Origin of the sequence: Listeria tempestatis (assembly GCF_963575625.1) — a bacterium.
GTDB classification, from domain to species: domain Bacteria; phylum Bacillota; class Bacilli; order Lactobacillales; family Listeriaceae; genus Listeria; species Listeria tempestatis.
The window spans coordinates 1-115,343 of sequence record NZ_CAUYTK010000002.1; the positions used below are offsets into that span (position 1 = coordinate 1).

Genomic DNA, 115,343 nt, shown 5'->3' on the forward strand with positions numbered 1-115,343 from the left:
CGTAGAAAAAGGCAGTATCAGAACATGTATGATGTTACCGGTCAAATGCGCTTTGCAAGGAGTCAAGCCATTCGTGTGTTGGATACATTGAACAGTAGTCAGGCATTACGTACAGAACGCCTTTTAGAAGATGCGCTACAAAAAATTAGACTAGAAATAGATAAAACAGAACAGGAGATTGCAAGAAATCAGGCTTTAATCGGTGATTGTGATCAATTAATAAATCAATTATATCAGAGACGTACTCAGGTTTTAATGAAGTAGGGGGCCAGTGATGACCTATAAAATAGGATATGATATTGTTGTTAATGAAGAAGATTGTGAAGATATGGGGAATGATTATTCACTGATGGCGGAAACGTTTGAACAGAAGTTGTCAGATTATTTGTCATCATTAGATCGTATTTTAACTGGAGCAGTGAAAAGTGGGCAAGTCGCAGATAATTTAATGTTATTTCAACAAGAAGTAAAAGGGCTTAAGAAGGAAGTTGAAGAAATTAGTAAGACAGCAAAAGAAAAAGCGACCGGCTTTGCAAACGCGGTGGATGAGGCAGATAAAGAATTGTTTTAAGGAGGGTATTCATGATGAGTGAGATCCATATCGACCCCGCTGTCCTAGAACAAGAAATTAGTGTACTGGAAGGGTTGCTTAATACAAAAATAGTAAGAACAGAGGAGAGTAAGGATAATAAAGGGAAGGCTTCTGAAAAAATGAAAGAAGTACAAATGTACTATGATACATTGAATGAGACGCTTGATATGCTTATTCAAAACACAGCATCTTTCTTAGAAAATGCTAAAGATGCCTACATAGATACAGATGAAGCAAGTGCAGCGATACTTAATCAACTAATAGAGGGGAGTGAGTAAATGTGGCTGGAAAATTACATGACTTCTCGCAAGCTTCTATTGATCAGTTAGCGACTATTGTTAATGAGGTTGAAGATGATGGGCAATGGGGATGGGTAGATGGAATGGGAGATTGGACAATATCTATCCCAGAGTTAAAAGAAGGGGAGGAGAGTTTTAAGAACCATTACCAAGCTGTGATTGATAAGCACAATATTGGAACGGATGAGTTTGATGCGATTTTAAAAGATGTTGAGAATGTTGATAAAGAATATAAAAAAAATTTTGAAAGCACGCTTAACGAGTTAGAGGGATTTCAATATAAACTAGAAAAAATAGCGCAACTCATTACACCTTCCGTTATTTCGACTTCAAAAGACATACTAGGAAGTATTGTATCATATACTAATTATAGAGGAATGGCAATAGCTCAGTATGGAGAATATCTAAAAGAACATCCCAACGATTTGGATAAAATTATGGAAATTGTTGAATATGAGGCGCTTCATCCGGAATCAGTAAAGACAACTAATGAGTTTCTTTCACCACTAGAAATACAAGATGTTATAGGTATTAAGTATCTAATCTATACATCTGAAGAGCCATATAAATCACTGTGCTTGGAATATATGGATGAGTTTGAAATTACAGATGTTGAAAAAAATGGTGTTTTTACAGGAGAATCTGGAATACTATTTTGGCATCAAGATGCTTCATTAGTTTTTAATATTAATGAAGATCGTACCGACTCACGAGGACAATACTACACCTTTTTTCATGAAATGGGTCATGCGATTGGTTATTTCTATGGAAAAGAGAATGGTACAGGGGATTATTATTCAACTACTTTCAAAACAAATGGAAAAACGTTGAGTGAATATAATATACTGGATGTAGAAAATAATATTAAAAGTAATCTCGAAATTATGTTGAGCTCAGAGGAATACAAAGATTTAAGTGATAGCGAGAAACAAAAAGTGATTAATAATATTTCACAAAATATACTGCAGCAAGATAAAAATTATGATAACTTAACATCAATTGAGCAAAATTTACAGGACAATTTAAAACTACATTATGCAGAAGAGTTTGCTGGTGCTGACCCTGAAAGTCCGTCAGATATATATGGAGGGGTTACTAATTATACAATAAAAGGAGACTATGGGCATCAAAACGATCCTTATTATTGGTTTGATAAAAATGGAAATGTTGTTCGAACAACAAATAAGGAATCTTTTGCAGAATTTTTTGGTAGAAAATTAACAACAGGTGATACGAGTGTCAATGGATTAGAGAGCATAGACATTTATCTACCTGAATCAAGCGAGCATATGGAAGCAATGCTGAAGTCGATGAGGTGAACTATTTGAGCAAAAAAATAATTTTAGTAGGAATATTATGCTTTGTTTGTTTTATAAGTGCTTGCTCTAACAAACCAGAAACTATTCGTAACAGTGAGGAGGGAGGGAAAGTGGTGGAAACCCCAATAAAAGACTTTTCAAGAATTGATAAATTAGAACAATCAACTGAGCAACAGGATATAGATAAGATAGTTAAAATTTTATTTTACGAGTCAAACAACATGCAATATAAGAATACAATAGCTATTGATATTGGAAATCAAGCCATGTATTTAAACCCACAAGTTCCAACACTTGGACTAGTTAATGCTGACTATAAAATGACAGAGGACGATGTGAAGGAGGTACAGAATATCATAATAAAATATGATATTCAGAGCTGGAAAGAAGACTATTCGGATAACAAAAATTCTAATAATGAAGACGGATATGGTTGGGTACTATACTTGGAATATGCAGATAGGACGGTTGAAAGGCATTTCGGAACTGGCATGTATCGAAAAGATGTAATTCCTGAAAATTTTGATGCATTTATAAAAGAAATAACAAATTTTGTAGATAATAAGAAAGCTGACTTAAACGAATAAGGTCCTAGAACAAGTGAACAAAAAACACAGTAAAAATGAAGAGCTAGTTTGGCATGGTTATACTCAACAAGAAAATTTAAAGCGCAAGAAATGAGTACAGACCGAAGAAAAACACACTTTTTGAAAGCAGAAAAAGTGTGTTTTTTTTCGGTCTATTGCTTTTATGGATGTTTTATCGTATACACGCTATCGCGTGCGACTAGCTTCACGGGAATAATTTCCTTGTAGAAAAAATATTCTGGGATGTTAATCATTTGGAGCAGGTGATAGACGGCTTTTTCGGCGAGCATGTCGGTCGGTTGGTGGATGGTTGTGAGGTGGGGTCTCACGATGCTCGCAAAACTAATATCATCGTAACCGATGATGGATAGATCATTAGGAATGCTGATATTGTGTTTTAAAGCGGCGTCGTAAAGGCCGACAGCGATTAAATCGTTGCTACAGAATACGGCAGTGATGTCTTGTTTGAAAACTGTTTCTGCAATATTTTGCCCACCAGTGCGGGTGAGGTCTGTGTGTAAATAATTTGCCTCAAAACCGTATTTTTCCATGGTTTCCTTGTAACCTTGGTAGCGTTGCCCGATATTCACATAGTCGTTTTGGCTTCCAATGAAAAGGGTTTTAGTATGACCGTTTTTGATGAAATGTGTTGCCGCTAGTTCGCCGCCGACAAAGTCATCAGCATGGATGGAAAAGCTTCCTGCTGGAAAGCGGTTGTCTAAAACTAAGTAAGGAATTTGCCGTTCTTTAAGCGATGTGAAAATTGTTGTTTCAAGGCTTGTCAAACCGCAAATAATGATTCCGTCCACTGCGCGTGAAATAAGTTCTTCCACGTAGCGCGTCTCGCGGTGGGGCTCTTCAAATGAATTACATAAAAAAGTGATATACCCGGCTTTGTTTAACGAACTTTCAAGAGATTTCGCAAGTTCTGCAAAATACGGATTCGTAATGTCTGGAACGAGTAAGCCGATTGTGTTGCTTGCTTTTGATACTAAACTTCTTGCTGTGAAATTAGGACGATAGCCAAGTTCTTCAATAGCCAGAAGTACTTTTCGTTTCGTTTTCATTGTAATATGTTCCGCTTTATTATTTACAACCATTGAAACAGTCGCAATCGAAACGCCCGCTTTTTTCGCAACATCTTTTATCGTGACTCCCAAAATAGTTCCCTCCGAAAATTTACTTAACACTATAATTTTAGCAAAAAAGCCGGAGGGACGCGAATATCTTTACTAAAAGCTAAAAATGAACCAAACGGGGCGCGATTTTGAATGTCTTGTTGCATGAAAAACGTAAAGTCTTTTTTTAAAAGCAAGTGTTTCATCGCCGCATTGTGGGCCTCTGTTACGATACAAACCGTCCTAAAACCATTTTGTTTTGCAAAAAGAAAACTAAAATCCAAAATTTTTGCCGCGAACCCGCGATTTTGTTTTGCTGGATTTGTCATAACCCTTTTAATAAAAAGTGGTTTTGGATATTCTGCCCAGTCGAAAGCGGCAAAAGTCCCATCACATTCGGCAGACAATGTCACGACGGCGGAAAGCTCATCACCTTCAAAAAGACCAAATAAAGAATGTGTCGCTAAATCATTATACACATGCGAGTCGTTTGGATAGTCGTTTGTCCACTGATGATTTTCTAGCGAGTCTTTCACTTGGCGAAGTAAGTGGATGGCCTCTGGATAGTCTGTTTTTTCAAGACATTTAATCATAGCAACAATTCTTCAGAAGACGGGATGGACGTATAGGCGCCGTATCGTTCGACAACTTTTGCCGCCACAATAGATGCAATTTTTGCCGCTTCAAGTACACTTCTTTTTTGGGCGATAAAATGGGCAAGCGTGCCGATAAAGCTATCCCCAGCAGCAGTCGAGTCAACCGCTGTCGTCTTAACTGCCGGAACTTCCACTACTTCATCTTTTGAAACAATGACAGAACCCCGTTCCCCGCAAGTCACAATCACGTTTTGACAGCCCTTTTGAAGCAATTCGCGCATCTCTTTTTGATGGCCATTTTGAAACGGTGCTCCGGTAATGATTTCAAATTCCGTTTCATTTGGAATTAAATAATCTGTGAGCTGTAGTAGCTCATCGCTACACGTCTTGCCTGGCGCTGGATTTAAAATAGTCGTTTTCCCGTGTTGCTTGGCTAAACGAAATGCTACCAAGATGGCCTCTTCTGGGACTTCAAATTGCGATACGATAACATCACTTGCGGCAATCGTTTGTTCAGTGGCTTGAATATGCTTAGCTGATAGCGCTAAATTCGCGCCGCCATAAGTCAAAATCATATTTTTTCCTGCCAGATCAATTAGAATCCACGCCATTCCAGTGGGGGAGTCTATCGTATGCACATTGTGCGCGTCAATTTTTTCCGTCTCTAACACTTGTTTTAAATGTGCGCCGCTAGCGTCAAGACCGACGGCACCAATAAACGCGACATCACTTCCTAGGCGCCGTGCGGTGACAGCTTGGTTGAATCCTTTTCCTCCAGCAGAAAAACTTAAATTTTTTCCTTCTAATGTTTCACCGATTTTTGGCAGCTCGGGTAAGGACATGGTTGTGTCAGTGTTTAAGCTACCTACAATACAAATTCTAGTCATAGTTTTCCCTCAACTTTTTACAAAATAATGAGTGATAATATCATTACCATGATGATACCGGTAATAACAGGCACACTGGTTCGTTTAATAATTTCCATTGGACTAACTTTAATGATACTTGCCACAACCATAATCACCGCTGCAACAGGGGAGATGGAGCGAACAAGATTGGCGATAAGTTGCATTGGTAGCGCGAGTAAGATACCATCAATATTCGCACTTTGGGCGATGTTTGGCAGCAATTCAACTGTCGCATAAAACATAGCAAGCCCGCCGCCACTTACAAGTCCAAGTAGGAACGTGGCGCCGCTGAAAATGAAGGTGAGCATCGTCCCAGCACTTTCAACGTGCTGTACGGAAGTCGTTAACATATCAATAATTCCAATCGCCGACATTCCTTCTGCAAACATAACCCCACCAACGACTAACACCACGACTTGGGTAAAGCCTTGCCCCATTCCCCGAAAGAATTCAAAGGAGTCATCAAGCGGTTTTTTGAATGCCTTATTTCGAATCATTTCCACTGCGATGGTAATGAAGAAGGAGATGAGCGTCAAAATAACAACATCAGCTTTAATATCGCGGAAGAAAATACCAATGACAACAATGAAAATAAGTGGTAGCATTGGAAAAATAGCATAATATTTAGGTGGCAAAATCTTTTCTTCTTGTTGCACTTTGTCTTCGTCAATGTCAATAAAAGCCTTGGCACCTTGACGTTTATCCATATATTTTTGCCAGAAATAATGTGCGAATGCCATGACGATGAGTGTTGGGACCGAGATGATCGCATGATTTAAGAAGACGTAGTCAAATAAGTCATAACCGAGCGTTTTAGCTGCGATAACATTATCTGCCCCGAGTGGTGTTGGCATGATGGTTGCAACTGTGGCGATAACACCACCAGCTGTTAGGGCGCTTAAACCAATTTTCTTTAAAACAGGATATAAAATGGCCATTAAAATGACGGCGAGACTGGAAGCGCTTGGTACGAATAGGCTAAGGATGTTTCCGATAATGAAAACAATAGGGACTAAAACATATTTCGCTTTAATTTTACCGAGAGGTTTTGTAAGCAAGGTGACGGCAACATCATTTGCGCCTAAGTAGTTCATATAGGTGGCAAAGCCGAAAAGGGTCATAATGGTGATGCCGACCATGCCGAGTTGATTAATAAAAACGAGTTCTAGTTTTTTAAAGATGTCTAGTACGGCAAATCCTGTGGCGTCTGCACTTTCAAGAAGTGGTTTTCCAAGTAGTAGCGCCATAGTAAGTAAAATGAGCCCCGCAATGAGTAAGACGATAGCAGGCTGGTATTTTTTAATGATGAGATAGAAAACAAAAACGATAATAAGTAATGCGAGAATAATTTCAATCATGTTAGTAAATCCTCCCTATTTTACGCAATGAAGCGTTTCTAAAAACCATTCTCTAAAACGTGTGACGTTGACTTCGAGTGCGACGGAGGCATTTGTTGTTTGATGATATTTCATTTTTAAATCCGCCACTGTCATGCCATTTGCTGGTCCAGGACTTGTTTCAATGGCAACATGTGTCTTTTGAAAGGTGAAAATTTCGGGTTCTACAAGTGCGGCAAAGGCACAAACGTCATGCATTTTTAACCCCGTTTTCATACTTCCCCCGCGGTAATGACTAAATAATTCGCCAAACATTTCGCCCGCCCGGTTCATAGTTTTAATTTGTTCAATCTGCTCTTTCAATAGGACGGCAGTACTCGTCACATCAAGACCAATCATTTTGAGCGGAAGTCCTGATTTAAACACAATATCTGCTGCTTCTGGGTCAGTGAAAATATTAAATTCTGCAGCTGTTGTCGTATTACCTCGAGCAAGACTTCCCCCCATTAAAATAATTTCTGCAATGTTTTCCTTCGTTTCAGGGTACATCTTGAAAAGGAGAGCCATGTTTGTGAGTGCCGCAATCGGCATGAGAGTCACTTTTTCTTTACTGGCTAAAATGGTCTGCCGAAGTGCTTCAACAGCGTGAAGGGGTAGCGGTGCCTTTTTTATCTCCCCAAAATCAAATCCGTCCATGCCAGATTCACCGTGAATATCCGCGCAGTCCTCAAACGCTTTTACAAGCGGTTCTGTCGAGCCCATTGCAACGGGCACATCTTGATTAAAAAATTGCACGAGCTTTAACGCATTCGCTGTCGTTTTGTCAGCGGTTACATTTCCTGCAACAGTAGTAATTAATTTCAAATCAACTTTAGGATGGAAAAACGCAAATGAAATCGCAATCGCATCGTCAATTCCAGGGTCAGTATCGATAATTAAGGGTAGTTTACTCATTGTACATCCTCCTAGTTAAACGTTTAATTAAAACAGTAAAAAGAAAGCGCATTCTTTACAAACAAATACTAACATTAAACATTTAACTTGTAAATAGCTTTTTAAAAAAGAATTTGAAATTTGTTTTTTGGATGGTTGAAATAAACATTATATTTTATAAAAGGAGTGATGAAATTTCAAATTAAACGGAATGTTAAATTTTAAAAATTCGTATTGACAAAATGTAATCTATTAGTTACATTTTTGTTAAGTGAATGAAATAGGAGGCGTTTACAAAAATATGGTTTGAAAAACTTTTAAAGAGGGGTTTTAAGATGAAAAAAGTATGGAAAAAGGGACTGCTCTGTTTATTATCGGCAATCCTAGTTTTGTCGCTTATTCCACCGTACACGGGGCATGCAGAAGAAGAGGGAGATGCTAGCCAAAATACAAATACATCAGAGAAGGCAAGAACGGAAGTAAAAGATGAACGAACAGAAACAGAGATTGTTTATGACAATCATGACGGAAGTTTTACGAAACAAATTTTTTCAGAGCCTGTTCATGTTGAAGTGAATGGAGAGATGGAGCGTGTCAATCCTGAACTTGAAAAAGACCAAGTGACAGAGACGATTGCACCGAAACAAACACAACTTAATATTGAATTTTTAGAAAATATGGAAAATGGCATTTATCAAAAGCTAACGGAACCAAACGCAGAGGCTACATTTGCGCTTAAGGGAGCGAAACAAGGAGAAGATGAAATCCTTGTCACTGATCAAACAGCCACATTTATAGAAAATGAAGTGACATATAAAGAGGTGCTTCCAAATACTGATTTAAGGCATTTTACCTTTAATCAGTCGGTAAAAGAAGACCTCGTTTTATCCGAAAAAAATGATATCGATACATATGTGTATCAAATTGAAACCAAATTAAATGTGAATCAAGCTGAAAATGGCGACATTGTTTTCAAAAATAATACGGGTGATATTCTCTATACACTACCTAAACCAATTATGGCAGATTCGAATATTGGTGAGGAATCGGGTGAGGCCACAACTTCTGATGCGGCACATTTTGAGATTAAGCCACTTACGAAAACAGTGTATGAACTACAGCTGAAAGTCGATACAGAGTGGATTAATGATCCAGAGCGGGTATACCCTGTCTATATCGACCCGTCTGTTCGAGTGGATGATATTTACAATGCGAATATCAATTCTGCAAGAACGACAGAAAATAACATTGGGAGTAAATTGTGGGATTCTGGTCAGAATGCCTATACACTAAAACTTGGAAAGTGGGATAATTCAACTGGAAATAATGCTGCTTTCTTAAAAATGGATACGTCCACATTAAATAAAGCATCCATTTCAAAAGCCACATTAAAACTTTATAACATTTGGCATATGTCACCGACTTTAAAAAATGATATTTGGTACTATGAAGCAAATGCCAACTGGTCCCCTTGGCAAGTTACATGGGCCAACCAACCGAGTGGAACACGGCTTGGAAGTGTAAATGTAGGTCGCGGACAATGGGCAAGCTTAGATGTGACGAGTACGGTTCAAGCATGGGCAAGTGGAACACGCCCTAACTATGGTTTTCGTCTAGGGACAAATATTGACCAAAATTACTGGAAGAAAATTGTTGCGAGTGAAAATAATACAAATTATCCTTACTTGGAAGTGACGTATACGTATGCTCAGCCTGAAAAACCAACTATCAAGACGTATTCGAACGGGGTTGGTACGGGCACGGGCTACATGGATTTATCTTGGAAGGCCGTTCCAGGCGCAACTAGTTATAATATTGTTATTTCTAACGGTTATAACTATGAATATTTTAATACAGGAAGTTCAGCCACAACTTGGACTACAAAAGGGAAGAAAATTTTCCCAACCGCTTCTGAAATTGCAGACGGCGAATTTTATTTTCACCATGACGGGAAAGGGACCGAATTTGCAATTGATCCACGTGAACTTTATGAAAATGGCTATCAGGCAGGAAGTGGCTTTGGACTGCGCAATTTAACGCGCTATCTATTCCGCGTGCAGGCGGTTTATCCAGGAGGCGAAAGTCCGAATTCGGATTTAGTTTTTGCTTACATGCCAATTGAAAAACCAAAAGCACCAGTTGCGAAAGCCTATTCGAACTTGGCGCATAAGGAAACTGGTTATGTGGAGCTGAACTGGGAGCCAAGTCCGATGGCAGATGGTTATAAAGTTCTTGCCTACAACGGAAAAACATATGAAGCGTATGATGTGGGCACGGCAACAAAATGGACAACGCAAAATAAAGGGATTTGGCCGACAAATGCAGAAATTGCAGAAGGCAAATTTGCGCTCCATAAAGATGGGAGTGGCGCCGAACTTGCAAGAGACCCGTCACCCGTTTACCGAAATACAGGTGGTATTTACGGGAAAAGGAAAAATTATTGGTTCCGTGTAATTGCATATCAGAAGGCTGGGAACAATGCGGAGAGTGCGCAGTCTGATCCTGCAACACCCGTCATTCCAGAGGCGGTTAATAAACAGCTTGGGATGGTAGATTACTGGACGAGTATTCCTGTTCGCGGCGGGGAAGTGAATGCAACAAATGGGAACTTTTTATTCCATGAAACGGATTTTGAACTTGCTGGACGCGGTCCAAGTATTAACATTGACCGAACATTTAACAGTCAAGATGAGGCAACTGGTATTTTCGGAAAAGGCTGGTCAAGTACACTTGAAGAGAAATTAATTGAAGAACCAAATGGCGATATCATCTGGGTTGAATCGGATAAAAAAATCCACCGTTTTACTAAAAAAGGCGACAGCTACGCGGCACCGCCAGGTATTTATTCGGAGCTTACAAAAACGACGGACGGCTATTTGAAAGTGGAAGAAGATAAATCTGAAACACGCTTTTTACAAGATGGTCGCCTAGCTTCTGAAAAAGATACAAAGGGAAATCAGCTCACCTATACGTATACAAATGGGAAATTGACGAGCTTGCGCGATGCTTCTTCGCGGACGGTTACGCTTACGTATGATGGTGATTTAGTGACGAAACTTGTTGGTCCCGAGGGAAGAACGATTACGTATACGTATAACGCGAATCAAGAATTAACGGCCTCTTCGACTGCTCGAGGGAAATTATATCGTTACGGGTATACGGATGGTTTATTAACGTCTATTTATGACCCGAAACATACGGATGCTAAGCCATATGCAACGACTTTTGCATATGATGATGAAAAGCTAATCGAAATTACTGACCCAGTTGGAAAAACAACAACGCTTTCTTATGATAAGGAAAACCAACAGACGACTTTAACGAATGAGAAAAAGAAGAAGACCATTTATGAGTACAACGATGCTGGAAATCCTAAAAAAGAAATTGTGGATGCGGATGGTTTAAAGCTCACAACAACCTATACGTATGAATCCAATAATTTGATTAAGGAAGTGAATCCAAAAGGGCAAGAAGAAACTTATTCGTATGATGCGGATGGAAATATTACGCAAATGACGGATGCTTATGGTACAGAGTCTTACACCTACAATGATAACAATGATGTGACAAGCGCGACTGATACGGAAGGACGTAAGACGACGGTTGCTTACGACGGAGCGGATGCGGTGTCTGAAACTTTGGCGACAGAAGCACAAGTCTCTTCTGTTACTCAATACGATAGTTACGGAAATCCGATTCGCGGTAGCGGAGAACTCTCGTCTGGCGGAAATTTAGTCCAAAATAGTGGGTTTGAGAAAGCAACGAGCCTTTCAAACTGGACGCTCATTCAGTCAAATGCAAAGGGTGGCATTACGTTTGATAACACGCAAATGGCACCGGGTGCGCTTGGTGGCAGTGGTTCTGTGAAAGTGACGAGTGAGGCGCTTTCAACGGAAAAAGGTTACTCGGCGGCGACTCAGCGTGTGGATGTTGCGCCAGAAACGACCTACACATTTAGTGCGTGGACGAAAACATCTGGATTGACAAACGCGGACGGCATTTTGATCGCTAGACTACAAGATGCAAATGCGAAAGACGTTACGGATGGGAATGTCTGGCAGTCCAATCGCCCTACTTCGATTAAAAATAATAGTGGCTGGGTAAAACGCCAATTGACGTTTAAAACATCCAAAAACACGCGGCAAGTATTGCTTTACTTGGACAACGAACAAGCTGCTCCGTACAAAGGAAAAGGTACGATTTGGTATGATAATGCTCAACTCGAAAAAGGTAGCGTAGCATCTAGCTATAACCCAGTGACAAACAACAGCTTTGAAGATCATAATGGGACGCTTCCTGCAGAATGGATGCGTACAGGAAACACCGCTCTATCTCAAGCTAGGGTAGTAGACGGGGAAAGTTTTAGCGGCGATAGCTCTGTCTATTTTGAACGAAAAGCAACAAGTGAAGCGCACACACATATGCTTCAAGACGTTACGATCAATCAAAAAGAAGCAAAGGCACTCACATTAACCGCATTATCTAAATCAGAAAATGCAAAAGTAAATGGCACAACGAATGTGATGTCAAATGATTACTCCATTTGTGGAACCGTTTATTATCAAGACGGAACAGCTTCCTATGTTCAAGGGCAGTTCCCACTCGGCACAAATGACTGGAACCGAAGTGCCGCCGTCATTAAACCAGCAAAACCAATTAAATCGATTAAAATTTATACATTATTCCGTAATGGCTTAACAGGAAAAGCTTGGTTTGACGATGTTCGCGTGATAGAAGGCGAAGTACTTACACGCGAAGAATATGATGCATCTGGCAACTATGTGACGGCAAGCTACGACGAAGAAGGCCGTAAAATCAGCTTCACCTATGACGCCTACGGCAACAAAACATCTGAAACCGATGAAAAAGGGAACAAAAAAACACTCACCTATGATGCCGATAATGCCCTTGTCGACACAACGCTCGCAAATGGCACAGCCGTTTCTTACAAATATGACGACAACGGCAACACCACAGAGAAGAACGTCACCGCTTCTGGGAAAACGCAAAAAAACAGTTATGCCTACGACGTAGACAACAAGATTACAGCGTTCACCGATGCACTTGGGCGGACAATTCAGTACGAATACGATGCAAGCGGCAATGAGACAAAGGCGATTATGCCAAACGGGCGCATAACCGAAAGTACGTACGATTCAGCAGACCGCGTGAGCGGCATCAAGTGGAACGACGAACCAGCGTTCAAATTCCAATACGATCCAAACGGCAACCAAACGAAAGTCACGGACGAAATTAATGGTATCGTGACGGACAAAACTTACGACGATGCAGACCGCATTACAAAAGTAGCCGAACGTGGCGGTCAGATTAGCTACACCTACAAAGACAAGCCAACACAAGATAACAAAGGCAAAACCGACAAAGTGGGCGATGTTTCTATTCATCACGGCGACTATACCGCAAAAACAAGCTACACGTACAACGATCTAGACCAAAACACACGTGTGAATGATGGCAGCAAAAACGCCTATTTTGAGTTCGATGAATTCGGCAACATTGGCTTATACACAGCCGGTAACGGCACAGCCGCAAATTATGTGTATGATAGCACCCAAAAAGTAACCAATGTGGCGATTGGCGATGCAGAGGGAGACCTCATTTTAGATGAGAGCTATACGTACGATGCAGCAAGCAACCGCACGAGTATCGACAACAAAAAAAGCGGTAAAACCACCTATGACTATGATGCCGTGAATCAATTAACCAAAGAAAGCCTACCAGACGGCACCATCAAATCCTACACCTATGATGGTTTTGGTAATCGCACACAAGTCCAAATAACTGGGACAGAATCGAAGACCATTGCCGCCACGTTCAATGATGGCAATCAGCTAGTGCAATTTGGTGGCGATACACTCACCTATGATACCAATGGTAACCGAACAAGCGACGGGAAATTTACTTATACGTGGGATACAGGCGACCGTTTAATCAGCATCACAAAAAAAGGTGAAAATAGTCCATTTGTCCGTTATACTTATGATGATGACAACCGCCGCTTATCCAAAACATTAGACGGTGTGACAACCAATTACCACTACGACGGCGATAGCATTGATGTGCTCTATGAAACGGATAGCGCTGGAAAAGTGCTCCGCCAGTATGTTTACTCCGACAGCGGTATTCGCCTAGCCATGAAAATGAATGGCAAAACTCTTTACTATCACTACAACGCGCATGGTGATGTGGTGGCGCTGACCGATGAGAATGGCAAAGTGGTCGCGGAATACGCCTATGATGCCTGGGGAGTTGTCCTTAAAAACACAGCCACAACAACCGAGGCACGCGCTAACCCGTATCTGTATGCCGGTTATACGTATGATAAGGAAATCGAACAGTATTACTTGATGGCTCGCTACTATGAACCAGCACAAGGCGTGTTCACCGCTTACGACCCAGACCCAGGTGATGAAGACGACCCGCAAACGATGAATGGGTATAACTATGCGAATAATAATCCTGTGATGTATGTGGATCCAGATGGGAATTTTGCATTTGTAATTCCAGTTGTTTATTGGGGTTATGGTGCGGCGATTGCGGCGGCTCCTGCGGTTGGCTATGGCATCGGCAAAGGGAGCAAATGGGCTTGGAAAAAGACAGAAAAATTCCGAAAACAGTATAAGACATTGTGGAAGTATAGAAAACCGATTGCTAAATCAGGATATAAAACCCTTCGAAAAACATGGGAGAGGTCAGTAAGTAGATTTAAAGAACATGGTAAAAATAAGAGGAAGAGCAATTGGAATAAACATACTAAGCCACGTCCAGGTAGAGGAAATGAGAAGAAAAAGCAAAAACCAAATTGGAAGAGGAGGAAATAATTGGTTATGAAAAAAGTATTAGAGAGTCTCTGCGAGGGAAATAAGCTGGTAAGCATTTATTGTGATGAATCAGAATTTGAGAATTTTATGGTGGGAAAAATTTTAGCAGTTTACTCACAACATGTCTTAATAGAAAATTATTCTCCAGAAGGAAAGTATGATGGGATATCATGCTTTCCGATTAAAGATATTATAAAGTTTGATAGATCTAGTTTGTATTTGGAGCAGATAAAGAAATTGAAGGAGGAAAATTATAAAAAAGAAAATTCGAATTTTGTAGGTAAAGATATTATTACAGAAATTTTAGTGTATCTTCAAATGAAAAAAAACCCTGCGGAATTTTACCTTTCATGGGGAGAAAGGATAGAAGGGTATGTCCAATCAATTTTAAATGAAGAATATCTAATTTGCGATGTGGCTGATTCCTATGGGAATATTGAAAGTGAAACATTATTTTCAATCCAAGATATTCGGATTCTTTCATATGGTACAGTTCAATTAAGTTCATATTTGAAGAATTGAATGTCGGAAAGGAGGAATAATTTTGAAACTAAAAAGTATTATTATCTCAGATTATTATGGAGGTAATCGAGATATTAGGAAAAACTTTTAGAACATGCATGGCGGTATCATTGCCAAGATATGACCAATGAAGACGGCAAAGTTAGTTGTCGCAGAAAAAAATGTCTATGATGTATGAGAAGTTGTCCTTAAAACACAGCCACGACAACCGAGGCATGTGTTAACCCATACCCAAACACGCAGAATGGTTACACTAAAGTGAGATGCATTGCCAACCAAGATAGACCTACTACAGATAAGCAAGTCTATCTTTTTCAGAGAAGTTGTAGTCCATTATGCGTACTTTTACTCAAAGTTTTAGATGCATGTGTCATCTCATGCATCTAAAACTTCAGATTAACAATAAAAAAGGAGAAGCTATGAAAAAATATCCGCACATTCATTTGTCATTGCCACGTTTTTTTGCCGGTGATGAGTATTACCGGGTTTATTTTTACGAAGATACACTTGTTTTTGTAAAACTAGGCGGGCAGTTTCATCATGAAAATTTGCTTGACCAGGCGGGGCTTTTTGGCGCCATTTTATTTTATATTCCGTACAAAATAGCAAGAGGACGTCAGGATAAGCGAGAGGCTCATGTGGATGCTGTTTTAGTAAAAAAAGGAATGAAAGCTTTACTTGAAGATCGGAAAAGTTTTCAGTTAAAGCAATTTGAAATCAAAAAAATGATTTTTCGAACAAATTGGAAAACGCAAATTTTTTCTAATTATGATAAACATCTGCATATTTTAAAAAAAGATGGAAAAAGCTTGAAAACAGCCATTTCGTACGGGCAATCGAAAAATTATGTTTTGAATGAACTTAAAAAAATGGGTTATTTAGTGGAGGAAGAAAATGAGTAAAGAAGAATTTTTGGAATACAAGCCAATTCAAAATGAAGGCTTTGTAGGCGAGATCATTTTTGAAGGTTGGGAAGACGGAGAAGATGTTTTTAGCGATATGAAAAAAATTGTGGCTAATGATGCGATGACGATTATTTTACAGAGTAAAAAAAGAGTGAAGCAATTTCTAAACGAGGAAAACATTCCTTTTAAAATCCATATGACAGAAATTTATTTACACTCACCAAGTCCTTTTCATGTGGTGAAAGTTTTGGAGGAGTTTTGTGTATATGGCACCAGTAAGTATATGACCCTATTTTTAGGGCGCCCATGTGAATTTCGTTTAGAACAATTTGGAAAAAAAGGCAAGTGGGACATTGGCCGCCATTTAAGCGGCGATTCGGTTGCGATTACTTTACTTGGAAATGACCCTGTTCTCTACGTATCTGCTCAAAATGAAGAGGATTATGAAAACTTTATTGAATTGATTGATAAGCGTCTTGATGACGAAATTGTTCCATTTATGCCATATGAGGAAAGTAGTTCCATTGATATTGCTGTTCCGCCAGACTTTTTAAAAGAATTTGATTTGCCGGATGGAAATTTCAAACGTATTTTTGCGCGACTTTTAAATGATCCAAATGAAGGGGGAGATGACACGCTACAAAAGTTGTATGCAGATGATGCCCTTCAAATGATTGCGATTTCGAGTTTTTATGATGATGTTTTGGATGAGTTACAGATTGATTACCATTTGGAAAACAAAATGTTGCTATCAGAGCCAGTAATACCTGATGTTCGCGAAGAAGCACTTGAAAAATTACATTCAGAAAGCTTTATGGACCGGGTTTATCTTTTCTATGCTAGCCAGCCAAATTATCAAGTGAAAAAAGGTCAGCCGAGTTCCCTTTTCAAAAAAATATTTTCAAGCAAAGCTACTCTCGATTTTAATTTAGAAAAGAATGGAAAGGCAGTTGTTCTAGTTTTGGACGGTGAGCTTGCGATTATTTACGAAAATGAATAAGGAGTGGGGGAAATGTTGAAAGAGCAGTTATATTTTGTCAAAAAAGCCAATTTATATGAGATATATGCTGATCAGGAGGCATTAGAACATTATTTTCCAGAGAGTTAACTTCACAAAAGGGGTTTCAGTATGTATTAAAACATTTATTGGCAATTGTAGTAGCATTTACCTTCTTAAGAAAAGGCAATGGTGATTATGTTGATATTGGGAAGTTCAACCAAAACTTAAAAGAGAAAGTAGGTTATAAAGCAAAAAAATGGTTGGACAATTGAAAAAAATCGTGATGGACATAAGGGGAGTAGTTGGAAAGTAAAAGATAAGAGTGGTAAACGGAAAGCATCCATAAAAAGTGATGGTAAGATAGTGGGGAAATAGAGGAGGAGAGCAGTTTGAATGACAAAAAAGACTATATTCATATACTTCAAGAAGAGGGGATACGCTTTGAGATAGGGAACCCTAATATGTTATCAACTTCTCCTCATTATATGGATCAGGTTGATGAACGGTCTATGAAGCTATTTCATGAGTTATTTAAAGAAGATGAAGATGTCGAAATTATGATTCATGACTATCATAAAAGAAAAACTCGTTCCACTGGAGTAATCAAAAAATTTATTAAGAATAAAAAAATAAAGTATACATCTAAAGTGCGGAAAGTTAAAGGGATAGAAAACTATTTTGAAGTTAATATTAGATGTAGGATAAATGAAATTAGGATTAATCAATTGCTACATCATATTGCTTCGAGAGATATAATAGGCTACCCCAATTCTGATTTAGATTACTTTATTATCGGAGTGACAAATAAGCAAATCTATCATTTATACGATGATAGGGGGCTGGATGTCTTTCTACCAAGTGAATCGAGACGAGCTGATATAAGAAATAAGTACAAAACGTGGTTGTTAATAGAGTAAATTATCTATTTTTACGTTTTAGGTTTATATGAGTAATATAGGTATTCTACGCTACGAGGAAAGAAATTTTTTAGAAATAGTAAGGCGAATTTAAAGGCTGCGGAACAAGATTTAATAGTTATAGAAAATAGCGGGAGGGAGAAGTCATGACAAAATGGAGAAAATTAGAAACTATAGTAGCTGAAAATTCTTTGTTTGTAGAGGAAAACTTAAATACAATTACGAAGTTTACTTATTTTGTAGAAAATGAGGAAGTAGTTTTAATAGCTTGTTTCAATGAAAAAAGTGATAGTATTGCAGTAAAGTTTTTAGGTGTAAAGGATTTAAAAGTAAACGCTGATTCAAGTGATCAATATTTTTATGATATAGGAATTGATACAATTTCTGATTCACAACTAGAAAATATTAATTATTATGTTGAGGACTATGAATCTCAATCCATTAGATTTTATTGCAGGAGAATTGAGGTTATAGAACAATGCCCAGCTTAGAAGCTAATCGGAGTATGCATAACTTAGACTAAGTATCAGTAAATTTGCTAAAGGTGAAAAGAAAAAATGTCAGAGATTCTGGATTAGGTACTTGTCGGATGCTGAAATCTAGGCTAGATATAATTCAACAACTGGTGCTACGAAGAGAGAGCATGAGAAAGAATTGAAAGGTAGGGAGATAAAAAATGCACGAAAACGAAAGGGATAAATGGGTCATAAAATTACTATCTGACAATGATGCTGATGTAGAAATAGTAGAAGATTTTATTTTAAAGCTTAATTCTAATGAACAGTTAAAAAGGTTGCTACAGTTTACTGATTCTCGGAATAGTGAAGTTAAACTATATGCATATGAGGAATTAATTCGCTTTTCAGATGAAAGAGTTTTAGAAGCAGCAGGTCGAGGGTTAAATGAAAGTGATGAGCTAGTTAGAATTACTGCTATAGAAATTATTCAAGAACAAAAAGATTTAAGGCAATTAACAAAGATAATGGAATTGCTAAAAAGTGATGAGAATGAGTTAGTCAGATGTTTTGCTGGTGAAGCTATTGGCGTTTTAAGTGAAAATTTAATCGAGTTTTTAGAAGAAAGAATCCCTTTTGAAGCTGATAGCGTTGCGCTTGTAGGAATATATAGTTCACTTTATAAATTAGGAAGGAAAGAATATCTAAAGCCGTTACTAGCTTTGCTAAAGGATGACTATCACATCATAGTCATTCGTACCATTATTGCCTTAGAAGAAATTCTAAGTTTCGAAAACCGAGATTTAATTTTTGAGGAAATAACTAGATTGAAAAGTCAAGATTTACCAGTTTCGATTATTGATGCATTAGAGCGTTGCTTTCCAGAAAATCATGCTTAGCTTTTTGAAATAAAAATATTCTTTTTTAGGTATAACAATCATAGATATTTAGTTTACCTTAATGGGCATTGGGGAGGACTAGCAATAAATATCGGTTTTGCAACTTATGATGGCTATAAAGCTTAAAAAAAGACGAAGAGTTGGAAAAAGCTAGAATTGCAGCAGGTAAAGGTGCGCTTGGCGATGGTAAGTTTAAGCTGGCCAGAAAAGCAATTGGTGGTTCATTTAGAATTGCTATAAAGTTAGGTAAGCAGACCAAACTAAGGGAAATGGTGAACGACACTAAACTGCCAAGACATATATGTAGCGAAATTAAAAGAGACATTAATGCAATCAAAAGAAAAAGTAGAAATAAAAGAGGGGTAGCTAGAAAATCCATAAGAGTTCCAAACGGCTACCAGTTAGCTCATAGGAGAGGATATGAAGACAGAAAAGGATACGGATATAAGTATATAGTTCTACAAAATACTAAAAATCATAAAATACAGCATAGATATGATAAAAACGGTAGGAGGAGATAATTATAGAAAATCAGAAATTCAATAAAGTAGTAGTTAGCTTTTTATGTCCAGAAATAGATTGTTATTGTCCGCAAGGGGAGTTATTATTTATAGGTAATAAAAGAGATAGTGCAAAAAAATATTTCAGACCTAGGCTAGGAACGTCATATTTTGTAGGCATGAATGATACGAGACTTCCAAGTGCTATCGGTGTGGTTAAACAAATAAATGGTGGGATTAAGGCAAGTGAATTAATGCAGTTGGATAAGCAAACATCTAGAAATAATACAAGCCAACCATTAGAAAAATATATCCATTTTTTGGAAAGAATAAGTCATTTTGAAGAAAATCAGCTAGTTGCGTTATACTGGCAAGATAAATTTGGTTCAAAAGAGAAAAGATTGGTTATTAGAAAAGCGATTGTTAGGGGCTATGATAATATAAATGTTAAACAATTGAGAACTTTTGATTATGATAAATCGGTGACAGACTACTTGGTTTTAGAGTGACTAATGTAGCCAATTCGGTAGACTTAATTTAAAAGTAAGATTAGGTTGGTGTCAATTGGCAAAGAAAACGAACAGTATTACTTAATATCTCGTTACTGTGAGACCGAACAAGACGTGTTTACCGCCTACGCCCCAGTCTCAGGCGAAGACGACGCCCAAACGATGAATGGGATGATTATGGTCAAAATAATCCTGTTATGCACGTTGACTTTGATGGATATTGGGTTTGGCTAGAAATAAATGCCGGTTTTGCCGCTTACGATGGCTATAAAGCTTAAAAAAAGACGAAGAGTTGGAAAAAAAAGCATTAATTGCGGGTGGTGGTGGCAAATTTAAAATAGCTGGAAAAGTGGTTAGTAAAGGGGGATACTTAGCGAAGCGCGTATTCCAATCAGCTAAATCAATATATTATAGAAAAAAACTAAAAGACAAGGGCCTTTTGTGCCTGCAGAATATTGGCGTAGGAACGCTCCGATGATGGGGAAACCAGATTCTAAAATTACACATAATAAACTTTCAGGGGGGAGAAAAGTCCACAGTAATTTATGAAAAAGTTAGTCAACAAAGATTTCGAATTGACTATGGTTCACACGGCTATAAAAATCATACAAAACCACCTCTTCACTATTAAGGGAATAAAAATGCTTTGGTAAGAATGTTAGTTGTTTATTCAAAACCGAAACGGAACAGTAATTCAATCTAATGTAACAAAAATCACATTCTGTCAAAAGTGTAATTTACAAATAAGTGTTCAAAAAATCGAAAAGAACGGGCTTAAATGCTTGTTTAGGCATAAAAGTAAGGTGTTTGGGATGTTTTTCATTTTATCTGATTTTCTGTGTTACAATAAAATTACAGATGATATTTGTATGTAATAGATGATGAGAGGGATTTTTGTATACAATTATTTGTGAAACTACTTAAGGAAACGGGGAACTAACTATGAAAAAGTTTTACAAAAGTTTTGTTGTAGTGCTTACTGTATTTATTTTATCAATTGGAATGTTACCACCGACAGTAAAAGCACAAGAATTTGGTGGGGATGCTGAAATAACAAATCACGTTGTAACAAAAGATAAAGAGTCCTTTACGATAACAGTAGATGATGAAGCTGTAGACTACAAATCCGTTAAAACAGAAGATTCTTTCAAAATTGAAACAGTTGAAGAAAATAATGAGGTTCATACCTTTACGTATAGTAAAGGTGACGACTTTATGATAATCGATGGGGAAAAAGTAGCTGTTGAAATAGATACTAGGGTTGAAAATAATATGGTTGGTTCGACGCCTAAGTTGCTTAAAGCTTCAGCTTGGGATGCTAAATATATATCAACTGGAAGTGTAAAAATCAGCAAAACTGTAAAGTCCATTGGAACTCTTGTTGGAGTCATTGGTGGAGTAATTTCAATTGCGGCATTAACAGGGGTGACTATCGCAACATCTGCTATTGCTAGTACTGTGGGTAATTGGGCAAGCGTTGTCGGTTTAGGAACTATATCAGCAGGCTATCTTTTTAATGGTAAAATTCAATTTAAACAATATCGGACAAAGGGGTTAGTTCCTACGGGGTATGGAAAAAGTCAATATGCATTCAGATTTCAAGATGTACGTGTGATAGGTACAATTAAAGGTAAAAAAATAGACAAACAACTAAAAAGTATCGGACGTTGGTATTTTAGTTCTAAACCATATTAAGAGGAGAAATTTGTATGACAAAGAAGGTAATTTTGACAAGTGTATTCTTTATTTGGACAATTATATGTGTCGTTATGAGCATTTCAATGATTAAAAATGACTCAGGAATCGATTTTCCAATATGGCTACATATAGTATTATTAATAGCCTTTTTAAGTACAGGTCTAGTAGATATAAAAAGAAAAAAGTATGTATGGAGTTTTATTCTTTTTGAAGGCGTTTTACTAGTTTGTATCAGTTTGTTTATTATAAATTTCTAAAGTCATATAGGATAGTTTATGTGTATTTGGTTATAAAAGCTTAAAAAATGTAAAGCACACCTATGGCTAAACTGTTTTAAGGGAAAAAATTCGTAATTATAAGATGCATATCTATTCTCACCTAGATATGCATTTTTGTAAGCAGTTTTGAATACTGCTGAGTTGTCTTGTGGATGGTATAGAAAATACTAAACTTATAGAAAACAATTAGGCAGCATGTATATGTTTGATTTAAATGATTTTTACAAGAACAAAAAGGCAATCTTTTTGGAGCTTGTTCAATTAGCTTTAGATATTCTTCCCGAAAAAGATATATAGGAATTATTAAGTCAAGTGATTAATTGACCAACGCGTTAATCAGAGAATCTAAGCAACTTTTTCTTTTACAAAAGTTGTTTTCAAAAGCAAGCGATCAAAAACAGAAAGTATAAAAATAACCTTTTATTTGAAATCGAGTCAAGCTGATATAAAGTTGATTATAGTGACCTTAATGCACTTCAAGATTGGAAACAAGAGCTAACTAATAAACTATAATTTATAAGGATTATAATAACTGGGCATAAAAGGCGTGTGTATATTTACTAGTGTACTAACAAGCTTTGAAATCAGTTATGTATACTGGTGTGACGCCCATAAAAGTCTACATGATATAGCGATTATTGGAGTTATGAAAGTGGAGCAATTGCAAAAATTATGGAACTTGATGGCACGGGATTTCAAAATATGCATACTACCCTTACGTTTTGTGCATAGCAAATAAAACTTGTCGCCAAAAGAACAGCAGCTTTAAGATTCACTTTAATCGCAAGAATAGTAGAACAACTTGTAAACAAATGATGAGCTGTTCCTCATAACAAAAAAGCGCCTCAAATTTCTGAGGCGCTTCTTTATTTTCAAAAACAGAAGCATAATCTTCCTTGCCAAAACATGTTATAATAAAAAAGATTACGTGGACTTGAGGTGAGTAGAAGTGAATGGAAAAAATATTTTACTAGCAGTGTCTGGCGGTATCGCGGTTTATAAAGCCGTTGCCCTTACGAGTAAATTAACGCAGGCGGGCGCAAACGTGAAAGTGATGATGACGGAGCATGCGACGGAATTTGTTCCCCCGCTTTCTTTTCAAGTTTTATCCAGAAATGATGTTTATACAAACACTTTTGATGAAAAAAATTCGAAAGTGGTGGCGCATATTGATCTTGCTGACTGGGCTGACCTTGTGATTGTGGCCCCGGCAACCGCGAATTTAATTGCGAAAATGGCGAATGGGCAAGCTGATGATATGGTGACGACAACGCTTCTAGCAACCGAAGCACCCGTTTGGGTAGCGCCAGCAATGAATGTGCACATGATTGAACATCCTGCTGTTGTGCGAAACATCAACCAACTATATGCAGACGGGGTGCGCTTTATCGAGCCAGAAGAAGGCTATCTCGCATGCGGCTACGTGGGCCGCGGACGACTTGAGGAGCCCGAAAAAATCGTTCAGCGCATTCGTGAGTTTTTTTTAGAAGATGAGACCCTTCTTTTTGGGAAAAACGTGCTTGTAACAGCCGGTGCGACACGCGAAAAACTAGATCCCGTCCGCTATTTTACAAACCATTCAACAGGGAAGATGGGCTTTGCTGTCGCAGAGGCGGCAAAACGCGCCGGAGCTAATGTGACGCTTGTAACAAGTGCACGTGAGCGTTTAGTCCCACCTGGTGTGAACGTTATATATGTGGAATCAGCAGAAGAAATGTATGCGGCCGTGAAAGAAAATCAGGCGAAACAAGACGCATTTGTCATGACGGCCGCTGTGGCAGACTATACGCCGCAACATGTTAGCGAACAAAAAATTAAAAAGCAGCCTGGGGATTTTGTCGTGGAAATGAAACGTACGAAGGATATTTTGGCAGACGTTGGCGAAACAAAAACGGTGAATCAAGTTGTAGTTGGTTTTGCTGCGGAAACTGAAAATGTACGCGAAAATGCCCTTAAAAAATTGATGTCTAAAAAGGCAGATTTTATTGTGGCGAATGATATTACAGACGCGGGTGCGGGTTTTGGCACCGATACGAATATTGTGACGATTTACGGGGCAAATGGCGGCGAAGAAAGTTACCCGATTTTAGACAAAAGTGAAGTTGCAAAAGAAATTGTGAAGCGGGTAGCTAGCCGATTGGAGCAAAAATAATGAGTCAAATTGCGAAAGTGATTGTCGATGTTCCAGCGATGCAGGTGGACAGGCCGTTTGATTACGTCATACCAGATAATTTGGTTGGACTTGCTACTGTTGGGACGCGCGTTTCGGTGCCATTTGGAAATCGGAAAGTTCAAGGTTTTATTGTGGGGACAGAGGACGCTATGGATGTTGCGAAGTTAAAAGCAATTGATTCCGTCATGGATGTTCTTCCTGTTTTAAACGAAGAATTGCTCGAACTTGGCGACTGGCTCGCAAAAGAAACACTTGCTTTCCGCGTTTCAGTGTATCAGGCGATGCTACCGGCTGCTCTTAGGGCTAAATACGAGAAGTACGTGGTGCGACTTGATACAGAAGACGACGAATTAGAACGACTTTTTGAAGGACATGAGACGTTGCCGTTTAAAGAATTAGCGGGGCGTGGCATTTTAAAAAGCGTACAAAAATATTTGCGCAGCGGACAAATTGAGCTCGCCCACGCTGTGAAAAATAAAGTGACAAATAAAAAAATGCGTGTTGTAAAATGTAAGCTTTCCCCCAATGAATTGCATGATGCTCGTGCGGATTTACCTAAAAATGCGAAAGCTATGGCGAAAATTCTTGCCTATTTTGAAATGGCTGAGACTGAATTTGTGCCAGTCAAACAGCTTAGAGAAGAGCTTGGCGTAAGTAAACAGGCCATTGATAAGTTAGTTAAAAATGGTATGCTGGAACTGGCTGATCAATTTGTTAGTCGGGATCCGTATGCAGGTCGCGAGTTTGAGCGGACAACGCCACTTTTACTTTCTAGCGAACAAAAGACGGCTTGCGACGCGATAATAGATGCGGCAAGTGAAAAACGCCCAGAAACTTTTTTGCTTCACGGCGTAACTGGAAGCGGAAAAACGGAAATTTATTTGCAATCTATTGCGGAAGTTTTACAAAAAGGAAAAGAAGCGATTGTACTTGTTCCAGAGATTTCTCTTACACCGCAGATGGTGGAACGCTTTAAAAGTCGATTTGGGGATGCAGTTGCGGTGCTTCATAGCGCACTCTCACACGGTGAAAAATATGATGAGTGGCGAAAAATTGAGAGACGAGAAGCAAAAGTTGTTGTGGGCGCGCGTTCTGCGGTTTTTGCGCCATTTGAAGATTTAGGACTTATTATTATTGATGAGGAGCACGAGGCGACATATAAACAAGAAGATAATCCGCGTTATCACGCGCGCGATGTGGCGATTTGGCGAGCAAAGCGGCACGGCTGTCCTGTTGTTCTTGGCAGTGCAACGCCCTCGCTTGAATCGTACGCGCGTGCAACGAAAAATGTATACACGCTACTTGAGCTCCCAACGCGTATTAACAAACAAGAAATGCCAGAAGTTCACGTTGTCGATATGCGCGAAGAATTGCGCAATGAAAATCGCACGGAGTTTTCACGCACACTACTTGAAAAAATGAAAGAGCGCATGGAACGAAAAGAGCAAACCGTTCTTCTTTTGAATAAAAGGGGATACGCGTCATTCGTCATGTGTCGCGACTGCGGTTACGTTGTAGAGTGCCCCAATTGCGACATCTCGCTCACCTATCATCAGGCGGTGCATAAAATGAAATGCCACTACTGCGGACATGAGGAACGTGTGCCAGATAAATGCCCATCGTGTTCGAGTGAGCACATTCGGTATTTCGGGACGGGGACTCAAAAAGTGGAGGAAAGTCTTGCAAAATTGATCCCTGAGGCGCGCGTCATTCGGATGGATGTGGATACGACACGCAAAAAGGGCGCGCATGAGAAACTTCTTACGCGGTTTCAAAACGGTGAGGCAGACATTTTACTTGGCACGCAAATGATTGCTAAAGGACTCGATTTTCCAAATATTACGCTTGTTGGCGTTTTGAATGCGGACACGATGCTTTTTTTACCTGATTTTAGATCGGCTGAACGGACGTTTCAGTTGCTCACGCAGGTGAGTGGGCGCGCTGGGCGGCATGTTTTACCCGGAGAAGTGGTTGTTCAAAGCTACAGCCCCGAGCATTATAGTATTGAGTTTGCGAGAAAACATGATTATGATGGCTTTTATAAGCATGAAATGGCGATGCGACACCGCGGAGCTTACCCGCCTTTTTACTTTTTGACACTGATTAATGTGAGTCATGAAGATGAACGAAAAGTGATCCAAACCATTCAAGATATGGCCAGCTATTTGCGCACGAAATTAGGTGCGGACTCGATTATCTTAGGTCCTGTTCCAAGTACAATTAGTCGGATTAAAAATAAGTTTCGCTACCAATGTATGATTAAATATAAAAAAGAACCAGCTTTAAAAGAGGAACTGAAAAAGTTGCTCGAACATTATCAAAAAGAACAAGCAAAAGGACTAACGATTTCGATTGATGTGGAGCCGTATGTTCTAATGTAAGGAGTGAAAAAATGGAAAAAATTATTTTTATGGGCACGCCAGATTTTGCTGTCCCAATTTTAAACAGCCTCGCTAAAACATATGAGGTGATAGCAGTTGTCACCCAACCTGATCGCCCACTTGGCAGAAAGCGAATTTTGACGGCAACACCTGTTAAAGCGGCTGCTGAACAATTGGATATCCCTGTTTATCAGCCTGAAAAATTGCGAGACTCTAGCGAACTAGATGAGCTACTTTCACTTGAAGCCGACTTACTTGTGACGGCTGCTTACGGCCAAATTTTACCAAACCAATTGCTTACGCACCCCAAAAAAGGGGCAATTAATGTCCATGCCTCACTTCTCCCAGAATACCGCGGCGGCGCACCCATTCATTATGCGGTAATGGACGGAAGGAGCGAAACAGGTGTGACCATTATGTATATGGTTGAAAAATTAGATGCTGGTGATATGATTGCAAAACGCAGTATTCCCATTACGGACCTCGACGATACGGGGACGATGTTTGAGAAGCTTTCTAAACTTGGCGCCGAGCTTTTAATGGAAATTTTGCCAGACTTTTTAGCTGGGAAAATAGACGCGGTACCGCAAAATCCGGAAAACGTGACGTTTGCACGCAATGTGACGCGCGAACAGGAAAAAATTGATTTTTCAAAAGAAGCAAAAGTGGTGTGGAATCATATTCGCGGGCTTTCGCCTTTTCCTGTGGCGTATACAACTTTTGACGGGAAACCGTTTAAAATTTGGCAGGCGCATCTTGCGGATTCGGAGTCGGATTTAGCGGCTGGAAGTTTTGTGATGCTCGGGAAATCAACATTTGGCATTGTTTGTGGTGACGGGAAAATTGTTGTGCCAGAGGTTGTTCAGCCTTCTGGTAAACCTAAAATGGATGCGAATGCCTTTATTCAAGGAACACTACGAAATATTTCTAATGAGGTTAGGTTTGGTGATTAGATGAAAAAAGAAGTTCGTGAAATTGCTCTTGAACTAATTGAAAAAGTAGAAAAACAAGGTTCTTATAGCCACCTTTTAATCAATGACGCTTTAAAAAAACAAGATTTAAATTTAGCGGATAGGGGGCTACTTACTGAGCTTGTTTATGGTACGATACAGCGAAAAATCACGCTTGATTTTTTTCTGAAACCTTTTTTGAAAAAAGAACCAGAAGACTGGGTGCAAAATTTGCTTAGACTTTCTGTTTATCAAATAGAGTTTTTAGATAAAATACCTGAACATGCCATTTTACATGAGGCTGGCGAGATTGCGCGGAAGCGCGGTCATGAAGGTGTAACCAAATTTGTGAACGGCGTCTTACGAAATATTATCAGGCGCGGCGTACCTAAAATAGATGAAATTTCAGATGATGTGCGGCGACTTAGTATTAAAGCCAGTTTACCTGAATGGCTTGCCGCTCGCTTTATTGCCCAATATGGTTATGAGCGCGCACTTGAAATTGGGTTAGCATTTCTCGTTCCGCCGACTCAAACCGTACGTGTCAACATGACAGAAACAAACCCTAAATCACTCGTGAAGGAGTTTTCGGATCAAGGAATCTCGTCTAAAGTATCGGACATCATCCCTGAGGCCCTGGAGATTGAAAAAGGAAGCATCGCAAATACGAACGCGTTTAAAACCGGAAAATGTACCATTCAAGACGAAAGTTCGATGATTGTGGCCTATGCGCTTATGCTATCGGACGATTTGGACGTTTTAGATGCATGTGCAGCTCCTGGGGGGAAAACCACGCATATTGCGGAGAAAATGCACGGAACTGGCAGTGTGATGGCGCTTGACATCCACGCCCATAAAACGAAACTCGTTGAAAGTGCTGCAAATCGGTTGAATTTATTAAACGTGCGAACGCTTGCACTGGATGCCCGAAAAGCTACGAGCGAGTTCGAAACAAAAAGCTTTGACCGTGTTTTAGTGGACGCACCGTGTTCCGGGTTTGGCGTGTTAAAACGAAAACCGGATATTAAATACAGCAAGAAGCCTGAGGATATTGAGCGGCTTAGCGAAATTCAGCTCGCCATTTTAGATGAAGTTAGCCAACTTGTTAAAGAAAATGGTATATTAGTTTATAGTACTTGTACGATTGATAGGGAAGAAAATACCGAAGTTGTGCAGAAGTTTCTGGAGAAGCATCCAGAATTTGTTGCTCAGTCGGTTGCTGTCCCGAAATCATTAGAACATTTAAAGACGGGCAATGACTTACAAATTTTACCTACTGATTTTGGAAGTGACGGATTTTATGTTGCGAGTTTCAAACGGTGCCCTTAAGATTGGAGAGAAAAAACTATGCAAGTTGAATTTAGAACTGACAGAGGAAGAATCAGGCATCATAATGAAGATAACGGTGGTGTTTTTGAAAATAAAACTGGGAATCCAATTGTCATAGTTGCAGATGGAATGGGCGGTCACCGTGCTGGTGATGTTGCCTCTGAAATGGCCGTAAAGCTCCTTAGTGAAGCTTGGCAAGAAACGGAAGAATTTCTACATGCGAATGATGTAGAAGACTGGTTTCGTGTTGCGATTCAAAAAATCAATCGCATCATTACCGCAGAAGCAGAAAAAGAACCCGAACTTAAAGGAATGGGCACAACGCTAGTCGCTGCGATTTTCACGAGAAGTCAAGCGATTATTGCAAATGTTGGGGATAGCCGCGGTTATTTGCTTCAAGATGATAAGTTTGTGCAAATTACAGAAGACCATTCGCTTGTGAATGAACTTCTTCGTAAAGGTGAAATTTCAAAAGAAGATGCAGAAAATCATCCACGAAAAAATATTTTACTACGCGCATTAGGCGTGGAAGGATTCGTTGATACAGATACATTTATCACGCCATTTCAAACAGCGGATATTTTGCTTCTCTGTTCAGATGGACTAAGCAATATGATTTCAGAGGCAGATATGCGCCAAGTTTTAATGAGCAAAAGAACGCTTGCTGAAAAAGCCGATGCGCTGATTACAAAAGCAAACGCGAACGGCGGGGAAGATAATATTACTGTATTGTTACTAGAACGAGATAACGCAAGGAGAGGGGGCGACTCATCATGATGATTGGCAAACGACTAAGCGGACGATATAAAATTTTAAGCCCAATTGGCGGCGGCGGTATGGCCAATGTCTTTTTAGCACATGATATGATTTTAGACCGCGATGTGGCTGTTAAAATCTTACGCATTGATTTAGCTGATGAAAGCAATTTGATTCGTCGCTTCCAGCGTGAGGCGCAGTCAGCGACAAGTTTAGTACATCCCAATATTGTCGGCATCTATGATGTCGGTGAAGAAAATGATTTACATTATATCGTCATGGAATATGTTGAAGGAATGGATTTAAAGCAATACATTCAAGAAAAACACCCTATCCCATTTGATGAAGCCGTTGAAATTATGAAGCAAATTGTTTCAGCTATTTCAGCAGCGCATAAATATCATATCATTCACCGCGATATAAAACCGCAAAATATTTTAATCGATCATGATGGAGTTGTAAAAATTACGGATTTTGGCATTGCAATGGCGCTTTCAGAAACGTCCATTACACAAACGAATTCGCTTGTCGGATCAGTACACTACTTATCTCCTGAACAAGCGCGTGGTGGTATGGCGACCCAAAAATCTGATATTTATTCGCTTGGGATTGTGTTGTATGAACTTTTAAGTGGGCAAGTTCCTTACGACGGGGAATCAGCTGTTTCTATAGCAATCAAACATTTACAAGGAAGCATTCCGTCTGTTCGAGAAAAAAATCCTGCTATTCCGCAAAGCTTGGAAAATATCATTATTAAAGCAACCGCAAAAGATCCTGTTGCGCGCTACCAATCAGCCGAAGAAATGGAAGAAGATTTAGAAACCTGTTTAAACGAAGACCGCCTGAACGAGCCTAAATTTATTCCTAACTTGGACGATGGAGATACAAAAACGATTCCAATTGTTGCGACAAAAAACGCGATGCGCAACTTAGATGACACTGTCACGCAAACGCCGATTGCCGAAGAAGACATAAAAGAAGACGAAGACGGGAAAAAGACGAAGAAGAAAATGAGCAAGAAGAAGAAAATTTTCTGGATTGTTTTTGGTGTCATTTTACTATTTGCTGGCATTATTTTAACGCTTTGGTTGCTTGGTAAAAACCCAACTGAATTTGAAGTGCCAGATGTTAGTGGCAAAACGGAATCACAAGCCATCTCTCTTTTACAAAAAGAAGGATTTACGATTGGACGAACCATTGAAAAAAACAGCGATTCCGTTAAAGATGGTGATGTAATTGAAACGGATCCTGAAGCCGGGGAAATGAAAGAAAAAGGTTCTAAAATAACGCTTTATGTTAGTATTGGCTCTAAAGAAGTCACAATGGAAGATTATTCTGGTAGAAGCTACGATGAAACAGAGAAAATTTTAAAAGAACAAGGGTTTAAATCCGTTACGAAAAAAGAAGAATATAGTGACTCAGTAGAGGCTGGCATGATAATCTCACAAGACCCTTCTGCTGGAACAGACGTCGTTGCAAAAGATACTGATGTTGAATTAACGGTAAGTCAGGGAAAAGCCCCTATCACACTTAAAGATTTACGTGGTTACAATCAAACCGCACTCGATGACTATGCGTCTTCAGTAGGCATAACCATTCAAACAACAGAACAAAATAGCGATACGGTAGAAAAAGGACAAGTTATTTCACAATCACCTTCAGCGGGTACGACTATAAATTCCGGATCGACTGTCAATGTTGTGATTTCCAAAGGACCAAAAGAAAAAGCAGTGAAAAACGTTACAAAAACCATTCAAATTCCGTACGGTGACGCTTCCAGTGACGATAGCAACTCGCCAAAACCAAAACATATTAAAATTTACATTGATGACAAAAATCACTCAATGTCAACACCATATCGCGAACTAGATATCACAGAAAATACGAGTGTCACGATTACGTTTGAAATTGAAGAAGGTTCAAAAGGAAGCTATAAAGTTTTACGTGATGATGAAACGATTGATGAAGGTACGGTAGATTATCCGAATTAAAGGAGGTCGTAAAACTGGAAGGACAAATTATTAAAGCGCTCAGTGGATTTTACTATGTGTTTCATGAAGGAGTCGTCTATCAAACGAGAGCGAGAGGAAACTTTCGTAAAAGAAAACTAACGCCTCTTGTCGGAGATGATGTCACTTTTCAAGCAGATAATCAGACGGACGGTTATATTTTAGATATTTTACCTCGTGAAAATGAACTAATTCGTCCGCCTGTTGCGAATATTGACATTGCTATCCTCATTTTTTCCGCAGTGGAACCGGATTTTTCCACAAATTTAACCGACCGCTTTCTAGTTGCGATTGAAAAAGAAGATATTCGGCCGGTGATTGGCATCAGTAAGATGGATTTAGCCAATGAAGTAGAAAGAAAAGCCATCGAAAACTACCGAGATATTTATGAAAATGCTGGTTATGAGGTATTTTTGACCGGAAGTGATGTTGATAAAGCAGCTATTTTGGACTTGATTCACGGAAAAACAGCAGTCATTGCAGGGCAGTCGGGCGTTGGGAAATCGACCTTTTTAAATCAATTAAATCCTGATTTAACTTTACAGACGGGGGAAATTTCAACTTCCCTCGGCCGTGGTCGGCATACAACGCGGCATGTAGAGCTTTTACCAATTGGTGAGGGGTTTATTGCTGATACACCTGGTTTTAGTTCCATTGAATGGGACAATTTAGAACCTGAGAACTTACAATTTTGTTTTCCAGAAATTGAAGATCGGCGCTCTGGGTGTAAATTCCGTGGTTGTTTGCATGAGAATGAACCCAATTGCGCGGTGAAAACAGCTGTTTTAGAAGATGAAATTGCCGATTTTCGTTATGAACATTATGTACAAATTTTAACGGAATTAAAAAATAGAAAGCCGAGGTATTCATAATGGGGAAAATTGCACCTTCAATTTTAAGCGCAGACTTTGCGAATTTGGAAAAAGATATTGCTGAAGTAGAACGTTTAGGCGCTGATTACTTGCATATTGATGTCATGGACGGTCACTTTGTTCCAAATATTACATTTGGTCCAGATGTCGTAAAAGCAATCAGACCACGAACAAAATTGCCACTTGATGTCCATTTAATGATTGAAAATCCAGATAACTACATTCCGCAATTTGCAAAAGCTGGTGCTGATTATATTTCTGTTCATGTGGAAGCATGCCCACACTTACACAGGACGCTACAACACATTCGTTCTTTTGATGTAAAAGCTGCAGCAGTTCTGAATCCCGCAACACCAATTGATACCCTTTTCCACGTTTTAAATGAACTGGATATGGTCCTTTTTATGACGGTCAACCCAGGTTTTGGCGGACAAAGTTTTATTCCAGAAGTTTTAGAAAAAATCGCTGCATTTAAAGCATTAATTGAGGAAAAAGGACTAGATATTGAAATCGAAGTAGACGGCGGTGTCAACCGTGAAACAGCCAAAGCATGCCTAGACGCTGGCGCAAATGTTTTTGTTGCCGGAAGCTATATTTACGGAAATAAAGACCGCAAAATTCCAATGGACGATCTTCGCGTTGTGGTTGGAAACTAGGAGGGGAGCGATAGGCGTTTAACAGCACCTATTGCTTCTTTTTTGGAAAGGAAGAAAATGATGAAAATTGTCAATATTATGGTCGGCGGTCCAGCGTCTGAACTGCCCGATTTAGAACCATACAAAAATGAAAAGAGCATTTGGCTAGGCGTAGACGGAGGAGCAAAACGCCTGCTCCATTTAAACATCCCTTTTGAAATCGCGTTAGGAGATTTTGACTCGCTAACAAAAGCGGAACTAGCCGACTTAAAAACAAAAGTGGCAGACGTACGCGTTTTCCCTGCTGAAAAAGACCAAACCGATACAGAAATCGGCTTAGAAGTAGCGCTTTCCTTAAATCCAGACTTAATTCGTATTTTCGGCGCCACGGGTGGACGTATGGATCATTTACTCGCCAATTTAATGATGCTTACTCAGCCTAAGTTCTTTGAGGCCATTCAGCTTGTAGAAATGATTGACCGTTACAATTACATGAAAATGTATGCGCCAGGGACATACACGCTTGAAAAGCAGAAAGATAAAAAATATGTCGCCTTTACGACCATGGCAAACGTCAGTAGATTGACTTTAAAAGGATTTAAATATCCGTTAGAAAAGGCGGATTTTCCGTTCGGCAGAGCACTGTCAAGCAATGAATTTAACCAAGATAAAGCCACTTTTTCATTTCAAACCGGTTTATTATTAATGACACAAAGTAAGGATGAGTAAAATGCCATTTTGGAAAAACAAAAGAAATTTAGCACTTATTTTCGGCGGATTTGCGATTTTATTTAGTTTTTATATCGAAGTTGTCTCCACAAAAAATGTTTTCTCAGGAAACTATTCAGCAGATTTAAAAGTACCGATTATGATTATGTTCATCGCAAGCATTATCTTTTTTGCTAGTTTTGTTGTCGGATACAGCTTTTTATGGCAAAAAAAATACAAAATCGCAATTCCAATTTTGTTTGTGAGCGGAGTACCCGCCTTTATTTTCATACATATTTTTTCAGGAATGTTTATGATTATTTGCGGGGTGCTTGCTAAATCAGTAAGTGATAGTTTGCCAAAAGAATAAGATAAACACGTGCATCTTATAGTGAATCAAATGAAGAGACCCAGCTTTCATAAAATCGCGCCAATTTGTAAACTGACGTAGATTTAATGAAAGTTGGGTTTTTAAAAGGTAAAAAAAATGTAGCGATTTACATCGCTACACCTCAGATTTTGCACGGAACACATTGTCTTGCGCAAACTTTAAATTTTTCTACAAGCTAAAATTAAACGCGTTCTACTTTACCAGATTTAAGCGCACGAGTAGAAACCCAAACTCTTTTAGGTTTACCATTTACGAGGATACGAACCTTTTGAAGATTAGCTTTCCAAGTACGTTTGCTTGAATTCATCGCATGCGAGCGACGGTTACCAGAACGAGATTTACGACCTGTAATTACGCATTCTTTTGCCATAACTTAACCCCTCCTTACCAGAAGTTCTCATAAGACGTTTATATCAAGACAGACAGAAAACATCTTTTGTTAATTTCATACACTAGAATAATTTATCATATCTAACTCTTTCTTGCAAGTGTTTGCGCGAAATTAGTGCAAAGATTTTTTACTTGACAGTAGCTCCGCTTGAAATCAATCACGTGAAGAAACAGATACTTTCAATCACTCGGGGATTATAGTAAAATAAAAACGAATGGATAAAAACGTATAACTAAAATGAAATAATAAAAAGATTGTGTGAGGAGGAATTAAAATGTCACTTGAAATAGAAACAAAACTTGGCAAAGTAGATATTACAGATGAAGTTATTGCAGCAATCGCAGGAGGAGCAGCTGAAGAAAATTTTGGCATTGTTGGTATGGCGAGCAGGCACCAAATTCGCGACGGCTTAACAGATATTTTACGAAGAGAAAATTATACAAAAGGCGTTATTGTGAGAAAAGAAAAGGATAGTCTCCATATTGATATGTACATTATTGTCCGTTTTGGAACGAAAATTTCTGAAGTAGCCTATAACGTGCAAGACCGCGTCAAATATACATTAGAAAAGACACTCGGTTTAATTGTTGATTCAGTTAATATTTATGTACAGGGTGTTAAAGTGCTAAACGAGGACTAAGGAGGATTATTTAACTTGAATACTTATCAGTTAGATGGAGAAAAATGGGCTACAATGATTGCGATGGGAGCGGAAAATTTATCAAAAAATGCTGATTTCGTTGATTCTTTAAATGTTTTCCCTGTCCCAGACGGCGATACAGGAACGAATATGAATTTATCAATGACAAGCGGCGCAAAAGAAGTTTCTTCGAATGACAAAGCAAGTGCTAGTGCCGTCAGTGCTAATTTAGCGAAGGGGCTTTTGATGGGTGCGCGAGGAAATTCTGGCGTTATTTTATCCCAACTTTTTAGAGGTTTTTCAAAAGCAGTTGAGAATAAAGAGACTTTATCACCTGAAGACTTTGCAAAAGGCTTCGCAAAAGGTGTTGAAACGGCCTATAAAGCGGTTATGAAGCCTGTTGAGGGGACAATTTTAACTGTTGCACGAGAGGCAGCAAAAGCTGGTCTACAAGCTTCTGCAGAGGAAAATGCTACGATTGAAAGAGTTTTGGAAGAAGTGATTGCAAAAGGTAAAATGGCACTCGACAACACACCAAATTTACTGCCCGTTTTAAAAGAGGTTGGCGTTGTAGATAGTGGTGGTCAAGGTTTAATGATCATCTATGAAGGGTTTTACGGCGCTTTAACTGGGAAAATGGAGGTGCCTAATTATATGGCTTCCATGAATGAACTCGTAAATGCTGAACATCATAAATCCGTACAAGATTTCATGTCAACGGATGATATTACGTATGGTTATTGTACGGAAATCATGGTGCGAATTAATGAATCCAAACCTGGACAAAAAACATTTAATGAAGAGGAGTTTCGTAATCACCTAAGCACGATGGGCGATTCACTTCTAGTTGTTTCAGATGATGAGGTGGCAAAAGTTCATGTTCATACGGAACGACCAGGTGATGTGTTTAATTATGGTCAAGAGTTTGGTAGCTTAATCAAAATGAAAGTGGAGAACATGCGCGAACAACACGATGCTATTGTTTTGAAAAATGAGAAGGAAGAGCCGAAATCACCATTTGGAATTGTAACTGTGTCGGCTGGTGACGGGATGAAAGCTCTTTTTGAAAGTCTTGGCGCGGCAATAGTACTTTCAGGCGGTCAAACGATGAATCCAAGTACGGAAGATATCGTGGCAGCAATTAAAGCAGCAAATGCGGAACAAGTTTTTGTTTTACCAAACAATAAAAACATTTTAATGGCGGCAGATCAGGCGGCGGAACTTCTTGGTGAGAGGCATGTTCAAGTGATTCCTACCAAAACGATTCCACAAGGGTTAGCTAGTATGCTAGCGTTTCAAGCGGATGCCGATTTCAAAACGAATGTGTTACAAATGAAAGAGGCTATCGAAGATGTTGCCAGTGGCCAAGTGACAACGGCAGTTCGTGATACGACCGTTTCAGGTGTGGCCATTCAAAAAGGTGATTATATCGGTATGGTAGAAGGGGACATTAAAATTAGCCAAGCGAAATTGGAAGATACAACGGTTGAAACACTCCGTTTAATGTTAGATGAAGATAGTGAAATTGTGACATTCATTTTAGGCGAAGGCGTAACAGAAAGCGATGCCGCCAAAATTGAAGCACGCATTACAGAAGAATTTAGCGATGTAGAATTTGAAATCCATTTAGGCGGTCAACCAGTATATCCGTACATTTTTTCAGTAGAATAAAGAAGCGAAGAAAAGAGGTGCCTTGTGAAATTTAATAGTGTTTTCGATGTTATTGGTCCGGTGATGATTGGCCCGTCAAGCTCTCATACAGCAGGCGCAAGCCGCATTGGCGCCATCGCAAGAAGCGTATTTAACGAACAACCAGCCCAAGTAGAAATTCACCTTTACGGCTCGTTTGCCAAAACATATAAAGGCCATGGTACAGATGTGGCGCTCATTGGCGGACTTCTTGGCTTCTTACCAGATGATCCGCGCATGAAAGAGTCGGGGAAACTTGCCGAAGAATGGGGCATGCACATTCAGTTTATCGAAGAAACAGAAGAAGCCCCTCACCCAAACACCGTTAAACTTGTGCTTAAAAATGGGATGAAGCAGATGACGCTAGTAGGCGCGTCGATTGGTGGCGGAAAAGTAGAAATTATTCGCCTTAATGAATTTGAACTGGAATTTACAGGAACTGCGCCTGCACTGCTCGTGCTTCATGAAGATAAATTCGGCATCATCGCCTCGGTTACGAAAATTATTGCGGATTACGAAGTTAATATTGGCGCCATGAAAGTGTCACGCAAAATAAAAGGTGACGATGCGCTTATGGTCATCGAAGTCGATCAACAAGTGGACGAATCACTCACGCTTGAAATCGCCAAACTAGACGGCATTTTCCAGGTGGCGAGTATCGTTTTGTAGGCTTTTTGGAAGGAGTTAGATAAGATGTTCCGGACAGTGAAAGAACTCGTGGATATAGCAAATCGGGAAGCGAAACCGATTTCTGAAATTATGATTGAGCGAGAAATGAATGTTTCTGGCTTAAGCCGTGCGGAAGTTATCTCGGCTATGGCAAAAAATCTTCAAGTGATGGAAGACGCCATTTTGGAAGGCGAAAAAGGTGTACAATCCACTACAGGATTAACTGGCGGTGATGCCGTCTTAATGAAAGAGTATATCCAAAAAGGACAGTTTTTATCCGGAGAGGTGCTCTTAGATTCTGTTGCCAAGGCGATTGCGACAAATGAAGTAAACGCCGCGATGGGGATTATTTGTGCAACGCCAACAGCTGGAAGCGCTGGTGTTGTGCCAGGCGTTCTATTTGCGGTAAAGAGTCGCCTCAAGTTAACGCACGAACAAATGATAAACTTTTTATTTACAGCAGGTGCATTTGGTTTTGTTGTGGCAAACAATGCGTTTATAAGTGGCGCAGCAGGTGGCTGTCAAGCAGAAGTTGGTTCAGCAAGTGCGATGGCTTCAGCGGCCGTTGTTGAAGCGGCCGGCGGTACGCCCGAACAGTCCGCCCATGCGATGGCGATGACGATGAAAAATATGTTAGGCCTTGTATGTGATCCAGTTGCTGGACTTGTAGAAGTACCTTGCGTCAAACGAAATGCGCTCGGCTCCTCACAAGCGATTATTTCAGCCGATATGGCACTAGCAGGAATTGAGAGCCGAATTCCGTGTGATGAAGTGATTGAAGCAATGCACCGCGTGGGTCTTCAAATGCCGAGTAGCTTAAGAGAAACAGCAGAAGGAGGATTGGCGGCAACTCCAACCGGTCGAATGATTCAAGCGAAAATTTTCGGCCTGTCGCCAGAAGGAATTGGTGAGTAAACTTTCGCGCATTCCACTCACAGAACTAAAAGGCATTGGGGAAGAAACGGCGAAAACATTTCGCGAGCTCGGCATCCAAACGATATATGATTTACTTTGGAACTTCCCGTATCGGTATGAAGACTATCGCATGCGGGATTTGTCCGTCGTAGAGAATGGGAGTCGTATCACCGTTTATGGCGAAGTTTTAACCGAACCAACCGTTGCTTTTTATGGTCGAAAAAAATCAAAGCTATCGTTTCGTTTATCGGCAGACGGCCAAATTTTAAAAATCGACTTTTTTAACCAGCCCTATTTAAAAAGCAAGGTGACACTTGGAGATGCGGTCACAATTTCAGGGAAATGGGATAAGAACCGGGCGCAAATTACGGCTAGCAAATTTCAAAGCGGACAAAAATCAGCCGAAGAAAGCTTGGAAGGTGTCTACAGGTTAAAGGGGAGTATGCGTAACAAAACGATTCAAAAACATGTGAAGAATGCGTTTTCGCTTTTTGGACGTGACATTGAAGAAATCTTACCGCAAGAATTGCTTGATAAGTACCAACTAATCGGCCGCTATGAGGCGGTTTCAAAACTCCATTTTCCAACAAGTGATGACGATTTAAAGCAGGCGCGTCGCCGTATGGTATACGAAGAATTTTTGCTTTTTCAATTGAAGATGCAGTACTTTCGTAAAATTGAGCGCGAGCGTTCGGGTGGGATTCAGATTGATTACAATGTTGAAGAATTGCGGGCATATATTGATGCGCTACCATTTCCGCTAACTAATGCTCAAAAGCGCGTGGTGAATGAAATTTGTGGAGATTTAAAATCGCACTTGCATATGAACCGCCTCCTTCAAGGGGATGTGGGCTCGGGAAAAACGGTAGTGGCAAGTATTGCGATGTTTGCGGCAGCAAAAAGTGGTTTTCAAAGTGCGCTCATGGTACCTACGGAAATCCTCGCTGAACAGCATGCAGATTCGCTTGTTTCGTTACTCCAGCCATTTGATATAACGGTCGGACTTTTGACGAGTAGTGTGACGGGTAAAAAGCGCAGAGAATTACTAGCTTTACTTGAAACAGGTAAAATTGATATTTTAGTCGGGACTCACGCACTCATTCAAGATGAAGTGATTTATCACCGCCTTGGTCTTGTCATTACCGATGAACAGCATCGTTTCGGTGTAGACCAGCGGCGAATTCTTCGTGAAAAAGGCGAGTATCCAGACGTGCTCTTTATGACAGCAACCCCAATTCCACGGACGCTTGCGATTACGGCTTTTGGTGAAATGGATGTTTCCATTATCGATGAACTGCCAGCAGGACGAAAAAATATTGAAACATTTTGGGTTAAACATGATATGCTAGAGCGTATTATCGGCTTTATTGAAAAAGAAATCAAAAAAGGACATCAAGCGTATGTTATTTGTCCGCTCATCGAAGAGTCGGAAAAATTAGATGTGCAAAACGCTGTTGATTTTTATAATTTATTACAAAACAAATGGCGCGGTCGCTATACGCCAGGACTCATGCACGGTAAGTTGTTGCCGAGTGACAAAGAAGCGCTTATGCGAGCTTTTTATGATAAAAAAATAGATTGCCTCGTGTCCACCACAGTTGTAGAAGTCGGTGTAAACGTACCTAACGCGACAATGATGGTCATTTATGATGCAGACCGCTTCGGCTTATCACAGCTTCACCAATTGCGCGGTCGTGTCGGTCGTGGCGAGAGTCAGTCGTATTGTATTCTTCTTGCCGACCCTAAAACGGAAATTGGAAAAGAACGTATGACCATCATGACCGAAACAAATGACGGTTTTGTTCTTAGTGAACGCGACCTAGAGCTGCGCGGACCAGGCGACTTTTTCGGCAAGAAACAAAGTGGTATTCCGGAATTTAAAGTTGCAGATATGGTACATGACTACCGTGTTTTAGAAGTCGCACGTACCGATGCCCTCGTTTTAATGAACGAAAAGAATATGCTTGAAAATCCTGAATACCAGAAGCTGAATGAAACTTTAGACGAACTTGGCGTTTTTTCCGAGCAGAAGCTTGACTAAAATTATAGAAAAAACTTGCAAGCAAGACACTTTTTTTATAACATATTAGCGTACGAGTTTTTCAAAAAGAATGTATTTGGCAAAATAGGCTTTGGTCTATTCAAAATTTAGTAGCAGGTATTAGTATCACAAAATAAAGGGATGTGTAGCCTGAATGAAAAAATATTCAAAGAAAGAGCGGCAAACAAAGTTACAAGATGTGCTAGAATCCAATCCGTTTATTACGGACGAGGAACTTGCCATAAAATTTGATGTTAGTGTGCAAACCATCCGTCTTGACCGCGTGGCGCTCTCTATCCCAGAACTTCGTGAGCGCATCAAACATGTTGCAAGCGAAAACTACTCAGATTCTGTGAAAAGTATCCCGCTTGATGAAGTTATTGGTGAGATTATTGACATTAAACCAAGCAAAAGTGCCATTTCATTATTTGATGTAAGCTCGGAACACGTTTTTAAAAGAAATCAAATTGCGCGTGGTCATCATTTGTTCGCGCAAGCTAATTCACTCGCGACAGCGGTCATTCCAAATGATCTAGCGCTCACAACGCAAGCGACCGTGAGGTTCGTTCGTCAAGTTAAACAAGGCGAGCGAGTGATTGCAAAGGCAACGGTCAGACCGCAGACAAACGAAAGATCCATCACAATTGTAGATGTGAAAAGTTATGTGGGTGATGAAATCATTTTAAAAGGAAAATTTGAAATGTATCACGCCACTGAAAAAAATAAAAAGGACTGACGACAATGAAAATAGCAATCGATGCAATGGGCGGTGACAATGCACCAAAAGAAATTGTTCTCGGAGTCATGCGTGCAGTAGCCCAATTTAAAGATCTTGAGTTTCTACTTTTTGGTGATGAAAAACAAATTTTAGAATTTTTGACAGATAAAACGCGCGTAGAAATCATACATACAAATGAAAAAATTGAAAGCGATGATGAACCAGTGCGGGCTGTCAAACGTAAAAAAAATTCTTCGATGGTGCTTGCGGCGCAAGCTGTAAAAGACGGTTTAGCAGATGCTTGTATTTCAGCTGGGAATACTGGCGCGCTTATGTCAACTGGTCTTTTCGTCATTGGACGAATCAAGGGCATCGATCGCCCAGCACTAGCCCCAACTTTACCAACAATAAGTGGAAAAGGGTTTGTGATGCTTGACCTTGGTGCAAACTCAGAGGCGAAGCCAGAGCACTTGTTGCAGTTTGGGCTGATGGGTTCGGTTTATGCGGAAAATGTAAGGAAAATCGAACGTCCGCGCATCGGGTTGCTAAATATTGGTACGGAAGAAACAAAAGGGAATGAGTTAACGAAAAAAGCGTTTGCGCTCATGAAAGAGCAAACGGCGTATAACTTCGTTGGGAACATTGAGTCACGTGACTTGCTTATGGATGTGGCGGATGTCGTTGTAACAGACGGTTTCACGGGCAACATGGTTTTAAAAAGCCTTGAAGGCACCGGAGCAGCATTTTTCTCAATGCTAAAAATGAGTTTGATGAACGGATTTAAAAATAAACTCGCAGCAGGCGTACTTAAAAAGGACTTGCTCGAATTGAAAGCGAAAATGGATTATAGTGAATACGGCGGGGCGTGTCTTTTCGGCGTATCAGCTCCAGTGATTAAGGCGCACGGCTCGTCTAATGCGCACGGAATTTTCACAACGATTCGCCAAGCACGTGATATGGTACAAAAAGATATGGTTGGCACAATTAAAGCCGAAATCGATAAAGGGAAATTAGGAGGAAGCGAGTCATGAGTAAAATTGCATTTGTATTTCCAGGACAAGGGTCACAAAAAGTAGGGATGGGTATGGATGTAGCAGCGGCATATCCAGAAGCAAAACACATATATGATGCTGTGGATGCGAAACTAGGATTTTCGTTAACAGACATCATTACAGAAGGTCCAATTGAACGGTTAACAAAATCAGAAAATGCACAGCCCGCTCTAGTTTCAACAAGTGTTGCGATTTTACGTGCACTTGAAACCTATGGTGTGAAAGCTGATTTTGTTGCGGGGCATAGCCTTGGAGAATATAGCGCGCTTGTTGCGGCCGGATTTTTAGACGCGGCAGACGCGGCATTTTTAGTTCATGAACGCGGAAAATTGATGGAAGCGGCAGTTCCAAACGGCGCTGGTGCGATGGCAGCGGTACTAGGTCTTGATGCAGAAGCCATTTCTAACGAGCTTGCTGAAATTAGTGAGCCCGTTCAAATTGCAAATTATAATTGTCCGGGACAAATTGTTATTTCTGGTACGGCAGCAGGTATAGAAGAAGCTTCGACGCGTCTTAAGGAGCGCGGTGCAAAACGTGTCTTGCCACTTGCTGTAAGTGGGCCATTTCATTCGGCGCTTATGAAGCCAGCAGCTGAAAAATTTGGCGCTGTTTTAGAACAAGTAACATTTAAAACAGGGCATATTCCAGTTGTGAATAACGTGGATGTGGCCTTTACGACAAATGAAGCAGATTTACATGAGAAACTAGTCGCACAAATTTATTCACCAGTGAAATGGGAACAAACCATTCTTGCCCTCATTGAAAACGGCGTAGATACATTTGTTGAAATTGGAGCTGGAAAAGTCGTTTCTGGTTTAATTAAAAAAATTAATCGCGACGTAACGGTTCTTGCAGCAGGAGATGCGTCTAGTGTTCAAGAAGTTGCGCAAGCACTAAAGGGGGAATTGGCATGACATTAAAAGGAAAAGTTGCCGTTGTAACGGGCGGCTCACGAGGCATTGGTCGCGAAATTGTTTTGGCGCTCGCAAAAGAAGGCGCAAATATTTTCTTTAACTACGGCGGTCGTGCTGATGCGGCGAAAGAAACATTAGATTTAGTTAGTGAGTTTGGTGTTGAAGCAGAAGCAATGAAGGCTGATGTTTCTAACGAAGAAGAAGTGCAAGCTTTCTTTAAAGAAGTGACAAATCGTTTTGGTCGTATTGACATTTTGGTCAATAACGCCGGAATTACACGCGATAATTTACTCATGCGTATGAAAGAGCAAGAATGGGACGATGTGATAAACATCAACTTGAAAGGAACATTTCTTTGTACGAAAGCTGTTACACGTACAATGATGAAACAGCGCGCTGGAAAAATCATCAACATGGCTTCGGTCGTTGGGATTATCGGTAACGCTGGCCAAGCAAACTACGTAGCAAGTAAGGCGGGTATGATTGGTCTCACGAAAACGACTGCGCGTGAACTGGCGCCAAGAGGTATTAACGTCAACGCTGTCGCACCTGGTTTTATCGAAACCGAAATGACAAGCGAACTAGATGAAAACACAAAAGAGCTTATGCTTACGCAAATTCCACTTGGTGCATACGGGAAAACGAAAGATATTGCAAATGCAGTGAAATTTTTGGCGAGTGATGAATCGAGTTATATTACTGGACAAGTCCTTTCAGTTGATGGCGGTATGAGCATGTAAATGGGGCGGTGCGAAAATAATAGTTTACGCCACGCGTGAAATACTTTATAATACTTGGAGGGAGGTGAAGTAATAATGGCAGAAGTATTGGAAAAAGTTACAAAAATCATCGTTGACCGTTTAGGCGTCGAAGAATCCAAAGTAACTTTAGAAGCTTCCTTCAAAGACGATTTAGGTGCTGATTCCCTAGACGTTGTTGAACTTGTAATGGAACTTGAAGACGAATTTGGAGTTGAAATCTCTGATGACGACGCTGCTGAAATTGCTACAGTTGGTGACGCAGTGAAGTACATAGAGGCAAATGCATAATAATGTGACGAGATAAATGAGGGTGTCTTAGTCGCTTTGTTCAGGCCTCGGCAAGAGCAAATCGATTTTAGGCAGCCTCTTTTTCGAGTGAGGTTCATTTTCTAAGCAGCTAAATTTAAGCTGTTTAGAAAATGAACTTGTCAATTTTACGTCAAATTCTGGGGAGACGGCGGATGCCGCTTCATCAGAATATGCGGAGAGGAGCAAATTCATGAATAAATGGGAAGAATTACAAGAAAGTGTGGGGTTTGATTTTTCAAATGTAGCGCTTTTACAAACAGCCTTTACGCACTCTTCTTATGTGAACGAACATAGACATGAAAAATTACAAGATAACGAGAGACTGGAGTTTCTAGGCGATGCGGTACTAGAACTGACCGTTTCTGATTATTTATTTAAAAAATATCCGGATATGGCAGAAGGGCAAATGACGAAAATGCGCGCCGCAATCGTATGCGAGCCGTCGCTCGTAGAATTTGCTGAGATGGTTCATTTTTCGAAGTACATTCGTTTAGGAAAAGGAGAAGAAAAAGCGGGAGGCAGAACAAGACCCGCACTCCTCGCTGACGTTTTTGAGTCCTTTATCGGCGCGCTTTATTTGGATAATGGAATTCAGGCGGTTATTCGCTTTTTAGAACGACTTGTTTTTCCAAAAATCGATACAGGCATTTATATGCAAACGGTTGATTTTAAGACGCAGTTGCAGGAAATTGTGCAGCGGGACCGCGACGTCCTTATTCAATATGATATTTTAGACGAAACAGGTCCAGCTCATAACAAAGCGTTTGAAGCGCAAGTTGTTGTGAACGGGCAAGTCCTCGGGAAAGGGACGGGGCGAACAAAAAAACAGGCAGAGCAAAATGCAGCAGAGTTTGCAATACGGCAAGTTTTGCGCGCCAACTAGGAAGGGGGATTCTTGCGTGCTTTTAAAACGACTTGAAATGAATGGCTTTAAATCGTTTGCTGACAAAGTGGCGATTGATTTTGTGCCAGGGATGACAGCAGTTGTTGGTCCAAACGGAAGTGGGAAAAGTAATATTACAGAAGCTATTCGCTGGGTTCTTGGTGAGCAATCTGCGAAAAGTTTACGCGGCGGCCGGATGGGCGATGTCATTTTTGCGGGTAGTGATACCCGCAAGCCAATTAATTTTGCGGAAGTTTCCCTCGTTTTAGATAACAATGATCATTTTTTACCGCTTGAATATAGTGAAGTCTATGTGACGCGGCGGATTTATCGAAACGGCGATAGCGAATTTTTGATTAACAAACAAAGCTGTCGTTTAAAAGATATTGTCGATTTATTCATGGACTCTGGTCTTGGGCGTGAATCGATGTCGATTATTTCACAAGGCAAAATTGACGAAATTTTAAATAGTAAACCAGAAGAGCGCCGTTCAATTTTTGAAGAGGCAGCTGGTGTTTTGAAGTATAAAAATCGCAAAAAACAAGCGGAAAACAAATTATTTGAAACTGAAGAAAATTTAAATCGCGTGCAAGATATTTTATATGAATTAGATGGGCAACTAGAACCGCTTGAAATGCAAGCCTCGATTGCAAAGGATTATTTGTATCAAGTGGAGGAGCTCGAAAAATTTGAAGTCACACTTTTAAGTTCGGAAATTGAATCAATTACAGAAACGCTTAGTTCGTGGCGTACGAATTTCCAGGAAAATCAGACGGCGCTTATTTCGCTTCGGGAAGAAACAAGTGAACTAGAAACAAGCGCTTTTGAACGAAAAGAAGTGCTTCATAAAATGGAAGAAACGCTTGAAGTGAGTCGAGAGGAACTTTTAACGACAACAGAGCGGCTTGAGCAGCTTGAGGGTGAGCGGAATTTATTTTTAGAGCGTAAAAAGCACGGAAATGAAAATGAGCTAGCGCATGCGGAAACGCTCGAGCTTATTCAGGCTAAAATCGAAACGCTTGAGGAACAAAAACAAGTGCTCCAAGAGGCGCTCCTCACGAAAGAAACGGCTTTCCGCGTTATGTCAGAAGAAGAAGCTTCCATCACGAAAAAAATGGAGCAATACGCAGACGTTTCAGAAGAGGCGATTGAGAGCCGTAAGAGTGATTTATTTGAATTAAAATATGAACAGACGACAATTCGAAACGATCTAGGCTACATCGACCGTGAGTTTGCGCAAATGGAGGCACGGTTAGAAAAGCTTGAAAATGAAAATAAGAAACATTTAACGGGGCGTACGGATTTAAATGCGGCGGAAAATGAAACGAACAAGGCGCTTAGTGAGCTGAAAGAGGCATTAAACGAACAACTCGAAATTTATCAGGAAGTAAAGGCGACCCTTTCAAAACAAAATGCTCGTTTTGAAACGAGCGAACGTGATTTATATCGCCAGTATGAAAAAGTGCAACAAATGAAATCCCGTAAAGAAACGCTTGAAGAACTAGCAGATGACTATGCTGGCTTTTATCAAGGCGTGCGTGAAGTTTTAAAAGCAAAACATGAACTTCCAGGCATTATTGGAGCCTTAATTGAACTCATTGAAATTCCAGAAAAATATCAGAAGGCACTTGAAATCGCACTTTCTGCGAGTGCGCAAAATATTGTGACGGAAAGCGATGAGGCAGCGCGTGCTGGAATCGGCTTTTTAAAAAAAATGCGAGCTGGACGCGCCACATTCTTACCACTTTCTACGATTCAACCGCGTAATTTGCCAGAAGCTACACGAAATATGCTTCAAAACCAGCCATCCTTTATTGCTTTAGCGAGTGATGTGGTTAGTTATGATACAAAAATTGAGCCAGTTATTTTAAATGCACTAGGCACAACAATTCTCGCAAAAGACTTAAAAGGTGCTAACCAACTTGCAAAACTTATTTCTTACCGCTACCGCGTCGTCACACTAGATGGCGATGTCGTAAATGCTGGCGGTTCAATGACAGGTGGGGCGACAAAACAAGGCAAATCATCTATCATCACACGCAAAAGTGAGCTTGAAGCGCTCGTTAAGACCATCGCTGATTTCGAAAGTGTAACACATGAACAAGAAATGGTTGTTAAAAATTTGAAGGAAAGTTTGCGCAAAAAACAAGACGAGCTAGAGGAAACCCGCTTAGTTGGTGAAAATTTACGACTTCGCGAACAAGAACTTTTAGGCAAGCGCGCACGCGAACAAGAAGCACTAGAACGCCTGAATCAGCAACTCTCCTTGTACGATTTAGAAACACAAGAATCGGCCGATGAGAAAAAACGCTTAGAGGCGAAAAAAGCTGAACTAGAACAGAAAAATACAGATATTGAGGCGGAAATTACCGAAATGGACGCCGAAATTGCCAGCATGATTGAAGCAAGCAAAGTGGCAGAAAGTAAATTGAAATCTGACGAGGAAACGCTATCCAATTTGAAAGCAAAAATTGCGGTGCAGAAATCGGAATTTGAGCAGGCCAAAACGGACGTAAGTCGTGTCGAGGAAACGCTGCACGAAAATTACTTGCAAAAAGAAGAACTCGAAAATAAATTGCTCGCATTAAAAGATAATTTGACAAGCGTCTTAACGAGCGAAACGGAAGCAAGTGAGCAAATTGAACGTATGAGGTCACAAAAAGAAGCACTAGCGAAGCAAATTGAAACGCTAAACCGAAAAAAAGCCGAACTTCAGGTGGAAATTGCTGATTTGGAAGCGCGTATCGCGGAGAAGAATAATCAAGCGAGTTTTTATTTAGAGCAAAAAAATAAAGCCGAAATCCAAATTGGGAAAGCGGAAGTAGATGTTAGAAACCGCACGGAGCGTTTACAAGAGGCATACATGCTGACGCCGGAAGCGGCCAAAGAAAAATGTATCGATGAGTTTGATATAGAAGCTCTTAGAAGCAAGGTGCGATTGTTAAAACGTTCCATCGATGAGCTTGGCGTTGTAAACATTGGTGCGATTGAAGAATTTGACCGTATCAATGAGCGCCACACGTTCTTAACTGGGCAACAAGAGGACTTATTAAATGCGAAAGAAACACTTTTTCAAGTCATGGATGAAATGGATGAGGAAGTGAAAAAGCGTTTTGGTGAGAGTTTTGAGGCAATTAAACATGAGTTTACCATTACTTTCCCTGAGCTTTTTGGTGGTGGTCGCGCGGAGCTAGTGCTACTTAATCCGGAAGATTTATTGACGACGGGAATTGATATCGTGGCGCAACCTCCTGGTAAGAAGTTGCAAAATTTATCGCTCCGCTCTGGCGGAGAACGTGCGCTAACTGCCATTGCCTTACTTTTCGCGATTATTCGCGTTCGTCCGGTACCGTTTTGTATTTTGGATGAAGTTGAGGCAGCTCTAGATGAGGCAAATGTGACGCGCTTTAGTCGCTATCTGAAAAATTTCGAAGCGGATACGCAATTTATTGTCATTACACACCGCAAAGGAACAATGGAAGAAGCCGATGTTCTTTATGGCGTGACGATGCAAGAATCTGGTGTCTCAAAACTTGTTTCTGTTCGTCTGGAGGAAACCGCAGAATTAATTAAGTAAAGGAGAACAAAGCGATGACTTTTTTTAAAAAATTAAAAGAAAAAATGACTGGTCAAAGCGAGGAAACGACCGAGAAATATAAAGAAGGTTTAAGCAAAACGCGTAAAAGTTTTTCAGGAAAATTAAATGAAATTATGGCGCGCTACCGTAAAGTTGATGATGACTTTTTCGAAGATATTGAAGAGGTTTTAATTGGTGCTGATGTTGGTTTTGAAACGGTGATGGAACTTGTTGACCAGCTGAAACATGAGGTGAAATTGCGCAATATTAGTGATCCAAAAGAAGTGCAAGAAGTTATTGTTGAGAAACTTGTTGCGATTTATGAAGGGGAAGAGGCGTTTGATGCGCGAATTAACGTGCAAAATGATGGCTTAACTGTTATTTTATTTGTCGGTGTGAACGGCGTTGGGAAAACGACTACAATTGGTAAGCTAGCGCATAAATATAAAGAAGAAGGTAAAAAAATAGTGCTTGCTGCAGGAGATACTTTCCGTGCAGGTGCAATTGACCAGCTTGAAGTTTGGAGCGAACGCGCAGGCGTTGATATAATCAAACACGCTGAAGGCGGCGATCCAGCAGCAGTGATTTTTGATGCGGTACAATCCGCTAAGGCAAAAAATGCCGATATTTTACTTTGCGACACGGCAGGCCGACTTCAAAATAAGGTCAACCTAATGAATGAGCTCGAAAAAGTGAAGCGTGTCATTACTCGTGAAATTCCAAATGCGCCACATGAAGTATTGCTCGTCTTGGATGCGACAACAGGGCAAAACGCTTTTGTTCAAGCGAAGCAATTTAAAGAGGCGACAGATGTATCTGGAATCGTATTGACAAAATTAGATGGCACCGCTAAAGGCGGCATTGTCATCGCCATTCGAAATGAACTCGCGATACCCGTTAAATTCGTCGGACTCGGTGAAGGCATCCACGACCTTAAGACCTTTGATGCAAACGAATATGTTTATGGACTTTTCGCCGATGTCATCGATGCAGAAAAATAATCAAAATGCGGCCTAATTCTGAGGTCGCATTTTTCATCTGTTTAGTTGACATTCTTTGACTAAACACGTAATCTAAAAAGGGAGAAAGAGGTGTTTCGCTTGTTCGATAAAACGACTCGAATGAATTTACTATTTGATTTTTACCAAGGTTTACTCACCGAAAAACAAAAAGCCTATATTTCACTCTATTATTTAGATGATTTCTCTCTTGGTGAAATCGCTGAAGAGTTTGAAGTAAGCCGTCAAGCCGTTTACGACAATATTAAGCGAACTGAAGAAGGACTCGAAAACTACGAAAAAAAACTAGGCATGTTAGAAAAATATATTCGCCGTGAGGAACTTCTTACAAAACTTTCCGAACAACTCAAAAAAGAACCTTTTTTTGATAAAAATATCGAACGAATGATAACAGAATTAAAAGAAATCGATTAGGAGGAAAAAAGATGGCTTTTGAAGGATTAGCAGGCAGACTTCAAGAAACGATGAATAAAATCCGTGGAAAAGGAAAAGTTTCCGAACAAGATGTAAAAGAAATGATGCGCGAAGTCCGTTTAGCCTTACTTGAGGCAGACGTTAACTTTAAGGTTGTCAAAAACTTTATTAAAACAGTCAGTGAACGATCAGTTGGTCAAGATGTAATGAAAAGCCTAACACCAGGCCAACAAGTGATTAAAATTGTCCAAGAAGAATTAACGAATTTAATGGGCGGTGAGGAAAGTAAAATCGCCGTTGCCGAAAAGTCGCCAACTGTTGTGATGATGGTCGGTCTCCAAGGTGCCGGTAAAACGACGACAACCGGGAAATTGGCAAACTTACTCCGCAAAAAACAAAATCGCAAACCGCTTCTAGTAGCAGCAGACATCTATCGTCCAGCAGCAATTAAACAGCTTGAAACACTAGGCAAACAACTGAACATCCCCGTTTTCTCCTTAGGGGATCAAGTAAGCCCTGTTGAAATAGCAAAACAAGCGATTGAAAAAGCAAAAGAAGAACATTTAGATTATGTCATCATCGATACAGCCGGTCGTCTTCACATCGACGCCGAATTGATGGGTGAACTAAAAAATGTCAAAGAAGTGGCAAACCCAGCCGAAATTCTCCTTGTTGTGGATTCCATGACGGGTCAAGATGCGGTGAACGTCGCAGAAAGTTTCAATGAACAGCTCGGCGTAACCGGTGTCGTCCTAACTAAACTAGACGGCGATACAAGAGGCGGTGCAGCGCTTTCGATTCGTGCCGTGACAGGCAAGCCAATCAAATTTGTTGGTATGGGAGAAAAAATGGAAGCCCTTGAAACCTTCCATCCAGACCGAATGGCTTCACGGATTTTAGGAATGGGTGACGTTCTTTCTCTTATTGAAAAAGCACAAGTTGATGTGGATCAGGAAAAAATGCGTGAAATGGAGCGCAAAATGAAAGAAAACTCCATGACGCTTGATGATTTCCTTGAGCAACTTGGACAAGTGAAGCAAATGGGCCCGCTTGATGAACTCCTGAAGATGCTACCCGGCGCTAACAAAATGAAGGGCCTTGATAATATGCAAGTAGACGATAAGCAACTCGGTCACATCGAAGCCATCATTAAATCAATGACAAAAATGGAAAAAGATAATCCAGACATCATTAACGCAAGTCGCAGAAAACGAATTGCAAGAGGGAGCGGTCGTCCAATCCAAGAAATCAATCGCCTCCTTAAACAATTTAATGAAATGAAAAAAATGATGAAACAAATGTCCGGGGGCATGGGCGGAAAAGGCAAAAAAGGAAAAAATCCATTTGGCAATTTTAAAATGCCGTTTTAGGAAGTTAGGAATCAGTAAGAAAAAAACAACAATATAAAAGAACCGAAAACAAGGCAAGACCCATTTCTAAAAATGAGCCTTGCCCTGTTTTCGGTTCTTTTTTTGCTGTTCCAAACTCTTTCTGCTTGTACGAGCAAACGCCCCACTTTTTGTTAAAGTTCTAAAAGTGCTAAAACTGAGTTATCATAATGGGACAACTCAGTTATGCTTTACAGTAGCTAAAAATCTGAGAGTACTAAAACGCCCGTTCTATTTTGTGCGTTCTTAAATAAGTTTTACAGTAGCTAAAATTCTGAGAGTACTAAAACTCGCTCGCACCACATAATTCTATTTTTTTGGTTTTACAGTAGCTAAAATTCTGAGAGTACTAAAACTAATGCCTGCGGTTAGATATGCGCTAAGTGGTTTTACAGTAGCTAAAATTCTGAGAGTACTAAAACCAGAAGACATTTTACCTCTTTTAGACAAAAGTTTTACAGTAGCTAAAATTCTGAGAGTACTAAAACTTGTTGCGGCCATGTTTTATGAATATAGGGTTTTACAGTAGCTAAAATTCTGAGAGTACTAAAACACAGGGATAAAGTACTCCATCGTACCAGAAGTTTTACAGTAGCTAAAATTCTGAGAGTACTAAAACGAAACCAATGATGTTACGTTGGCAAAAAAAGTTTTACAGTAGCTAAAATTCTGAGAGTACTAAAACGCCTTTTGTCGCTTCTTGACAAAACTCTTTGTTTTACAGTAGCTAAAATTCTGAGAGTACTAAAACTGTCACCTACCTTTTTTCCTCCTGTTTTATGTTTTACAGTAGCTAAAATTCTGAGAGTACTAAAACGAAGTATTCGGAACGCAATTTCTTTTCTAAGTTTTACAGTAGCTAAAATTCTGAGAGTACTAAAACAATTAGGAAGAGTCGATATGAAATTATGAAGTTTTACAGTAGCTAAAATTCTGAGAGTACTAAAACATTGCAAAAAATAATATATCATAATATTGGTTTTACAGTAGCTAAAATTCTGAGAGTACTAAAACAAGTTTGTGTATTGGCTAACTGTGGCGGGGTTTTACAGTAGCTAAAATTCTGAGAGTACTAAAACATAAACGACAATACTACTACCCCGCTATTGGTTTTACAGTAGCTAAAATTCTGAGAGTACTAAAACATAAACGCATGGAATGCTGTCGTAGGCGTTGTTTTACAGTAGCTAAAATTCTGAGAGTACTAAAACGGATTATCTCTGTGTATGTTAATATCAGCAGTTTTACAGTAGCTAAAATTCTGAGAGTACTAAAACCACCTCATCTAGACCCCAATCGAAAACAAAGTTTTACAGTAGCTAAAATTCTGAGAGTACTAAAACGATGTTGATCCTAAATAAAATATAGATGGAGTTTTACAGTAGCTAAAATTCTGAGAGTACTAAAACCTCAAATTCGTCAAAAAGAGGATCTAGAAACTACTTAATTTTATTATAGCATAAAACTATTTTATAGTGGATTAATTGCTTTTTAGGCTGTATAATTTAATTAGTACACAAAAGGAAGGGGAACATCGTATGAAAAAATTAGTTTTAGGCTTGGATATTGGAGTGGCTTCTGTAGGATGGGGGATTATAGATGCTGAAAACGGCGATGTGGTAGACGCTGGAGTGAGGTTATTCAGTAGTCGAGATGCTTCAGAAAATGAAAGCAGGAGAACCAGTCGCCAAGCTAGACGTCTAAGCCGACGCAAAAAGCATCGTAGAGAAAGAATTAAACAATTACTTCTGGCGCATGATATGGATGTTTGTGATGTCGTGAACGAAAATCCTTATCGGTTAAGAGTAAAAGGCCTAAATGAAAAGTTAGAAGTATCAGAGATTTATGTGGCACTGACACATTTGGCTAAGCGTCGAGGTGTGTCTTATCTAGATGATGTCGTGGAAGAAGGCGGCGTGATTAAATCAGAGCATTTAAATAAAAATATGGAAGAAATAAAAAGTGGGAAAATGCCTTGTGAAATACAATTAGAACGTTTTGAAAAATATGGCCAAGTTCGCGGTATGATTGAAATTAATCAAGATACCGAAGAGAGTAGTTTTCTTGTTAATATTTTCCGAACAAGTGATTATATAAAAGAAGCAAAAACCATTTTAACAACGCAGCAAAAATTCTATGAGCAAATAACGAATGAATTTATTGATGAATATATAAATATTATGGCCTCTAAAAGGGATTATTTCATAGGTCCTGGTAATGAGAAAAGCAGAACAGATTATGGTGTGTATAGAACAAACGGAGATACTTGGGATAATCTATTTGAAGTACTTATTGGAAAGTGTAGCGTTTTTCCTGAAGAAACGCGAGCAGCTCGCTCTTCTTATGTAGCACAAGAATTTAATCTATTAAATGATCTGAATAACTTAAAGATTTCAAGCCTAGAATCTGGTAAGTTATCCGCTAGGCAAAAACATGATATTGTGGAAAAAGTTAAAAACAGTAAGAAATTTGGAACAAAAAGTTTATTAAAGTATATTGCAAGCGTTTGCGAGTGTAAAATAGAAAATATAGGTGGTTGTAGAGTAGATAAAAATAGAAAACCTATCATGCATACTTTCGAAAATTATCAGAAAGTACATAATGCGTTGAATGAGGCAGGAGTGGATTTGCGACTTTCTGAAGCTGATTATGATGAGCTTATGAAAATCATGACACTTAATTCGGAAACGCTAGAGATTAGAAAGCAGTGCAAAGAAAAATTACCCCACCTCACAGAAGATTACTTAAACGTTTGTCTAGTACTAAATAAAAAAGGGGCTTTTTCAGGTTGGCACGCTTTATCCATAAAGGCTATGAAACTTATGATGCCAGAATTGTATGAAACAAGTAAAAATCAAATGCAGATTATTCATTCCATGCAACTAGGTAAGGCATATTTAAAGCCTCTCAATCAACAAAAATATTTGAATAGTGAAGCCATTCTTGAAGAAATTTATAATCCAATCGCAGCTAGAAGTATTAGGCAAACGATTAAAGTAACGAATGCCATTTTAAAAAAATATGGTCATTTAGATAGTGTCATCATCGAAATGCCAAGAGAGTATCAGACAAGTGAAGATGAAAGAAAAATGATTGAAAAAATGCAAAAGGAGAACGAAAAAGAGAAAAAAGCAGCTTTAAAGCGAGCAAGAGAAGAATACCCTTTTCCAGACGAGGCTTTCCGAAATCATAAAGAATTAGCGACAAAACTGCGGTTATGGTATCAACAAGACCAATTTTGTGTGTATAGTGGACGAAAAATATCGGTTGTGGATTTAGTTCGAAACCAGAATCAATTTGAAATTGATCATATCATCCCTCAATCCATATCTTTAGATGATAGTTTAAACAATAAAGTTCTTTGCTTTTCAGAGGAAAATCAAAAGAAAGGGCAGCAAACTCCATTTTATTATTACAAAGGTAAATCTAGTAACTGGACGTATGAACAATATAAGCTATTTGTTGAAAAACTTTTTGATAAGAAGAAAATCTCAAATAAAAAGAGAGAATTGCTGTTATTTGAAGAAGATATTAATAAATGGGATGTGAGAAGAGGCTTTATAGCTAGAAACCTTGTGGATACGCGCTATGCCTCAAGAGTCGTTTTAAATAGTTATCAACAATATTTTGGAAACCATGAGAAGGAGACAAAAGTTAAAGTAGTGCGAGGTAAGTTCACTTCCCAACTTAGAAAAAAATGGAAAATTTTTAAAGATCGTAATGAAAGTCATTCCCATCATGCCATTGATGCGCTTATTGTAGCGGCAACAGCTAATTTGCGCCTTTGGAAAAAGAAAACATTAGGAGTTTCAGATGAAGGGAAAGTCTACGATAAGGAAACAGGTGAAATTTTACCTTTTGAAAAGCTAACGGTAAGTGAATACAATGAAATGATGAATAAAGAGCCTTTTTTAAATTTTAAAACGAAGCTGCAAAATATTGAAACAAAGGTGAAGTATTCCTACAAGGTAAGTAAAAAGGTCAATCGCAAAATTAGTGATGCCACCATTTATTCAACACGTGAACGAGACGGGATCGACTATATTGTCGGTAAAATTAAAAATATTTATGACGTAAAAACATATAAAGATCAATTTCTAAAACGTTATAAAAAAAATAAAGAACAATTTTTGATGTATCAACATGACCCACAAACTTTTGCCATTCTCGAAAATATTATGGCGACTTATCCAGATGCCGAAAATCCTTTCTTAGCTTATAAAAAAGAGTATGGTGTTATTCGAAAATACTCTAAAAAAGGAGGGGGCTCACCAGTCACAAGTTTGAAATTTATTGATAAAGTTTTAGGACAAAAAATTGATTTAACTACTAAAAATCAAGCGGCATTACCAAAAAATAAAAAAGTAGTTTTACAATCTATAACACCATATCGTGCAGATGTCTATTATGATGAAATAGACAAAAGATACCATCTAATTGGTGTGAAATATAGCTTATTCTCTTTTTCTAAACAAGGGTATGTAATTAATCCTATTGCTTATCAAAAACTTCTAGAAAAGGAACAAATCCATAGTGAAATGAAATTTTGTTTTAGCTTATACCGTGAAGATGTCATCGAATTTGGGGAAAATCCAGATAGTTTAACAAGATATCGTTTTTGGTCAAAAAACGAAAGTGGTAAAAATAAAATAGAGGTGAAGCCGATAGAAAAACCGAATTTTGAAAAGCAGACTGTATTAACGATTACAAAAAAAATACGTATTTTAAATAAATATCAAACGGATGTGCTTGGAAATTCATTTAAAGCTCTGGAAGAGAAGGACCCACGTAATATTGAATAACATCATGAAAATTAAATAAAGTTCTTGACTTTTATTTAATAGGGAGATAAAATAAAAGTGCAAGGACGCTTGCTACAGTAGCTAAAATTCTGAGAACCTACTGAAATAAGGCTTTATGCCGAAATCAGCTCTCCCACATTGTGGGAGAGCTTTTTTTATTTTAAATATCTAGAAGGAGGAGAAAGTGATGACTTGGCGCACTGTATTGGTGAAAGATAGTGAATATATAAAATTAAAACTAGATAGTATAGTGATCTTGAAAGAGGAATATGAGTATGTGATTCCTCTAAGTGATATTTCAATTATTGTTCTTGAAGGCTTACAAACCACTGTCACAACAAGACTTTTATCTGCTTTGACACGTTATAATATTAGTTTAGTCATATGTGACCATACATATACACCGACAGGGATTTATCATAGTTACAATGGTCATTCACGCGCTAGTAAGATGATTCAAGCACAAATAGCTTGGGAAGAAAAAATGAAAGGTGAATTTTGGCGAAACAATATTAAGCAAAAAATTTATGGGCAAGCACAGGTACTTTCTCTTGTTAAACCGAATATAGAGGTAATTCAAAAGTTGGAAAATTATATCAATGAAATCGAACACTATGATAAATCAAATCGAGAAGGCCATGCGGCTAAAGTTTACTTTAATGCCTTGTTTGGCAAAGAATTTACGAGACAGAATGACGAACTGCCCATTAATGCGGGACTAAATTATGGATATAGTATTTTTAGAGCCCAAATTGCGAGGCTTGTAGTCGCTTATGGTTTACAACCTATGTTAGGGGTTTTTCATCGGAGTGAATATAATCAGTTTAATTTAGTTGATGATTTAATTGAACCTTTTAGGCCATTTGTGGATGTGTGGGTGTATGCGAATATGCGTGAAGAAAAATTTCTAAGGTTTGAACATCGTGCAGCGTTAATTAACTTATTAAATTTACGTTCCAAATATAAAAACGGCAATTATACACTTCTTGTGATTATGGAAAAATATATACAAGATTTTATTAGCTATATGGAAACAGGGGATTTAAGTAAAATTAATATGATTGATATTACAAGCTTTGAGGGGGCTTTAAAAAGTGAGGTATGACATAATGAGAATTATTTGTTTTTTTGATTTACCAACAGAAACTTTAAAGCAAAAAAGAATGTACCGTTATTTTCGGAAAACACTTATTAGTAATGGCTTTGAAATGCTTCAATACTCTGTGTATGTTAGGACTTGTCCAAATCGTATTTTTGCTAAAAAATATTATAAAAGAATTACTGAAAAGTCACCTGGTGAAGGACATATTCGACTACTGACAGTTACTGAAAAACAATTTGAAGATATGATTTTAATAATTGGTGAAAAAGCCCAACAAGAGGAAAAAATCGGTGCTAATCGGATGGTGATTTTATGAGCATACTTACTTTTTCACATCCTAAATTAAAGCAAATCGAAATGGGTTTTTCGCAGCTTACACAAGTAGTTGGAGATAACACAGAACTAAAACAACAGTTGTGGCAAAATATTTCATGGTATTTAAGTAAGCATAAATATTCTGAATCAGAATTAAGTATTTTAAATTATAGTGAGCCGCAAATTTGGGAAGATGGTTTTGATTTATCAAGAAATAAGTTTCAAACTATTATAATAGAGTCTATTTCAGATATTCATGAATTACTAGGTACAAATAAAGGAACCCCGGCTTTTGATGTATTGAATCAAATAATGAAAAATTTAGAAATATCTAAGCACATAGAAAAAATAAATCAAGAAATTATTCAAATTGAAAATCAATTAAATGCTAATGAAGGAATCATGCAATTAAATAAAAATAAGAAATTTAAATGGAAGGTTGCTGTAGAAGAATTTAATTCTAAGCTTTTACTTCAGAAAAATGTATCATTTAGGCCAACCTATGAAGAAAAAGCGTATGCGACCGAATATGTTGACGGACTTACAAAATATTTGTCATTACTGGATTTATTAGAGCTAAATCTTGAAAGTTCAAGTGATGTTATATTGCTCATGATTAAAAATATAGATGATACATTGAGCTATCGTGAGTATGAGGAAGTCATGAATCATATGAAGCAACTTACAATTAAATATCCTAACTTCTATTGTATGGTTTTCCCAAGCCAAATTGGGTACGTTTACATTAGTGAGGAATATATTGATAGTATATTAGTTGCAGGGGAAGAAGTCCATTCACTCTCTGATAGTCGTAATTTATATACACGTGTTTGTGCCCACTACCCTGATCAAGCTATTCCTAGTTATCATGAATTTTTAGAGACTCTAAAAATTATTGCACCATATTTATTCACAAGCAAAAAACAAAGTATCCGAATGAATGTAAAAGAACTAGTTTTAATTAAAATAATTAATGAACTATTTCATTACTTTGATTTTGTTCCAATAGCAATATTACAACATAGCCAACTAGAGTATAATTTTTTATATGAAAGTATATAGATTTTATGATAAACTAAAATAACAGTAGTTTTTAAATCCTAAAACCGATTTGAGGTTTTAGTACTCTCAGGTTTTAGTACTCTCAGAATTTTAGCTACTGTAAAACATTTATATTGAGAATGAAACATATTAGCTAGTTTTAGTACTCTCAGAATTTTAGCTACTGTAAAACCCTAAACTATTGTTATTTTTAGACATAGTAGTTTTAGTACTCTCAGAATTTTAGCTACTGTAAAACCATTGCGCAAGGGTATCGCAGTATTGCGGAGTTTTAGTACTCTCAGAATTTTAGCTACTGTAAAACAATCTAAATACAGAACAGTCAGGTCTAATAGTTTTAGTACTCTCAGAATTTTAGCTACTGTAAAACCAAACGGTCATAGATAATGCGAAAATTACAGTTTTAGTACTCTCAGAATTTTAGCTACTGTAAAACACGATTAAATGAACTAGCTAATATCTCTGTGTTTTAGTACTCTCAGAATTTTAGCTACTGTAAAACATATGAATGCGAATACTTTTGTGATTGCAGGTTTTAGTACTCTCAGAATTTTAATAAGTAAAATAGCGGCTGTATGATTCAATTTTTTAAAGCAGTTTTACGCTGCTTTTTTTATTGTATCCAAATAACTATGTGCAAGAGGGACTAAAGACTATAAATAGAGTTTAAAATCCTTATTTTATCCAACTTTTTATCCAATAAGAAACAAAAGGACTATTTTTGTCAGAAGATAACTTTTTCCTTTATTTTTTTCAGATTACTCCTTATATTAAAGATAATCAGCTAGATAGCTTGGAATAGTAGTTAAGGAGGGGTGCATAATTCTGAAAAATTAATATCATGTTTTTGGAATGACGAGATTATTCAGCTTTTTGTAGATGTTAAGGGGGAACATAGGCAAATTAAATAAACAATTAGGATAAACATAGGTGACCCTTTCATGGATTTTCATTACTCGCCGAAGGGATACGGTGATAGGGGGAAAAATGATGGGAAGAAATAAAGTCAACTATAAGAAAAGATTAAATGATGAGCGAGCAAGAAAAGCAAAGTTAATTGCGGCGCTGGTTACAACTACAACGATGATGGTTTCACCAGTTTCGCTTAATTTTGATGGACTGAATTCTACTATTCAGTTAGGCGATATAAAGGCCGATGCAGCAACTGTTGATTTATTGGGAAATGCAGCATTAAATCCGTCATATGCAAATGGGAAATTGACATTGACGCTTTCAGGAACCCAGTTAGCATCTGTAGGGCTTGTAAATGCGTATTATACGTATTTCCAACTGCCACCAGAATTAAGTAGTTTATTATCTAACCCTGCTATTCGGGCAAATACAACCCTGTCTTACAGCATTCCTGTTCTTCAAGTGGGACCAATTGGACTTCCACCACATACGGGAACAGTAACGGGTAACGATTTAATACTTGATACTACACATAATGCAATTGGAGCACAAATTGACCATGGTTTAGCTTCGGTTGGTGTAGCGGCAACAAATACATTTACTTTAACAATTGATTTAGCTGCTTTAGGGATAATGACACTTCCTGCTTCTTCGGATGGAAAATTAGAATTTGCGGCTCGAAGTGGTGATAACTTTTTAGATGTGGATTTATTAACAACTGGAGCGGCAAGAGGAACGCTGGATACAGACATTGGGGACGCTGATGCCGATGCCGATGCAGACGCTGACGCTGATGCCGACGCCGATGCTGATGCCGATGCCGACGCTGATGCCGACGCCGATGCAGATGCTGACGCAGATGCCGATGCCGATGCTGACGCAGATGCCGACGCCGACGCTGACGCCGATGCTGATGCAGATGCCGACGCCGATGCTGATGCTGATGCCGACGCCGATGCTGACGCCGATGCTGATGCTGATGCCGATGCTGACGCTGACGCCGATGCGGATGCCGACGCCGATGCCGATGCCGATGCAGATGCCGATGCCGATGCCGATGCTGATGCCGATGCTGATGCGACGCTGATGCCGATGCGGATGCGGATGCTGACGCCGATGCGGATGCGGATGCCGACGCCGATGTTGATATTGACTGGAGGGATTTCTTGGTTGATCGGCCGTCTGTTCAACCAATTTATGCGGGGGACAGAGTTGTTAAGGGAACTACTCCGTATAAAAATATTCAGACTATGCTGAAAGCCGCTATGGCCGATGCTCCTGATGGTACCCAGTTCTTTGTCATCATAACTTTACCTGATGGCTCAACGATTGAAGTTCCAGTTACTGGAAATGGGGACTTTATGCTTAATATTCCAGATGGTTTAGTACTGAATGCTGGTGATATTTTAGGCTTTACAATTAAAGCTGTTCATAATGACCAAACAAAAACGGGGCAAACTGTTTTAGCTGTTGTTCAACCGAATGTTGATGATACTGATGCCGATGCTGACGCTGATGCCGATGCGGATGCGGATGCTGACGCGGATGGGGGAGGTATACCGCTACCGACGAATGTTTCTAACACATCATCTAGTGGCGGGGGAACGACGCTCACATATTCTAATAGTAGCGGGGTGTCATCTGGTAGTAAGACAGCGATGAACACTTCCCTTCCCTCAACAGGAGATGAAGCAAGTTCGGCAGCACCTTGGATTGGTGCAGGGCTACTTGCTGCTTTAGCTGGGTTGTTTAGCAGAAAACGTAGAAAAACTAATAATTAATGATGATTCTTCCCGCTCGAAATGAGCGGGGAGATTTCTAAAGGGGTTTTTAAGATGCCATTTGAAACAGCTTTTAAAAAAATCGAAAATAAAGCTATGGAAACGTTGCTTTCAAAAGATAATATGACATATGAAATGAAATGGAATGGTTTTCTTTCATTCGGGTATGAAAAAAAACGCGCCAAAGTCATCAATATTAGCCGAATGTCGCTTCGAAGTTTGATGGATGATGTTTTAAAAGCACTTAAGAAAAATCAAACAGATGATGTGGTGTCATTTAAAGTAGATATTGCCTTTAATTACGAAGATTTTCCCCTCCATGTTTGGAATCAAAAAGTTTTGGAAACGAAAAAAAATTATTATCGTGGCGGAATTTGTTTCGATAAAAAGTTTGAGCAAGCTTTACTTGAGCAAGAATTAAATGGGAATGCGATTTTAAAGTCTGGAAAAGAAGAAGTTTGTTTAAATCTGGAAAATTTAAATCGCTATTTGATACAGGCTGGAAAACACGGAAAGCCGTTGCAACTTAACGGTTATACGAATGTTACGGTCTTTTCCACATACAGTTGGTTTTTTGATGGGAAGGAAGTCTTTACCCTTCATACAGATGAATTAGCTCATGGTGTTCGAGAGGAAGCACTCACTGCACAACGAGTCAAACAAATCGTTGAACATGCAGGCCTTTATTTAGCAAAACAGGTGAAAAAAACAGGTGAATTCCATTATGGATATTTCGCTTGCTTCGATAAAACGATTAAGCATTATAATACGCTACGCCATGCGAGTACGACGTATTCGATGTTAGAAGCGTATGAAGTGTCAGGAAATGAGACGATTTTAGCGGCCGCAATTCGTGCCCTCACATACTTAAAACAAAATTTTATCCTTGAGAAAGAAGAGTTTGCATATGTTACCGAGCCGGAGCTGCGCGAAATAAAGCTTGGCGCGAACGCTGCTGCGCTCCTTGCTTTTTCAAAATATATGACGCTCACAAAAAATCTTGAAGACCTTCCGCTTGCGGAAAAACTTGCCGAGGGAATCTTACGGCTACAAGAACAGGATGGAAGTTTCACACACGTCTTACATTCCCCAACGATGGAAGTGAAAGATCCGTTTCGGATTATTTATTATGAAGGTGAGGCCGTGCTTGGCTTGCTACGCTTATACGGCGTTAGCAAAAATGAGGCGTATCTAAACGGGGCAAAGAGCGCATTTCAAAATTTCATCGAAAAAAATTATTGGCGAAACCACGATCACTGGCTAAGCTATGCGGCAAATGAAATAGCAAGCTACATTCCAGATGAAAAATACGTTTTGTTCGGCATGCAAAATGCGTTTGACAACTTGGATTTTATTTACCACCGGGAAACAACTTTTCCGACTTTCCTCGAACTAACACTTGCTGCACATGAACTATATGAGAAACTCGAAATGAATAGCCCGTTAAAAAGTGTTTTTTCAAAAGAACGTTTGCGAGAAGTCATACAAAAGCGTGCCGAATACCAACTAAACGGACTTTTTTATCCAGAAGTTGCAATGTATTTTAAAAATCCGGCGCGTATTATGGATAGCTTTTTCATTCGGCACCACTCATTTCGCGTTCGAATTGACGATGTGGAGCATAATATTTCAGGCTATGCAAAATTTTATGAACTAATCTGTGCGGAATTGGCAGAAAAAATCACTCTGTAAAGAAAAAACACTTTACAAACAAATCCTTTACTGGTAATATATATACTTGTGTAAGACTTTATGGAGGTGTATATAAAAATGGCAGTTAAAATTCGTTTAAAACGTATGGGTTCTAATAAAAAACCTTTCTACCGTATCGTAGTTGCGGATTCTCGTTTCCCACGTGACGGTCGTTCGATCGAAACAGTTGGAACTTACAATCCTTTACTAGACCCTGCTGAAGTTAAAATTGATGAAGAAGCAGTATTAAAATGGATGCATAATGGTGCAAAACCTTCTGACACAGTTCGTAACATTTTGTCTAAAGAAGGCATCATGGAAAAATTCCATAACCAAAAATTAGGGAAATAAGGAAGGGGCCTGCGAATGGAAGATTTGATTATCGCCATCGTAAAACCACTTGTTGACCATCCGGAAGATGTTTTGCTTCAAATTGAAGAAACAGATTCGACTGTTTTTTATAAATTGACAGTGAAAAAAGATGATATGGGACGAGTTATCGGTAAACAAGGTCGAATCGCTAAATCAATTCGGACGCTCGTTTATGCAGCTGGCGCTAAAAATGCCAAAAAGGTACGTCTTGAAATTATCGAATAAAAGAGTTTGGTTGCGAAACCAAACTCTTTTATTGTCCTGCGGATGGGTGAATACGCCTAGCTCTTTTTACTTAAAATTATTTGTTTCATTGTGTATTTCATTACTTTTGAATATAAACGATGTAATTTATTATAATAATTTTTTCATTATTTTTAGTCAAATAGCGAAATCAGCTTTTGAAATAGGCAAATATTCATTTTGTAATCGCTTTCTATGTGTGCTAAGCTATAATCAAATAGTGGATTGTTACTGTGCGGCAGGCAAAACCAATTCTTTGGTAGTTTTCTACCATGAACGGGTTTTACCTGCTTTTTTGTTGTGTCTGCTATTTTAGAAATGACATCGAAAAGAGGAGATTGAAGGATGAAAAAAAGATGGTACTCATTACTATTTCTGGTTTTTGCGAGCTTGAGCCTAGCAGCTTGTTCATCAAATGAAGAAGCCGCAAAGAAAATGAATGAAAAGAATGTAGAACTAATCACAGAAGTTGTGGATAAAGGAGAAGTTGGCTCTGCAGTTATCATAACTTATCCTGAGGAAATAACTGGAAATAAATTAGCAACAGCTGACTTTTCTGTTTTTGCTGGGACGAAGAGTCGTCGTATTCAAACTGTATATACAAGTGAGGATAAGACAACGGGTACACCAAGTGAGAAGGGAAAATATGTTGTTCTAGAGCTAGATCCAAATGATGCGCATGCAAGCACATTAATGTTCGATATGGAGAAATTTATTAATACGCGCGCAAACTTAAAATACACGATTATGCAGAACAATGAAATTGAATCAACTAAAGGAACAAAATTTGCAGCAACCGACGCTTTAAAAATTAGCAAAGTCAAAACTCCTATTTTGGAAACCTTTAAAGCAGAAACATTTCAAGATGGCGAAAATAAAATGCAATATCGTCTATTTTCTCCAGAAGCAAAAGAAAATGGTAGTGAGAAAACACCGCTTATTGTTTATCTTCACGGATCGGGTGAACGCGGGGATGACAATGAAATGCAGCTACTTGGAACGGATGGACCGCAAACTTTTGCGGGCGTGCAATTCCAGCAAACAACGCCTAGTTATGTTTTAGCACCACAAGTACCATGGGATGAGGCACGTGAAGGATGGTTTGGTGAGGGAGAGACGGAGCAAGTTAAAAAATTAATTGATAAAGTTATTTCAGAAAATGATGATATTGATACATCAAGAATTTATATTTCAGGAGTGTCAAACGGAGCAACTGGGACTTGGAAAATGTTAACGGAAAATCCTAACTTTTTTGCGGCTGCAATGCCAATTGCTGGTTATATGTATCACGAAGGTTCGGAATTCATTCAAGTTGGCTCAGCGCGTTACTTAGCGCCAGATAAAGCGGATGCCGCTAAAATCAAAGACATTCCGATTTGGACGTTCCAAGCTGAAGATGATCCTGTGAATAGTTTCCAAGGCTCGCTTCAAGCGGTTAAGGCAGTTCAGGAGGCAGGCGGTAAGAAAATTCAAATGACAGCATATCCTTCTAGTTTAGTGGCACCAAATCCGCACGCATCATGGGAAAAAGCGTATAATAATTCGCAAGCTTTAATCTGGCTTGTGTCAAATGTAAAATAATTAGAAAAGGCTCGTCTAGTGGTGAAATCTAGGCGAGTTTTTCTTTTTTACAAAAACAGAGTAAAATCTTTCTGAATGGGGTAAAATATATTGAGGTCAGGAGGTAGAGGAAATGAAACCAATTATTGGGATTACAGGAAACAGGCTTACAAAAGGGATTGATAAATTTTATGGGCATCGCGTCACATATACACAACAACGCTATGTTGATGCCATTCAAAAAGTAGGGGGATTACCTATTGTCATCCCAATTGATGACCCAGAGAGCGCCAAGCAAATGATGGGGCTAGTAGACGGTTTATTAATGACAGGAGGACAAGACATTACTCCTTTTTATTACGGGGAAGAACCACTTCCTGAAATTGCCGACTATGCACCGCTTCGTGATGCATTTGAAATTGAACTCACGAAACAAGCATTCGCGATTAAAAAGCCAATTCTTGCAGTATGCCGTGGTATGCAAGTCGTAAATGTTGCCCTCGGTGGCTCGCTTTATCAAGACGGGAAATACGTAGAAGGTTCGCTTCTGCAACATTTACAACAAGTAGATGAACAACTGGGTTCTCATTCGATTGATATAGATCCAGAAAGTTTACTTGCCACAGTTCACGGTACTAAAAAGCGAGTAAACAGCTTGCATCATCAATATATTAAAAAAGTCGCCAATCGTTTACACGTAACAGCTCGCACGCAAGATGGCATGATTGAAGCAGTTGAAGGGAACGACCTAGAAAGCTTTTTCATTGGCGTTCAGTGGCACCCAGAACTCATGTTTCAAATGGATTTAGAGAGTGAAAATTTATTTGCTCTTTTTGTAGAAGCAAGTAAGAAAAACTAAGCTTTTTTAGAAAACCTTTGGAAAGTGTGCGGCAAACTGATAAAATAAAAATAGTAGTAACGCGTCTGGAGGTGCAAAGTGAAACTCATTCAAAAAGTAGTCGTTGTGCAAGTTTTGACAAAACAAAGCAAATTGGAACTTTTAATGTATTATAAAAAGCAAAAACGTCTTTTAGAAACAGAAAGTGAACAACTTTTATTTGAGCAAAAAAAAGTAGAACATAAAAATCGTTACCAGCCAGAACGTGTAAATGAATATTTTGAGCATGAACTAAGCTTGCGCCAAGAGAAAATTAAATTGGTGGACTTTCAAATGGAACAACTTGAAACGTTACCGCTTGGAAGTGAAATCCGTGAACGCGAGCTTGAAACGATTGTAGACGTTCAAGTTGGTGATGAGTGGAGTGAGGCCACACTAAATAAAACAATTGTCGTTACAGACGGAATAATTACAGAAATACGCTAGAGGTGACTTATGGGAAAGATGTTTAATGTAGGAAAAATCGTGAATACACACGGGCTTATGGGCGAAGTGCGCGTCATTTCAAGAACCGATTTCGCGGACGAACGCTACCGCACGGGTAACAAACTTTTTTTATATTTAAAAAATGAAAATACGCCAATTGAACTCACAGTACGCTCACACCGCGTACATAAAAATTTTGACTTACTCACGTTTGAAGGCTACACGGGGATAAATCAGGTAGAAAAAATGAAGGAAGGCATTTTAAAAGTGCCTGAGGAAGCGCTAGGTGAACTTGAGGAAAACGCGTATTATTTCCATGAAATTATTGGCTGCTATGTGCACACCTCAGATGGGCATTTGCTTGGCGAGATTACTGAGATCTTAACGCCCGGTGCGAATGATGTGTGGGTTGTAAAGCCAGAACGCGGAAAAGAAATGCTTATCCCGTATATTGCCGATGTTGTAAAAAAAATCGATATTCATAATAAGGAAATTATTATCGAGCCACTCGAAGGGTTGCTAGATTAAATGAAAATAGATATTTTATCCATCTTCCCAGAAATGTTCAGTGGTATGCTATCTGAATCTATCATAAATAAGGCGATTCAAAAAGGCATCGTGGACATTGCGGTGACAGATTTTAGACAATACGCTGAAGGAAAGCATCAGGTGGTCGATGATTACCCATACGGCGGCGGTGCGGGTATGCTACTTAAAGCTCAACCAATATTTGATGCTGTTTCACATATGAAACTTGAAAACAAAAAACCACGCATCATTTTAATGGATCCTGCTGGTAAGCCGTTTAACCAAAAAATGGCAGAAGAATTTGCGAAGGAAGAACAACTCATTTTTATTTGCGGACATTACGAGGGCTATGATGAACGCATTCGCGAGTATCTTGTAACAGATGAGGTTTCAATTGGTGACTACATTTTGACGGGCGGCGAAATTGGCGCGATGGCAATGACGGACAGCATTGTTCGGCTACTTCCAGGCGCTTTAGGAAATGCTGATTCTGCAGTGCACGATTCATTTTCAAGTGGTTTACTGGAGCACCCTCACTACACGCGTCCGGCTGACTTTCGTGGCATGCAGGTTCCAGATGTTCTTTTGAGTGGCAACCATGCGAAAATCGAGGAGTGGCGAAACAAAGAGTCGCTTCGGAGAACGTTTTTGCGCCGTAAGGATTTACTTGAAACATACCATTTAACCAAAAAAGAGCAAGAGTGGTTACTTGAAATAAAAGAAGAATGTGACGAAAGGAAGCGTTAATATGACTTTTTTTGGAAAAGACCGAGCTGTTCGGGATAAAAATCGGGAAGAATATGTATCTGAGCAAAATGACCAGAAACGAATTGGCGAAACTTGGGAGAATGTGCAGGTGTCAACAGGTAGCATCAATGTCAATCACGATGTTCTAACAGTCGTTTTTGCCAAAAGTGTGCGCCAAAAATTGCAGTCGGACGACGAAGCGATTTTAGAAACAGTCGGCTTTGAGAACTTGCTTAAAGAGCTACAACAAAAAGCGCTTGACGTCGGAGGAAACGGGATAATTCACTGTAACTTCACGGAACAATTTGTCGGTGACCGCGTCTATCAACTCGCATACGGCACAGCTGTGAATATTAAAATTACGAGATTTTAATCCCTATTCATCAAGAAAAAAACTTTACAGTCCACCAAGTTTGTGTTAATCTAATTAAGTATCTGGGCTATTCCAGATTTGATCACAATATTCCGCTTCGTTCTTAATACGTATGAATATTTGTATGAAGGAGAGAATAAGATGAATAAACTTATCGAAGAAATTACAAAAGAACAGTTGAAAACGGACAACCCAAATTTCCGTCCTGGTGACACTGTACGTGTTCACGCAAAAGTTGTCGAAGGTACGCGCGAACGTATCCAACTTTTCGAAGGTGTTGTAATTAAACGCCGCGGTGTTGGTATTAGCGAAACTTTCACAGTTCGTAAAATTTCTTATGGCGTTGGTGTTGAACGTACGTATCCAGTACATACACCTCGTATCGCTAAATTAGAAGTTATTCGTCGCGGTAAAGTTCGTCGTGCGAAACTTTACTACTTGCGTAACCTACGCGGTAAAGCGGCTCGTATTAAAGAAATTCGTTAAGCTTGAACCCTTGAGAAATCAAGGGTTTTTGTTTTGGACATCTTTAAGCTACTAGACCTAAAAATATGAAAAGGGGCAAAATTGTTATAAACGTTTAATATGGCCTTTCACTTTTTCACGGATTTCTTTTGTGGTGTGCAAATATATTTGCTCTGTTATTTTACTATTTTCATGTCCAATGTGATTTTGTATAGCAAACAAAGGAGTGTTTAACTCAGCTAATTATGAAACAGGAGCATGGTGAAAAATATGGCTATTTCGTGCTTCCTCAATATTTTAATCTTCTTTAATCTCGCCCGTTTTGGAAGGGTGTTTTTTATATGGTTCTATCGAAAATTCACAAATCATCTGCATACTATTTTGCTTTTCTATGTTAAACTAAAATAATTAGGAGGTGAATTTTTTAATGAAAGATATACATTATCAGGAAGATGACTTTGAAAAAGCGAAAAAAAGCATCGGTAACCTCATTGGGAAGGGTGCTTGGGGAAAGGGCGCCATCGACTGTTTAAAGGATGCTTCTAAGAATTTAGAAGAAGTAGAAAAAGATATTCGTACATATGATTCAGACGGCGCCATTTCCTTCCAACATACCGACCAAAAAGCCCAGTATCAAGAGCTTTTCGAAGATTTCGATGTCCTCTATCGCTTTTCCGACCAAATAGGCGAAATCGTCAAAAATACGATTGACCACCCTTTTTATGAAAAACTAGATGATTTTGTAGAAGGGATGCGCAACCTAGACGCCACCACTTTCACAACAGAAAACCGCATCGGCGCAACAAGAACAAGCATGGTATTTGTCAACAGCTCCACACAAAAACAAGTCGAAGTCCCGAAAAGCAAAGTAAGCCTCGACGATTTATTCAGCGGAAGCACGTTTTACGCAGACCAAATGAAAGCACAGTTTGACGCATGGAAAAAGACCCATCAAGAGGAAGACGTGAGCCGCCAAGATTTCCAAGCCGCCATGCTAAATTCCCGCGCCTTCAGCTATACATCTATCAAAGACGAACAACAGAAGAAAGAATTTTGGGTGAACATCGCCGCCACAGTCGTGATTATCGGGGTCGCTGTCTTCTGTCCTCCCGCCGGTCTTGCCCTAGGCGCCGTATACGGTAGTCTAGAAATGAGCACCGCAATCACGGGGAAAGACTGGGTAAGTGGCCGCGAGCTTGATACCTCCGAACGCGCGATGCGCGGTAGTTTTGCCTTACTCGACGTCTTGCCCGGCGTAAAGGCCCTATCTGGCGGTGTACAAACCATGCGAACAGGAAGCCGTTTAGCGGGCATAGGCGATACATTCGTGCACGGAATAAAAAGCGCCCCAACCCAAATCGGCGACATCACAAAAATTGGCCAAACCCAAATACGTACACGCGTCAAGAGCCTAAAAAACGTCACCCAAGACGCTTTACATGTCGCCACCCAAAAAGGCATTCAAGGTTTAGACAAAATGGGGCAAACCGCCACAACCATGAAGGGCTCCCTCAATTTGCCTCCAAGACAAAACCTAGCCTTAGCTGGAATGAGCGGCATCCCAAACCAAGCCCCATCCCAAATCACACAAGGGACGGAAAACCTCAAAGACATTCTCCAGAAATTTGACGTGAACTTGAGTGGCAAAGGAAAGCAGGCAGATGGTACAATAAAAGGGACAAGCAAAGTATTTGAGCCTGAAAAAGTGACACTGAAAAATGGAGAGATAGCTTATAAATCTTCGAAAGGTGAGTTGGTTAGATCTCCCGACTATCTAGATGAAGCTGGAAAAATAAAATGGCCTGATGCAGATGGCTTTATTTGTGATAGCGCTGGAAATCCAATAAAAACCGATGCTAATTTGAAGGCGGGACAAATTATTGATAGATATGGTGATCCGTTTGGTAAATTTACAAGCCCAGTTGAAGCAGAAAAAATATTAGAGTATGATACAAGAGGGATTCCATACCCTGAGAGCATAAAACCATATCATCAATATGAAGTCATAAAAGACATAAATTTAGAGAATGTTAAAGAAGCTTTTGGTAGCTTGAACATGGGAGACCAAAGGAAACTTCTAGATTCCATGAAAGACTATAAATTTACTTTTGAAAATATAGCTAATCCACAGCAAGGAAAAATAGCTGAAGTATTTGGTGCTGGTGGAGGCACTCAAATCCAACTAGGTACAGTCGTAGACTGGTATGAAAAATTAGGATTATTGAAGGAGGTTAAATAAATCATGAACGATGATCTAAAAGAGATTAAAAATTTACTGGAAGATGATATTCATTTATTGGGTTATGAAGGATTGAGATATTCAATTTTTGAGGGGGCAGAAAATGGTAGAGAAGAATATCAACTTAGAATAGAAAAAAGTGAAAATACTTATGAAGTCTATATGACTGCTGACCGAGCTAGCGTAATGGGAAAATATAAATTTGAGAGCCCATTTGACGCAATGGACAAGTTTTTAGATATTATGCAGAGTAGAGTTTTAACAAACCGTAGAAAAGTTAGAGATGGTAACCCCCCAGAATACCCATGCCCTTTATGGGATAACGAAGAAGCAAAATAAACTAAAAAGCTCCGACAGAAAAATTAGTTGGGGCTTTTTGAGTGTTTGTGCGATAGTCTTATTGGTAAAAGTATTTGAAATTTAGTGAAACATGAATTAATAAAATCCTATAATTTATCACCTTTATTTTTCAAATGAATAAAGTAATAAAAAGACTATATAGAAGTGATACTGGATGGGTTACACTAAGCTGGACAGAAAAAATAAGGTGTGTACACTAAAAGAAAAGCATAAAAAGATGAATCAGACTTATCGGATATGGTAATTGGGCATGGCTTGAGTACAGTGGCGATTCGCTAGAAAGACACAAAAGTGGAAATGATAGGTGGAAGGGTTGCTAACAATGAACATGCTAAAATAAGGAAAAGTTCCGTCAAAAAAAGCCAAAATAATATAAAATGGTGGAATATCATTGATATATTAGTGACAGAATTTATATGCCTATTCATTGGGAATACTATAGTTAGACAGATCAATGACATATCTTAGAACATGAATTTCACTCGCGTAACCTCGCGCGGGAAAGCGGCTCGTATTAAAGAAATTCGTTAATTTAAAAAAGCGCTCTTTAAAAGGAGTGTTTTTTTATTGGTTTGAAAAGATTTATCAACTATCAATTTTAGTTCATGTAGAAAAACTTATTTAATGATGAAAAAACTCTTTATTATAAGAAGAAATAAATGCTTTTTTCGATAAAAATGTTCATTTATTGGTGGGGAAATAAAGAAATTTAGTGAAAATAGCAGTGATTTTTAACGAAATCAAGTAATTTTATAAATAAATTTAGGAAAAAGACAAATTTTAAAGAAATGGTATGTCACTAATCGTCTGAAAATTCCAACTTAGAAAAAGGGCTTTATGACAGGAAGTTAGATTTTAATTGGTAAAATTTTCCTATGGATGTTTGGCGTGTATGACTTTGTTTTGAAATAAAATGAAATGGAACAGTAGTTGTTTTGAAATGTTGCTATGTTATGATGAATCCCGTAGAAAATTTAAGGAGTTGTTTTTAAGGAATGAAAAAAAATGCACTAAGAATGGCCGTATCAACTTTTATTGTTGGAACAGTAATTATTGCAGGTGGCCAATTCGCAGACGCTAAACAAATTAATGTCGCAAAGGGAGACACGTTATCCGCAATTGCTAAGAACAATAACACGACTGTCGACAAAATTGCCAAAGACAACAACATCTCGAATATTAATCTTATTTATATAGGTCAAGCACTTGAAGTTGGAGAAGGTGGAAACAATGTAGCTACTTCTGCACCAGCTGCAAATAGCTCGCAACCAACTCAACAACAACCAACTCAACAACAACCAGCACAAAAACAAACACAGCAACGTCAAAGCACGACTGCTCAAGCTGCAAGTTCTTCTGAGCAACAAGCAAAAGAATGGATTGCACAAAAGGAATCTGGCGGTAACTACGGCGCGGTAAGTTCAACGGGTAAATATATTGGTCGTTATCAATTAACGAACTCATATTTAAACGGTGACTACTCTGCTGCTAACCAGGAACGTGTAGCCGATAACTATGTGAAGAGCCGCTATGGTTCTTGGAGCAATGCTAAGGCACATCACTTACAAACTGGTTGGTATTAAAGCTAGAAGATCACTATACTTATTTTTAGTACAGTTGATAGTCATGTTTGGTTCATAAAAAAGATAGAGGCGAAAGATAGCCTCTATCTTTTTTTGCTTTCTAACGGAGAATGCTATATAATAACACGAAGAAAGATTTGGAGGATTATTATGTTAACAATTGCCTTTATTTGTATTCACAATTCATGTCGCTCTCAGATGGCAGAAGGTTGGGGAGAAGTTTTACTAGCAGATATTGCGAAAATATATTCTGCAGGAACTGAAGAATATCCTGAAGTAAAGCCGCTTGCAGTCGAGGTTATGAAAGAAGCTGGAGTAGATATATCTAAGCAGTACCCTAAATTATTAGAAGCAATTCCTAACGAAATTGATATCGTGATTACGATGGGATGTGGTGTTGCTTGTCCCAATTTGCCGAGTCGGTATTTGGAGGACTGGGGCTTGGTTGACCCAAGCGGAGGCTCAATTGATGAATTTAGAGAAACAAGAGATTTAATCCACAAGAAAGTGTCAGAATTACGGATAAGAATCCTTGATGGTGAGTTTAATAACTAAAGTAAAAATCAAGACCTGTTTTTTTGTTTCATTCCGCTATTTCATTATATTTGATTTTCCAGTATAATGAACATTAGATTAAACAGAAAGTAGGGCAATTATGATTAATAGAAAAGCAGAGTTTATTATGAGTATTATTGGTGCCAGTTTAGCAACTCTAGGTGTTTTTATAATGGGAGGACTTAGTATTGTCATGATATTTTTGGCATCGTTTGATCAAACGATGACGCGTGATGATTTTATTGGCATGTCATTTAGTGTAGTATTTGTTGTATTAAACTTGTTACTTGCTTTAGTAGCTTGTATATTTGGTTTTATCGCCGCTTTTAAATTGAAAAATGGTGCTAGCGTTAAAGGATGGTCCATCGTTTTAATCGTAATTGGTGGAATCTGCTTCCTTAGCTATGGTTTTTTCACAGGAGTTCTATTCCTCATTTCAGGAATTATGTCACTAGCAAAACTTTCTAGTGAGAAAAATCAATTTGATTCATTTTAAATCATAAAAAGAGCCCGTGCTGAACGTCAGCACGGGTTTTCAATCCTCATAAATTTCTATTTTATCCTTAATGGCTTGTTTTGTAAGATTGTTTTTTTTCATATATCGGATCGCTCGTTTCACTGTGTAATGGTACTCACATACAAGTGCAATGAGTCCGAGGACGATAATACTCGTTAAAATGAGTGCTTCCTGCATTTAATCACCTCGCTTCACCTTAGTGTAGCACAGAACAAATAAGTTTTACAAAAATCATGCCAAGGGAGTATGAAAAAATATAGCCATATTGATATAATGAAACCATCTTATTTTAAAAGGAGAAAACGAATGAAAAATACTTGGAAAGTCATTATCGGCATCGCAATCGCACTCATCGTATTAGGTGTTCCTTTTATTGCTACTTACAATTCCTTAAATAAAAAAGAAAATGAAGTTTCTGCACAATGGGCGAACGTAGAAAGTAAGTTGCAACGTCGCTATGATTTAATCCCTAACTTAGTGAATTCAGTAGAAGGAAGCATGAAACAGGAAAAAGAAGTTTTCGGTCAAATCGCTGAGGCAAGAACGGCTGTGTCTAAAGCAAGTACGCAAAGTGAGCAAATGAATGCGGCTAACCAAATGGACCAAGCTGTCACACGCCTAATTGCAACCGTAGAAAACTACCCCGAGCTAAAATCTAGTGAGAATGTGGCACGTCTAATGGATGAACTGGCTGGAACGGAAAACCGAATTTCAGTTGAACGCGATAAATATAATGAGGTGGTTCGGTCTTATAATACAAAGGTGTCAAGTGCGCCGACGAGTTTTGTTGCAGGTATGCTTGGCTTTGAAACGAAACCATATTTTAAAGCTGTAGACGGGGCAGATAAGGCGCCAGAAGTGAACTTTAACTGACGATGAATGAAAGGGAGATGACGCATTTTGAAACGGCTAAGTTTTTTTGCATTTTTCATTTTACTTTTGGTAGCGATATTTCTGCCAAGCCATGTACAAGCTGTTCAATTTCCTGAACCAACTAAAGAAATTTATGTGACGGATAGCGCGAATATTTTAGATGAATCAACGAAAAATATGATGATGTCGGTAAACTATGCTTATCAAAATCAGACGGAAAAGCCACAAATTGTGGTGGTGACAGTGGATTCATTTGATGGTTTAACTAAAGAAGAGTATGCTTATCAACTTTTTAATAAATGGAAAATCGGTAGTGATTCTGCTAATAATGGCGTTTTAATTTTACTTTCAACAGGTGAGCGAGAAATTAAAATTGAAGTAGGTTACGGGCTTGAAGGCGCGATTACAGACGGAACTGCGGGAGAGATTTTAGACAATAATTTAACGTACTTAAAAGAAGATGATTATAATACGGGACTACGTAATATTTTTTCGGAAGTCGCTTTAAAAGTGAATGAAGAATATCATTATCAAGATGAAACGATTTTTAAAGACTATACAGACGAGCTGGAAGAGGCCCAAACAAACGCAGAAGAAGGCTCATCAGGTAAGCTTAGTCCAGGCGTTATCGCATTAATTGTGATTGTCGTGATTACATTTATTATTATTTCCATGATAAACGGAGGAGGCCCACGCGGCGGCTCACGTGGCCCGTTTGGTAACGGACGAGGGCGTGGTGGTGGTCCGTTTATTGGGGGCGGTTTTGGCGGCGGACGTCAAGGTGGCTCAGGAGGTGGTTTTGGCGGTGGTTTCGGCGGCGGAAGTTCTGGCGGGGGCGGAGCTGGAAGAGGCTTTTAGACCATTTACTAGCAGTTTAGCTTGGCTAGAACTATTTCTACAAGTTAAGTCACAGTCATTCCTGGCTGTGACTTTTTTTGTGCATATTGCTTTAAATAGAAAAAGAATTCAGGTATCGTAAAATAGAAAGTGATTACGCGAAGGGAGGAAAAGATGACTTTTAATCGATTTTGGCAAGGGTTCCTGTTTTTTTTCTTACTTATCCTTTTTCCAACAACACACGTAGAAGCCCATGCCTATTTGCAAAGTTCAACGCCAACAGATGGTAGTAGTGTAGCTAAAATGCCGGCGGAAATTGTTCTTACATACAATGAAACAATTAAATCTGATTTTCCTCTAATTACAGTGACAAACTCAAAAGGGGAACGAATTTCGACAGGAAAAACGCATGTTTCTGCAGAAAATGATCATGTTGTTTCGGTGCAAGTGGACAGCGAGGTAAAACCAGATGTATATGCAGCTGAGTGGCGTGTAGTTTCGGCGGACGGTCACCCGATTTCTGGTATTATTTCTTTTAAAGTCGGCAAGACGAATCAGGAAATCCCAAAAACGACTGCTGAAGCATCACATTCAGAAATAATAAGTACCATTTTAAAAGACTTTCTTTATATAAGTTTTAGCATTGTTTTAGGTGTCCTTTTCGTTTTATACGTCCTTTTCCCGCAGAAAAAAACATTTCCAGAGAAAATGCTGAAACGAGCAAAAACCCTTACCAGCATTGGAATGGGGATGATGGGCGGTGTCATTGCCCTTTTTCTACCTGTTCAAATCAAAACTATGACATTTGGCCAAAGCTTGACGCCTAAACTTGTCTTCACATTTTTTGAGACAAATACTGGGCGGCTTTGGCTTGTACAATTTGTTTTGTGGCTCGTACTTGTTGCTTTGTTTTTCTTTTTATTTAAAGGAAAAAGCCGCATCTTAATCCCGCTTCTTGCCACCCTAACGTTACTTGGCATTTTTATGACCAAAGCGCTTAGTGGACACAGTCAGGCGCAGGCGGACCGAATTGTTGCAACAACTGCTGACTTCTTACATCTCACTTCAGCGAGCCTTTGGGTGGGCGGAATGATAGTTTTAGTTGCCATTTCCATTCCCAAGCAAGAAGTGAGAGCAATGTGGAATCGATTTGCCATCTACGCGATGGGCGCGTTTTTAGTACTCATTTTGTCAGGCCTCCTCATGTCCGTCATGAATATTGGGCAAATGAAAAACCTTTTTCAAACGGCGTATGGCATCACGCTACTCATCAAAATCGGCCTTGTCATTTTAATGGCGCTAATCGGTTTAGGTCACTACTTGTATTTAAAAAATACGCAAAAACAAATTCCCGTTAAGACGATTCTAGTTGAAATGTTACTCGGACTGCTTATTTTAAGCGCCGCAAGTCTTTTATCCGATACGAAAACACCGCCCCCTGCGCCAAGTAAACCGTTTAGTGAGGTACGAGCGGACAAAAAAGATCAAGCGAAAATTCGGCTGCAAATTACGCCTGCAAAAGTCGGAGAAAACACATTTATAGCTCGCTTTTTAACCAAAGAAGGCTCTGAAATTAGTGCATTTCAACAAGTAACATTTCGCGTGCAACGTGTAAACGGAAGCATGCATGAGTTTCGCGGTGAACGTACTACAAGCGGTGATTATGTCGCAAATGGTTTATACTTGAACCAAGCTTCGAAATGGGAAATTACGGTGCGAGCTTTAACGGAGAATTTTGAAACGATTGAACAAACATTTACTGTACAAATAAAGGAGTAAGCGATGAAAAATTGGATTGCAATTTGCAGTATAGCATTAATAGTTTTAGGATTTCCTCTTGCGGCAAGTGCTCACGTTAGTGTCTTGCCAAGTGAATCACAAACGGGGGCATATGAAACCTATACAATGAAAGTGCCAGTTGAAAAAGAGAGTAATACGATGAAGATTGTGCTTAAGATGCCAAAAGGAGTCACATATGTGTCTTATGAGCCGGTTGTTGGATTTAAGACGACTTTTGACGAGTCGAAAAAGGTGATTACGTGGGAGGCGACTGGTGCGGGCATTTTGCCAGGTCAATTTATGCGCTTTAGTTTTACCGCGAGCAATCCAGAAGTGGCTACTAAGCTAGATTGGGATGCCTTTCAATATTATGCAGATGGATCAATTGTCGAATGGACGGGGGACATAAATTCGGATACACCACATGCGGTTACTACGGTGAATACATCAAGCAAAGAGCAGGCAGATTCACACGGAAACGTCACGAGTAAAGAGCAGAACGAAAAAAATGAACTCTCTCTTTGGCTCATTTACACGACACTTGGAATTAGCTTTTTAGCCATTATCGTTAGTTTGTTTGCTTTACTTCGGAAGAAAAAATAATGCAAAATGGAGCGTGCTAGAAATGAGAAAAGTACATCATGTCGCGATTGGAAAGCCTAAGGAATTGCTGTTTTCGGGTAAGTCAAAAATGATGACAGGTATTGAAAAAAAAGTTGTGTCCGAGTCATGGCTTACGTTTCAAGGATTTACCGGAGATGGTCCCTTTAACTTGAAGCATCACGGTGGTCCTGACCGTACGGTATGTGTGTTTCCAGTGGAACATTATGCCTATTTTGAGAAAAAATTTCAAAAAAAACTACCTAAAAGTGCTTTTGGCGAAAATTTGATGGTGTCGGGTATGCTTGAAAAAGATGTGTCAATTGGTGATGTTTTTCAAATTGGTGAAGCAATCATTCAAATCACAGAGGCGCGCAATCCTTGCTCAACGATTGCAAAATATAATCACATGCCCGAACTCTACAAAGAAGTGCAGCGAACTGGGTATACGGGCTACCTGTGTCGTACGATTAAGGAAGGGAAAATTCAACAATTGGATGAGGTGATTCTGCTCGAAGCGGATGCGCACCAAGTAACAGTTGCTTATTGTCATGAAATGGTTTTACACAAAAAAGGAACAAAAGCTGATTTTGAAAAAATTGCTGCTGTTCCAGCCTTGTCCAGGCGTTACTATGAATCTTTACAGAAAAAAATGAGATAAGAGGGAATTAGTACGGAATTTGAGAATTAGGAATGTTACTGTTGTCATGCAATGAAATAATGACGGGGGATACAGTAAAGAAGATTTTTCAATCATAAAAACAGGGTAGAAAGTCAAAAAGGTTTTCTACCCTGTTTTTATGTACATCTAGGCACGACGATAACTATTCATCTAACTCTGCCGCAGCTTCCGCATCTAAAATTACAGTTAAGTTTGGGTGCATTTGAAGAATGGAAGCAGGGACAGTATTGTCAACGGGACCAAAAAAGGCTTTTTTGATGATGTTTGCTTTTTTCCGTCCGTTTGCAAAAAGGACAATTGATTTTGCAGCCATAACGCTTTTAGGTCCCATTGTCACATAAACGTCAGGACATTTCGACTCATCGCCGCCCACTTCTGCAATGAGGATGTCACGCATTTCAGGAACAACATCTGTTCGAACGAGTGTTGTTTCATCTGCGAAAGTTGTTGTTCCAGGAAGGTTACCGCAAAAATGACCATCTTCACCAATACCAAGTAAAATTAAATCTAAGCCGCCATCTGCTTGAATACGAGCATCTTGATTTTGATAGTTTTCAGTATCTAAAACATGAATATTTTGTTCCGAAATATTTGCTGGGTGGAAAAAAAGGCGATTTAAATTCGTCATCGTCACACCATAACTATTTTCACCTGCATAAGGAATTTCGTCAAAGTTGTAAAAATGAACATTTTCTAAATAAGTACGATTCTTTACCTCGTTGACTAAATACTCATACATTTTGATAGGCGTGTTTCCAGCCGTAATAGCTAGATTCACCCGGTTTTCTTGATACATTTTTCCAAGTAAAATATTCGCCGCAACTCTGCTCATCGCCGCATAATCTTTTTCTACAATTAGTTTCATTAAATAGTTCCTCCTTTTTTGTTATAAAAGAATTATACATTCTGTAATGCATTTCAGAGCAAGCTATTTTTTCTTTTTCATATCAAGATAACTTTCTAAAACGGCAATTTCCTTTTCATTGAGCTCCTCCACTTGGTCGATTGCTTTTGTAATATGCGAAATTTTTTCAGAACTAGATGAAATTTTACGCTGCCTACTCGCATAGCTCATAATCGTACTTGTAATCATCCCAATAAAACCAATACCGACAAGCATCATAATGCTGGCTAAAATGCGCCCAATGGACGTTACGGGAATGATGTCACCGTAGCCAACAGTTGTAGCGGTCACTATTCCCCACCAAAGTGCATCAGAGTAGTTATGAATATCTGGTTCAATGAGTATCATGGGCACAGGAATGAAAATCACAAGAAGTAAGAAAATTAAAATGAAGCGATTTAAACCGTTTGTTTTAAAAAAGTTAAAAACAGGTGTTAAATAACGATTTCCCATTGCAGTAAGACGTAAAATATGGAAGAAACTCACAATTCGTGCCGCCCGAAAACCATTATATAACGGAATAATGGCGATTAGTTGGAAAGGGTGTGTCTTTATGTAGTGTTTCTTATCCTCAGCTCGAACTAGACGAGAAAAATAGTCTAACGTAAAGATTCCCCAAATTATCCAATTTAATAAAACCGTCCAAAAATTGTGATAGGGAATTAATGCAAGTGAGAGTATGACAAGTGCGAGCATGAATAGTTCATAAATAAGTGCCTTTTTTTTAACTTTCATTACTATCATCCTTTCGTCTATGTTAAGCCGTGTTGTTTAAAAAAGTTAGCAATGCCGTCATTATCAGGTGTATCTGTGATAAAATCGGCAATATCTTTTAATTCTTCTTTGGCATTTCCCATGGCAACACCGTAGTTTACAAATTGGAGCATTTCAAAATCATTCATACCATCCCCAATTGCAATGGTCTGTTCATTACTCATATCAAGGTGTGTCAATAAGTAGCGAATTGCAACTTCTTTATTAATGCCACGCAAAACAATTTCACCACTGTTTTTTCCAAAAAGTGGGACTGTAGTATGTAAAATTGTAAATTTATCTTGATAAGTATTTTTTACTTTTTCAAAAGGTACATGGTCGCTTATAAACGAAATTTTATTAACTGAAGTCAGTTCAGAAACCGGCTTTTCTGGTAAAAGTAAGTCAAAAAAGAAACGGAGTTCACGGTCGCGCTTTTGATACTCGGCATCTGTCTTGTCTAGCCCTTTAAAAAGTTGTTTGCGAATTTCTGGGATACATGTGTCGCTTGCAAAAAGGCCGTCATTTGATTCCAAATAATAGCCGATGCCTTCTTTTTTGAAAAAGCGAACGATGCTTGAAAGATCAGCTAAATCGAATTTTTTATGAAAAATAAGCTTGCCCTGTTCTTCAATGTAGCCGCCACCTGCGCCAATAAAGCCATCAAATTCAATTTTTTTAATTTCGTCTGTGATTTCCGCTTTTGATCTGCCTGTGCATAAATATACTTTATGCCCGTTTTGTCGTGCTTTACGAATAGCCAACCCAGCAGATTCTGGTACACGGCCATAATCATTGCAAAGTGTACCGTCAACATCAATAAAAATAATTTGTTTGTTCATATTAAACTCCTTTATTGTTCTACCTTCTTAGCTATCATAGCATATTTTGAATAAAAAAAACGAGCCTGAAATGGCTCGTTTTAACGAATGCGTAAACGATTTTTTTTGCTTCGTGCACCGAGCATACATAAGTAGCAGAAGAGTGCGAATAAAATCGTAATGATTAAACTGTGGAAAAGTGCCACATAAAGGTTAACGCCAGTGTAAACAGATAAAATACCGGTCAGCGCCTGAAGTGCCACTAAAATAATGGCGAGCACCATACCATAGGTAAGAACACGGTAGTGCCTATAATCACGGAAAACAAGCCAAGTGACGTAGAAAATCCAAACGACTAAAATGAAAGCGGCAATGCGGTGTCCGTACTGTACATAATCTTGGATGGAATTTGGCCAAATAAATGTACCATCTTGAAATGGCCAAACGGGAACGGCGAGACTTGCTCGCTCATGTCTAACGAGTGCGCCAGTATAAACGGCGAAGTATGTATAAATAGTTAAAAAGTAAAGGTTAAATCGCAATTTCGTCCCCATCACTAAATTTCTAGCATCGAACTTGCGGTCAAATTCAAAAATAAGTAATGCGAGTAAAATGATTGCTGCATAACAAATGATGGAAATACCAAAATGTAAAGCCATAATATAGGGGTTTTGTCCCCATATAACGGCGGCAGCACCCATGAAAGCTTGTAAAATTAAAAATAAAACGGCAATAATGGCAAGAGGCTTTGTTTCGCGGCGATCTCTAATCGTTCGCCAAGCAAGTATAGCTAAAACAATAACAAAAATGGATGCAAGTCCCGTTGTCATTCGGTGTGCGACTTCAATTAGTTTTTCTGTCGTAACGTCTGTTAGACGAACGAGTTGCCCGTTACAAAGCGGCCAAGTATTTCCGCAACCATCTGCTGAACCCGTTTTGGTCACTAAAGCACCGCCAAAAACAACAAACGTCATGAAAATAATCGTTAAGACGGACCAAATTTTAAGAAATTTATTCATGATTTCTTATTCTCTCCTTTTAGATGAATCTGTCACTAAACACGTTTTTACACATTAATTTCATTGTAGCGAATTTTAAAACAGAAGTAAAGAATTCGTGATTTGATGCTGGTTTACAAATTAAAACAAAACCTTTGCTAAAAAATTCACAAAGTTTCTGACTGGGATTTGTTTTGTCCTATCAAGTTTTGTGAAGCCGATTGATTGACAAAACATAGCATTATTTCACATAATGGAATAGAGTGATTTACGTATTTAAGGGGGAGAGATTTTGAACAGAATAGAGAATACTGGCGAATTAAAAACAGGTGTTGCCAGTAAGTTTACAGTTCGGGATTTCACGGAACTAGTTAAAATAGGAATCGTTAATTCCAATACAATTACAGCATTTACAGGAATGTGGCTTGCATTCCAGTTAACGGGTATTTCGTTTATGCAAAATCTCGATGTCATGTTCTTTACAATTGTTGGTTCGGCGCTAATCGTCGCCGCATCAGGCGCTTTTAACAACGTCATCGACCGCGATATTGACGGGAAAATGGAACGGACGAAGAGCCGACCAACGATGACAGGGAAAATTTCTGGAAAAAAAGCACTCGTTTTAGCTTCTGTGCTCTTAATAATCGGTGTAGCCATGCTCTTTATGACGACTTGGCAGGCTGGTGTGTTTGGCATACTAGGCGTATTTTTGTATGTTGTCGTGTATTCCATGTATGCAAAACGAAAATTGGTTAGCAACACGGTTATCGGTAGCTTTTCAGGCGCAATCCCGCCACTAATTGGGTGGTTTGCAGTTGATCCGGCGTTTAGTTTAATCCCAGTGATGTTGTTTCTTGTCATGTTTTGTTGGCAACCGCCGCATTTTTATGCAATTGCGATTAAACGGAAAGAGGAATATCGCGCTGCCGGAATTCCGATGTTACCTGTTGTAAAAGGTATTGGGCGTACGAAAAAAAGTATGGTTTTTTGGGTGCTTCTTTTAAGCGTCTTACCATTTTTTATGATGGAGCTTGGTATCGTATATGTAATACTTGCGACCGCGCTTAATATTGGCTGGATTGTCTTAAGCTTTTATGGCTTCAAAATGAAAGATAGCCTGAAATGGTCCCGCCTCATGTTCGTTTATTCATTAAACTACATGACGATTTTGTTCGTCTCTATGATTGTAATTTCAATTTTCCTATAATTGGTGTCTTGCCAAATGTGTTTTTCAAGCTGAGTCCGATTTTAATCGGGCTTTTTTCTTTAACAAATCTTTGAATTTTACTCATCGTTTTTTCCATTTCAAATGATATAGTCAAAAGTAGAACGGAGAAATCGGAGTTGATTGTTATGAAAATAGCAAGTTTTGAACGAATGACACAACTACTTATAAGTGGAAAAGAACGTGAGGCTTTAAAAGAAAGTCAAAATATGATTACCGAGAATCCTTCACATTATGCGGGCTATCTATGCCTTGCTTATGTGTATGTACAAACCAATCAAAACCTTGATTTAGCAACAAACTACATTGAACAAGCCTTGTGCTATAACCAAAATATTGTCGAAAATTACTTAGTTGGCATTTCTGTCTACGAAAAACTACATAAGCCAAAACGCGTCACAGAGCTCGCTCGCCTTGGCCTAGCACTGGACCATACACAAGCAAAATTTTACGAAGCACTAGCGGAAAATGGGAGTAAAGAAATGACGGAAAAAATTGCCCTGTACGAGAAAGCCCTATTTTATGCGCCAAACAATATAAGCTATATGGGCATTTTAAGTGAGGCTATTTTCAGCCAGAATCCGCGAAACATGCGCGCCCTTGAACTTGAAAATTTAGCTTTCGCAACAAAACCAGACCACGTTGACAATTTAAATCGCTTTGCAAAAATGAATTATGCGCGTGGTGATTTCAAAAAGGCCCTTCATTATGCCGAGCGCGCAGTATGTCTTGAGCCAAATAGGGAAGATTCCCGTATCATTTACGAGGAGGCGGAGCTTGCGCAAAATCCATTTTTTGGCACATATGAAAAAGTGCGTTTATACACGCACCGAGTACCAATTAGTGTGACCATATGCATCATTTTAGCCTATACACTACTTTTTATATGGGCATTTAAAACGGTAGGATATCTTGCGGTTGTCATGTGGATTATTCCACTTGGTATTTTAATTGTAGCAATTTTAGTCCAAACTGGTGCAGGGCAAAAAGAAACCATGCAAGCCAAACAAAATCGATACGTGCGCTTACCAATTGCGATTGTCGCACTTGTCATTCTTTTTATTCCAGCAGGGATTCAAGTTGTGCATTTGGTTACGGACACGGTGAATCAAACTGTCGCTATGCCAAACAGAAAAATGATGGCAAAAACCCAGTCGGAAAATCAAACGCGCGTGGCAAGTACATCTCGGAACGCTGCTTTTAGCGCAGATTATGACAGCGTGCTCGCTCTTCGGAACTTGCTTAAAAACGGAAAACAAAATGATGCTGCCCTTGAAAAATATGTCGCAAGTTCGTATTTACCTACATTTAAACAAAAAATAGCGGATGCGGCTAATTATGAGCGGTTTATGAATTTTAAGTTTTATCAAATGTTTGCTTTGGATGAGAGTGAGAAAGCGTATTTAACGCAGGAAAATAATCAATTTGATTTAATTGTGTTAATGGAAAATGGTAAAATTACGCAAGTATATGGTAATTTTTGGACGACTGATGCGAAAGAAAAGCTTGCGATGGAAGGCATGATGCCGCATATCTTGGCAGACGGGAAATATACGGAAATTTATAATTGATGGCTAGTATTTAGCTCGAAAAACAGCTACAATAGAGAAAAGGTTATTCGGGAGGCTAAAGTGTGAAATTTATTTTAAGAGTGATTGTGCTTCTTGTTATCAGCCTGTTTATTTTCTACAACACAGATTTATTTTTTCAAACACCGACTGAAAAAAATGAGGCTTCTGAAAAGGTGAAGCAGAAGACAATCCTTCCTGAAGATAAAAAAACGAATGAATCAACAGATAAGATAACGAATACAAATAGTATGGCGAGTTTTGTGAATCAAGATGTCTCAAAGTTAAAAGAAAAGTTTGGAGACCCCATTCGAATAGATAAGACACCATATGGTTTTGAAAATTATGTGTATAACCAACCTAATACAAGCTACATGCTTGTTGGTGTTTCAAATAATAAAGTGCAGACCATTTATGCGCTCGGTCAAGATTTAAATTTATCCCCGTATAAAATTGGGATGTCTGTTGAAGAAGTTTTTACAAATGCAAAATTGCAATCTGAAATTGCATTTAATTATGAAAACAATTTCTATCATTTTGAACTATCCGAGAACGATTTAAATATGCGACCAGTTGCGAATCTGGGCAGTGGTGTCTATGCGCAACTAAATTTCGACAAGATAGACGGAAAGCTTGTGAGCGTTCGCTATTTGAACAAACTTTCTTTTATAAAAATGCATCCTTATGAACTTAACTACCAAGGTGATATATATGAGGAGGACGTTTCGGCTGCTCTTTGGAACGAAATTGATAAAGCAAGCGATACACAAGTACTTGAGATTACGAATGTGATTCGTGAAAGATACGGGGCAGAACCTGTTGCACTTGATCCAAGTGTAGCAAAAGTCGCTTATGGTCATAGTCTTGATATGGCGAATAATAATTATTTTGACCATGATTCACCGACTATTGGAACGCTCTCTGATCGATTAGAAAAAGGTAACGTGAAGTATACGAAAGCTGGCGAAAACATTGCATATAACTATTTAGATGCTGGTGCGGCCGTTGAAGGTTGGTTGAATTCACCTGGGCATCGTAAGAATTTACTTGATAAAAGCTATACGTATATGGGGGAAGGGACTTTCCAAAAGTATTATACACAAAATTTCATTACAAAATAAAAGACGAATTTTAGTTCTACATGTTATAATAAATTAATGACGAAGCTAAGGGGGAATAAGTTTGTTTGCAACAATGGAAAGTTTGGCGCTTCTTGACTTGTCAGATGAACTATCTGCCATGATTTTAGAATCGGAAGAAAGACAATGGTTTGTTGAAAAAAAGAAAGCGCTAGAAAATGCGGAAACGCAAAATAAAATTAAAGCTTTTACGAAAATTAAAGTACAGTTTGAAGAAGTGGAGCGCTTTGGCAGGTATCATCCTGATTACAAAGAAGTGACGCGGAAAACGCGTGCTTTAAAACGTGAACTAGACATGGATATTCATATTGCGGCCTTTAGACAAGCGGAAATGGATTTTCAATCACTGCTTGATGAAATCAGTTTTATGCTCGCAAATGCCGTATCCAGTCATATAAAGGTTCCAACTGGGAATCCGTTTTTTGAACAAAAATCTGCATGTGGTTCTGGTTGTGGTAGCGGCGGGAGTTGTAGTTGTTCAGCCTAGAACTTCAAGTGTTAAAGGGGCATGAAAGATGGAAAATGATAGACAGGCGATTATTGTTTGGATGAATCATTTGAAGCAAGTGCGTTCGCTCAAACGTTTCGGAAACGTACATTATGTTTCACGAAAACTTAAATATGCGGTATTATATTGCAATATGAATGAATTAGAAGAAATTTCTGCGAAAATAGCGCGTTTTAATTATGTGAAGCGTGTCGAGCCTTCTTTTCGGCCGTTTTTGAAAACGGAATATGAATCGAAGAAAGAAATGATGTATGAACGCAAAAATGAAGATGTTCAAATTAGTATTTAATTACGAGGCAGTGCTCAAAACGGGCACTGCCTCACGTGTCAAATTGAAGTGAAGAGGATGTTTAACATGAGAGTTATAGCGGGAAGTAAGAAAGGGCATGCGTTAAAAGCTGTTCCAGGGAAAACAACGCGCCCAACAACGGATAAAATTAAAGAGTCACTTTTCTCAATTATTGGCCCTTTTTTTAACGGAGAAAAAGTCTTGGATTTATTTGCGGGAAGTGGCGGTCTTGGCATCGAAGCGCTAAGCCGCGGCGCAGGCAAAGCCGTTTTTATCGATCAGGCGTCAATTGCGGTTAAGACGGTGAAGGAAAATTTAGCGGCGTGCCACTTAGAGAATCAGGCGGTTATTTATCGGAACGATGCAATGCGCGCACTTAAAATTTTTCAAAAAAATGAAGAAGTTTTTGATTTAGTATTTTTAGATCCACCTTACAAAAAACAACAGCTTGAGAAAATTTTGACCTTTTTAGATGAGGAGCATTTAGTGTCTGATGGTGCATGTGTGGTTTGCGAATATGAGAAGAATGATGTTTTGCCAGACGCGATCGGTCGTTTTACGAAGGTGCGAGAGGTCAATTATGGCATTACGGTTTTATCCATTTTTAATTTTGAGGAGTGAGTCACATTGAAAGAAAAAATTGCAGTTTGTCCGGGAACATTTGACCCTATTACGAATGGTCATTTAGACATTATTGAACGAGCGGCTAAAACGTTTGATGTGATTTTTATTTCGGTTTTGAAAAATGCGAATAAAAAGCCATTATTTAGTTTGGAGGAGCGAATTCAGTTGATTTTGGATGCAACCAAGCATTTGCCGAATGTTCGTGTGGAAAGTTCAGAAGGGCTACTTGTTGATTATGCCAAGCAAAAACGGGCAACAGTTGTGATTCGCGGTTTGCGTGCGGTCACCGATTTTGAATATGAATTGCAAATTGCCGCGATGAACCGAACACTTGATGCTGAACTGGAAACGTTTTTTGTGATGACAAATCCGAAATATTCTTTCTTAAGTTCTAGCATGATTCGTGAAGTGGCGAGTTATAATGGAGATGTAGGGAATTTAGTTCCGCCTAATGTGAACGAGGCGCTACTTGCTAAATATAAAAAATAGAGGTGTAGTAAAAGAATGCGAGCGCAGTGGAAAAAAATAGTTGCTATTGTTATTTTAATTATTGTCATTGTGGGCTTTTTCATCCCAATGCCCTATTACATAACAAAACCAGGTTCGACGGAAAAGCTCGAGCCGCTTGTTGAAATTGCTGGGCATGAAAGTGAACTAAAAGGTTCATTAAGCCTTGTGACGATTGCAATGGCAGATGCAAACATCTATACATATGGCCTAGCAAAACTCTTACCTTATCAGGAGATTGAAAAGGAGAGCGATGTGCGCTATGAGGATGAAACGGATGAGGAATATAACGTTCGTCAAATGTATATGATGAATGAGTCGAAAAATAATGCGATTCAAGTAGCCTATAAAGCAGCAGATCAAAAGGTGACGGTGCAGTATGACGGGATTTACGTTTTGAGCGTACTCGAAAATGTTCCAGCAGCCAAGTATCTACACGCAGGTGATTTAATTACAAAGATTGATGGTCATGCCTTTAATTCGAGTGCGGAATTTATTCAATATGTTAAGAGCAAAAAAGTTGGTGACGTTGTTAAAATTGATTATGTGCATAAGAAAAAGGCGGAGTCAGCGGAAATTGAGTTGACAACGATTGATGATAAGGGCACTGTCGGTATTGGCATTACGCTTGTTGATGATGAAAAGGTAACGACAGACCCGGCGATAAAAATTAATTCGGAACAAATTGGTGGCCCGTCCGCTGGTCTCATGTTTAGTTTAGAAATTTATAGCCGCTTCCAAGAAGGTGATTTAACAAAAGGCTATCCAATTGCTGGGACGGGAACCATTGACCCAGAGGGAAATGTTGGACGTATTGGTGGTATTAATCAAAAAGTCGTAGCGGCGGATAAGAGTGGTGCAGAAATTTTCTTTGCTCCTGACGATGAGATTACGAAAGACATGAAGAAAAAAGACGCCTCACTAAAATCCAACTACGAGGAAGCAGTTGAAACGGCGAAAGACATTGATACAGATATGAAAATTGTACCTGTTAAAACATTCCAAGATGCCGTTGATTATTTAGAAGCGATGAAAACAAAAAAATAAATTAAAAAAGCAAATGAATGGCAACAACTAGGTGTCATTTGTTTGTTTTTTTGTTTGAAATTCGGGAACTTATTAGGTAGAAACAAGAAACAGGTGGGGACGATGAAATTTAAAAATGAGACGAAAAATAAAATTGGTCGCTTTTTCCCGGCTTATGTAGATGCTGAAGGGCTTGATGCGGGAATTTTAGAAACAGAGCGCGCTTTTTTAGCTTTGCCTTTTACAAGAGAAATAGAAAAGGTGCGTACATGGAAATGGCATGTGACGGGAAAACTTGATAATACATTTATGCGTCCTGCACTCATTAAAAAACGACCGCTACTTGAGGTGGACTGGCAGCCGCTTCTTTTCGCTGAACTAGGCAGGCTTCGAGATGAAGCGATTCAAGTTTCGGTGCTTGATTTTGGTGCGGTGGCAGACGGGAAAACTGACTGTACTGGGGCATTTATACGTGCGATGGGACAGGGCGGGCGTAGCGTGCGGATTCCAGAAGGAGTATTTATTATAACGGGCCTTAAGGTGCCGTCTAACACAGAATTGCTCGGCGCGGGTACGGGGAAAACCATTTTGCGGATGCATGATTTTGCTTCGAAATCGCGTCAGGGGATTCGAAATCGGAATCGCTTTACTGGGAATAAGAGCATTCGCTTAGAAGGCTTTACGCTCGATTGGCGCGCGGAGCGTTTTCCAAAAAAAGAAAAAAGTGCAGTTCACGGGATTCGCTCGAGTGGGATTACGCTTTGCAATGTTATGTTTGGGCTTGTGCGGGATGTGTGTGTGCAAAACCCTGGGCTGCACGGGATTGATGTGACGTCTGCTTATTACAGTTATGCGGGGGACGGGACGACTTCGCGTTTTAGGAGCCGCTATGTGTGGATTGATGATGTGGAGGTTTATGGGTTTGGTGATGATGGTGTGACGACGCACCATAGTGATTATGTGTACATCACGCATTCCTATTTACATGACCCGAGTGGTAGGGCACACCAAGAGGGTGCTTCGAACTCGAATGGAATTGAAGTGGATGATGGTTCCAGGCATGTGGTGCTGCACAATAATCGCACGGAAAACTGTTTTGGCGGTGTGGAAATTAAAGCGCATGAAATGAGTTCGGCGGCATTTGATACGCAAATAGTTGGGCATTATTCAAGCGGGGACAATCGGTCATATAATTTTAGGCATATTGGACATCATAAAGAAGATGACACGAATAGTTTGACCGCAGTCGGTATTCGTGCCACCTTTTTAGTAGCAGAAGAGCCGCAAAAGACACCGCTTTATGCGGAAAGTCGTCCTCGGGCTCTTGTTATTTCGGCGTATAAAAGAGTAGCGCTGAACTATTTTGCGACGCTAAGTGAAGAGGAGTCGCCTGTTATCGCGGTGCAGTACCGCGCAGGTGATGTGGATTTTCAGCACATCACACGTAAAGGAGTAGCTCCGCGCATTAAAATCAGCCAAGATACACAGTCAGTTCGTGTTTCACCAGTAGATGAGGGGACTCTTTGAAAAATCGCTCTCTGGTGTAACAAGGCTGCCTTCCATGAGGCTATAAAGTTTCGTTGCGCGAACATCGTAGGCAATCAATTCTTCTTTTGCCTTTGAAATCGTCGTGACAAGCGGAAGTTCAAGATCTTTTTTCACGTGGGATAAATAGGCCTGCCCAGTTTGGTTCATGCCTAGGAGGCGCAAGTAAGGCGATACCTTATCTTGTTTTTCAAAGCGCATTAAAATTTGCATAGCCGTACGCTGAACACGTGCGCGACTATAACGTTTTGTTACAATTTCATTTAGGAAGGCTCCTGCCTCATCATGCCTAGCCGCTTTTACAAAGCGGTTTTCGATTCCCTCAGTGACGCTATTAATTCTCGAAAGTGTCCCTGGATCATCAGTTAGAAGCCGGTAGCGCAAAAGTGGATATAATTCGGCAAACGTCATTAAATTTGCCGCGCTCCCAATGATTTCCCGGTAAACAAACGGAGGAATATATTTTTTTACTTCGTTAAAATGTCCTTGTAATAGCATCTTGCGAACGGCTGTTGCGCTTGTGACAGCAGGTCTGGCCGGTGCTAATTCCGCGTAATTGGTTGTGCGGGTTAATGTTTGAATGTTTAGTGGGCTGTTCATTTTGTCATTTGCTAGCGCATAATGAAAGCCCAAGATATTATTTGGCAGTGTCACATCAATGCGGTCACCAATTTGTTCATGGAGAGCTTCTGTTAGTGCCGCACCGTAACTTAATGTTTTATCTGCTAACTTTTCCTTTATAAGCGTATCAAATGATTCTTGATTGGCTAGTTTTGCTGCTTCAACAAAGGTTTCGCTATCTCCGTTTTCACTCCCAAAGAAAATCGTCTCGGCTTTTAAGTCAGCGAGCATTCGTACAGCTTCTGTTGCAAAAATGTCCGCCTGCTGCATGACGAATCTAACGGGTAGCTCAAAGACGAGGTCAGCCCCGCCGAGAAGCGCCATTTTTGTTCTAGTCCACTTATCAAACATAGCTGGCTCCCCCCGTTGTACAAAAGAGCCACTCATAATTGCGATAATACAGTCTGCCTTAGTTTGTTTTCTAGCTTTATTCAAATGATAGAGATGTCCGTTATGAAATGGATTATATTCAACCACAATTCCCGTAGCACGCATGAAAATCACCTATTCCTTTTTTCTTTTTATTTTAGCACAAATTTACGTGATGTGGTGCCGTTTCTTTTCCTAAAAAGGATTGACAAAACGGCTTATAAAAGCTATAATGATTTTTGTTGCGTTTGAGGTGATAAATGATGAAATGGTCTTTAAGTCAACTAAAAAAATATCGCGATGGCGAGTTTAAAATTAATGAGACAATCGACTTAACCGATTTTTTAAAAGAAAATAATCATGACGTGAGAGCGGCTTCGCCTGTTCATGTTACTGGAAAATTCGAAATTAAGCGCGATGAAGTCACTGCGCATTTGACAATTGCTGGTGAGTGGACATTGCCTTGTGCAAGAACGCTTACAGATGTTTTTTACCCGTATGAAATTCAAGCGGTGGAAACCTTTGTGAAAAATCGTGACCAAGTTCTTGATGAATCTTGGCATGTGATGGAACAAGACACAGTGGACTTAGTTCCTGTTGTCAGTGAACTTTTGTTAGTTGAAATTCCAATGCAAGTTTTTAGCGATGAAGCGACCCATGAAAATTCACTTCCTAAAGGTCGCGACTGGGAACTTCAAACAGAAGAAAAATTTGCTTCTGAAAAAGCAAAAAATGAACCAAAAGTGGATCCTCGTCTTGCTGGGCTAGCCGATTTTTTTAACGAAAAAGAAGATTAGTTTTAGTAAAGCTGGAATATATCTAAGGGAAACCTTAAGACTAGTGTTAATCTCTAAGGAGGTGTATGGAAATGGCAGTACCTTTTAGAAGAACTTCTAAAACAAAAAAACGCAAACGTCGCACGCATTTCAAATTACAAGTACCTGGTATGAATGAATGTTCAAACTGTGGTGAAATGAAACTTTCTCACCGTGTATGCCCTGAATGTGGTCATTACGATGGTAAAGATGTAGTAAATAGCTAATCCTAACAAGTGAGACGTACACTTGTTCACTAAAAAAACGACAAGATGCCATGGATCTTGTCGTTTTTTGCTTACATAGAAAATAAAATAGTGTAAAATAAATTGAGTAGATGGAGAACAAAATGATGCTTCAATTGATGAAATAAAGTAGGTGAGAAGATGAAGCCGAGTATTGGAATAGTTGGTGCAGGTGCAATAGGGCTCTTTTATGCTGCCCATCTTGCGAAATATGCCCATGTAACACTCTATGTTAGACGCGAAAAGCAGCGAGAAAGCTTAATGACAAATGGTTTGCACTTTGACGAAGAATCACGTCCCATTCAGGCTGTGACAGGCATTTCTAATGAGGAAATAAAACAGCACGACTTTATTTTAATCGCCGTGAAAAGTTATGAAGTTCAATCTCTACTGGCCGATTTAAACAAAATTCCGCCAGATATTCCACTTTTGTTCATTCAAAATGGTATTACGCACTTGAAATTTACTGAAAAACTAAAGGCAAAGAACATTTGGGCGGCGACAACTACTTACGGAGCGAAGCGTGTGAATGATTTTTCCGTTCGGCAAAAAGGCAAAGGAAAAACAATTTTTGGCGTATTAAAAGGGAGTGTCGCTACAGAAGAATTGAATTTCTTACAACAATTGGCCGATTTTTCCTTCGAGTTTTCGAATGACATAAAAAAAGCAATATATGAGAAACTCCTGATTAATGCGGCAGTCAACCCGCTTACCGCGGTTTTAGAAGTTCCAAATGGCGATTTAATCCAGAACGAAAGCTGGCGTGAGTTGCTTTGCGAAATCGTGGAAGAAGTTAACCATGCGCTACAAATTGAGGATGCCTTCCAAAAAGTAGAGAATGTTTTAATGGCAACAAAAGAAAACCTATCTTCTATGGCAACGGATATAAAATTGGAACGCAAAACAGAAATCGACAGCATTTTACTCCCAGTGATTCAATGGTTAGAAGAAGCCGATTATCCCGCAACTTATTCGCGCATGCTTTATAAACTAGTAAAAGGAAAGGAGGAGCAGTATGTTTAATTGGAACTCTTTTTTAATTGTGCTTCCGGTAATTGTTTTTTTAATTATTTTTTGGACTGTTCGCCTATTGCTAAAACAACCACGTCGCGCTTTAAAACTAGCCGCCGATTTTACAACGCTTTTCCTAATTGTTGCTGTTCATTTATTTATGAAGCTTCTGTTTAATCATTCTTTTTTGCTATACATATTCCTTTTCCTATTCATCATCGGAATCGTTATCATTGTGCTATTTGCCAAACGGAACGGTGAACTTCATATTTACCGGACCATTCACATTTATTGGCGCATTTGCTTCTTTGTTTTTAGCTTGCTCTATATTTTGCTATTCATTACTGGGCTTGTGATGAGTATCATCTACATGCTCGGCTAGAGGCACCCATACTTTGCAAAGACTAAAATAACCATAAACCATATCCTCTACACCTTGAATATGGCGATCAATGTTGTGAGTTTTAATACCATAAGCCACATAAAATAAGAAAAAGTTTTCCATAAGCCATGTGTCAAGCGACATGCGGCTTTTTTTACGCACTAAAAAACTGTCACCAAACCGTATCTCCTTCAAAAAAGAAGCAACATGTACGAATATTTTTTCACTTAATAACCTTTTTGGGATTAAAAGAGGGTTAGTGAAGAACTCCAAGTAGCCAAGTTCTACGTCAGCGCCTGGTTCATCCTCTAGCCAAATAAAATCTAATTTTTGAAAACTTTTGCCATAATACTCCGTCGACAAATTGATGGGCACGCATTCGATTTGAAGCCCGAATTCTAATGCCTTTTTTCTAAAAACAGCAGCGTTTTGTTTCATAATCGGCCGGTCAAAAACTCCAAAATAAATGATGCGCCCGTCATAACCTGACTTTTCTAGCAAAAGGGGAATTTTTTCTGCTTCTTTCCTAATACCAGTATTCTTCTCCGATTTAAAATAACTTGTCGCTTGTCGCTCTTCTGGAATCCCAATTAGTTGACCATCAAATAAATGATAAATGGCTTCTCGAAAAGCTTTATGCTGAACGAATGAATCTGGCTTTTTAAAATTAAAACAAACGGCTGAAACACCAGAAGACTGACTAGCTTTCTCGACATAATGCGTATCTACTTCTTCTAAGCCATAAGAGAAGCGCACATCATTTAGTTTCTCGGCACCTTCAATATACCAAAACTCAATTTTATCCAGTAGGGCGCGCGGCATAAAATAGCCATCAAATGCTTCCAGAATAATTTTGTTCCTAGAGCGCTCACTAAGACGAAATGGTCCCGTTGAAATCCATTCCATTTCATCGAAAGCCGTATTTTGGGGCAAAATAGGCATATTAATGGACGATAAATAACGTACAAAAAATGGATCAGGTTCGTCTAAATGAATTTTTAGAATGTAATTTGAGATAAGCTCAATTTGCTGAATCCCTTTTAAAAAATGCGCCACAACAGAATCTGTTTCCATCGCCCGATAAATCGACCAGCGCACATCATCGCTTTTTAAGTAGTACCCGTTATGAAAAGGCACGCCTTTACGCAAATAAAAAGTCCAGCTTGTTTTAGTTTGGTTGGAGGTAAAATGGTGCGCAAGCCACGGTTCAATCCTATTTGTTTCCCGGTTAAAAATAACCAATGTGTCACTTAGATGTTTCAATAGGAAAGACTCAATTGAAGTGGCTACCTGTTTAGGTTCTAATGTACTAATCTTACGTCGCATCATCATTCGAAGTACGTCCGCATCTCCTTCTTGAAGTTGCCTATTAAATAATTGACGAAACTCTTCTGTAATAAATGAAAGGACGTGTGGCGGTAAATCACTTTCTAGGAAGGTAGCGATACAAGAAAGTCGTTCTTCTTTCGTTTTTCTTTCTAAAAAAAGGGTCATATCTTCTAAAAAAGATTGTGTGAAAATGATGGAGGATACATGTCCACGACCGCGACCAGGAGAATAAGAAAGTAGATTTTGCGTAGCGTAGGATTGGATTTTTCGTTTTGCATTTTTGGTAGAACAGTACCAAAGATTCGCAATTTCAGCTAGTTTGAAAGAGTGGCCATGGCTCTCTAAAAAAGTGCGTAATTTAAAATAATCATAATCCATATTAAAACCTCCGTACGATAAAAGGGGACAAAAAAATAAATCAATGTCCCTTTTTGCGAACTTATTTCTACTTTATAATAACAGAGTAATGTATGAAAAGAAATTTAGACGGAGGGGATATTCATGTTTCGTGCGCTGCACCCGAATATTCGCATGCGAATTGTTATTAACTTTTTTAGCAAAATTATTGCTTCGATGATTTTCCCCTTTTTAGCCATTTACTTTACCCTGCATTTTAATCCTTCTATAGCAGGTATTTTATTAATGCTCAACATCGCTATTCCATTTATAGCAGGTCTTTACGGCGGGCATTTAGCTGATATATTTGGACGTAGAAAGCTAATGGTCATTGGAGAAGTGCTTAAAATGATTAGCTATCTGGGGCTAGTTCTGACTAATTCTGCGTTCTTTAATTCACCACTACTTACGTTTTTGTTTCTACTCCTTATTGGAATTGCACAAGGGTTTATTAATCCTGCGGCAGATGCAATGCTAATCGATGTTAGTACACCAGAATCTAGAAGTTTTATGTATTCCATCAGTTACTGGGCAAACAATCTCTCGGCGATGATAGGGATTGTTGTAGGAGGCTGGCTCTTTACGACACACTTTTTTGGACTTTTAGTTGCCCTTTTTCTTATGTCCATATTCACAACGTGGTTAACCTTTCATTTTATTACGGAGACGCATGAGCGAGACACAAGTAAAAGTTCAGGTGCAGGTGTGAAAGAGGTTTTTTATGCCTATTCCGAAGTAATTCGCGACAAAAGTTTTGTATTATTTACGATTTCTGGAATTTTTGTCATGACAATAGAGTTTCAACGGAATAATTTCATTTCTGTCCGACTTGCTGAAGAATTTCAAAACCTCACATTGCAATTGGGTCATATTCTAGATATACCAATTGATGGCGTGCGAATACTAAGTTTACTTACAGCGCTAAATACATTATGTATTGTATTATTCACCGCACCAGTTGCGAAATGGCTTATACAACGGAAAAATGAAGCTGTTATGTATGTGGGTTTTCTTTTGTTTGCAGCAGGCTTTTCATTCTCGGCATTTTTATCTAATATGTGGTTTCTCGTTATGGCGACACTTTTACTGTCTTTAGGCGAACTGCTCTATGTGCCAACACGCCAAACTATTTTAGCTGCCATTATAAGTGACAATAAACGAGGTGCGTATATGGCTTTTAATGGGATTATCTTTCAGGTTGGAAAACTATTTGGAGCTGCTAGTTTATTGTTTGCTCCATTCATAGGAAAATATGGTATGGGAATTTTCATCTTTATTTGTGGCGGCCTAGCATGTTTCTTCGGGCGTCTTGCTCTTAGAAAAAAACAAGTTCTTCTTGAGGAAAATGAATCAACTTCTCTTGAAAGTGGGGACTAGTGGTTTTATCCCCCACTTTCCCACCACCTTAAAATTTAATGTAAAAATGGCTTTATATCAACGTTTTTTCATCTCTTTTAAGTGAAGAGATGAATTTTTTTTGCCTTTTTTTAGGTTTTGGGTGGTACAAAGTGGGGAGATGTGGTAAAGTTGTACGTAAGAAAGTGGGGGAAGTCTAATGTTCATGGGAGAATATCAACATAACATTGATATAAAGGGCCGCTTAATCGTGCCAGCTAAGTTCCGTGAACTACTTGGGGACAATTTTGTCATTACGCGTGGACTAGATAAATGTTTATTTGCCTACCCACAAACGGAGTGGTCAAAACTCGAGGAAAAACTTCAGACACTTCCACTTACTAAAAAAGATGCTCGTTCTTTCACGCGGTTCTTCTTTTCAGGTGCTTCAGAATGCGAATTAGATAAACAAGGAAGAATTAATATTCCGCAAAATCTAGTTGGTTATGCGGGACTTGAAAAAGAAACGGTGATTATCGGAGTTTCAAATCGTATTGAAATTTGGAGCAAACCGGAATGGGATGCTGTTTTTGAGGAATCAGAAGAATCCTTCTCCGAAATTGCAGAAAATATGATTGGGTTCGATATTTAAAGGAGGGGCGACTATGTTTAAGCATGAAACGGTCTTACTACATGAAACTGTAGACATGTTAAATATAAAAAAAGATGGCATTTATGTAGACTCAACGTTAGGCGGTGCGGGTCATTCAACATATTTGCTGAGTCAATTAGGGACACGAGGGCGTTTGGTGGTTTTCGATCAAGATATTACAGCGATTGAAAACGCGAAAGAGAAATTACAAGATGAGCGAGTGCTCTTTATTAAATCTAATTTTCGTTTTATTAAAGACGCGCTTTTAGAAAATGGTATTTCGAAAGTGGATGGCATTTTATATGATTTAGGTGTCTCCTCACCGCAGCTTGATGTTCGGGAACGAGGGTTTAGTTACCATCAAGATGCTCCACTTGATATGCGGATGGATCAGTCGCAGAAACTTACGGCGCAAATCGTTGTCAATGAATGGGCGTATGAGGATTTGGTGCGAATATTTTTTCGTTACGGTGAAGAAAAATTTTCGAAACAAATTGCTCGTGAGATTGAGCGTCGTAGGAAAATTAAGCGGATTGAAACAACGCAAGAACTTGTTGATATCATTAAAGAAGCTATCCCAGCACCAGCAAGACGCAAGGGTGGTCATCCTGGTAAACGGACTTTTCAGGCGATTCGAATTGCAGTGAACGATGAACTGGGCGCTGTTGAGGATTCTCTAAATGATGCGCTTACGCTTTTAAATCCAGGTGGTCGAATTAGTGTGATTACGTTTCATTCTTTAGAGGACCGTATTACAAAACACATTTTTCAAGAGGCGACTAAGGGGCCGGAAATACCGAAAGGACTTCCTGTTATTCCGAAAGAATTTGAGCCTGACTTTAAACTGGTGTCACGAAAACCCATTTTACCTAGTAAAGATGAAGTTGAAGCAAATAACCGAGCGCGTTCTGCAAAGCTACGCGTCATTGAAAAAATTGAGAAATGAGTAGGAGTTGAAAAATGTGAGTAATTTTGCCTATAAACCAATTCAGGAGCCTAAACGAATACATAAGGAAGTTGAACAACCGAAAAAAGCAATTTTAAAGCGCGGGAAAGTCACGCTTTTTGAAAAATTAATTGCACTTATGGCGATTGTGGCTATAGCGATTTTTGCATTTTCTATCATCAGCGTTCAAACTTCTATCTATAGTGTAAATAAGGATATTGAAGCAAGTGAAGAAAAATTGGCAGCGCAGCAAAAAACAAACGATGATTTAAAGGTGCAAGTAAATGACTTAGGTCGATATGAACGAATTTTGAAAATGGCAAAAGAAAAAGGCTTAAGTTTAAACGGAGATAATGTAAAGGTAGTGGATGGTAAATGAAACGGCGCAGAGGAAACATGAGGAGAGGCGCATTAGTACTTTTTGTCTTTTTCGCGGCGCTCTTCCTTATTCTTACTGGTCGTTTTCTTTATTTGCAAATTACCGGTGAAGCAAACGGAGAGCCTTTGGTGGCGGAAGCCAAGAAACAACATTTGAAAACAGAAAAGATAGAGGCTAAACGTGGCTCTATTTTAGATCAAAAAGGTGAAGTTATCGCTGAAGATTCATCAACGTACACACTTGCGGCTGTCGTTTCAGATAAGTTTTCTAAAACGTCAAAAAATCCCACGTATGTTGTTGATAAAAATAAAACAGCAGAAACGCTTGCCAAATACATTGATATGGATAAAGCAGAGATTTTAGAACGCTTAAATAAAAAAGATGTTTATCAAGTCGAATTTGGTAAGGCAGGAAAAAATATATCTGTTGAAACGAAAAATAAAATTGAAGCAGAAAATTTACCAGGACTCGAATTTACACGTCAAGCTGCCCGGTTTTATCCAAACGGTACCTTCGCTTCACAGTTAGTGGGCTTTGCGCAACAAACTGAAGGCGAAACGGATGAATCAACACTTGTTGGGAAAATGGGACTTGAGAAAAGCTATAATTCCATTTTAACGGGTAAAGACGGTGAAATTAATTATAGTACTGATAAACTCGGTTACATTTTACCAAGTTCAAAGAAAAACGTAAAAGAAGCGAAGGATGGGAGCGATATTACGCTGACCATCGATAAAAAAATTCAAACGTTTTTAGAAGATACGATGACAACGGTGAATGCGAAATATAAACCTAAAAATATGATGGCCGTCGTGATGAATCCTAAAACAGGGGAGATTTTAGCGATGAGCCAACGCCCATCGTTCAATCCATCTACTAAAGAAGGTTTAAGTACAGAAAATGCAGGCGTATGGCAAGATTTGCCAGTTGAATATGCTTATGAGCCAGGATCGGTTATGAAAATCTTCTCTCTAGCATCTGCAATTGATACAGGTGTCTACAATCCAAACGCCTACTATAAATCTGGAATTTACCGTGTTGGCGATATTCCAATCCATGACCATAACGGCGGTGCGGGTTGGGGGACAATCACATACCGAGAAGGGGTTGAACGCTCGAGTAATGTGGCTTTTGCTACTCTTTTAAATAAAATGGGGACGGATACGTTTGAAAACTATTTGAAGAAGTTCGGCTTTGGCCAAAAAACCGGTATCCAGCTCCCAAATGAAGCAAGCGGAAAAATCCTTTACAACTATCCTGTTGAAAAAGTAACAACCGTATTCGGACAAGGTACAACCGTATCCATGATGCAAATGCTCCAAGGGGCGTCTGCAATAGCGAGTGACGGGAAAATGAAACAGCCTTATGTTGTTTCAAAAATTACTAATCCAAGTACGAATGAAGTAACTGAAACGAAGACGAAAGTTTCCGGTGCACCAATTAGTGAGGCTACAGCGAAAAAAACGCGTGAAGAGTTGCAACAAGTTGTGAGCGGGGAACATGGTACTGGGAAATTGTATGCCATACCAGGTTATTCAGTTGCAGGGAAAACGGGAACCTCCCAAATTGCTGACCCGAAAACTGGCAAATACATGACAGGGAACAATAATTATATTTTCTCCTTTATGGGAATGGCACCAGCTGACGACCCAGAATTAGTTATGTATGTGACGATGCAGCAACCTCAACTGGAGGGTAGTGAAACAGGTGGTGAGGCCGTTTCAGAAGTATTTAATCCAGTTATGAAAAATAGTTTACAATATATGAATATTAAACCGGCAAAAGAAGCTAAGATGGAAAAAGTTTCTGTTCCTAGTTATACGGGGCAACCGGTTGACGATGCAAAAAAAGCCATCACAAAAAGTAAATTGGTTCCAGTAGTTGTCGGAAATGGTTCGAAAGTCGTTCAACAAATTCCGCAACAGGCAAATAAAGTGATGGAAGGCGAGCGTGTTATCATCATGACAGATGGGGATATGACAATGCCAGATATGGCAAACTGGTCGCGCGATGATGCTCAAAAAGTTTCCGAAATAACTGGCGTTCCGTTTCTTTACAGTGGAAGTGGTTATGTAGCCAAACAAAGCGTTTCGGCAGGTTCTATTTTAAATGAAAATTCAAAAGTGACCATAACGATGAAAGCGCCAAATGAAATATATGCATTCAATCAGAATCGCGATCAAACTAATCGCGATCAATTGAAACAAGATACGAATATTCATGAAAATGCAGGTGTTGGGGACTTGCTTACACGATAAATGACTACATGTCTTGGATAAGATGAGAATTTGTCTATCTAAGACATGTACGCATTTTACCCTATGGAAAAGCTTCTTGCTTTTTGCTAAGATAGAGAAGGATATTTTCTCTCTTAGCAAAGTGCGGGAAAATGTCGCTAAAGGAGATGGACATTTTGAAATTAAAAGAGTTGCTTAGTATATTGCCGCTTTATGAGTCGAAGGCGGATTTAAATATGGAAATCAAAAAAATTGCGCAAGATAGCCGCGAGGTTGAAGCGGATACGCTTTTTATTTGTATTGATGGTGAAATGGTTGACGGGCATCAATTTGCGCAAGTGGCAGAGCAAAACGGGGCTGTAGCGATTATTGCTGAGAAGCCAGTGGATGTTTCGATTCCAGTTATTCTTATTCGGGATACAAAACGAGGGATGGCACTTTTAGCGGATTATTTTTATGGTTCGCCGAGTCAAAAGATGCGCCTTATTGGGATTACAGGAACGAATGGCAAGACAACTGTAAGTCATTTGGTGGAGCAGGTTTTACGCGATTCGGGCGAAACAACAGGATTAATTGGTACGATGTATATGCGAATTGCTGATAAAACAGTTGAAACGAAAAATACAACGCCAGATAGTCTGACTTTACAGCGTGTTTTTTCCGAAATGAAAAGAGAAAATGTATCGGCGGCAGTGATGGAAGTGTCGAGTCATGCACTTGTGCAAGGGCGTGTTTATGGTACAGATTATGATGTTGCGGTTTTTACGAACTTATCACAAGATCATTTAGATTATCACAATACAATGGAAGAATATGCCTATGCGAAAAGTCTACTTTTTGCCCAACTTGGCAATCGCTATTCGAAAGAAAATCCCAAAATGGCAGTTTTAAATGCGGATGACGCAGTTTTTGATACAATGAAAACTGCAACGGCAGCGCATGTTATTACATATGGTATTGATAAGGCGGCAGATTTCCAAGCACAACATATTGAAATTACGAGTCAAGGTTCCACATTCGAACTTCTTTCTCCAGAGGGACGAGAAACGGTTCATATTCAAATGATAGGTAAATTTAGCATTTATAATGTGCTAGCGGCAATAGCAACCTGTTATGTTAGTGGGGTCTCGCTTGCGCAAATTTTGAAAACAATCCGTACAATAAAAGGTGTTGCGGGGCGTTTTGAATTAGTGGATGCGGGGCAAAGTTTCCCAGTTATTGTTGATTATGCACACACACCAGACGGGCTTTTGAATGTCTTACAAACTGTTTCGGAATTTGCGAAAAAACGCATTTTCGTTGTAGTTGGTTGCGGAGGAGATCGGGATAAAGGAAAACGCCCGAAAATGGCAAAAATCGCGGTAGAATATGCCACCAATCCAGTTTTTACATCGGATAACCCACGAACAGAAGAGCCAATGTCGATTATTCAAGATATGTTAAAAGGTGCGGCAGGTAAATCTTACGAAGTACGTGTAAACCGTCAAGAAGCTATTGAATATGCCGTCAATGAGGCAGAAGCTCATGATGTTATTTTAATTGCAGGAAAAGGGCATGAAGATTATCAAATCATTGGGACGGAAAAACATGATTTTGATGACCGTATTGTGGCTAGAAAAGCTATTGAAAAAAAACAAAAACTTTAATACAATGATAACAGTTTAGAGTGGAAAAAGGATTGGAGAGAAAAAATTGTGTCTTTATACTTTTTAATTACAGCATTAGCGGTTGCTTTTATCATAACAGTAGCCCTCGTACCAATATTTATCCCGTTTTTAGTGAAACTAAAATTCGGTCAAAGCATTCGTGAGGAAGGTCCAAAACTTCATGCACAAAAGTCTGGGACGCCGACGATGGGGGCGATAGTCTTTTTAACGGCTATTGTGATTAGTTATGTACTTTTGTCACTAATAAGCGGAGATTTCACGTCCGCAACATGGCTGATTTTGATTGTAACGCTACTGTTCGGGGCACTAGGATTTCTTGATGATTATATTAAAGTTGTTCAAAAACGCAACCTTGGTTTAACTTCTAAACAAAAGTTTTTTGGTCAAGTAGCCATCTCACTTTTATTTTATATCATTTACCATATGAATAATTACCCAGACACACTGACAATTCCATTTACAAGTACAGAAATTAATATCGGCTGGTTTTTCCTACTATTTGTTTTGTTCTGGCTTGTTGGTTTTTCAAATGCTGTCAACTTAACAGATGGCCTAGATGGGCTCGTGTCAGGACTTTCAAGCATCGCATTTCTCGCATTCGGGATTATCGCGATTTACGAAAAACAGACGGAAGTGGCGCTTTTCTGTTTTAGTGTTGTTGGCGGAATGTTAGGCTTTCTTCTTTTTAATAAAAACCCAGCGAAAATATTTATGGGTGATACCGGTTCCCTTGCGCTAGGCGGGGCACTTGCAGCCGTTTCAATTCTGTTAAAACACGAATGGCTTCTTCTTTTAATTGGTGTCGTCTTTGTGATTGAAACCGCATCTGTTATGTTACAAGTGGCCTATTTTAAAGCAACAGGCGGAAAGCGAATTTTTAAAATGACGCCAATTCATCATCATTTTGAACTTGTTGGTTGGCGCGAATGGCGCGTTGTTTTAACATTTTGGACAGTAGGACTTGTAGCAGGCATTTTGGCTGTGCTACTTGTTATTATATAGGTCGCAAATTGTGACATAAGGCGTCTCTAAGCGGTTTTAAAACCAGTTTTAGTTGGCGCTTTCGGTCGTTTCTAAGCATTTAAAAAACGGGGGAAATTTTAATGAAAAATATTAGTCAATACCATCACAAAAAAGTACTTGTGCTTGGTTTAGCCAAAAGTGGCGTTAGTGCGGCAAGTTTACTTCATAAATTGGGCGCATTTGTAACAGTCAATGATAAACTACCCTTTAGTGAGAATCCAGAAGCGCAAGGTTTACTCGAACAAGGAATCAAAGTTATTTGTGGTAGCCACCCAACAGAATTACTTGATGAAGGCTTTGAGCTTGTTGTGAAAAACCCGGGTATTCCTTATAATAACCCGATGATTGCAAAAGCAGAGCGTCTAAAATTACCCATCATAACAGAAGTTGAACTCGCCTACCAAATTTCGGATGCACCTATTATCGGCATTACAGGAACGAATGGTAAGACGACAACCACAACTATTATTCATCACATGCTAAATGAAATGGAAAAAAATAAGTCGCTTCTTGCAGGCAATATCGGCTTCCCCGCGTCTTTAGTAGCGGAAAAGGCAACAAGTGATCAATATATTACGATGGAACTGTCCTCTTTCCAATTGATGGGCATTGATACGTTTCGTCCGCAAATTTCAGTCATCACAAATATTTATGAAGCGCATCTTGATTATCATAATACGCGTGAGGAATATGTGGCGGCGAAGTGGCACATACAAAAAAATCAAACTGCAGATGATTATCTAGTCATCAATTGGGACCAGGAAGAACTTATTCATTTAACGAAAAAAACGGCGGCTAAGATTATCCCGTTTTCAACCACCCAAAGGCTTTCAGAAGGGGCCTATGTCCAAAATGGCATGTTGATGTTTGGTGAGGAAGAAATCGGAGAACGCGATGATATTTTACTTCCAGGTGAGCATAATTTGGAAAATATTCTCGCTTCCATTGCGGTAGCAAAAACAATTGGTGTGGAAAATGAAGCGATTATGCACGTCCTTGAAACATTTAAAGGTGTGGAGCATAGAACGCAGTTTGTTACAGAGCTTCTCGGTAGAAAATTTTATAACGATTCAAAAGCAACAAATATTCTGGCAACTCAAAGCGCGCTAAAAGGGTTCAAACAGCCTGTAGTTTTGCTTGCCGGCGGACTTGACCGAGGTAACGAATTTGATGAATTAAAACCATTTTTAAGAAATGTTAAAGCTGTTGTTGTCTTTGGTGAAACAGCAAATAAAATTGCGCGCATTGCGAAAGAAGTGGAAATCGAAGTCCACTACGTGAAAGATGTTCAGGATGCCGTTCCAGTTGCTTTTAAAGTTTCAAGACCTGGCGATGTTATTTTACTTTCACCAGCCTGCGCAAGCTGGGACCAATACCGCACATTTGAAGTGCGAGGTAACGCCTTTATGAATGCTATTCAAGAACTAACTGATGAGGTGGAACAATGAGAATCGTTTTAAGCGGTGGGGGTACGGGTGGACATGTTTATCCGGCACTTGCTTTTTTAAGAGAATGTAAAAAAGAATATCCAAATGCTGAATTTCTATATATTGGTACAGAAAAAGGTTTGGAATCTGATATTGTAAAGCATGCTGGTATCCCGTTTGAAGCTATAGAAATTACGGGTTTTAAACGCTCGCTATCTTTTGAAAATATCAAAACGATTACACGCTTTTTAAAGGGCGTCGCGCGCTCAAAGGAAATTTTGCGTGAATTTAAACCAGATTGTGTGATTGGTACTGGGGGTTATGTTTGTGGTCCTGTCGTCTATGCGGCAGCAAAACTTGGCATTCCAACTGTCATTCATGAACAAAATAGTGTGGCCGGTCTTACCAACAAGTTTTTAAGCCGATATGCAGATAAAGTAGCGATTTGTTTTGAAGAAGTGAGTGATTCTTTTGCTTCAGAAAAAATTGTCTTCACTGGAAACCCGCGCGCTTCAGAAGTTATTCGGACGGAAAGCGCGGCTGTTCTTGAATCCTACGGTTTAGATTCTGCCAAGCAAACTGTACTTGCTTTTGGCGGAAGTAGAGGAGCAAAAGCCATCAATGAAGCAGTCGAGCAAATTTTGCCTACATGGGGAGAAAAAGATTACCAACTACTTTATGTGACAGGTGAAGTTCACTATGAAAAAATAAAAGATAAACTAGTCGAAATGGATTTACCACAGACTATCAGTGTGCAGCCTTTCATCTACGATATGCCGGCTGTTTTAAACTGTGTGAATCTTGTCATCTCAAGAGCTGGTGCGACAACGCTTGCTGAGCTGACCGCACTAGGTCTACCAAGTATTTTAATCCCAAGTCCATACGTAACAGCTAATCACCAAGAGAATAACGCTCGTTCTTTAGAGAGAAATGGCGCCAGTATCGTCATTACACAAGAAGAGTTAAGCCAAGCGAATTTAATGGGAAAAGTTGATGCAGTTATGGCAGATGAAGCTAAATTAAACAAAATGGCTTACGCCGCAAAAGAGCTCGGTGTACCTGACGCAGCAGAGCGTCTTGTTGATGTTGTGGTAAAATTAATTAAATAAAAAGGGATGAAAACAATCGAAAGGAGAGGCGAATATGACTGAAAACAAAAAAATTATCTCAATCGAAAATAAAATTCCTGAACTAAAACGCTATCGTAAGAAGAAACTTATTCGTCATCTCACTATATTGGTAAGCTTCTTTGCCGTTTTAATCCTGATTACGCTCTATTTTTTATCCCCCTTTAGTAAGGTTGATCAAATCTATGTTTCAGGAAATCGTCAACTAACCGAAAATGAAATCAGACAAGCAAGTGGTGTTGACTCAAATGATTTTATGATTGCCGTGAATAATAGCAAAGTAGAAAATCAACTTGAAAAGCAGGAACTTATTAAAAAAGCAGTGGTTGAAAAAGATGGTTTTCGTAATTTAAAACTTAAAATTACCGAATATAAAACAGTCGGCTATATGGAAAAAGACGGTATGTACTATGATATTTTAGAAAATGGTAAAATTTTAAATGATAATGCCCAAAAATTTCCAATTGGCAACCGTGCTTTATATGTAGGATTCAAAAATGGAACACTTTTAAAAGATATGGTCGAGCAAATGAATCAATTACCTGAAGAAGTTATTCGAGCCATTTCAGAAGTCCACCTAGATCCTAAAAAAAGCGATGCCGAGCATATTCTGCTTTACATGAATGACGGAAATCAAGTTTCCGCAACAATTCCTACTTTTGCTGAAAAAATGAGTTATTATCCGTCAATTGTGGCACAGCTTCAAGAAGGACAAAAAGGTGTCATCAATTTAGAAGTTGGTGCATATTTTGAAAGTTATTATAAACAAAACGAAACGAAAAAGTTAGAAGAAGAGAAAAAGGCAAAAAATTAAGATTTAATTACGAGCGTCTGTTCGTGTTTTTGAGTTTTGAAAAAATAATTTCAAAAAAATGGTCAAAAATTGTTCTTTGTGCTTTAATTACATGTTTCGTTAGTGTAGACTGTAGATAAGTGAACTCGAAGCTAACAATGGAAAACAGGATAGAGAAAACAACCCCGTTTTGGGAAAATATATGAATGACTAAAAGGAGGTGCCGATAAATGGGAGAAAGTGAAATTTATGTGAGCCTTGACATTGGTTCATCCAAAATCAAGGTCATTATTGCCGAAATGGCAAACGAGCGTCTTAACATTATTGGTGTTGGAGATGTTCCAGCTCAAGGCATTAAAAAAGGAATTATTATCGATATCGACAAAGCTGTCGAATCCATTAAAAAAGCAATTAGTCAAGCTGAACGTATGGTTGGCGTTGAAATTTCGCAAGTCATTGTTGGCATTGTCGCAAACCAAGTAGCGCTTTTAGAAGCGCGTGGAATTGTTGCTGTAAATAGCGACAAACCGGAAATTACTGTTGAGGACGTTTGGAATGTTATGGATGCAGCACAAGTGATACCACTTACTGCTGAAAGAGAAATCATCAGTTTACTTCCAGAACAATTTATTGTTGATGGTTTTGACGGTATTACTGATCCAAGGGGCATGAGTGGCGTTCGTCTTGAAATGGAAGGCACACTAGTAACGGGTTCAAAAACAATTTTACATAATACGCTAAGGTGCGTGGAACGAGCTGGTCTTGAAATTACAGAAATAGTTCTCCAACCTTTAGCAGAGGCATCAATTTCATTATCAGAAGACGATTTTGAATTTGGCACAACTTTAATTAATGTTGGTGCTGGCACAACAACCATTAGCGTCTTTGAACAAGGTAAACTAGTATATACGTTTACTATCCCGGTTGGCGGAGATAATGTCACAAAAGACCTTTCTTTAGGATTAAATACATCTACAGCAAACGCGGAAAAGGTTAAATTAGAGCACGGTTACGCTTTTTATGACGAAGCCTCTGCTGACGAAATTTTTGCGATTGATGTCATTGGTTCTGACCAAAAGCAACATTTTACGCAAGTGGAAATTGCTGACATTATAGAAGCGCGCATGGAAGAAATTTTCTTGCTCGCACTGGATGGTCTAAAACAAGCTGGTTTTACTCAATTGCCGGGCGGATTTGTTTTGACTGGAGGTGGCTCTGGAATCCCTGGTTCACTCGAATTAGCTGCTAAAACACTAGGTGGGCACGTTAGACTCGCTATGCCAGATTATATAGGTGTACGCGATCCTGCTTATACGACAGCGGTCGGTTTAATCCAGTATGCTTATAACTTAGCTGAGTTTGATGGCCGAGATTTAAGCAGTGATACAGAGGAATATGTAGAGGAAACAACGCAAGCAAGAGCTACGAAACAACCGAAACGAAAGAAAACAGAAGATGAAAAGGTAACGACGAAAATGAAAAACTTTTTTGGAGCCTTTTTCGAATAAAATATATCGGAAATCGTGAAACTAGGAGGCAAAAATATGTTAGAGTTTGATACAAATTCTGAAAGCTTGGCAACGATTAAAGTAATTGGTGTCGGTGGTGGCGGAAATAACGCTGTCAACCGCATGATTGAACACGGTGTTCAAGGTGTTGAATTTATTGCCGTAAATACAGATGCACAAGCACTTAATTTAGCAAAATCTGAAATTAAATTACAAATTGGTACAAAGTTAACACGTGGATTAGGCGCCGGCGCTGTTCCTGATATTGGGAAAAAAGCTGCGGAGGAAAGCCGTGAAATGATTGAAGAAGCTTTAAAAGGCTCAGATATGGTATTCGTCACTGCTGGAATGGGCGGCGGAACTGGAACAGGAGCGGCACCTGTTATTGCACAAATTGCAAAAGAAATGGGCGCTCTTACTGTCGGTGTTGTGACTCGTCCGTTTGGTTTTGAAGGACCAAAACGTTCGAAACAAGCTGTCGCTGGAACTGAAGCGATGAAAGAGGCGGTAGACACACTTATCGTCATCCCAAATGATCGCCTATTGCAAATAGTAGATAAAAACACACCAATGCTTGAAGCTTTCCGTGAAGCTGATAATGTTTTACGACAAGGTGTTCAAGGTATTTCGGATTTAATTGCTGTCCCTGGATTAATCAATTTAGACTTTGCTGATGTGAAAACCATCATGACAAACCGCGGATCTGCACTCATGGGAATTGGTATTGCAACTGGTGAAAATCGTGCGGCAGATGCTGCTAAAAAAGCGATTTCGTCCCCACTTCTTGAAACGTCAATTGACGGGGCAAAAGGTGTGTTAATGAATATTACAGGTGGCTCAAACTTAAGTTTGTATGAAGTTCAAGAAGCAGCCGAAATTGTATCAAGTGCTTCTGACCCAGAAGTGAATATGATTTTTGGTTCTGTTATTAATGACGAATTAAAAGACGAACTAGTTGTGACAGTTATTGCAACAGGATTTGATGAAGCAAAACAAGCGGAAATGAAAAATCGCCGTCCAGCTACTGGGCAACAAATTCAAGTTAATCGTCCAAATTATGCAGCAAATGAAACGCAAGAGATAAAGCGTGAAGAACCGCAAAATGCGGAACCTAAACAAGCTGTGGAAACGAATAATGGTGATGTCGATGTGCCAGCCTTCATTCGCAATCGAAATCGCAGAAGCTAAATTCGTTTAAAACGCGGATAAAGTGGGAATCCACATAAAAAAGGTGTAGGTAATCATGACGAAAAAAGACAATCTCAGCCAAATTGAAACTAATATTGAAGTAGCTTGCCAGAAAATTGGACGTGCTAATGATGTTCATTTGGTGGCAGTCACTAAAACGACAGATGTAGCTGGAATACGCGAACTATATGAATTAGGTTTACGAAATTTTGGTGAAAACCGGGCGGATGTTTTTTTAGAAAAATATGAAGCTTTGCTTGACTTGCCAGATATTGTTTGGCATTTCATTGGTTCTTTACAAACGCGAAAAGTTCGCGATATTGTGGATAAAGTGGACATCATTCATTCTGTAGACCGCCCAAGTTTAGCAAAAGAAATTGAAAAACGTACAACAAAATCATCACCTTGCTTCTTGCAAATTAATATTTCTGGTGAAGAATCAAAACATGGCTTTACTAAGGAAGCAGCTGTTCGTTTCTTGAAAGAGGCGGATTTTAAGAATATTGAAATTATTGGTTTAATGACTATGGCACCACTTACGGAAGATGTGAGTGAGTTACATCAAGTATTTCACGAATTAAAGCAGTTGCAGCTAGACATTCAAAAGCTCGGTTTAAACCGTGTACCATGTAAGGAACTATCGATGGGAATGACGAATGACTACATGATTGCGATAGAAGAAGGTGCTACACATATTCGAGTAGGTAGAGCTTTGGTGAACGACTAATTACGGAGGTGCAAAATCATGGGACTTTCAAACAAATTTAAATCTTTTTTCTTTTTAGATGAAGAAGGAGAAGAATACTACGAAGAACCAACATCAAAAAAAGTGCAGGAACCTGAACCGATGACGCAAAAAAAAGCAGCAAAAAATAAATTCCGGGCAGTGGAAGAATCTGAAAATAACAAGGTGGTAAGTATGCAAGGGGCACAATTTTCTAGCCAAGTAGTGCTAGCCGAACCGCGTGTTTATGCTGAAGCGCAGGAACTTTCGGATTACTTAAAAGAATACAAAACACTTGTAGTAAATTTGCAACGCATTAGCCACGATCAAGCTATTCGGATTGTTGACTTTTTAAGCGGTACAGTATATGCTCTTGGAGGAGATATCCAGCGCATCGGCAATAATATTTTCTTATGTACACCTGAAAATGTTGATGTAGATGGATCGATTTCTGAGATGTTAGAAGAACAAGACTTCATGTAAGTAACTAGAGAGGTGGACTCTTTTTGGAACTGTTTTTATATCAAGTTGTGCAAGTGATTTTGTTTATCATTCGCTATTTGCCAACTTTAATGTTTGTTTACTTTTTGATGAGCTGGTTTCCTGGAGCGCGTGAATCTAAAATTGGACGTTTTCTAGGGAAAATGTTTGAACCAATTCTAGAACCGTTTAGAAGGATTATACCGCCAATTGGTATTTTTGATATCTCATCACTTGTTGCTTTCATTGCATTTCAATTTGCAATGTCGGTTTTAACAAACCTAATTTATAGATACGTATTACCATTGTTATTTTAAAGCTATGCTTGTGCATGGCTTTTTTTGTTCGCTGTAAATTCATGGTATAATATAAGCTATACGCGTTTAAAAAGAGGAGAGAGTGAGAATGGAAGGGATTTATCAGCATTTTCGCGGGGAAGAACATGCTTTTATTGATCAAATATTAGAAATCACAATGCAAGTAACAGATGAATATACACCAAGGCTAACCGACTTTTTAGATCCAAGACAGCGTTTTATCGTGCAGACGATAGTAGGTAGCTATGAAAATATTAAAGTAGATTTTTTTGGTGGGACACCTATGACAGAACGAAAAAGAGCGCTCATCTACCCAGATTATTATGCGCCATCGATTGATGATTTTAACATCGTTCTGTTCCACATTCGTTACCCAGTAAAATTTACAACACTATCACACCAAAAGATTTTAGGAACACTTATGTCACTCGGAATAAAAAGGGATATTTTTGGTGATATTGTCAATTTAGAAGAGGAATGGCAATTCTTTGTTGATGCTGAAATGGAAAATTATGTTTCAAGCCAACTTGATAAAATCGGAAAAGTAAATATTACGCTAGAAAAATTGTCACTTGATGAGGCTATACAAATTGAGCAAGTTTGGGAAGGGACGATGGTTACCGCTTCTAGCCTGCGTTTAGATAGCGTTGTTGCTAATGCACTACATCTATCACGACAAAAAGTGAAGCAAATGATTCAAGCTGGTTTAGTAAAGGTAAACTGGAAAGTTGTTGGAAATCCAGATTTTGACTGTGAAGAAGCGGATATCTTATCTGTCCAAGGATATGGACGAATTAAACTTTTACAAGTACATGGACGAACGAAAAAGGATAAAATTCGTATGGAAATCGGCTTTTTAAAATAAAAACGAAAGAGGCATATAAATGAAAAAAATGTTAGGTGATGAACGTCGAAAATCAATTTTGAAATGGCTAATGGCAGCTGATGAACCTATTTCTGGTGCAGAACTAGCCAAAAGAACAAATGTCAGTCGTCAAGTGATTGTGCAAGATGTTTCTCTTCTTCGTGCAACAAATTCGCCACTTATTTCAACGCCACAAGGGTATTTATATGTATCGGAAAATAATCGTCCAAGGCGAGTGATTGCTTGTCAACATACCAAACGTGAATCAGAGAAAGAGCTTAATACGCTTGTTGATTACGGAGTATCCATTATTGACGTTATTGTGGAGCACCCCATCTATGGTGAAATTATTGCCTCGTTACATTTAAACAACCGTTTTGATGTTGAAAAATTCATTAGGCGCCTCGGCGCAACAAATGCGATGATGCTTTCAGGATTAACTAACGGTGTTCATTTGCATACGATTGAAGCAGATACAGATGAACAATTAGACAAAGCAATTGAAGCACTTGAGCGTTTAGGCATACTCGTTCAATAAATTTCACACAAAACTATGAAAACGAAGGTCTTTGTGGTAAAATGTATTTTATATTAGGCTATTTTACAGAAAAGCTATTTTAAAACTGTTTTTATAATTTGCATGGAGGTGTTAGCGATGCCATTATCACCACTGGATATACATAATAAAGAATTTACCCGTGGTTTTAGAGGTTACGATGAAGATGAAGTCAATGATTTTCTTGATCAAATCATCAAAGACTATGAACAAGTCATTAAAGAAAAGAAACGTATGGAGGATTCGCTTAACAATAATGAAGAGCGTTTAGGACATTTTACAAACATTGAAGAGACGTTAAATAAGTCACTTATTGTTGCACAAACAGCTGCTGAGGAAGTGAAGCTATCTGCTGAAAAAGAAGCAAAATTAATTATTCGTGAAGCAGAGAAAAATGCAGACCGAATTTTAGCAGATTCACTTTCAAAAGCACGTAAAATTGCGATTGAAATTGAAGACCTAAAACGCCAATCTAAAGTTTTCCGTGAAAGACTACGTCTACTTGTTGAAGCACAAATGGATTTAATCCAAAGCGACGATTGGCAACAAATGATGGAATACGATGTTGATGCAACAGAATTAAAATCCATCAAAGAAGTTCAAGATGCAGAATCAGAAGAAAATATTGACTAAATAGATGTTGAAAGAGACAAGTAAATTTTTCTAACCCAATCCAAGCGATTCAGTGTTGGTGTGAGACTGAAATTGGCCGAAAAATTGAAATCACTCTGGAGTCTCTAGTTCTGAAATCAGTAAGAACTAGCGCCGCCAAGCGTTATTGGAACGAGTGGACAAGAAATTAAAATTCCTGTCAACAAGGGTGGTAACGCGATAATCTCGTCCCTTTTTCTAAGGGAGGAGATTTTTTATTGGAACTCTTAACGCTTTAGCGTTTAGAGTACCAATACAAGGCTGGGCAAAGCCCTGCGTTGATCCATCAACTCTTAACGCTTTAGCGTATAGAGTTCCAATACAAGGCTGGGCAAAGCCCTGCGCCGTTCCAAAAGGAACTTCACACATTAGCGTGCCGAGTCCAGTGCGCAGTAAGTTAAAGGTTTATTACCAACAACACCAAAACAAACATTAAAGGAGCTAAATAAAATGGAATATAAAGACACACTATTGATGCCGAAAACTGCTTTTCCAATGCGTGGAAATTTACCGAATAAGGAACCAGAATGGCAAGCAAAATGGGAGAAGGATAATCTTTACCATAAAATTCAAGAAAAAAATGCTGGACGTAAAACGTATATTTTACATGATGGACCACCGTACGCTAACGGGGAACTTCATATGGGTCATGCCATGAATAAAACCATTAAGGACTTCATTGTGCGGTACAAATCTATGGCTGGATTCCGCTCGCCATACGTTCCTGGTTGGGATACACATGGTTTGCCAATTGAACAAGCTTTAACTAAAAAAGGGGTTAAGCGTAAAGAAATGACAGTCGCAGAGTTTCGTAAACTTTGTGAAGAATATGCCTATAAACAAGTGGATATTCAGCGCACAGGCTTTAAACGCCTCGGCATTAGCGGTGATTTTGACAATCCTTATATTACGTTAAAACCTGAATATGAAGCAGAGCAAATTAAAGTTTTCGGAGACATGGCGAAAAAAGGCTATATTTATAAAGGGAAAAAACCGGTCTACTGGTCCCCGTCAAGCGAATCTGCATTAGCTGAAGCAGAAATCGAATATCAGGATAAAACATCTGCCTCCATCTATGTGGCTTTTGATGTTAAAGATGGAAAAGGTGTCTTAGATAATGACACAAAAATCATCATTTGGACAACAACACCTTGGACAATTCCAGCCAATATGGCGATTACGGTAAACCCTGATTTAGACTATGCAGTTGTAAACACTGGCGGTCAAAAATATGTTGTCGCAGCAGCGCTTGTCGATTCTTTAAAAGAACAGCTTGACTGGACAGATGCTAC

Annotated in this window: 110 protein-coding genes, 1 pseudogene, 2 CRISPR repeat arrays and 1 other annotated feature (1 of these 114 running past the window's edge); of the genes and pseudogenes, 98 read left to right on the forward strand and 13 right to left on the reverse strand. The window is 39.0% G+C overall.

The features are described from left to right. From R8923_RS02690 to R8923_RS02710, 5 genes are all read left to right on the forward strand, one after another. Positions 1-264, forward strand: a 264-nt coding sequence (locus tag R8923_RS02690) for a hypothetical protein (RefSeq protein ID WP_485871221.1), incomplete at its 5' end; no start/stop codon positions are given. Positions 265-274: 10 nt separating this feature from the next. Continuing rightward, positions 275-571, forward strand: coding sequence for a hypothetical protein (locus tag R8923_RS02695; protein WP_485871222.1), 297 nt, complete (start codon positions 275-277; stop codon positions 569-571). A gap of 11 nt (positions 572-582) precedes the next feature. Further along, positions 583-870, forward strand: coding sequence for a DUF5344 family protein (locus R8923_RS02700; RefSeq protein ID WP_485871223.1), 288 nt, complete (start codon positions 583-585; stop codon positions 868-870). A gap of 2 nt (positions 871-872) precedes the next feature. Further along, positions 873-2,210 (forward strand): hypothetical protein, encoded by a 1,338-nt coding sequence (locus R8923_RS02705; protein ID WP_485871224.1) that lies wholly within the window; start codon positions 873-875, stop codon positions 2,208-2,210. A gap of 113 nt (positions 2,211-2,323) precedes the next feature. Further along, entirely contained in the window at positions 2,324-2,797 is a 474-nt protein-coding gene (locus R8923_RS02710; protein WP_485871225.1) for a hypothetical protein, read from the forward strand. Positions 2,798-2,958: 161 nt separating this feature from the next. Here the strand turns inward: R8923_RS02710 and R8923_RS02715 are convergent, their stop codons facing one another. The 5 genes from R8923_RS02715 to rihC are packed head-to-tail and all read right to left on the reverse strand — an operon-like array spanning position 2,959 to position 7,710. Beyond that, positions 2,959-3,957, reverse strand: a complete 999-nt coding sequence (locus tag R8923_RS02715; RefSeq protein ID WP_485871226.1) for a LacI family DNA-binding transcriptional regulator — start codon at positions 3,955-3,957, stop codon at positions 2,959-2,961. Between the two features lie 29 nt (positions 3,958-3,986). Further along, positions 3,987-4,508, reverse strand: coding sequence for a GNAT family N-acetyltransferase (locus R8923_RS02720; protein ID WP_485871227.1), 522 nt, complete (start codon positions 4,506-4,508; stop codon positions 3,987-3,989). After that, the gene (rbsK, locus tag R8923_RS02725) at positions 4,505-5,398 is read right to left on the reverse strand and encodes a ribokinase (protein WP_485871228.1); all 894 of its coding nucleotides are present in this window, start codon (positions 5,396-5,398) and stop codon (positions 4,505-4,507) included. The genes R8923_RS02720 and rbsK overlap by 4 nt, the downstream gene beginning before the upstream one ends. A 17-nt stretch (positions 5,399-5,415) precedes the next feature. Beyond that, a complete protein-coding gene (gene dcuC / locus R8923_RS02730) occupies positions 5,416-6,777 on the reverse strand; it encodes a C4-dicarboxylate transporter DcuC (protein ID WP_485871229.1) in 1,362 nt (453 codons plus the stop codon). Between the two features lie 15 nt (positions 6,778-6,792). Next, positions 6,793-7,710 carry a ribonucleoside hydrolase RihC gene (gene rihC, locus R8923_RS02735; protein WP_485871230.1) on the reverse strand — a complete coding sequence of 306 codons (918 nt, stop codon included), beginning with the start codon at positions 7,708-7,710 and terminating at the stop codon, positions 6,793-6,795. A 314-nt stretch (positions 7,711-8,024) separates the two neighbouring features. Here rihC and R8923_RS02740 point away from each other — a divergent pair, with 314 nt between their 5' ends. From R8923_RS02740 to R8923_RS02835, 20 genes are all read left to right on the forward strand, one after another. After that, positions 8,025-14,531, forward strand: coding sequence for a DNRLRE domain-containing protein (locus R8923_RS02740; RefSeq protein ID WP_485871231.1), 6,507 nt, complete (start codon positions 8,025-8,027; stop codon positions 14,529-14,531). A gap of 6 nt (positions 14,532-14,537) precedes the next feature. Then, the gene (locus R8923_RS02745) at positions 14,538-15,053 is read left to right on the forward strand and encodes a hypothetical protein (protein WP_485871232.1); all 516 of its coding nucleotides are present in this window, start codon (positions 14,538-14,540) and stop codon (positions 15,051-15,053) included. A gap of 419 nt (positions 15,054-15,472) precedes the next feature. Then, positions 15,473-15,955, forward strand: coding sequence for a hypothetical protein (locus tag R8923_RS02750; RefSeq protein ID WP_485871233.1), 483 nt, complete (start codon positions 15,473-15,475; stop codon positions 15,953-15,955). Beyond that, complete coding sequence (locus R8923_RS02755) at positions 15,948-16,958, forward strand: hypothetical protein (RefSeq protein ID WP_485871234.1); 1,011 nt, start codon at positions 15,948-15,950, stop codon at positions 16,956-16,958. Before R8923_RS02750 ends, R8923_RS02755 begins: the two co-directional genes overlap by 8 nt. Positions 16,959-17,347: 389 nt before the next feature. Continuing rightward, positions 17,348-17,875: a DUF3885 domain-containing protein gene (locus tag R8923_RS02760; RefSeq protein WP_485871235.1), complete on the forward strand. Its 528-nt coding sequence runs from the start codon at positions 17,348-17,350 to the stop codon at positions 17,873-17,875. 146 nt (positions 17,876-18,021) lie between these two features. Continuing rightward, on the forward strand, positions 18,022-18,366 hold the full coding sequence (locus R8923_RS02765; protein ID WP_485871236.1) for a hypothetical protein: 345 nt from the start codon (positions 18,022-18,024) through the stop codon (positions 18,364-18,366). Between the two features lie 185 nt (positions 18,367-18,551). Then, the gene (locus tag R8923_RS02770) at positions 18,552-19,229 is read left to right on the forward strand and encodes a HEAT repeat domain-containing protein (RefSeq protein WP_485871237.1); all 678 of its coding nucleotides are present in this window, start codon (positions 18,552-18,554) and stop codon (positions 19,227-19,229) included. A gap of 140 nt (positions 19,230-19,369) precedes the next feature. Further along, positions 19,370-19,750: a polymorphic toxin type 8 domain-containing protein gene (locus R8923_RS02775; RefSeq protein WP_485871238.1), complete on the forward strand. Its 381-nt coding sequence runs from the start codon at positions 19,370-19,372 to the stop codon at positions 19,748-19,750. A gap of 158 nt (positions 19,751-19,908) precedes the next feature. Next, positions 19,909-20,238 (forward strand): hypothetical protein, encoded by a 330-nt coding sequence (locus R8923_RS02780; RefSeq protein WP_485871239.1) that lies wholly within the window; start codon positions 19,909-19,911, stop codon positions 20,236-20,238. Between the two features lie 942 nt (positions 20,239-21,180). After that, the gene (locus R8923_RS02785) at positions 21,181-21,933 is read left to right on the forward strand and encodes a hypothetical protein (protein ID WP_485871240.1); all 753 of its coding nucleotides are present in this window, start codon (positions 21,181-21,183) and stop codon (positions 21,931-21,933) included. 1,230 nt (positions 21,934-23,163) lie between these two features. Next, positions 23,164-24,366 (forward strand): bifunctional phosphopantothenoylcysteine decarboxylase/phosphopantothenate--cysteine ligase CoaBC, encoded by a 1,203-nt coding sequence (coaBC, locus tag R8923_RS02790; protein WP_485871241.1) that lies wholly within the window; start codon positions 23,164-23,166, stop codon positions 24,364-24,366. After that, entirely contained in the window at positions 24,366-26,768 is a 2,403-nt protein-coding gene (priA, locus tag R8923_RS02795) for a primosomal protein N' (protein WP_485871242.1), read from the forward strand. Before coaBC ends, priA begins: the two co-directional genes overlap by 1 nt. An 11-nt stretch (positions 26,769-26,779) precedes the next feature. Next, positions 26,780-27,721 carry a methionyl-tRNA formyltransferase gene (gene fmt, locus R8923_RS02800; RefSeq protein WP_485871243.1) on the forward strand — a complete coding sequence of 314 codons (942 nt, stop codon included), beginning with the start codon at positions 26,780-26,782 and terminating at the stop codon, positions 27,719-27,721. Continuing rightward, positions 27,722-29,047, forward strand: coding sequence for a 16S rRNA (cytosine(967)-C(5))-methyltransferase RsmB (gene rsmB / locus R8923_RS02805; RefSeq protein ID WP_485871244.1), 1,326 nt, complete (start codon positions 27,722-27,724; stop codon positions 29,045-29,047). Between the two features lie 18 nt (positions 29,048-29,065). After that, a complete protein-coding gene (locus R8923_RS02810; protein ID WP_485871245.1) occupies positions 29,066-29,824 on the forward strand; it encodes a Stp1/IreP family PP2C-type Ser/Thr phosphatase in 759 nt (252 codons plus the stop codon). Beyond that, entirely contained in the window at positions 29,821-31,794 is a 1,974-nt protein-coding gene (pknB, locus tag R8923_RS02815) for a Stk1 family PASTA domain-containing Ser/Thr kinase (RefSeq protein ID WP_485871246.1), read from the forward strand. Before R8923_RS02810 ends, pknB begins: the two co-directional genes overlap by 4 nt. Before the next feature lie 14 nt (positions 31,795-31,808). After that, on the forward strand, positions 31,809-32,684 hold the full coding sequence (rsgA, locus tag R8923_RS02820; protein WP_485871629.1) for a ribosome small subunit-dependent GTPase A: 876 nt from the start codon (positions 31,809-31,811) through the stop codon (positions 32,682-32,684). Beyond that, on the forward strand, positions 32,684-33,340 hold the full coding sequence (gene rpe, locus R8923_RS02825) for a ribulose-phosphate 3-epimerase (protein WP_485871247.1): 657 nt from the start codon (positions 32,684-32,686) through the stop codon (positions 33,338-33,340). The genes rsgA and rpe overlap by 1 nt, the downstream gene beginning before the upstream one ends. A 60-nt stretch (positions 33,341-33,400) precedes the next feature. Further along, complete coding sequence (locus R8923_RS02830; RefSeq protein WP_485871630.1) at positions 33,401-34,048, forward strand: thiamine diphosphokinase; 648 nt, start codon at positions 33,401-33,403, stop codon at positions 34,046-34,048. A 1-nt stretch (position 34,049) separates the two neighbouring features. Further along, positions 34,050-34,397 carry a hypothetical protein gene (locus tag R8923_RS02835; RefSeq protein WP_485871248.1) on the forward strand — a complete coding sequence of 116 codons (348 nt, stop codon included), beginning with the start codon at positions 34,050-34,052 and terminating at the stop codon, positions 34,395-34,397. Positions 34,398-34,599: 202 nt separating this feature from the next. On the opposite strand, the gene rpmB is transcribed toward R8923_RS02835, so the two are convergent. Then, a complete protein-coding gene (rpmB, locus tag R8923_RS02840; protein WP_007476439.1) occupies positions 34,600-34,788 on the reverse strand; it encodes a 50S ribosomal protein L28 in 189 nt (62 codons plus the stop codon). A gap of 295 nt (positions 34,789-35,083) precedes the next feature. Between rpmB and R8923_RS02845 the strand changes: the two genes are divergently transcribed. The 36 genes and pseudogenes from R8923_RS02845 to R8923_RS03020 all read left to right on the forward strand — a co-directional run bounded on the left by R8923_RS02845 (position 35,084) and on the right by R8923_RS03020 (position 74,309). Further along, complete coding sequence (locus tag R8923_RS02845; RefSeq protein WP_485871249.1) at positions 35,084-35,449, forward strand: Asp23/Gls24 family envelope stress response protein; 366 nt, start codon at positions 35,084-35,086, stop codon at positions 35,447-35,449. Between the two features lie 15 nt (positions 35,450-35,464). Then, entirely contained in the window at positions 35,465-37,120 is a 1,656-nt protein-coding gene (locus tag R8923_RS02850) for a DAK2 domain-containing protein (protein WP_485871250.1), read from the forward strand. A 24-nt stretch (positions 37,121-37,144) separates the two neighbouring features. Further along, positions 37,145-37,807, forward strand: a complete 663-nt coding sequence (gene sdaAB, locus R8923_RS02855; protein ID WP_485871251.1) for an L-serine ammonia-lyase, iron-sulfur-dependent subunit beta — start codon at positions 37,145-37,147, stop codon at positions 37,805-37,807. Positions 37,808-37,831: 24 nt separating this feature from the next. Then, a complete protein-coding gene (gene sdaAA, locus R8923_RS02860) occupies positions 37,832-38,722 on the forward strand; it encodes an L-serine ammonia-lyase, iron-sulfur-dependent, subunit alpha (RefSeq protein WP_485871252.1) in 891 nt (296 codons plus the stop codon). Beyond that, entirely contained in the window at positions 38,715-40,763 is a 2,049-nt protein-coding gene (recG, locus tag R8923_RS02865) for an ATP-dependent DNA helicase RecG (protein WP_485871253.1), read from the forward strand. The genes sdaAA and recG overlap by 8 nt, the downstream gene beginning before the upstream one ends. Before the next feature lie 154 nt (positions 40,764-40,917). After that, the gene (gene fapR, locus R8923_RS02870; protein ID WP_485871254.1) at positions 40,918-41,499 is read left to right on the forward strand and encodes a transcription factor FapR; all 582 of its coding nucleotides are present in this window, start codon (positions 40,918-40,920) and stop codon (positions 41,497-41,499) included. 5 nt (positions 41,500-41,504) lie between these two features. Further along, the gene (plsX, locus tag R8923_RS02875; RefSeq protein ID WP_485871255.1) at positions 41,505-42,512 is read left to right on the forward strand and encodes a phosphate acyltransferase PlsX; all 1,008 of its coding nucleotides are present in this window, start codon (positions 41,505-41,507) and stop codon (positions 42,510-42,512) included. Next, positions 42,509-43,447, forward strand: a complete 939-nt coding sequence (gene fabD, locus R8923_RS02880; RefSeq protein ID WP_485871256.1) for an ACP S-malonyltransferase — start codon at positions 42,509-42,511, stop codon at positions 43,445-43,447. Before plsX ends, fabD begins: the two co-directional genes overlap by 4 nt. Then, entirely contained in the window at positions 43,444-44,187 is a 744-nt protein-coding gene (fabG, locus tag R8923_RS02885; RefSeq protein WP_485871257.1) for a 3-oxoacyl-[acyl-carrier-protein] reductase, read from the forward strand. The genes fabD and fabG overlap by 4 nt, the downstream gene beginning before the upstream one ends. Positions 44,188-44,262: 75 nt before the next feature. Next, entirely contained in the window at positions 44,263-44,496 is a 234-nt protein-coding gene (locus R8923_RS02890; protein ID WP_007476458.1) for an acyl carrier protein, read from the forward strand. 211 nt (positions 44,497-44,707) lie between these two features. Beyond that, positions 44,708-45,400, forward strand: coding sequence for a ribonuclease III (rnc, locus tag R8923_RS02895; RefSeq protein ID WP_485871258.1), 693 nt, complete (start codon positions 44,708-44,710; stop codon positions 45,398-45,400). A gap of 16 nt (positions 45,401-45,416) precedes the next feature. Next, on the forward strand, positions 45,417-48,977 hold the full coding sequence (gene smc / locus R8923_RS02900) for a chromosome segregation protein SMC (RefSeq protein WP_485871259.1): 3,561 nt from the start codon (positions 45,417-45,419) through the stop codon (positions 48,975-48,977). 14 nt (positions 48,978-48,991) lie between these two features. Beyond that, positions 48,992-49,978, forward strand: coding sequence for a signal recognition particle-docking protein FtsY (gene ftsY, locus R8923_RS02905; RefSeq protein ID WP_485871260.1), 987 nt, complete (start codon positions 48,992-48,994; stop codon positions 49,976-49,978). Between the two features lie 99 nt (positions 49,979-50,077). After that, positions 50,078-50,410, forward strand: coding sequence for a putative DNA-binding protein (locus tag R8923_RS02910; RefSeq protein ID WP_485871261.1), 333 nt, complete (start codon positions 50,078-50,080; stop codon positions 50,408-50,410). Between the two features lie 11 nt (positions 50,411-50,421). After that, positions 50,422-51,780, forward strand: coding sequence for a signal recognition particle protein (gene ffh / locus R8923_RS02915; protein ID WP_485871262.1), 1,359 nt, complete (start codon positions 50,422-50,424; stop codon positions 51,778-51,780). Between the two features lie 206 nt (positions 51,781-51,986). Further along, a CRISPR array of direct repeats spans positions 51,987-53,207; the repeat unit is 36 nt; unit sequence GTTTTACAGTAGCTAAAATTCTGAGAGTACTAAAAC. Positions 53,208-53,336: 129 nt separating this feature from the next. Beyond that, a complete protein-coding gene (gene cas9, locus R8923_RS02920; protein ID WP_485871263.1) occupies positions 53,337-56,600 on the forward strand; it encodes a type II CRISPR RNA-guided endonuclease Cas9 in 3,264 nt (1,087 codons plus the stop codon). Between the two features lie 187 nt (positions 56,601-56,787). Beyond that, positions 56,788-57,705, forward strand: a complete 918-nt coding sequence (cas1, locus tag R8923_RS02925; RefSeq protein ID WP_485871264.1) for a type II CRISPR-associated endonuclease Cas1 — start codon at positions 56,788-56,790, stop codon at positions 57,703-57,705. Positions 57,706-57,709: 4 nt separating this feature from the next. Beyond that, entirely contained in the window at positions 57,710-58,018 is a 309-nt protein-coding gene (cas2, locus tag R8923_RS02930) for a CRISPR-associated endonuclease Cas2 (protein WP_485871265.1), read from the forward strand. Beyond that, positions 58,015-59,079, forward strand: coding sequence for a CRISPR-associated protein Csn2-St (gene csn2-St / locus R8923_RS02935; protein ID WP_485871266.1), 1,065 nt, complete (start codon positions 58,015-58,017; stop codon positions 59,077-59,079). Before cas2 ends, csn2-St begins: the two co-directional genes overlap by 4 nt. A 70-nt stretch (positions 59,080-59,149) precedes the next feature. Next, positions 59,150-59,581: direct repeats of the CRISPR family, unit length 36 nt; unit sequence GTTTTAGTACTCTCAGAATTTTAGCTACTGTAAAAC. 485 nt (positions 59,582-60,066) lie between these two features. After that, a pseudogene (locus R8923_RS02940) lies at positions 60,067-61,145 on the forward strand (Lmo1799 family Asp-Ala repeat surface protein); the annotation flags it as partial. A gap of 12 nt (positions 61,146-61,157) precedes the next feature. After that, positions 61,158-61,772 (forward strand): LPXTG cell wall anchor domain-containing protein, encoded by a 615-nt coding sequence (locus tag R8923_RS02945; protein WP_485871631.1) that lies wholly within the window; start codon positions 61,158-61,160, stop codon positions 61,770-61,772. 54 nt (positions 61,773-61,826) lie between these two features. After that, the gene (locus tag R8923_RS02950; RefSeq protein WP_485871267.1) at positions 61,827-63,464 is read left to right on the forward strand and encodes a poly(glycerol-phosphate) alpha-glucosyltransferase; all 1,638 of its coding nucleotides are present in this window, start codon (positions 61,827-61,829) and stop codon (positions 63,462-63,464) included. A gap of 78 nt (positions 63,465-63,542) precedes the next feature. Continuing rightward, on the forward strand, positions 63,543-63,815 hold the full coding sequence (rpsP, locus tag R8923_RS02955; RefSeq protein ID WP_485871268.1) for a 30S ribosomal protein S16: 273 nt from the start codon (positions 63,543-63,545) through the stop codon (positions 63,813-63,815). Between the two features lie 15 nt (positions 63,816-63,830). After that, positions 63,831-64,061 (forward strand): KH domain-containing protein, encoded by a 231-nt coding sequence (locus R8923_RS02960; RefSeq protein ID WP_485871269.1) that lies wholly within the window; start codon positions 63,831-63,833, stop codon positions 64,059-64,061. A 363-nt stretch (positions 64,062-64,424) separates the two neighbouring features. Then, a complete protein-coding gene (locus R8923_RS02965) occupies positions 64,425-65,660 on the forward strand; it encodes a prolyl oligopeptidase family serine peptidase (RefSeq protein ID WP_485871270.1) in 1,236 nt (411 codons plus the stop codon). Between the two features lie 112 nt (positions 65,661-65,772). Continuing rightward, entirely contained in the window at positions 65,773-66,498 is a 726-nt protein-coding gene (locus R8923_RS02970; protein WP_485871271.1) for a gamma-glutamyl-gamma-aminobutyrate hydrolase family protein, read from the forward strand. Positions 66,499-66,576: 78 nt separating this feature from the next. Beyond that, positions 66,577-66,963: a YlqD family protein gene (locus tag R8923_RS02975; RefSeq protein WP_485871272.1), complete on the forward strand. Its 387-nt coding sequence runs from the start codon at positions 66,577-66,579 to the stop codon at positions 66,961-66,963. Between the two features lie 9 nt (positions 66,964-66,972). Then, positions 66,973-67,491, forward strand: a complete 519-nt coding sequence (rimM, locus tag R8923_RS02980) for a ribosome maturation factor RimM (RefSeq protein WP_485871273.1) — start codon at positions 66,973-66,975, stop codon at positions 67,489-67,491. Then, complete coding sequence (gene trmD / locus R8923_RS02985; protein ID WP_485871274.1) at positions 67,492-68,238, forward strand: tRNA (guanosine(37)-N1)-methyltransferase TrmD; 747 nt, start codon at positions 67,492-67,494, stop codon at positions 68,236-68,238. Position 68,239: 1 nt separating this feature from the next. Continuing rightward, on the forward strand, positions 68,240-68,611 hold the full coding sequence (locus R8923_RS02990) for a hypothetical protein (protein ID WP_485871275.1): 372 nt from the start codon (positions 68,240-68,242) through the stop codon (positions 68,609-68,611). A 141-nt stretch (positions 68,612-68,752) separates the two neighbouring features. After that, complete coding sequence (gene rplS, locus R8923_RS02995) at positions 68,753-69,097, forward strand: 50S ribosomal protein L19 (protein WP_485871276.1); 345 nt, start codon at positions 68,753-68,755, stop codon at positions 69,095-69,097. Between the two features lie 406 nt (positions 69,098-69,503). Beyond that, positions 69,504-71,315, forward strand: coding sequence for a TNT domain-containing protein (locus R8923_RS03000; protein ID WP_485871277.1), 1,812 nt, complete (start codon positions 69,504-69,506; stop codon positions 71,313-71,315). A gap of 3 nt (positions 71,316-71,318) precedes the next feature. Beyond that, the gene (locus R8923_RS03005) at positions 71,319-71,654 is read left to right on the forward strand and encodes an Imm59 family immunity protein (RefSeq protein WP_485871278.1); all 336 of its coding nucleotides are present in this window, start codon (positions 71,319-71,321) and stop codon (positions 71,652-71,654) included. A gap of 1,037 nt (positions 71,655-72,691) precedes the next feature. Continuing rightward, the gene (gene apf, locus R8923_RS03010; RefSeq protein ID WP_485871279.1) at positions 72,692-73,258 is read left to right on the forward strand and encodes an aggregation-promoting factor; all 567 of its coding nucleotides are present in this window, start codon (positions 72,692-72,694) and stop codon (positions 73,256-73,258) included. Positions 73,259-73,408: 150 nt separating this feature from the next. Further along, a complete protein-coding gene (locus R8923_RS03015; RefSeq protein WP_485871280.1) occupies positions 73,409-73,813 on the forward strand; it encodes an arsenate reductase ArsC in 405 nt (134 codons plus the stop codon). Positions 73,814-73,913: 100 nt separating this feature from the next. Next, entirely contained in the window at positions 73,914-74,309 is a 396-nt protein-coding gene (locus R8923_RS03020; protein ID WP_485871281.1) for a DUF4064 domain-containing protein, read from the forward strand. A gap of 39 nt (positions 74,310-74,348) precedes the next feature. Here R8923_RS03020 and R8923_RS03025 read toward each other — a convergent pair whose 3' ends face one another. Then, the gene (locus R8923_RS03025; RefSeq protein ID WP_485871282.1) at positions 74,349-74,507 is read right to left on the reverse strand and encodes a hypothetical protein; all 159 of its coding nucleotides are present in this window, start codon (positions 74,505-74,507) and stop codon (positions 74,349-74,351) included. 129 nt (positions 74,508-74,636) lie between these two features. On the opposite strand from R8923_RS03025, the gene R8923_RS03030 reads away from it, so the two are divergent. The 5 genes from R8923_RS03030 (at position 74,637) to R8923_RS03050 (ending at position 79,080) form a co-directional block, all read left to right on the forward strand. After that, positions 74,637-75,203: a LemA family protein gene (locus R8923_RS03030; protein ID WP_485871283.1), complete on the forward strand. Its 567-nt coding sequence runs from the start codon at positions 74,637-74,639 to the stop codon at positions 75,201-75,203. Positions 75,204-75,230: 27 nt separating this feature from the next. Beyond that, positions 75,231-76,061, forward strand: a complete 831-nt coding sequence (locus R8923_RS03035) for a TPM domain-containing protein (RefSeq protein WP_485871284.1) — start codon at positions 75,231-75,233, stop codon at positions 76,059-76,061. A 153-nt stretch (positions 76,062-76,214) separates the two neighbouring features. Then, positions 76,215-77,819, forward strand: a complete 1,605-nt coding sequence (locus tag R8923_RS03040; protein WP_485871285.1) for a copper resistance CopC/CopD family protein — start codon at positions 76,215-76,217, stop codon at positions 77,817-77,819. Between the two features lie 3 nt (positions 77,820-77,822). After that, positions 77,823-78,422 (forward strand): YcnI family copper-binding membrane protein, encoded by a 600-nt coding sequence (locus R8923_RS03045; RefSeq protein WP_485871286.1) that lies wholly within the window; start codon positions 77,823-77,825, stop codon positions 78,420-78,422. Positions 78,423-78,444: 22 nt separating this feature from the next. After that, complete coding sequence (locus tag R8923_RS03050) at positions 78,445-79,080, forward strand: MOSC domain-containing protein (RefSeq protein WP_485871287.1); 636 nt, start codon at positions 78,445-78,447, stop codon at positions 79,078-79,080. Between the two features lie 163 nt (positions 79,081-79,243). Here the strand turns inward: R8923_RS03050 and R8923_RS03055 are convergent, their stop codons facing one another. The 4 genes from R8923_RS03055 to R8923_RS03070 all read right to left on the reverse strand — a co-directional run bounded on the left by R8923_RS03055 (position 79,244) and on the right by R8923_RS03070 (position 82,598). Then, positions 79,244-79,966 (reverse strand): glucosamine-6-phosphate deaminase, encoded by a 723-nt coding sequence (locus R8923_RS03055; RefSeq protein ID WP_485871288.1) that lies wholly within the window; start codon positions 79,964-79,966, stop codon positions 79,244-79,246. Between the two features lie 63 nt (positions 79,967-80,029). Beyond that, entirely contained in the window at positions 80,030-80,740 is a 711-nt protein-coding gene (locus R8923_RS03060) for a potassium channel family protein (RefSeq protein WP_485871289.1), read from the reverse strand. 17 nt (positions 80,741-80,757) lie between these two features. Then, positions 80,758-81,600, reverse strand: coding sequence for a Cof-type HAD-IIB family hydrolase (locus tag R8923_RS03065; protein ID WP_485871290.1), 843 nt, complete (start codon positions 81,598-81,600; stop codon positions 80,758-80,760). An 80-nt stretch (positions 81,601-81,680) separates the two neighbouring features. Then, complete coding sequence (locus tag R8923_RS03070) at positions 81,681-82,598, reverse strand: COX15/CtaA family protein (RefSeq protein ID WP_485871291.1); 918 nt, start codon at positions 82,596-82,598, stop codon at positions 81,681-81,683. A 271-nt stretch (positions 82,599-82,869) separates the two neighbouring features. On the opposite strand from R8923_RS03070, the gene cyoE reads away from it, so the two are divergent. From cyoE to R8923_RS03115, 9 genes are all read left to right on the forward strand, one after another. Then, a complete protein-coding gene (gene cyoE / locus R8923_RS03075) occupies positions 82,870-83,784 on the forward strand; it encodes a heme o synthase (RefSeq protein WP_485871292.1) in 915 nt (304 codons plus the stop codon). A 146-nt stretch (positions 83,785-83,930) separates the two neighbouring features. Then, on the forward strand, positions 83,931-85,373 hold the full coding sequence (locus tag R8923_RS03080) for a tetratricopeptide repeat protein (protein WP_485871293.1): 1,443 nt from the start codon (positions 83,931-83,933) through the stop codon (positions 85,371-85,373). A 62-nt stretch (positions 85,374-85,435) separates the two neighbouring features. Continuing rightward, positions 85,436-86,491, forward strand: a complete 1,056-nt coding sequence (locus R8923_RS03085) for a CAP domain-containing protein (protein ID WP_485871294.1) — start codon at positions 85,436-85,438, stop codon at positions 86,489-86,491. A gap of 61 nt (positions 86,492-86,552) precedes the next feature. Beyond that, a complete protein-coding gene (locus R8923_RS03090; RefSeq protein ID WP_485871295.1) occupies positions 86,553-86,996 on the forward strand; it encodes a YlbF/YmcA family competence regulator in 444 nt (147 codons plus the stop codon). 28 nt (positions 86,997-87,024) lie between these two features. Next, the gene (locus R8923_RS03095) at positions 87,025-87,306 is read left to right on the forward strand and encodes a YlbG family protein (protein ID WP_485871296.1); all 282 of its coding nucleotides are present in this window, start codon (positions 87,025-87,027) and stop codon (positions 87,304-87,306) included. 57 nt (positions 87,307-87,363) lie between these two features. Beyond that, positions 87,364-87,927: a 16S rRNA (guanine(966)-N(2))-methyltransferase RsmD gene (gene rsmD, locus R8923_RS03100; RefSeq protein ID WP_485871297.1), complete on the forward strand. Its 564-nt coding sequence runs from the start codon at positions 87,364-87,366 to the stop codon at positions 87,925-87,927. Between the two features lie 6 nt (positions 87,928-87,933). Continuing rightward, positions 87,934-88,419 carry a pantetheine-phosphate adenylyltransferase gene (gene coaD / locus R8923_RS03105; RefSeq protein WP_485871298.1) on the forward strand — a complete coding sequence of 162 codons (486 nt, stop codon included), beginning with the start codon at positions 87,934-87,936 and terminating at the stop codon, positions 88,417-88,419. A gap of 15 nt (positions 88,420-88,434) precedes the next feature. After that, positions 88,435-89,484 carry a SepM family pheromone-processing serine protease gene (locus R8923_RS03110; protein ID WP_485871299.1) on the forward strand — a complete coding sequence of 350 codons (1,050 nt, stop codon included), beginning with the start codon at positions 88,435-88,437 and terminating at the stop codon, positions 89,482-89,484. Between the two features lie 102 nt (positions 89,485-89,586). Beyond that, entirely contained in the window at positions 89,587-90,990 is a 1,404-nt protein-coding gene (locus R8923_RS03115) for a glycosyl hydrolase family 28-related protein (RefSeq protein ID WP_485871300.1), read from the forward strand. Here R8923_RS03115 and R8923_RS03120 read toward each other — a convergent pair. Continuing rightward, positions 90,964-92,124: a nucleotidyltransferase gene (locus R8923_RS03120; RefSeq protein WP_485871301.1), complete on the reverse strand. Its 1,161-nt coding sequence runs from the start codon at positions 92,122-92,124 to the stop codon at positions 90,964-90,966. The genes R8923_RS03115 and R8923_RS03120 overlap by 27 nt on opposite strands. 137 nt (positions 92,125-92,261) lie before the next feature. On the opposite strand from R8923_RS03120, the gene R8923_RS03125 reads away from it, so the two are divergent. The 4 genes from R8923_RS03125 to R8923_RS03140 all read left to right on the forward strand — a co-directional run bounded on the left by R8923_RS03125 (position 92,262) and on the right by R8923_RS03140 (position 94,451). Then, positions 92,262-92,795 (forward strand): YceD family protein, encoded by a 534-nt coding sequence (locus tag R8923_RS03125; protein WP_485871632.1) that lies wholly within the window; start codon positions 92,262-92,264, stop codon positions 92,793-92,795. A 71-nt stretch (positions 92,796-92,866) separates the two neighbouring features. Beyond that, the gene (gene rpmF, locus R8923_RS03130) at positions 92,867-93,040 is read left to right on the forward strand and encodes a 50S ribosomal protein L32 (protein WP_088809563.1); all 174 of its coding nucleotides are present in this window, start codon (positions 92,867-92,869) and stop codon (positions 93,038-93,040) included. A gap of 159 nt (positions 93,041-93,199) precedes the next feature. Continuing rightward, positions 93,200-94,081, forward strand: a complete 882-nt coding sequence (locus tag R8923_RS03135) for a 2-dehydropantoate 2-reductase (RefSeq protein ID WP_485871302.1) — start codon at positions 93,200-93,202, stop codon at positions 94,079-94,081. Continuing rightward, positions 94,074-94,451 carry a DUF3397 domain-containing protein gene (locus tag R8923_RS03140; protein WP_485871303.1) on the forward strand — a complete coding sequence of 126 codons (378 nt, stop codon included), beginning with the start codon at positions 94,074-94,076 and terminating at the stop codon, positions 94,449-94,451. Before R8923_RS03135 ends, R8923_RS03140 begins: the two co-directional genes overlap by 8 nt. Here the strand turns inward: R8923_RS03140 and R8923_RS03145 are convergent. Next, entirely contained in the window at positions 94,404-96,158 is a 1,755-nt protein-coding gene (locus R8923_RS03145; protein ID WP_485871304.1) for an ABC transporter substrate-binding protein, read from the reverse strand. The two genes, R8923_RS03140 and R8923_RS03145, sit on opposite strands and share 48 nt — an antisense overlap. Before the next feature lie 123 nt (positions 96,159-96,281). Between R8923_RS03145 and R8923_RS03150 the strand changes: the two genes are divergently transcribed. The 19 genes from R8923_RS03150 to ileS all read left to right on the forward strand — a co-directional run. Further along, the gene (locus tag R8923_RS03150) at positions 96,282-97,553 is read left to right on the forward strand and encodes an MDR family MFS transporter (RefSeq protein ID WP_485871305.1); all 1,272 of its coding nucleotides are present in this window, start codon (positions 96,282-96,284) and stop codon (positions 97,551-97,553) included. Positions 97,554-97,731: 178 nt separating this feature from the next. After that, positions 97,732-98,163 (forward strand): division/cell wall cluster transcriptional repressor MraZ, encoded by a 432-nt coding sequence (gene mraZ, locus R8923_RS03155; RefSeq protein WP_485871306.1) that lies wholly within the window; start codon positions 97,732-97,734, stop codon positions 98,161-98,163. 13 nt (positions 98,164-98,176) lie between these two features. Continuing rightward, positions 98,177-99,109, forward strand: a complete 933-nt coding sequence (gene rsmH / locus R8923_RS03160; RefSeq protein ID WP_485871307.1) for a 16S rRNA (cytosine(1402)-N(4))-methyltransferase RsmH — start codon at positions 98,177-98,179, stop codon at positions 99,107-99,109. 16 nt (positions 99,110-99,125) lie between these two features. Continuing rightward, positions 99,126-99,488, forward strand: a complete 363-nt coding sequence (gene ftsL, locus R8923_RS03165) for a cell division protein FtsL (RefSeq protein WP_485871308.1) — start codon at positions 99,126-99,128, stop codon at positions 99,486-99,488. Next, positions 99,485-101,746: a penicillin-binding protein gene (locus tag R8923_RS03170; protein WP_485871309.1), complete on the forward strand. Its 2,262-nt coding sequence runs from the start codon at positions 99,485-99,487 to the stop codon at positions 101,744-101,746. The genes ftsL and R8923_RS03170 overlap by 4 nt, the downstream gene beginning before the upstream one ends. 155 nt (positions 101,747-101,901) lie before the next feature. Next, positions 101,902-103,371, forward strand: coding sequence for a UDP-N-acetylmuramoyl-L-alanyl-D-glutamate--2,6-diaminopimelate ligase (locus tag R8923_RS03175; protein ID WP_485871310.1), 1,470 nt, complete (start codon positions 101,902-101,904; stop codon positions 103,369-103,371). A gap of 48 nt (positions 103,372-103,419) precedes the next feature. Next, complete coding sequence (mraY, locus tag R8923_RS03180; RefSeq protein ID WP_485871311.1) at positions 103,420-104,394, forward strand: phospho-N-acetylmuramoyl-pentapeptide-transferase; 975 nt, start codon at positions 103,420-103,422, stop codon at positions 104,392-104,394. A 101-nt stretch (positions 104,395-104,495) separates the two neighbouring features. Beyond that, positions 104,496-105,863 (forward strand): UDP-N-acetylmuramoyl-L-alanine--D-glutamate ligase, encoded by a 1,368-nt coding sequence (gene murD / locus R8923_RS03185; RefSeq protein ID WP_485871312.1) that lies wholly within the window; start codon positions 104,496-104,498, stop codon positions 105,861-105,863. Beyond that, positions 105,860-106,951 carry an undecaprenyldiphospho-muramoylpentapeptide beta-N-acetylglucosaminyltransferase gene (gene murG / locus R8923_RS03190; protein WP_485871313.1) on the forward strand — a complete coding sequence of 364 codons (1,092 nt, stop codon included), beginning with the start codon at positions 105,860-105,862 and terminating at the stop codon, positions 106,949-106,951. The genes murD and murG overlap by 4 nt, the downstream gene beginning before the upstream one ends. 34 nt (positions 106,952-106,985) lie before the next feature. Then, a complete protein-coding gene (locus tag R8923_RS03195) occupies positions 106,986-107,783 on the forward strand; it encodes a cell division protein FtsQ/DivIB (protein ID WP_485871314.1) in 798 nt (265 codons plus the stop codon). Positions 107,784-107,992: 209 nt separating this feature from the next. Next, on the forward strand, positions 107,993-109,270 hold the full coding sequence (gene ftsA / locus R8923_RS03200; protein ID WP_485871315.1) for a cell division protein FtsA: 1,278 nt from the start codon (positions 107,993-107,995) through the stop codon (positions 109,268-109,270). A gap of 36 nt (positions 109,271-109,306) precedes the next feature. Then, positions 109,307-110,458: a cell division protein FtsZ gene (gene ftsZ, locus R8923_RS03205; protein WP_485871316.1), complete on the forward strand. Its 1,152-nt coding sequence runs from the start codon at positions 109,307-109,309 to the stop codon at positions 110,456-110,458. Between the two features lie 55 nt (positions 110,459-110,513). Continuing rightward, entirely contained in the window at positions 110,514-111,185 is a 672-nt protein-coding gene (locus R8923_RS03210; RefSeq protein ID WP_485871317.1) for a YggS family pyridoxal phosphate-dependent enzyme, read from the forward strand. Positions 111,186-111,203: 18 nt separating this feature from the next. After that, a complete protein-coding gene (locus R8923_RS03215) occupies positions 111,204-111,665 on the forward strand; it encodes a cell division protein SepF (RefSeq protein ID WP_485871318.1) in 462 nt (153 codons plus the stop codon). Positions 111,666-111,688: 23 nt separating this feature from the next. Further along, positions 111,689-111,979, forward strand: coding sequence for a YggT family protein (locus R8923_RS03220; RefSeq protein ID WP_485871319.1), 291 nt, complete (start codon positions 111,689-111,691; stop codon positions 111,977-111,979). A gap of 88 nt (positions 111,980-112,067) precedes the next feature. Then, positions 112,068-112,844 (forward strand): YlmH family RNA-binding protein, encoded by a 777-nt coding sequence (locus R8923_RS03225; protein WP_485871320.1) that lies wholly within the window; start codon positions 112,068-112,070, stop codon positions 112,842-112,844. 19 nt (positions 112,845-112,863) lie between these two features. After that, entirely contained in the window at positions 112,864-113,382 is a 519-nt protein-coding gene (locus tag R8923_RS03230) for a 3H domain-containing protein (protein ID WP_485871321.1), read from the forward strand. A gap of 117 nt (positions 113,383-113,499) precedes the next feature. Then, positions 113,500-114,033 carry a DivIVA domain-containing protein gene (locus R8923_RS03235; RefSeq protein WP_485871322.1) on the forward strand — a complete coding sequence of 178 codons (534 nt, stop codon included), beginning with the start codon at positions 113,500-113,502 and terminating at the stop codon, positions 114,031-114,033. Next, positions 114,032-114,248: a binding site (T-box leader), on the forward strand. It overlaps the preceding gene by 2 nt. 253 nt (positions 114,249-114,501) lie before the next feature. Then, a protein-coding gene (gene ileS, locus R8923_RS03240; protein WP_485871323.1) for an isoleucine--tRNA ligase crosses the window boundary here: on the forward strand, positions 114,502-115,343 show its beginning. Its footprint extends 1,918 nt past the window's final position; 842 of the gene's 2,760 nt are visible here — the first part of the coding sequence; it begins with the start codon at positions 114,502-114,504; the stop codon falls past the right edge of the window.

Excerpts from the sequence above, each read along its gene's own strand:
- R8923_RS02695 (WP_485871222.1), top strand. The coding sequence starts at position 275 with ATGACCTATAAAATAGGATATGATATTGTTGTTAATGAAGAAGATTGT.
- R8923_RS02700 (WP_485871223.1), top strand. The coding sequence starts at position 583 with ATGATGAGTGAGATCCATATCGACCCCGCTGTCCTAGAACAAGAAATT.
- R8923_RS02720 (WP_485871227.1), bottom strand. The coding sequence starts at position 4,508 with ATGATTAAATGTCTTGAAAAAACAGACTATCCAGAGGCCATCCACTTA.
- rbsK (WP_485871228.1), bottom strand. The coding sequence starts at position 5,398 with ATGACTAGAATTTGTATTGTAGGTAGCTTAAACACTGACACAACCATG.
- dcuC (WP_485871229.1), bottom strand. The coding sequence starts at position 6,777 with ATGATTGAAATTATTCTCGCATTACTTATTATCGTTTTTGTTTTCTAT.
- rihC (WP_485871230.1), bottom strand. The coding sequence starts at position 7,710 with ATGAGTAAACTACCCTTAATTATCGATACTGACCCTGGAATTGACGAT.
- R8923_RS02740 (WP_485871231.1), top strand. The coding sequence starts at position 8,025 with ATGAAAAAAGTATGGAAAAAGGGACTGCTCTGTTTATTATCGGCAATC.
- R8923_RS02745 (WP_485871232.1), top strand. The coding sequence starts at position 14,538 with ATGAAAAAAGTATTAGAGAGTCTCTGCGAGGGAAATAAGCTGGTAAGC.
- R8923_RS02750 (WP_485871233.1), top strand. The coding sequence starts at position 15,473 with ATGAAAAAATATCCGCACATTCATTTGTCATTGCCACGTTTTTTTGCC.
- R8923_RS02755 (WP_485871234.1), top strand. The coding sequence starts at position 15,948 with ATGAGTAAAGAAGAATTTTTGGAATACAAGCCAATTCAAAATGAAGGC.
- R8923_RS02765 (WP_485871236.1), top strand. The coding sequence starts at position 18,022 with ATGACAAAATGGAGAAAATTAGAAACTATAGTAGCTGAAAATTCTTTG.
- R8923_RS02770 (WP_485871237.1), top strand. The coding sequence starts at position 18,552 with ATGCACGAAAACGAAAGGGATAAATGGGTCATAAAATTACTATCTGAC.
- R8923_RS02780 (WP_485871239.1), top strand. The coding sequence starts at position 19,909 with ATGAATGATACGAGACTTCCAAGTGCTATCGGTGTGGTTAAACAAATA.
- R8923_RS02785 (WP_485871240.1), top strand. The coding sequence starts at position 21,181 with ATGAAAAAGTTTTACAAAAGTTTTGTTGTAGTGCTTACTGTATTTATT.
- priA (WP_485871242.1), top strand. The coding sequence starts at position 24,366 with ATGAGTCAAATTGCGAAAGTGATTGTCGATGTTCCAGCGATGCAGGTG.
- fmt (WP_485871243.1), top strand. The coding sequence starts at position 26,780 with ATGGAAAAAATTATTTTTATGGGCACGCCAGATTTTGCTGTCCCAATT.
- rsmB (WP_485871244.1), top strand. The coding sequence starts at position 27,722 with ATGAAAAAAGAAGTTCGTGAAATTGCTCTTGAACTAATTGAAAAAGTA.
- R8923_RS02810 (WP_485871245.1), top strand. The coding sequence starts at position 29,066 with ATGCAAGTTGAATTTAGAACTGACAGAGGAAGAATCAGGCATCATAAT.
- pknB (WP_485871246.1), top strand. The coding sequence starts at position 29,821 with ATGATGATTGGCAAACGACTAAGCGGACGATATAAAATTTTAAGCCCA.
- rpe (WP_485871247.1), top strand. The coding sequence starts at position 32,684 with ATGGGGAAAATTGCACCTTCAATTTTAAGCGCAGACTTTGCGAATTTG.
- R8923_RS02830 (WP_485871630.1), top strand. The coding sequence starts at position 33,401 with ATGAAAATTGTCAATATTATGGTCGGCGGTCCAGCGTCTGAACTGCCC.
- R8923_RS02835 (WP_485871248.1), top strand. The coding sequence starts at position 34,050 with ATGCCATTTTGGAAAAACAAAAGAAATTTAGCACTTATTTTCGGCGGA.
- rpmB (WP_007476439.1), bottom strand. The coding sequence starts at position 34,788 with ATGGCAAAAGAATGCGTAATTACAGGTCGTAAATCTCGTTCTGGTAAC.
- R8923_RS02845 (WP_485871249.1), top strand. The coding sequence starts at position 35,084 with ATGTCACTTGAAATAGAAACAAAACTTGGCAAAGTAGATATTACAGAT.
- sdaAA (WP_485871252.1), top strand. The coding sequence starts at position 37,832 with ATGTTCCGGACAGTGAAAGAACTCGTGGATATAGCAAATCGGGAAGCG.
- fapR (WP_485871254.1), top strand. The coding sequence starts at position 40,918 with ATGAAAAAATATTCAAAGAAAGAGCGGCAAACAAAGTTACAAGATGTG.
- plsX (WP_485871255.1), top strand. The coding sequence starts at position 41,505 with ATGAAAATAGCAATCGATGCAATGGGCGGTGACAATGCACCAAAAGAA.
- fabD (WP_485871256.1), top strand. The coding sequence starts at position 42,509 with ATGAGTAAAATTGCATTTGTATTTCCAGGACAAGGGTCACAAAAAGTA.
- fabG (WP_485871257.1), top strand. The coding sequence starts at position 43,444 with ATGACATTAAAAGGAAAAGTTGCCGTTGTAACGGGCGGCTCACGAGGC.
- R8923_RS02890 (WP_007476458.1), top strand. The coding sequence starts at position 44,263 with ATGGCAGAAGTATTGGAAAAAGTTACAAAAATCATCGTTGACCGTTTA.
- rnc (WP_485871258.1), top strand. The coding sequence starts at position 44,708 with ATGAATAAATGGGAAGAATTACAAGAAAGTGTGGGGTTTGATTTTTCA.
- ftsY (WP_485871260.1), top strand. The coding sequence starts at position 48,992 with ATGACTTTTTTTAAAAAATTAAAAGAAAAAATGACTGGTCAAAGCGAG.
- ffh (WP_485871262.1), top strand. The coding sequence starts at position 50,422 with ATGGCTTTTGAAGGATTAGCAGGCAGACTTCAAGAAACGATGAATAAA.
- cas9 (WP_485871263.1), top strand. The coding sequence starts at position 53,337 with ATGAAAAAATTAGTTTTAGGCTTGGATATTGGAGTGGCTTCTGTAGGA.
- cas1 (WP_485871264.1), top strand. The coding sequence starts at position 56,788 with ATGACTTGGCGCACTGTATTGGTGAAAGATAGTGAATATATAAAATTA.
- cas2 (WP_485871265.1), top strand. The coding sequence starts at position 57,710 with ATGAGAATTATTTGTTTTTTTGATTTACCAACAGAAACTTTAAAGCAA.
- csn2-St (WP_485871266.1), top strand. The coding sequence starts at position 58,015 with ATGAGCATACTTACTTTTTCACATCCTAAATTAAAGCAAATCGAAATG.
- R8923_RS02950 (WP_485871267.1), top strand. The coding sequence starts at position 61,827 with ATGCCATTTGAAACAGCTTTTAAAAAAATCGAAAATAAAGCTATGGAA.
- rpsP (WP_485871268.1), top strand. The coding sequence starts at position 63,543 with ATGGCAGTTAAAATTCGTTTAAAACGTATGGGTTCTAATAAAAAACCT.
- R8923_RS02960 (WP_485871269.1), top strand. The coding sequence starts at position 63,831 with ATGGAAGATTTGATTATCGCCATCGTAAAACCACTTGTTGACCATCCG.
- R8923_RS02965 (WP_485871270.1), top strand. The coding sequence starts at position 64,425 with ATGAAAAAAAGATGGTACTCATTACTATTTCTGGTTTTTGCGAGCTTG.
- R8923_RS02970 (WP_485871271.1), top strand. The coding sequence starts at position 65,773 with ATGAAACCAATTATTGGGATTACAGGAAACAGGCTTACAAAAGGGATT.
- rimM (WP_485871273.1), top strand. The coding sequence starts at position 66,973 with ATGGGAAAGATGTTTAATGTAGGAAAAATCGTGAATACACACGGGCTT.
- trmD (WP_485871274.1), top strand. The coding sequence starts at position 67,492 with ATGAAAATAGATATTTTATCCATCTTCCCAGAAATGTTCAGTGGTATG.
- R8923_RS02990 (WP_485871275.1), top strand. The coding sequence starts at position 68,240 with ATGACTTTTTTTGGAAAAGACCGAGCTGTTCGGGATAAAAATCGGGAA.
- rplS (WP_485871276.1), top strand. The coding sequence starts at position 68,753 with ATGAATAAACTTATCGAAGAAATTACAAAAGAACAGTTGAAAACGGAC.
- R8923_RS03000 (WP_485871277.1), top strand. The coding sequence starts at position 69,504 with ATGAAAGATATACATTATCAGGAAGATGACTTTGAAAAAGCGAAAAAA.
- R8923_RS03005 (WP_485871278.1), top strand. The coding sequence starts at position 71,319 with ATGAACGATGATCTAAAAGAGATTAAAAATTTACTGGAAGATGATATT.
- apf (WP_485871279.1), top strand. The coding sequence starts at position 72,692 with ATGGCCGTATCAACTTTTATTGTTGGAACAGTAATTATTGCAGGTGGC.
- R8923_RS03015 (WP_485871280.1), top strand. The coding sequence starts at position 73,409 with ATGTTAACAATTGCCTTTATTTGTATTCACAATTCATGTCGCTCTCAG.
- R8923_RS03020 (WP_485871281.1), top strand. The coding sequence starts at position 73,914 with ATGATTAATAGAAAAGCAGAGTTTATTATGAGTATTATTGGTGCCAGT.
- R8923_RS03025 (WP_485871282.1), bottom strand. The coding sequence starts at position 74,507 with ATGCAGGAAGCACTCATTTTAACGAGTATTATCGTCCTCGGACTCATT.
- R8923_RS03030 (WP_485871283.1), top strand. The coding sequence starts at position 74,637 with ATGAAAAATACTTGGAAAGTCATTATCGGCATCGCAATCGCACTCATC.
- R8923_RS03040 (WP_485871285.1), top strand. The coding sequence starts at position 76,215 with ATGACTTTTAATCGATTTTGGCAAGGGTTCCTGTTTTTTTTCTTACTT.
- R8923_RS03045 (WP_485871286.1), top strand. The coding sequence starts at position 77,823 with ATGAAAAATTGGATTGCAATTTGCAGTATAGCATTAATAGTTTTAGGA.
- R8923_RS03050 (WP_485871287.1), top strand. The coding sequence starts at position 78,445 with ATGAGAAAAGTACATCATGTCGCGATTGGAAAGCCTAAGGAATTGCTG.
- R8923_RS03055 (WP_485871288.1), bottom strand. The coding sequence starts at position 79,966 with ATGAAACTAATTGTAGAAAAAGATTATGCGGCGATGAGCAGAGTTGCG.
- R8923_RS03060 (WP_485871289.1), bottom strand. The coding sequence starts at position 80,740 with ATGAAAGTTAAAAAAAAGGCACTTATTTATGAACTATTCATGCTCGCA.
- R8923_RS03065 (WP_485871290.1), bottom strand. The coding sequence starts at position 81,600 with ATGAACAAACAAATTATTTTTATTGATGTTGACGGTACACTTTGCAAT.
- R8923_RS03070 (WP_485871291.1), bottom strand. The coding sequence starts at position 82,598 with ATGAATAAATTTCTTAAAATTTGGTCCGTCTTAACGATTATTTTCATG.
- R8923_RS03080 (WP_485871293.1), top strand. The coding sequence starts at position 83,931 with ATGAAAATAGCAAGTTTTGAACGAATGACACAACTACTTATAAGTGGA.
- R8923_RS03095 (WP_485871296.1), top strand. The coding sequence starts at position 87,025 with ATGGAAAATGATAGACAGGCGATTATTGTTTGGATGAATCATTTGAAG.
- rsmD (WP_485871297.1), top strand. The coding sequence starts at position 87,364 with ATGTTTAACATGAGAGTTATAGCGGGAAGTAAGAAAGGGCATGCGTTA.
- R8923_RS03110 (WP_485871299.1), top strand. The coding sequence starts at position 88,435 with ATGCGAGCGCAGTGGAAAAAAATAGTTGCTATTGTTATTTTAATTATT.
- R8923_RS03115 (WP_485871300.1), top strand. The coding sequence starts at position 89,587 with ATGAAATTTAAAAATGAGACGAAAAATAAAATTGGTCGCTTTTTCCCG.
- R8923_RS03120 (WP_485871301.1), bottom strand. The coding sequence starts at position 92,124 with ATGCGTGCTACGGGAATTGTGGTTGAATATAATCCATTTCATAACGGA.
- R8923_RS03125 (WP_485871632.1), top strand. The coding sequence starts at position 92,262 with ATGAAATGGTCTTTAAGTCAACTAAAAAAATATCGCGATGGCGAGTTT.
- rpmF (WP_088809563.1), top strand. The coding sequence starts at position 92,867 with ATGGCAGTACCTTTTAGAAGAACTTCTAAAACAAAAAAACGCAAACGT.
- R8923_RS03135 (WP_485871302.1), top strand. The coding sequence starts at position 93,200 with ATGAAGCCGAGTATTGGAATAGTTGGTGCAGGTGCAATAGGGCTCTTT.
- R8923_RS03140 (WP_485871303.1), top strand. The coding sequence starts at position 94,074 with ATGTTTAATTGGAACTCTTTTTTAATTGTGCTTCCGGTAATTGTTTTT.
- R8923_RS03145 (WP_485871304.1), bottom strand. The coding sequence starts at position 96,158 with ATGGATTATGATTATTTTAAATTACGCACTTTTTTAGAGAGCCATGGC.
- R8923_RS03150 (WP_485871305.1), top strand. The coding sequence starts at position 96,282 with ATGTTTCGTGCGCTGCACCCGAATATTCGCATGCGAATTGTTATTAAC.
- mraZ (WP_485871306.1), top strand. The coding sequence starts at position 97,732 with ATGTTCATGGGAGAATATCAACATAACATTGATATAAAGGGCCGCTTA.
- rsmH (WP_485871307.1), top strand. The coding sequence starts at position 98,177 with ATGTTTAAGCATGAAACGGTCTTACTACATGAAACTGTAGACATGTTA.
- R8923_RS03170 (WP_485871309.1), top strand. The coding sequence starts at position 99,485 with ATGAAACGGCGCAGAGGAAACATGAGGAGAGGCGCATTAGTACTTTTT.
- murD (WP_485871312.1), top strand. The coding sequence starts at position 104,496 with ATGAAAAATATTAGTCAATACCATCACAAAAAAGTACTTGTGCTTGGT.
- murG (WP_485871313.1), top strand. The coding sequence starts at position 105,860 with ATGAGAATCGTTTTAAGCGGTGGGGGTACGGGTGGACATGTTTATCCG.
- R8923_RS03195 (WP_485871314.1), top strand. The coding sequence starts at position 106,986 with ATGACTGAAAACAAAAAAATTATCTCAATCGAAAATAAAATTCCTGAA.
- ftsA (WP_485871315.1), top strand. The coding sequence starts at position 107,993 with ATGGGAGAAAGTGAAATTTATGTGAGCCTTGACATTGGTTCATCCAAA.
- ftsZ (WP_485871316.1), top strand. The coding sequence starts at position 109,307 with ATGTTAGAGTTTGATACAAATTCTGAAAGCTTGGCAACGATTAAAGTA.
- R8923_RS03210 (WP_485871317.1), top strand. The coding sequence starts at position 110,514 with ATGACGAAAAAAGACAATCTCAGCCAAATTGAAACTAATATTGAAGTA.
- R8923_RS03215 (WP_485871318.1), top strand. The coding sequence starts at position 111,204 with ATGGGACTTTCAAACAAATTTAAATCTTTTTTCTTTTTAGATGAAGAA.
- R8923_RS03225 (WP_485871320.1), top strand. The coding sequence starts at position 112,068 with ATGGAAGGGATTTATCAGCATTTTCGCGGGGAAGAACATGCTTTTATT.
- R8923_RS03230 (WP_485871321.1), top strand. The coding sequence starts at position 112,864 with ATGAAAAAAATGTTAGGTGATGAACGTCGAAAATCAATTTTGAAATGG.
- R8923_RS03235 (WP_485871322.1), top strand. The coding sequence starts at position 113,500 with ATGCCATTATCACCACTGGATATACATAATAAAGAATTTACCCGTGGT.